General features: G+C 67.4%; 105 protein-coding genes and 1 tRNA gene (2 of these 106 only partly in view). 47 read left to right on the top strand and 59 right to left on the bottom strand.

Annotated elements, in window-relative coordinates; all coding sequences use genetic code 11:
- Positions 1-735 carry the 5' portion of a 4-hydroxybenzoate octaprenyltransferase gene (gene ubiA / locus ABNQ40_RS26375; RefSeq protein ID WP_109050541.1) on the bottom strand. It extends 213 nt beyond the left edge of the window, so only the first 735 of its 948 coding nucleotides appear in the window; the start codon lies at positions 733-735; its stop codon lies off the left edge, out of view.
- A 232-nt stretch (positions 736-967) separates the two neighbouring features.
- Here ubiA and ABNQ40_RS26370 point away from each other — a divergent pair, with 232 nt between their 5' ends.
- The 3 genes from ABNQ40_RS26370 (at position 968) to ABNQ40_RS26360 (ending at position 3,720) form a co-directional block, all read left to right on the top strand.
- A complete protein-coding gene (locus tag ABNQ40_RS26370) occupies positions 968-1,351 on the top strand; it encodes a response regulator (RefSeq protein WP_247879863.1) in 384 nt (127 codons plus the stop codon).
- Positions 1,352-1,527: 176 nt separating this feature from the next.
- On the top strand, positions 1,528-2,307 hold the full coding sequence (locus ABNQ40_RS26365) for a 16S rRNA (uracil(1498)-N(3))-methyltransferase (RefSeq protein WP_109050543.1): 780 nt from the start codon (positions 1,528-1,530) through the stop codon (positions 2,305-2,307).
- Positions 2,308-2,355: 48 nt separating this feature from the next.
- The gene (locus tag ABNQ40_RS26360) at positions 2,356-3,720 is read left to right on the top strand and encodes a glutamate--cysteine ligase (protein WP_109050544.1); all 1,365 of its coding nucleotides are present in this window, start codon (positions 2,356-2,358) and stop codon (positions 3,718-3,720) included.
- Between the two features lie 40 nt (positions 3,721-3,760).
- Here the strand turns inward: ABNQ40_RS26360 and fdxB are convergent, their stop codons facing one another.
- The 6 genes from fdxB to nifE are packed head-to-tail and all read right to left on the bottom strand — an operon-like array spanning position 3,761 to position 8,029.
- Positions 3,761-4,054 (bottom strand): ferredoxin III, nif-specific, encoded by a 294-nt coding sequence (gene fdxB / locus ABNQ40_RS26355; protein ID WP_109050545.1) that lies wholly within the window; start codon positions 4,052-4,054, stop codon positions 3,761-3,763.
- Between the two features lie 56 nt (positions 4,055-4,110).
- Positions 4,111-4,311, bottom strand: coding sequence for a CCE_0567 family metalloprotein (locus ABNQ40_RS26350; RefSeq protein WP_098740347.1), 201 nt, complete (start codon positions 4,309-4,311; stop codon positions 4,111-4,113).
- Between the two features lie 16 nt (positions 4,312-4,327).
- A complete protein-coding gene (locus ABNQ40_RS26345; RefSeq protein ID WP_109050546.1) occupies positions 4,328-4,783 on the bottom strand; it encodes a NifX-associated nitrogen fixation protein in 456 nt (151 codons plus the stop codon).
- A gap of 2 nt (positions 4,784-4,785) precedes the next feature.
- Positions 4,786-5,244: a nitrogen fixation protein NifX gene (gene nifX, locus ABNQ40_RS26340; RefSeq protein WP_247879864.1), complete on the bottom strand. Its 459-nt coding sequence runs from the start codon at positions 5,242-5,244 to the stop codon at positions 4,786-4,788.
- The gene (gene nifN / locus ABNQ40_RS26335) at positions 5,223-6,605 is read right to left on the bottom strand and encodes a nitrogenase iron-molybdenum cofactor biosynthesis protein NifN (protein ID WP_109050548.1); all 1,383 of its coding nucleotides are present in this window, start codon (positions 6,603-6,605) and stop codon (positions 5,223-5,225) included. The genes nifX and nifN overlap by 22 nt, the downstream gene beginning before the upstream one ends.
- Before the next feature lie 5 nt (positions 6,606-6,610).
- Complete coding sequence (gene nifE, locus ABNQ40_RS26330; protein ID WP_109050549.1) at positions 6,611-8,029, bottom strand: nitrogenase iron-molybdenum cofactor biosynthesis protein NifE; 1,419 nt, start codon at positions 8,027-8,029, stop codon at positions 6,611-6,613.
- A gap of 227 nt (positions 8,030-8,256) precedes the next feature.
- Between nifE and ABNQ40_RS26325 the strand changes: the two genes are divergently transcribed.
- Positions 8,257-8,784, top strand: a complete 528-nt coding sequence (locus tag ABNQ40_RS26325; RefSeq protein ID WP_391347832.1) for a hypothetical protein — start codon at positions 8,257-8,259, stop codon at positions 8,782-8,784.
- 168 nt (positions 8,785-8,952) lie between these two features.
- Here ABNQ40_RS26325 and nifK read toward each other — a convergent pair whose 3' ends face one another.
- The 4 genes from nifK to ABNQ40_RS26305 all read right to left on the bottom strand — a co-directional run bounded on the left by nifK (position 8,953) and on the right by ABNQ40_RS26305 (position 14,649).
- Entirely contained in the window at positions 8,953-10,512 is a 1,560-nt protein-coding gene (gene nifK, locus ABNQ40_RS26320; protein ID WP_109050551.1) for a nitrogenase molybdenum-iron protein subunit beta, read from the bottom strand.
- Between the two features lie 31 nt (positions 10,513-10,543).
- Entirely contained in the window at positions 10,544-11,983 is a 1,440-nt protein-coding gene (gene nifD, locus ABNQ40_RS26315; RefSeq protein WP_098740340.1) for a nitrogenase molybdenum-iron protein alpha chain, read from the bottom strand.
- Between the two features lie 218 nt (positions 11,984-12,201).
- Complete coding sequence (nifH, locus tag ABNQ40_RS26310; protein ID WP_098740339.1) at positions 12,202-13,098, bottom strand: nitrogenase iron protein; 897 nt, start codon at positions 13,096-13,098, stop codon at positions 12,202-12,204.
- A 264-nt stretch (positions 13,099-13,362) separates the two neighbouring features.
- Positions 13,363-14,649: a hypothetical protein gene (locus ABNQ40_RS26305; RefSeq protein ID WP_109050552.1), complete on the bottom strand. Its 1,287-nt coding sequence runs from the start codon at positions 14,647-14,649 to the stop codon at positions 13,363-13,365.
- A gap of 239 nt (positions 14,650-14,888) precedes the next feature.
- Here ABNQ40_RS26305 and ABNQ40_RS26300 point away from each other — a divergent pair, with 239 nt between their 5' ends.
- From ABNQ40_RS26300 to ABNQ40_RS26280, 5 genes are all read left to right on the top strand, one after another.
- Positions 14,889-15,725: an NAD(+)--dinitrogen-reductase ADP-D-ribosyltransferase gene (locus ABNQ40_RS26300; RefSeq protein WP_247879865.1), complete on the top strand. Its 837-nt coding sequence runs from the start codon at positions 14,889-14,891 to the stop codon at positions 15,723-15,725.
- A gap of 76 nt (positions 15,726-15,801) precedes the next feature.
- Positions 15,802-16,710 carry an ADP-ribosyl-[dinitrogen reductase] hydrolase gene (gene draG / locus ABNQ40_RS26295; RefSeq protein WP_109491019.1) on the top strand — a complete coding sequence of 303 codons (909 nt, stop codon included), beginning with the start codon at positions 15,802-15,804 and terminating at the stop codon, positions 16,708-16,710.
- 2 nt (positions 16,711-16,712) lie between these two features.
- Complete coding sequence (locus ABNQ40_RS26290) at positions 16,713-17,132, top strand: ArsC/Spx/MgsR family protein (protein ID WP_109050554.1); 420 nt, start codon at positions 16,713-16,715, stop codon at positions 17,130-17,132.
- A gap of 129 nt (positions 17,133-17,261) precedes the next feature.
- Positions 17,262-18,032: a class II glutamine amidotransferase gene (locus ABNQ40_RS26285; RefSeq protein ID WP_109050555.1), complete on the top strand. Its 771-nt coding sequence runs from the start codon at positions 17,262-17,264 to the stop codon at positions 18,030-18,032.
- A 164-nt stretch (positions 18,033-18,196) separates the two neighbouring features.
- Positions 18,197-18,820: an FMN-dependent NADH-azoreductase gene (locus ABNQ40_RS26280; RefSeq protein WP_109050556.1), complete on the top strand. Its 624-nt coding sequence runs from the start codon at positions 18,197-18,199 to the stop codon at positions 18,818-18,820.
- Between the two features lie 51 nt (positions 18,821-18,871).
- Here the strand turns inward: ABNQ40_RS26280 and ABNQ40_RS26275 are convergent, their stop codons facing one another.
- From ABNQ40_RS26275 to ABNQ40_RS26235, 9 genes are all read right to left on the bottom strand, one after another.
- Positions 18,872-20,380 carry an AMP nucleosidase gene (locus tag ABNQ40_RS26275; protein ID WP_109050557.1) on the bottom strand — a complete coding sequence of 503 codons (1,509 nt, stop codon included), beginning with the start codon at positions 20,378-20,380 and terminating at the stop codon, positions 18,872-18,874.
- A 120-nt stretch (positions 20,381-20,500) separates the two neighbouring features.
- Complete coding sequence (gene ftsY / locus ABNQ40_RS26270; RefSeq protein WP_109050558.1) at positions 20,501-21,859, bottom strand: signal recognition particle-docking protein FtsY; 1,359 nt, start codon at positions 21,857-21,859, stop codon at positions 20,501-20,503.
- Between the two features lie 22 nt (positions 21,860-21,881).
- On the bottom strand, positions 21,882-23,150 hold the full coding sequence (gene mtaB / locus ABNQ40_RS26265; RefSeq protein ID WP_109050559.1) for a tRNA (N(6)-L-threonylcarbamoyladenosine(37)-C(2))-methylthiotransferase MtaB: 1,269 nt from the start codon (positions 23,148-23,150) through the stop codon (positions 21,882-21,884).
- Positions 23,140-23,421 carry a DUF2442 domain-containing protein gene (locus tag ABNQ40_RS26260; protein WP_109050560.1) on the bottom strand — a complete coding sequence of 94 codons (282 nt, stop codon included), beginning with the start codon at positions 23,419-23,421 and terminating at the stop codon, positions 23,140-23,142. The genes mtaB and ABNQ40_RS26260 overlap by 11 nt, the downstream gene beginning before the upstream one ends.
- Positions 23,422-23,425: 4 nt before the next feature.
- Entirely contained in the window at positions 23,426-23,686 is a 261-nt protein-coding gene (locus ABNQ40_RS26255) for a DUF4160 domain-containing protein (RefSeq protein WP_109050561.1), read from the bottom strand.
- Positions 23,679-24,530 (bottom strand): diaminopimelate epimerase, encoded by an 852-nt coding sequence (gene dapF / locus ABNQ40_RS26250; protein WP_109050562.1) that lies wholly within the window; start codon positions 24,528-24,530, stop codon positions 23,679-23,681. The genes ABNQ40_RS26255 and dapF overlap by 8 nt, the downstream gene beginning before the upstream one ends.
- A gap of 79 nt (positions 24,531-24,609) precedes the next feature.
- Complete coding sequence (locus tag ABNQ40_RS26245; RefSeq protein WP_109050563.1) at positions 24,610-25,038, bottom strand: GtrA family protein; 429 nt, start codon at positions 25,036-25,038, stop codon at positions 24,610-24,612.
- Positions 25,038-26,099, bottom strand: a complete 1,062-nt coding sequence (locus tag ABNQ40_RS26240) for a glycosyltransferase family 2 protein (RefSeq protein ID WP_109050564.1) — start codon at positions 26,097-26,099, stop codon at positions 25,038-25,040. The genes ABNQ40_RS26245 and ABNQ40_RS26240 overlap by 1 nt, the downstream gene beginning before the upstream one ends.
- An 86-nt stretch (positions 26,100-26,185) precedes the next feature.
- On the bottom strand, positions 26,186-27,826 hold the full coding sequence (locus ABNQ40_RS26235) for a hypothetical protein (protein WP_109050565.1): 1,641 nt from the start codon (positions 27,824-27,826) through the stop codon (positions 26,186-26,188).
- Positions 27,827-28,233: 407 nt separating this feature from the next.
- Between ABNQ40_RS26235 and leuD the strand changes: the two genes are divergently transcribed.
- The gene (gene leuD, locus ABNQ40_RS26230; RefSeq protein WP_109050566.1) at positions 28,234-28,845 is read left to right on the top strand and encodes a 3-isopropylmalate dehydratase small subunit; all 612 of its coding nucleotides are present in this window, start codon (positions 28,234-28,236) and stop codon (positions 28,843-28,845) included.
- Between the two features lie 72 nt (positions 28,846-28,917).
- Positions 28,918-30,033: a 3-isopropylmalate dehydrogenase gene (gene leuB, locus ABNQ40_RS26225; protein ID WP_109050567.1), complete on the top strand. Its 1,116-nt coding sequence runs from the start codon at positions 28,918-28,920 to the stop codon at positions 30,031-30,033.
- A 104-nt stretch (positions 30,034-30,137) separates the two neighbouring features.
- Here the strand turns inward: leuB and ABNQ40_RS26220 are convergent, their stop codons facing one another.
- Positions 30,138-30,428 (bottom strand): general stress protein, encoded by a 291-nt coding sequence (locus ABNQ40_RS26220; protein ID WP_109050568.1) that lies wholly within the window; start codon positions 30,426-30,428, stop codon positions 30,138-30,140.
- A gap of 200 nt (positions 30,429-30,628) precedes the next feature.
- Positions 30,629-31,510: a CoA ester lyase gene (locus tag ABNQ40_RS26215; protein WP_109050569.1), complete on the bottom strand. Its 882-nt coding sequence runs from the start codon at positions 31,508-31,510 to the stop codon at positions 30,629-30,631.
- Between the two features lie 219 nt (positions 31,511-31,729).
- Here ABNQ40_RS26215 and pdxY point away from each other — a divergent pair, with 219 nt between their 5' ends.
- Entirely contained in the window at positions 31,730-32,590 is an 861-nt protein-coding gene (pdxY, locus tag ABNQ40_RS26210) for a pyridoxal kinase PdxY (RefSeq protein ID WP_109050570.1), read from the top strand.
- A 31-nt stretch (positions 32,591-32,621) separates the two neighbouring features.
- Here pdxY and ABNQ40_RS26205 read toward each other — a convergent pair whose 3' ends face one another.
- Positions 32,622-34,796, bottom strand: a complete 2,175-nt coding sequence (locus ABNQ40_RS26205) for an ATP-binding protein (RefSeq protein ID WP_109050571.1) — start codon at positions 34,794-34,796, stop codon at positions 32,622-32,624.
- Between the two features lie 358 nt (positions 34,797-35,154).
- On the opposite strand from ABNQ40_RS26205, the gene zapE reads away from it, so the two are divergent.
- The 3 genes from zapE to ABNQ40_RS26190 all read left to right on the top strand — a co-directional run bounded on the left by zapE (position 35,155) and on the right by ABNQ40_RS26190 (position 39,045).
- Positions 35,155-36,327, top strand: a complete 1,173-nt coding sequence (zapE, locus tag ABNQ40_RS26200; protein WP_109050572.1) for a cell division protein ZapE — start codon at positions 35,155-35,157, stop codon at positions 36,325-36,327.
- A gap of 349 nt (positions 36,328-36,676) precedes the next feature.
- The gene (locus ABNQ40_RS26195) at positions 36,677-38,374 is read left to right on the top strand and encodes a methyl-accepting chemotaxis protein (RefSeq protein WP_391347817.1); all 1,698 of its coding nucleotides are present in this window, start codon (positions 36,677-36,679) and stop codon (positions 38,372-38,374) included.
- Between the two features lie 209 nt (positions 38,375-38,583).
- Positions 38,584-39,045, top strand: coding sequence for a hypothetical protein (locus ABNQ40_RS26190; RefSeq protein ID WP_109050574.1), 462 nt, complete (start codon positions 38,584-38,586; stop codon positions 39,043-39,045).
- Here the strand turns inward: ABNQ40_RS26190 and lipA are convergent.
- The 7 genes from lipA to ABNQ40_RS26155 all read right to left on the bottom strand — a co-directional run bounded on the left by lipA (position 39,029) and on the right by ABNQ40_RS26155 (position 46,466).
- Entirely contained in the window at positions 39,029-39,949 is a 921-nt protein-coding gene (gene lipA / locus ABNQ40_RS26185; RefSeq protein ID WP_109050575.1) for a lipoyl synthase, read from the bottom strand. The two genes, ABNQ40_RS26190 and lipA, sit on opposite strands and share 17 nt — an antisense overlap.
- Complete coding sequence (locus tag ABNQ40_RS26180) at positions 39,949-41,079, bottom strand: 2,3-butanediol dehydrogenase (RefSeq protein WP_247879866.1); 1,131 nt, start codon at positions 41,077-41,079, stop codon at positions 39,949-39,951. Before ABNQ40_RS26180 ends, lipA begins: the two co-directional genes overlap by 1 nt.
- A 63-nt stretch (positions 41,080-41,142) precedes the next feature.
- A complete protein-coding gene (locus tag ABNQ40_RS26175; protein WP_109050576.1) occupies positions 41,143-41,928 on the bottom strand; it encodes an SDR family NAD(P)-dependent oxidoreductase in 786 nt (261 codons plus the stop codon).
- A gap of 95 nt (positions 41,929-42,023) precedes the next feature.
- A complete protein-coding gene (locus ABNQ40_RS26170; protein WP_199235356.1) occupies positions 42,024-43,148 on the bottom strand; it encodes an acetoin dehydrogenase dihydrolipoyllysine-residue acetyltransferase subunit in 1,125 nt (374 codons plus the stop codon).
- Between the two features lie 120 nt (positions 43,149-43,268).
- Complete coding sequence (locus ABNQ40_RS26165) at positions 43,269-44,303, bottom strand: alpha-ketoacid dehydrogenase subunit beta (protein ID WP_098740310.1); 1,035 nt, start codon at positions 44,301-44,303, stop codon at positions 43,269-43,271.
- Between the two features lie 67 nt (positions 44,304-44,370).
- Positions 44,371-45,354: a thiamine pyrophosphate-dependent dehydrogenase E1 component subunit alpha gene (locus tag ABNQ40_RS26160; RefSeq protein ID WP_391347809.1), complete on the bottom strand. Its 984-nt coding sequence runs from the start codon at positions 45,352-45,354 to the stop codon at positions 44,371-44,373.
- 32 nt (positions 45,355-45,386) lie between these two features.
- Positions 45,387-46,466, bottom strand: coding sequence for an ATP-NAD kinase family protein (locus ABNQ40_RS26155; RefSeq protein ID WP_391347806.1), 1,080 nt, complete (start codon positions 46,464-46,466; stop codon positions 45,387-45,389).
- Positions 46,467-46,812: 346 nt separating this feature from the next.
- Between ABNQ40_RS26155 and ABNQ40_RS26150 the strand changes: the two genes are divergently transcribed.
- Positions 46,813-48,216: an FAD-linked oxidase C-terminal domain-containing protein gene (locus ABNQ40_RS26150; RefSeq protein ID WP_109050578.1), complete on the top strand. Its 1,404-nt coding sequence runs from the start codon at positions 46,813-46,815 to the stop codon at positions 48,214-48,216.
- A gap of 25 nt (positions 48,217-48,241) precedes the next feature.
- Here ABNQ40_RS26150 and ABNQ40_RS26145 read toward each other — a convergent pair whose 3' ends face one another.
- Positions 48,242-48,721: a YaiI/YqxD family protein gene (locus tag ABNQ40_RS26145; protein WP_109050579.1), complete on the bottom strand. Its 480-nt coding sequence runs from the start codon at positions 48,719-48,721 to the stop codon at positions 48,242-48,244.
- A 162-nt stretch (positions 48,722-48,883) separates the two neighbouring features.
- On the opposite strand from ABNQ40_RS26145, the gene ettA reads away from it, so the two are divergent.
- On the top strand, positions 48,884-50,560 hold the full coding sequence (ettA, locus tag ABNQ40_RS26140; protein ID WP_109050580.1) for an energy-dependent translational throttle protein EttA: 1,677 nt from the start codon (positions 48,884-48,886) through the stop codon (positions 50,558-50,560).
- Positions 50,561-50,639: 79 nt separating this feature from the next.
- Here ettA and ABNQ40_RS26135 read toward each other — a convergent pair whose 3' ends face one another.
- From ABNQ40_RS26135 to ABNQ40_RS26120, 4 genes are all read right to left on the bottom strand, one after another.
- Positions 50,640-51,827: a YsnF/AvaK domain-containing protein gene (locus tag ABNQ40_RS26135; protein WP_109050581.1), complete on the bottom strand. Its 1,188-nt coding sequence runs from the start codon at positions 51,825-51,827 to the stop codon at positions 50,640-50,642.
- 5 nt (positions 51,828-51,832) lie between these two features.
- Complete coding sequence (locus tag ABNQ40_RS26130; protein ID WP_109050582.1) at positions 51,833-52,273, bottom strand: YsnF/AvaK domain-containing protein; 441 nt, start codon at positions 52,271-52,273, stop codon at positions 51,833-51,835.
- Between the two features lie 19 nt (positions 52,274-52,292).
- On the bottom strand, positions 52,293-52,433 hold the full coding sequence (locus ABNQ40_RS26125) for a hypothetical protein (protein ID WP_158285599.1): 141 nt from the start codon (positions 52,431-52,433) through the stop codon (positions 52,293-52,295).
- A 148-nt stretch (positions 52,434-52,581) separates the two neighbouring features.
- On the bottom strand, positions 52,582-54,096 hold the full coding sequence (locus tag ABNQ40_RS26120; RefSeq protein ID WP_109050583.1) for a pentapeptide repeat-containing protein: 1,515 nt from the start codon (positions 54,094-54,096) through the stop codon (positions 52,582-52,584).
- 162 nt (positions 54,097-54,258) lie between these two features.
- Here ABNQ40_RS26120 and ABNQ40_RS26115 point away from each other — a divergent pair, with 162 nt between their 5' ends.
- The gene (locus ABNQ40_RS26115; protein WP_247879867.1) at positions 54,259-55,542 is read left to right on the top strand and encodes an MFS transporter; all 1,284 of its coding nucleotides are present in this window, start codon (positions 54,259-54,261) and stop codon (positions 55,540-55,542) included.
- Positions 55,543-55,604: 62 nt separating this feature from the next.
- Here the strand turns inward: ABNQ40_RS26115 and ABNQ40_RS26110 are convergent, their stop codons facing one another.
- Both ABNQ40_RS26110 and ABNQ40_RS26105 read right to left on the bottom strand, forming a co-directional pair.
- Complete coding sequence (locus ABNQ40_RS26110) at positions 55,605-56,408, bottom strand: phospholipid-binding protein MlaC (protein ID WP_247879868.1); 804 nt, start codon at positions 56,406-56,408, stop codon at positions 55,605-55,607.
- Positions 56,409-56,442: 34 nt separating this feature from the next.
- On the bottom strand, positions 56,443-57,228 hold the full coding sequence (locus ABNQ40_RS26105; protein ID WP_109050585.1) for a VacJ family lipoprotein: 786 nt from the start codon (positions 57,226-57,228) through the stop codon (positions 56,443-56,445).
- Between the two features lie 455 nt (positions 57,229-57,683).
- On the opposite strand from ABNQ40_RS26105, the gene ABNQ40_RS26100 reads away from it, so the two are divergent.
- The 10 genes from ABNQ40_RS26100 (at position 57,684) to ABNQ40_RS26055 (ending at position 67,190) form a co-directional block, all read left to right on the top strand.
- Positions 57,684-58,670: a metalloregulator ArsR/SmtB family transcription factor gene (locus tag ABNQ40_RS26100; RefSeq protein ID WP_109050586.1), complete on the top strand. Its 987-nt coding sequence runs from the start codon at positions 57,684-57,686 to the stop codon at positions 58,668-58,670.
- Positions 58,667-59,572, top strand: coding sequence for a methylenetetrahydrofolate reductase [NAD(P)H] (gene metF, locus ABNQ40_RS26095; protein ID WP_109050587.1), 906 nt, complete (start codon positions 58,667-58,669; stop codon positions 59,570-59,572). The genes ABNQ40_RS26100 and metF overlap by 4 nt, the downstream gene beginning before the upstream one ends.
- Before the next feature lie 60 nt (positions 59,573-59,632).
- Entirely contained in the window at positions 59,633-60,106 is a 474-nt protein-coding gene (locus ABNQ40_RS26090; RefSeq protein ID WP_109050588.1) for a DUF29 domain-containing protein, read from the top strand.
- Positions 60,107-60,110: 4 nt separating this feature from the next.
- Entirely contained in the window at positions 60,111-60,584 is a 474-nt protein-coding gene (locus ABNQ40_RS26085) for a DUF29 domain-containing protein (RefSeq protein WP_247879869.1), read from the top strand.
- A 58-nt stretch (positions 60,585-60,642) separates the two neighbouring features.
- Complete coding sequence (metH, locus tag ABNQ40_RS26080; protein WP_109050590.1) at positions 60,643-64,134, top strand: methionine synthase; 3,492 nt, start codon at positions 60,643-60,645, stop codon at positions 64,132-64,134.
- A gap of 67 nt (positions 64,135-64,201) precedes the next feature.
- Positions 64,202-64,534: a nucleotidyltransferase domain-containing protein gene (locus ABNQ40_RS26075; RefSeq protein ID WP_109050591.1), complete on the top strand. Its 333-nt coding sequence runs from the start codon at positions 64,202-64,204 to the stop codon at positions 64,532-64,534.
- On the top strand, positions 64,506-64,682 hold the full coding sequence (locus ABNQ40_RS26070) for a HEPN domain-containing protein (protein ID WP_109050592.1): 177 nt from the start codon (positions 64,506-64,508) through the stop codon (positions 64,680-64,682). Before ABNQ40_RS26075 ends, ABNQ40_RS26070 begins: the two co-directional genes overlap by 29 nt.
- A 254-nt stretch (positions 64,683-64,936) precedes the next feature.
- Positions 64,937-65,434, top strand: coding sequence for a thioesterase family protein (locus tag ABNQ40_RS26065; RefSeq protein ID WP_109050593.1), 498 nt, complete (start codon positions 64,937-64,939; stop codon positions 65,432-65,434).
- A 65-nt stretch (positions 65,435-65,499) separates the two neighbouring features.
- A complete protein-coding gene (locus tag ABNQ40_RS26060) occupies positions 65,500-66,042 on the top strand; it encodes a pentapeptide repeat-containing protein (RefSeq protein WP_109050594.1) in 543 nt (180 codons plus the stop codon).
- Between the two features lie 119 nt (positions 66,043-66,161).
- A complete protein-coding gene (locus ABNQ40_RS26055) occupies positions 66,162-67,190 on the top strand; it encodes a GGDEF domain-containing protein (protein WP_109050595.1) in 1,029 nt (342 codons plus the stop codon).
- Positions 67,191-67,212: 22 nt separating this feature from the next.
- Here the strand turns inward: ABNQ40_RS26055 and ABNQ40_RS26050 are convergent, their stop codons facing one another.
- A complete protein-coding gene (locus tag ABNQ40_RS26050) occupies positions 67,213-68,292 on the bottom strand; it encodes a nitronate monooxygenase family protein (protein WP_109050596.1) in 1,080 nt (359 codons plus the stop codon).
- Between the two features lie 112 nt (positions 68,293-68,404).
- Positions 68,405-70,027, bottom strand: a complete 1,623-nt coding sequence (locus ABNQ40_RS26045; RefSeq protein WP_109050597.1) for an ABC-F family ATP-binding cassette domain-containing protein — start codon at positions 70,025-70,027, stop codon at positions 68,405-68,407.
- A gap of 316 nt (positions 70,028-70,343) precedes the next feature.
- On the opposite strand from ABNQ40_RS26045, the gene ABNQ40_RS26040 reads away from it, so the two are divergent.
- Positions 70,344-71,573 carry an MFS transporter gene (locus ABNQ40_RS26040; RefSeq protein ID WP_109050598.1) on the top strand — a complete coding sequence of 410 codons (1,230 nt, stop codon included), beginning with the start codon at positions 70,344-70,346 and terminating at the stop codon, positions 71,571-71,573.
- A gap of 74 nt (positions 71,574-71,647) precedes the next feature.
- Here the strand turns inward: ABNQ40_RS26040 and cysC are convergent, their stop codons facing one another.
- Genes cysC through ABNQ40_RS26025 form a run of 3 tightly spaced genes read right to left on the bottom strand, consistent with a single transcriptional unit; the run spans position 71,648 to position 75,016 of the window.
- Positions 71,648-73,516 carry an adenylyl-sulfate kinase gene (cysC, locus tag ABNQ40_RS26035; protein WP_109050599.1) on the bottom strand — a complete coding sequence of 623 codons (1,869 nt, stop codon included), beginning with the start codon at positions 73,514-73,516 and terminating at the stop codon, positions 71,648-71,650.
- Position 73,517: 1 nt separating this feature from the next.
- Positions 73,518-74,315, bottom strand: coding sequence for a sulfate adenylyltransferase subunit CysD (gene cysD / locus ABNQ40_RS26030; RefSeq protein WP_098740286.1), 798 nt, complete (start codon positions 74,313-74,315; stop codon positions 73,518-73,520).
- Positions 74,312-75,016: a phosphoadenylyl-sulfate reductase gene (locus ABNQ40_RS26025; protein WP_109050600.1), complete on the bottom strand. Its 705-nt coding sequence runs from the start codon at positions 75,014-75,016 to the stop codon at positions 74,312-74,314. The genes cysD and ABNQ40_RS26025 overlap by 4 nt, the downstream gene beginning before the upstream one ends.
- A 262-nt stretch (positions 75,017-75,278) precedes the next feature.
- On the opposite strand from ABNQ40_RS26025, the gene ABNQ40_RS26020 reads away from it, so the two are divergent.
- The 4 genes from ABNQ40_RS26020 (at position 75,279) to ABNQ40_RS26005 (ending at position 78,500) form a co-directional block, all read left to right on the top strand.
- Positions 75,279-75,836 (top strand): bifunctional precorrin-2 dehydrogenase/sirohydrochlorin ferrochelatase, encoded by a 558-nt coding sequence (locus tag ABNQ40_RS26020; RefSeq protein ID WP_109050601.1) that lies wholly within the window; start codon positions 75,279-75,281, stop codon positions 75,834-75,836.
- Positions 75,837-75,976: 140 nt separating this feature from the next.
- Positions 75,977-76,264 carry a DUF2849 domain-containing protein gene (locus ABNQ40_RS26015; RefSeq protein WP_109491023.1) on the top strand — a complete coding sequence of 96 codons (288 nt, stop codon included), beginning with the start codon at positions 75,977-75,979 and terminating at the stop codon, positions 76,262-76,264.
- A gap of 57 nt (positions 76,265-76,321) precedes the next feature.
- Positions 76,322-78,013 (top strand): nitrite/sulfite reductase, encoded by a 1,692-nt coding sequence (locus ABNQ40_RS26010; RefSeq protein ID WP_109491022.1) that lies wholly within the window; start codon positions 76,322-76,324, stop codon positions 78,011-78,013.
- Positions 78,000-78,500 carry a DUF934 domain-containing protein gene (locus tag ABNQ40_RS26005; protein ID WP_109050602.1) on the top strand — a complete coding sequence of 167 codons (501 nt, stop codon included), beginning with the start codon at positions 78,000-78,002 and terminating at the stop codon, positions 78,498-78,500. Before ABNQ40_RS26010 ends, ABNQ40_RS26005 begins: the two co-directional genes overlap by 14 nt.
- A gap of 67 nt (positions 78,501-78,567) precedes the next feature.
- Here ABNQ40_RS26005 and ABNQ40_RS26000 read toward each other — a convergent pair whose 3' ends face one another.
- Together ABNQ40_RS26000 and ABNQ40_RS25995 are read right to left on the bottom strand one after the other, a co-directional pair.
- Positions 78,568-79,332, bottom strand: a complete 765-nt coding sequence (locus ABNQ40_RS26000) for a calcium-binding protein (protein WP_109050603.1) — start codon at positions 79,330-79,332, stop codon at positions 78,568-78,570.
- Between the two features lie 306 nt (positions 79,333-79,638).
- Positions 79,639-80,274: a DUF882 domain-containing protein gene (locus ABNQ40_RS25995; protein ID WP_247879870.1), complete on the bottom strand. Its 636-nt coding sequence runs from the start codon at positions 80,272-80,274 to the stop codon at positions 79,639-79,641.
- Positions 80,275-80,832: 558 nt separating this feature from the next.
- Here ABNQ40_RS25995 and ABNQ40_RS25990 point away from each other — a divergent pair.
- Complete coding sequence (locus tag ABNQ40_RS25990; RefSeq protein ID WP_109491025.1) at positions 80,833-82,140, top strand: pentapeptide repeat-containing protein; 1,308 nt, start codon at positions 80,833-80,835, stop codon at positions 82,138-82,140.
- A 37-nt stretch (positions 82,141-82,177) separates the two neighbouring features.
- On the opposite strand, the gene ABNQ40_RS25985 is transcribed toward ABNQ40_RS25990, so the two are convergent.
- From ABNQ40_RS25985 to ABNQ40_RS25975, 3 genes are all read right to left on the bottom strand, one after another.
- Positions 82,178-83,851 (bottom strand): ATP-binding protein, encoded by a 1,674-nt coding sequence (locus tag ABNQ40_RS25985; protein WP_391347779.1) that lies wholly within the window; start codon positions 83,849-83,851, stop codon positions 82,178-82,180.
- Positions 83,852-84,018: 167 nt separating this feature from the next.
- The gene (locus ABNQ40_RS25980) at positions 84,019-84,615 is read right to left on the bottom strand and encodes a response regulator transcription factor (protein WP_109050605.1); all 597 of its coding nucleotides are present in this window, start codon (positions 84,613-84,615) and stop codon (positions 84,019-84,021) included.
- Positions 84,612-86,786, bottom strand: a complete 2,175-nt coding sequence (locus tag ABNQ40_RS25975; protein ID WP_109050606.1) for a PAS domain S-box protein — start codon at positions 86,784-86,786, stop codon at positions 84,612-84,614. Before ABNQ40_RS25975 ends, ABNQ40_RS25980 begins: the two co-directional genes overlap by 4 nt.
- A 176-nt stretch (positions 86,787-86,962) precedes the next feature.
- Between ABNQ40_RS25975 and ABNQ40_RS25970 the strand changes: the two genes are divergently transcribed.
- From ABNQ40_RS25970 to ABNQ40_RS25925, 10 genes are all read left to right on the top strand, one after another.
- On the top strand, positions 86,963-87,985 hold the full coding sequence (locus ABNQ40_RS25970; RefSeq protein ID WP_109050607.1) for a TRAP transporter substrate-binding protein: 1,023 nt from the start codon (positions 86,963-86,965) through the stop codon (positions 87,983-87,985).
- Between the two features lie 297 nt (positions 87,986-88,282).
- Positions 88,283-88,852, top strand: a complete 570-nt coding sequence (locus ABNQ40_RS25965; protein ID WP_199235358.1) for a TRAP transporter small permease — start codon at positions 88,283-88,285, stop codon at positions 88,850-88,852.
- Entirely contained in the window at positions 88,849-90,147 is a 1,299-nt protein-coding gene (locus tag ABNQ40_RS25960; RefSeq protein WP_109050609.1) for a TRAP transporter large permease, read from the top strand. The genes ABNQ40_RS25965 and ABNQ40_RS25960 overlap by 4 nt, the downstream gene beginning before the upstream one ends.
- A gap of 173 nt (positions 90,148-90,320) precedes the next feature.
- The gene (locus tag ABNQ40_RS25955; protein WP_109050610.1) at positions 90,321-92,372 is read left to right on the top strand and encodes a molybdopterin oxidoreductase family protein; all 2,052 of its coding nucleotides are present in this window, start codon (positions 90,321-90,323) and stop codon (positions 92,370-92,372) included.
- Positions 92,373-92,474: 102 nt separating this feature from the next.
- A complete protein-coding gene (gene recJ / locus ABNQ40_RS25950; protein ID WP_109050611.1) occupies positions 92,475-94,271 on the top strand; it encodes a single-stranded-DNA-specific exonuclease RecJ in 1,797 nt (598 codons plus the stop codon).
- A 111-nt stretch (positions 94,272-94,382) separates the two neighbouring features.
- Positions 94,383-94,458 (top strand) — tRNA-Glu (locus tag ABNQ40_RS25945).
- 143 nt (positions 94,459-94,601) lie between these two features.
- A complete protein-coding gene (dusA, locus tag ABNQ40_RS25940) occupies positions 94,602-95,627 on the top strand; it encodes a tRNA dihydrouridine(20/20a) synthase DusA (RefSeq protein WP_109490827.1) in 1,026 nt (341 codons plus the stop codon).
- Between the two features lie 185 nt (positions 95,628-95,812).
- Complete coding sequence (gene thrC, locus ABNQ40_RS25935; protein ID WP_109048871.1) at positions 95,813-97,234, top strand: threonine synthase; 1,422 nt, start codon at positions 95,813-95,815, stop codon at positions 97,232-97,234.
- Positions 97,231-98,490, top strand: coding sequence for a pitrilysin family protein (locus ABNQ40_RS25930; protein WP_109048870.1), 1,260 nt, complete (start codon positions 97,231-97,233; stop codon positions 98,488-98,490). The genes thrC and ABNQ40_RS25930 overlap by 4 nt, the downstream gene beginning before the upstream one ends.
- 238 nt (positions 98,491-98,728) lie before the next feature.
- Entirely contained in the window at positions 98,729-99,319 is a 591-nt protein-coding gene (locus ABNQ40_RS25925; protein WP_109048869.1) for a GNAT family N-acetyltransferase, read from the top strand.
- 50 nt (positions 99,320-99,369) lie between these two features.
- On the opposite strand, the gene ABNQ40_RS25920 is transcribed toward ABNQ40_RS25925, so the two are convergent.
- The 6 genes from ABNQ40_RS25920 to efp form a co-directional block, all read right to left on the bottom strand.
- Complete coding sequence (locus tag ABNQ40_RS25920; RefSeq protein WP_199235626.1) at positions 99,370-99,639, bottom strand: hypothetical protein; 270 nt, start codon at positions 99,637-99,639, stop codon at positions 99,370-99,372.
- Between the two features lie 68 nt (positions 99,640-99,707).
- Positions 99,708-101,102, bottom strand: a complete 1,395-nt coding sequence (locus ABNQ40_RS25915) for a peptidoglycan -binding protein (protein ID WP_109048868.1) — start codon at positions 101,100-101,102, stop codon at positions 99,708-99,710.
- Between the two features lie 36 nt (positions 101,103-101,138).
- Positions 101,139-102,332, bottom strand: coding sequence for a flagellar motor protein MotA (locus ABNQ40_RS25910; RefSeq protein WP_109048867.1), 1,194 nt, complete (start codon positions 102,330-102,332; stop codon positions 101,139-101,141).
- Positions 102,333-102,383: 51 nt separating this feature from the next.
- Complete coding sequence (locus ABNQ40_RS25905) at positions 102,384-103,175, bottom strand: OmpA family protein (protein ID WP_109048866.1); 792 nt, start codon at positions 103,173-103,175, stop codon at positions 102,384-102,386.
- Positions 103,176-103,291: 116 nt separating this feature from the next.
- Complete coding sequence (locus ABNQ40_RS25900) at positions 103,292-104,089, bottom strand: inositol monophosphatase family protein (protein ID WP_109048865.1); 798 nt, start codon at positions 104,087-104,089, stop codon at positions 103,292-103,294.
- 101 nt (positions 104,090-104,190) lie between these two features.
- Positions 104,191-104,757 (bottom strand): elongation factor P, encoded by a 567-nt coding sequence (gene efp, locus ABNQ40_RS25895; RefSeq protein WP_109048864.1) that lies wholly within the window; start codon positions 104,755-104,757, stop codon positions 104,191-104,193.
- Between the two features lie 356 nt (positions 104,758-105,113).
- Between efp and epmA the strand changes: the two genes are divergently transcribed.
- The gene (epmA, locus tag ABNQ40_RS25890; RefSeq protein ID WP_109048863.1) at positions 105,114-106,181 is read left to right on the top strand and encodes an EF-P lysine aminoacylase EpmA; all 1,068 of its coding nucleotides are present in this window, start codon (positions 105,114-105,116) and stop codon (positions 106,179-106,181) included.
- 78 nt (positions 106,182-106,259) lie between these two features.
- On the opposite strand, the gene ABNQ40_RS25885 is transcribed toward epmA, so the two are convergent.
- The 6 genes from ABNQ40_RS25885 to ABNQ40_RS25860 all read right to left on the bottom strand — a co-directional run bounded on the left by ABNQ40_RS25885 (position 106,260) and on the right by ABNQ40_RS25860 (position 111,377).
- Positions 106,260-107,579: an OmpP1/FadL family transporter gene (locus ABNQ40_RS25885; protein ID WP_247879677.1), complete on the bottom strand. Its 1,320-nt coding sequence runs from the start codon at positions 107,577-107,579 to the stop codon at positions 106,260-106,262.
- 277 nt (positions 107,580-107,856) lie between these two features.
- Positions 107,857-108,663, bottom strand: coding sequence for a TSUP family transporter (locus ABNQ40_RS25880; protein ID WP_109048861.1), 807 nt, complete (start codon positions 108,661-108,663; stop codon positions 107,857-107,859).
- A gap of 145 nt (positions 108,664-108,808) precedes the next feature.
- Entirely contained in the window at positions 108,809-109,480 is a 672-nt protein-coding gene (gene thiE, locus ABNQ40_RS25875) for a thiamine phosphate synthase (RefSeq protein ID WP_109048860.1), read from the bottom strand.
- A 3-nt stretch (positions 109,481-109,483) separates the two neighbouring features.
- Positions 109,484-110,413 carry a class I fructose-bisphosphate aldolase gene (locus ABNQ40_RS25870; protein WP_098740259.1) on the bottom strand — a complete coding sequence of 310 codons (930 nt, stop codon included), beginning with the start codon at positions 110,411-110,413 and terminating at the stop codon, positions 109,484-109,486.
- 167 nt (positions 110,414-110,580) lie between these two features.
- The gene (locus ABNQ40_RS25865; RefSeq protein WP_247879676.1) at positions 110,581-110,817 is read right to left on the bottom strand and encodes a hypothetical protein; all 237 of its coding nucleotides are present in this window, start codon (positions 110,815-110,817) and stop codon (positions 110,581-110,583) included.
- Between the two features lie 110 nt (positions 110,818-110,927).
- Entirely contained in the window at positions 110,928-111,377 is a 450-nt protein-coding gene (locus tag ABNQ40_RS25860) for a hypothetical protein (RefSeq protein ID WP_109490825.1), read from the bottom strand.
- Between the two features lie 230 nt (positions 111,378-111,607).
- Here ABNQ40_RS25860 and ABNQ40_RS25855 point away from each other — a divergent pair, with 230 nt between their 5' ends.
- Both ABNQ40_RS25855 and ABNQ40_RS25850 read left to right on the top strand, forming a co-directional pair.
- Positions 111,608-111,952, top strand: coding sequence for a type II toxin-antitoxin system HicB family antitoxin (locus ABNQ40_RS25855; RefSeq protein ID WP_109048858.1), 345 nt, complete (start codon positions 111,608-111,610; stop codon positions 111,950-111,952).
- A 177-nt stretch (positions 111,953-112,129) separates the two neighbouring features.
- Positions 112,130-112,474, top strand: the 5' portion of a protein-coding gene (locus ABNQ40_RS25850) for a methyl-accepting chemotaxis protein (RefSeq protein WP_247879675.1). Its footprint extends 1,329 nt past the window's final position; the window shows 345 of its 1,674 coding nt (coding positions 1-345); its start codon is at positions 112,130-112,132; its stop codon lies off the right edge, out of view.

Here is a 112,474-nt window from a genome sequence, read left to right as displayed (position 1 = left end):
GAAGCCATAAATCCAGATCTTGCTCTGGTCGCCCAGGCGCAGCGCGGTGGACTTCACGCCGATGCGGGCATCGTCCTCCTTGTCCTGATGGGCGTAGATGGTGTCATAGCCCAGCGTCCAGGCGACGCCCGTCACATAGAGCGCCAACGCCGGCCAGCCGACATCGTTCTGAACCGTGGCCCAGCCCATCAGGGCGCCCCAGTTGAAGGTCAGCCCCAGGAAAGCCTGCGGCCACCAGGTGATGCGCTTCATCAGCGGGTAGGTGAAGACCAGCAGCAGCGACAGCACCCCCAGCCCGATGGCCGTCGTCCCCAGCTGGACCAGGATCAGCAGCGACACCAGAAGCTGGGCGACGAGGAAGGCCAGGGCCTGACGCACCGTCACCTGACCCGACGGGATCGGGCGGGAACGGGTACGCTCCACCATCGCGTCGAATTTGCGGTCGAGGATGTCGTTGACGGTGCAGCCGGCGCCGCGCATCAGCACCGCGCCGACGCCGAACAGCGCCATCAGCCACAGCAGCGTCGGCCAGTCACGGAAGGGCTGCGGCATGGCCAGCGCCACGCTCCACCAGCAGGGGAACAGCAGCAGCCATGTCCCGATGGGACGGTCGAGTCGCGCCAGCGTGACATAAGGGCGCACGCGGGGCGGGAGCTTCCGCGCGATCCAGCCGTCCTGGCGGATGTCTGTGAAGCCGGACTCGGGCAGAGTGGGGCCGGTGGAGGCAGTGGGCATGACGGCGGCGGTTCCGCTGTGCTATGAGGATGTCTGACCAGCCAATCAGGGCGGCAATCAGGGCGAGGATGACGGGGAAGGTATCGGGCTGTCATCCGTGCGGCAAGCGCGGTGCGGCAATACACCCGTGCTCAAGCTATGGAAAATTGCAGCCTGTGATCTTGCGCTCGTCAAAATCGTACCAATACTGTTTCTTTGTCATAACCTCAGCGGCCTGCAATCGTAAATGGACATGAGCACAACACCGGACCGTTTCGCCGTCGTCATCGATGATGAGTCGATCATTCTGGCCGGGATGGAGATCATGCTGGACACCTGGGGCTATCAGGTGCTTGCCGCCGAGGATGTGGAAACCGTCCTGGCGAAGCTGCCCGGCTGCCCCCCGCCCAACGTGATCCTGTCCGATTACCGGCTGCGCGACGGCTGGTCGGGCATCACCGCCGTGCGGGCGGTGCGCGAGGCCTGTGGCGTCACCGTGCCCGCGATCATCCTGACCGGCGACACCGGGGCGGAACTGATGGCTGCGGCCAAGGCGGACCAGATCCGCATCCTGCACAAGCCGGTTCAGCCCAACGACCTGCGCCGGCAGATCGACTCCCTGATCGCCGTCGGTTGACGCCAGCCTCCAGACCGGGCTCGGCCGGTGACGCCCGTGTCCGAAGCTTCATTGCGTCTACCGTGAAGCGCGTGACCCTTTGGCGCTGTATTTGACGGTCTGCCTCGCGCTTCAAATCTCGTCCGGTTTCACGCGATCCGCTCTATAGTCTCCACCGCCCCGCGGAGACGAATGCCATGGCCGACCCGATCAAGACCCGCCTTTATGTCGACAGCCCGCTGGCCGAAGGCCAGTCGGTCGGGCTCGACCATGAGCGTGCCCATTTCCTCCGTCACGTCCTGCGGCTGGATCGCGGCGACTCCGTCGCGGTGTTCAACGGCCGCGATGGCGAATGGCGGGCGGTCATCGACGGTTTCGGCAAGGGCTGGTGCTCGCTGACCGTGGCGGAGCAGCGGCGGGAGCAGGACACCACCCCCGACCTGTGGCTGGTCTTCGCCCCTCTTAAGAAGGGTCGCATCGACTTCGTCGCGGAAAAGGCGACGGAGATGGGGGTATCCCGCCTGTGGCCGGTCTTCACCCGGCGAACCGACCCCAACCGCGTCAACCTCGACCGGCTGCGCGCCAACGCGGTGGAGGCGGCCGAGCAGTGCGAACGCCTCAGCGTGCCGGAGATGGGCGAGGCGGTGCCGCTGGACCGTGCGCTGGCCAGCTGGCCGGCCGACCGCAGGCTCTATCTGTGCGCGGAGGCCGGGTCCGCCCGTCCGGTCGCCGAGGTGCTGCGCGATGCGCCGCCGGGTCCGGCCGCCTTGCTGGTCGGGCCGGAGGGCGGCTTCGACCAGTCGGAACTTGACGAACTCGCCAAACTTCCCTTTGTTGTTCCGGTGGGATTGGGTCCGCGCATTCTGCGGGCCGACACGGCGGTGGTGGCGGCGTTGGCTTGCTGGCAGTCCTTGGCCGGGGATTGGACTGCCGGGGGAAGCGACCGGCGTCCGCCTTTCCGCGCGCCGATCCCGTAACCGGCCGTCACCCGGCCGATCCTCCGTCCACTTCCCGCGAGAGACTTCATGTCCGCACCCCCGACAACGCGCGGCGAACCCATCACCGACCGCCGCCAGCTTGCGGCCTATCTCGAATCCGGCTGCAAACCGGCACCCGACTGGCGCATCGGGACCGAGCACGAGAAATTCGCCTACCGCACCTCCGACCTGCGGCCGCTGCCTTATGACGGGCCGGACGGCATCCGCGAACTGCTGACCCGGATGACCCGCTTCGGCTGGCAGCCGGTGGAGGAGAAGGGCAACATCATCGCGTTGGTCCAGGACATGGCCAACATCACGCTGGAGCCCGGCGGGCAGGTCGAACTGTCCGGCGCCCCGCTGGAGACCCTGCACCAGACCTGTGCCGAGGTGCATCGGCACCTGCGCCAGGTGAAGGAGGTCGGGGGCGAGCTGGGCATCGCCATGATGGGGCTGGGCTTCCAGCCGAAATGGAGGCGCGACGACATTCCCTGGATGCCGAAGGGCCGCTACCAGATCATGCGCGACTACATGCCGAAGGTCGGCTCGCTCGGCCTCGACATGATGACGCGGACCTGCACCGTGCAGGTCAACCTCGACTTCGCCTCCGAAGCCGACATGGTGAAGAAGTTCCGCGTGTCGCTGGCCCTCCAGCCCATCGCCACCGCCCTGTTCGCCATGTCCCCCTTCACCGAGGGCAAGCCGAACGGCTTCCAGAGCTTCCGCAGCCACATCTGGACCGACACCGACGCGGACCGCACCGGCGACATCCCCTTCGTGTTCGAGGACGGCTTCGGCTTCGAACGCTATGTCGACTATCTGCTCGACACGCCGATGTACTTCGTCTACCGCGACGGCACCTACATCGACGCGGCCGGCCAGTCCTTCCGCGATTTCATGGATGGCAAGCTGCCGGCTTTGCCGGGCGAACTGCCGCTGATCACCGACTGGGCCGACCACACCACCACGGCCTTCCCCGAAGCGCGTCTGAAGAAGTATCTGGAGATGCGCGGCGCCGACGGCGGCCCGTGGCGCAGCCTGTGCGCCCTGCCGGCCCTGTGGGTCGGGCTGCTCTACGATCAGGTGGCGCTGGATGCGGCGTGGGATCTGGTGAAGGACTGGACGACGGCGGAGCGGGCGCATCTGCGCGCCGAGGTGCCGCGGTCCGGCCTGCGCACGACCTTCCGCTCTGGGACGGTGCGGAACGTGGCGCTGGAGATGCTGGCGATTGCCCGCGACGGTCTGGCCCGCCGCGCCCGCAACGACAATTGGGGGGACGACGAGACCCACTTCCTCGACACGCTTCAGGTCGTCGCCGAGACCGGCCGCAGCCCCGCCGACGAGCTTCTTGAGAAGTTCAACGGTCCCTGGGGCGGCAGCGTCGATCCGGTGTTCAAGGAATACGCGTACTGAGACGGGTGGGGGGCTGGCGCCTGTGCGTCAGCCCCCGCTTTTACGCCGCCACCGGCGCATGGGTGATGCAGCTCTTCGAGCACACCTTGGAGCAGCTTTCGCAGCCGATGCAGTTGGCCGCTTCCTTGACCGTCATGATCTTCTTCTCGGCCTCGTCGTCGAAGGCGTCGACGATGTCGCCATCCTCGGTCAGGCCGATCATGTCGAGCACGCCGCGACCGCACACCTTGAAGCAGCGGCCGCAGCCGATGCACTGTTTCCGGTCGATGGATTGGACGAATTTTGGGGTCCAGCTCTGACCACCGCGTGTGGTGCCGGTCAGGAACTCAGCCATGGGAATGCTCCTCTCGGGAAAGGGTGCGCCTAAGCTCTTCGTTGGGAAGGGAGGGGTTACGCCGTCTCCAGCGCCTTCAGCGCCGCCCGCTTCTCGGTCAGGGTCTTGAAGGCGTCATAGGTTTCCTGCGCCACCGTCAGGATGGTCTGCCAGTTCTGCGGAAGCTCTTCCGACAGGTCGTGCAGATCCATCTTCTTCTGGGTGGCGCGGGCATTCAGCTTCCTGATCTCGTCCTTCAGGGCGTCGATGTCGCTCATGGTCGTGGTCCCGGCTTCAGAGATTCGCGACGTCGGGATATTCCCGGATCAGCGCCACGGCGTCCTCGACCAGCTTGGCGCCGTCGGCGGCGAGCTTTTCGATGGTGGGGAAGCCGAAGCGGTGGACGTCGCGCAGGGACTTCGACACCACCACCAGCCGGCCGGTGGTCAGGATCATGCGGCCGAAACCCTCGTGGCTCATCTTCATCATCGGCGAGGCCATCAGGCCGGTCTGCTTTTCGACCATCAGCCCGACCGCCTTGTAGAACAGCTCCAACCGCCACAGCGTGTCCGGGTCGGGATCGCCGATGATCGGGATGGCGGCGCGCGCCTCCTTGTCCAGCACGAAGGGGGCGAGCAGGGCCTCGTCCGGCTTGCCCTCCCAGGCGCCATAGCTGTCCTCGGCACGGAACAGCAGGACCAGCGTCTTCACGAACTGGTCGGCGACGGACACTTCAGCCACATCAGCCATGCTCAGACCTCCTCCTCGTCGAAATGGAATTCGGGCGTTTCGCCCATCGCCTTGCGCAGCCAGGGCGGCGGATTGCCGTTCAGCGTCTGGACCAGCCGGTCGAGCAGGGCGGGGATGGTGTCGGTGGCCTCGACCTTCACCGGATGGATCTTCTTCGCCACCACGCGGGCGGCGGCCGACGCGCCGATGGCCGACAGATAGACGATGGCGACGTCGGCCAGCGCTTCCAGCTTGGGCACCAGCTTGTCCTCGTTGCCGTCCTCGAACATCGAGCCGCCGAACTGGAAGGTCTCCAGAAAGGCATGGCCCTGGCGGTCGACCCGATAGACGGCGATGTTCTTGGCCCAGCCGAAATGCGCATCGACGTGCTGCATGTCCTGGGTGCAGAAAGCGACCTTCATCGATCCTCCTTTGGTCGGGCGTGGGTCCTGCACCACGCTCAGACGGCGTTGCATCCGCATGATCCGCCTCCGCAGCCGTGGGATTCCCCGTGGTCGTGGCTCTCGTGCCCGTGCTCATGGTCCATTTCACGGGCGAGGAACAGGTTGCCGATGTCGCACAGCAGCTCCCGCGTGCCGCGGTAACCGACCTGGACGCGCAGGCCAGCGCCCAGCCGGTCGAACAGCGGCAGGCCCATGCGGTGCAGCGCTACGCCGATCCGCGCGGCCCCCTGCCGCCCGTGCGAGTTGGAGACGATCAGGTCGGCATCGCGGGCCAGCGTCTCCACGTCGGAATGGTCGCCGACCATGATGGTGGCGGCCTTCAGCCGCTCCAGCACCGGGCTCTGCGTCGGCGACACCGCGGCGATCACCTCGGCCCCCATGTCGGCAAGGAAGGCGGTGACGGCATAGAGCAGGTCGGGCTCCAGCGCGACGGCGATGCGCTTGCGGCTGTAGAAGAAATGCCCGTCCAGCATGGCGTCGACCAGGCTTTCGCGCTGGCGCCGCAGCCGGGCGGGCGCCGGCTTGCCCGACAGCTCCGTCAGCAGCCGGACCAGCTTGTCCGTCGCCTCCAGCCCGGTCAGGCGGTTGAAGAAATGGCTGGGCACGTCGGTCTTCAGCTCCAGCGCGTTGCCGGCCACCCGCATATGCTCGCCGACCACGATGGTGGCGGCCGAAGCCCCCATGGCGCGGATCTGGTCAACCGTCACGCCGCCCAGCGAGGTGGCGGTGAAATCGGCCGGCTGGCGGCCGGCAATCGACAGCGACAGGTCGGGCAGGAAGATCGGCGACAGGCCGAAGCCTTCGATGATGTCGCGCAGTTCCTCCACGTCGCCGGGCGACAGGTGGCAGCCGGCCAGCACATTGACCTGGGCCGGGATGCGCACCGGCGACGGTTCGACCAGCCGCTCGACCATGGCGGTGACCGCGGCGGCGAAGCCGTCCTCGAAGCCGCCGGCGAAGTCGGGGGTGTTGGCGAAGACCAGCGCGGTGTCGGCCATGTCGGGGTTGCGCTGGCGGAACAGCGTGTACTGTCCGCCCATGTCCTCGCCCTTGGTCTCGGTGACGCCGGTGGTGGCGACGCCGATCATGGCGGGCTTGTTGCGCTCGACGATGGTGCGGATCGCCTGTTCCAGATTGTCGTAGCCGCCGAGGATGGTGGCGACCTGATCCATCGCCGTGGTCTGCAGCGGGATCGCCTCGCGGAAATGGCGCACCAGCAGGACCAGTCCGAAGGCGGTGCAGCCCTGCGAGCCATGGAACAGCGGCAGGCAGCGGTCGACGCCGAGATAGGCCAGTGCCGCCCCCAACGGCTGGCTCATCTTGAGCGGGTTGGTGGAGGCGGCCTTGGCGGCGGAGGGGAAGCGCTGAATGTGGGACATCGCCGTCACTCCGCCGCCATGGAGGATGCCATCAGGGCGGAGGACGGGCCCGACTCCCACGGCGCCGGCTGGCGGACCTGACGCCAGATCGGATTCGACAGCGTCTTGTCGATCTCCTCGCAGAGATTGACGATGCCGTCATAGCCGGCATAGGCGTGGTGGCGCTCCTGGTTGATGTCGAGCCAGGGAACCTTGGCCTTCAGCGAGATGAACTGCGAGCGGCCGCCGGACATCATGATGTCGGCCTGATCGTCGGCCAGCATTTTGTAGATGTCGCGCGGCTTCAAATCGTCCCACTGGTGGAACTCCTCACCCTTCATCTTCTTGATGCGCTCCTTGTCCTCCCTGGTCGATTTCTTGGTGGAGGTGCCGAGGATGGTCAGCCCCGCCCCCTCCAGCGCGCTGACCATCGACCAGCTCTTGACGCCGCCGGTGAAGAGGAGGACGCGCTTGCCGTCGAAGCGCGGCTTGTAGGGTTCCAGCCGGCGCCAGACCCGGCTTTCCTCCCGCGCGATCACGCCCTCCGCCCGGTCGATCAGGCCCTTGTCGGCGCCGCGCTCCACCAGCATGCGGGTCATGGTGCGCAGGGTGTCCGACATGTCGGAGACGCCGTAGAAGGACCCTTCGAAATAGGGGATGCCGTAGCGCTCCTCCATCTTGCGGCCGACATTCACCAGCGCCTGGCTGCACACCATCATGGTGACGCGGGCGCGATGGGCCTGCGCCACCTCCCGGTAGCGGCCGTCGCCGGAAATGCAGGACAGGAGGCGGATGCCGATCTCGTCCAGCAGCGGCTTGACCAGCCACAGCTCGCCGGCGAGGTTGTATTCGCCGATGATGCAGACGTCGGTCGGGGTGGTGTATTCGGGTTCGACCGTGCCGATGACATGCTCCAGCAGGGCTTCGCCGGCCAGCTTGTTGCCGAGATTCTTCGATCCGACGAAGCCCGGCGCGTCCACCGGGATCACCGGCTTGCCCAGCTTCTGTGTGGCGAATTTGCAGACCGCGGCGATGTCGTCACCGGTCATCGCGGGCACGCAGGTCTGATAGACGAAGACGGCCGGCGGGTCGTATTGCTGAACGATCTCCTTGATGGCGCGGTAGAGTTTCTTCTCGCCGCCGCCGATGACGTCCAGTTCCGACAGATCGGTGGTGAAGCCGGTGCGGTAGAGCTGCGAGCCCGAGGATTTGGAGCCGCGGTTGTCCCAGCCGTTGCCCAGGCAGGCGATGGGGCCATGGACCAGGTGGGCGGCGTCGGCGATCGGCTGGAGCACGATCATCGCCCCGTCATAGGCGCAACCGCCGGCTGCCGCCCCCGGTTTCAGCGACTTGGTGCAGCCCTTCTTCTTCTCCTTGGCCGATTTGGCCTGGTTGGTCGCGCAGCCCGGTTCGTTGAAGACATCCTGGATCTTGTCCTGGAGCATGCCCGCTCTCCCATCCTGGCGCCGGAAATGGCTTTGCATCAGTGTGATGCAGGGGGCGTGCCAGTGATCAAGTCGTTGGCAAATAACAATTGTCTGGTTTTCCAGCCCTGTCCGATAGCTGACAATCGGCGGTACCGCTGCGGGGGCTTGTCGGGTGTCGCACATGTCGCGCAGGGGGTGGGGAGGGCCGGCCGTATCAGGACGGTTCGAACGGGTGGAAAACAACGATGCGACGGATCGGCAGGCGCTGGCGATATGCGGCCGCGATGATGGCGGCCCTGGCGGCAGTCCCCGCCGCGGCGGCACAGGACGGCGCGGTGATCCGGCTGGCCCAGGAACCGGGGGGTGAGATCGGCGTCGCGTGCCGTTTCCTCGACCTCGACCGACGCCCGGTTCCACCGGAGGCCGGGATGCTGTGCGATGCCGCCGCCGACCTCGTCGGCCGGAAGGCCGGCGGTTACGGCAAGGCGGTGGTTCGCCTCGGGCTGCGCGCGGTAACGCCCGACGCCGACCCTGCGGAGACGCCGCCTGCGGTCGATGGCCCGATCCTGCTGGTCGTCCTCGAAGGCCGCCAGGACTGGACCGACGGCGCCCACCCTCGCCTGCTGCTGCGCGCCCGTCCGGTCCGCGACGGCATGGCCGTCCCGTCGGTCGGACTGCCACCGGCTTCGATCGAGCTGGGCGGCGAGGGCTGGCAGGCGGCGGCCGACCGTGCATTGGAACGGGTGGTCGGCTTCGCGCTGCGGGATGGCTGACCCATGAACAAAAGAAACAGATCGACAAAAGAAACCCGGAGCGCGCCGTTGCCGACACTCTCCGGGCTGGGGAGGTTGCCGCCGGGATGGGGGATGGAAATCCCGGCCCGGCGGTTGGGCTGAACCGATGCCTGTAAAACGAAACCTGAAGCGCCGGCGGCGTGCCGGTCAGCGGATCAGGTCGAACGAGTAGTCGGTCTGGCCGACGATGTTGGTGTTGGCGTCGATGTCCTCGAAGATCCGGTCCAGGATCCGCACCAGCACGTTCAGCGCGCCCTGGTAGCCCCAGGTCGGATAGCGGTGGTGGTGGTGGCGGTCGAAGATCGGGTAGGTCAGGCGGATCAGCGGAACCTTGGTGTCGCGCTCCAGATACTTGCCGTAGCTGTTGCCGATGATGTAGTCCACCTTGTCGGTGAAGATCAGCGAGCGCAGGTGCCACAGATCCTTGCCGCCATGGGCCTTGCCCGAGGCGCCGAAGGGCGAGCCGTCCAGCACCTTCTGGACCTGCTTCTCCCACTTCTTGGAACCCGACGTCGACAGGATGTGCACCGGCTCCGCACCCAGCTCCAGCAGGAACTTGGACATGCCCAGGCAGAAATCCGGGTCGCCGTAGACGGCGAAGCGCTTGCCGTGCATGTGGGTGTGGCTGTCGGCGATGGCGTCGACCAGACGGCCGCGCTCCAGCTTCAGGCTGGCCGGGACCGGCTTGCCCGACAGTTCGGCCAGCTTCAGCAGCAGCTCGTCGGTGCCGGTGACGCCCATCGGGTAGTTGAACTTGGCGACTTCCTGGCCCTTCTCCTTGCAGAATTGCAGGGTCTGGGTCGTGTTGTACTCCTGCATGGAGATGGTGGCCTTGGCGTGCAGGGCCTCCTTGGTCTCCTCGATGGTGGTGCCGCCGTCATACATGCGGTACTCGCCATCCATCGGCGTGTCGAAATTGTCGGACACGTCCGACAGGATCTGCAGCTTCAGGCCGAATTCGCCGGCGATGCGCTTCAGTTCGCGGTTGTTGCCGACCGCGAAGCCGTCGAAGCCGGGGATCAGGTTGATCTGCTCGGTCTTGGGCGTGTCGAAATTCTCCGACGTGCCCCAGAAGTTGGTCAGGATCCCCTTGATCATGTTGTCGTAGCCGACGATGTGGCTGCCGACGAAGGCCGGGGTGTGGGCGTAGGGCACCGGGAAGTCGGCCGGAACGCTGTCCTTGTTCTTCGCGTTGGCGATGAAGCCCTGCAGATCGTCGCCGATCACCTCGGCCATGCAGGTGGTCATCACCGCGATCATCTTCGGCTTGTAGAGCGCATAGGCGTTCGCCAGCCCGTCGATCATGTTGTTCAGGCCGCCGAACACCGCCGCGTCCTCGGTCATCGACGAGGAGACCGCGCTGTTCGGCTCCTTGAAGTGACGGGTCAGGTGGGTGCGGTAATAGGCGACGCAGCCCTGGGAACCATGGACGAAGGGCAGGGTGCCTTCGAAGCCCTGGGCGGCGAACATCGCGCCGATCGGCTGGCAGGCCTTGGTCGGGTTGATGACGACCGCTTCACGGGCGAAGTTCTTCGCCTTGTAGTCCTCGGACTTGGTCCATTCGGACACGCGGGCGACTTCCTCGTCCGAATGGCCGTACTCGAACTCGGTCTTCTTCTTCTCGAACATCGCCGCATATTCGGGCTGCCGGAAGAGGGTGTAGTGGTCGAGGACCTTGTCGGCGCTCTGCGAAAGCTTGTCGGTCATTCTCAAATTCTCCTGTTCCAGAGGCCGATGGTCAGAACGGGGCCTTCATCACGCCCCAGACGGGGTTGTTGATGGCCAGGTCCATGTCGCGGGCGAAGATCGCGAAGCCGTCATAGCCGTGGTACGGGCCGGAATAATCCCAGCTGTGCATCTGGCGGAACGGCAGGCCCATCTTCTGGAACACGTACTTTTCCTTGATGCCCGACGCGACGAGGTCGGGACGCATCGCCTCGACGAACTTCTCCAGTTCGAACGCGGTGACGTCGTCGTAGATCAGCGTGCCTTCCTTCACATAGTGCTGCGTGCGCTGATAGTCGTCGTTGTGGGCGAACTCGTAGCCGGTGCCGGTGATCTCCATGCCCAGGTCATGGTAGGCATCGACGACGTGGCGGGGACGCAGGCCGCCGACATAGATCATGACCTTCTTGCCTTCGAGCCGCGGCTTGTACTTGGCGATGACCGCATCGACCATCGGCTGGTAGCGGGCGATGACCTTCTCGGCGTTCTCCTTGATCTTGTCATCGAAGAGAGCGGCGATCTTGCGCAGGGATTCGGCGATCTGGCTCGGGCCGAAGAAGTTGTATTCCATCCACGGAATATTGAACTTCTCTTCCATGTGGCGCGCGATGTAGTTCATCGAGCGGTAGCAGTGGATCAGGTTGACCTTGGCCTTCGGCGTGTTCTCCAGCTCGGCGAGCGTGCCGTCGCCCGACCACTGGGCGATCACGCGCAGGCCGATCTCCTCCAGGAGGATGCGGGACGACCAAGCGTCGCCGCCGATGTTGTAGTCGCCGATGATGGTGACGTCATAGGGGGTGGAGACGAAGCCGGCCTTGGGTTCCGTCTTCTCGAACACCCAGTCGCGGATGGCGTCGTTGGCGATGTGATGGCCCAGCGACTGGGACACGCCGCGGAAGCCTTCGCAGCGCACGGGGATGACCGGCTTGCCGATTTCCGCCGACTTGGCGCGGGCGACAGCCTCGATGTCGTCGCCGATCAGGCCGATCGGGCATTCCGACTGGATCGAGATGCCGTTCACCAGCGGGAACAGCTCGTTGATTTCCTCGATGACCTTGTGCAGCTTCTTGTCGCCGCCGAAGACGATGTCCTTCTCCTGGAAGTCCGAGGTGAAGTGCATCGTGCCCCAGCTGTCCACACCGGTGTCGCCGATGTAGTAGTTGCGGCGGCCGGACCAGGAGTAGTAGCCGCAGCCGACCGGCCCGTGGGAGATGTGGATCATGTCCTTGATCGGACCCCACACCACGCCCTTGGAGCCGGCATAGGCGCAGCCGCGGATGGTCATGACGCCGGGGATGGACTTGACGTTCGACTTGACGCCGCAGTCCTTGGCCTCGGCCTCCAGCACGTTCAGGTGCTTGGCGCGGCGCTTGCGGGATTTTTCGGGATAGGCTTCGAGGACTTCGTTGACGAGGTTCTTGACGTCGACCGTGGTGTTCTCGGACAGGCTCATAGCCGGCCTCCTGCTTGAATATTCCGCGCCACTTCAGCGCGTGACCGAGCCCCTCCCTCCCACGCCGTCGCCCCTGGGCATGCCCCCTGGGAATGCCCATCGGGGATGTCTTGGGTCGGCGTTGTGCGGGGCTGGGGATGGGGCCAGTGTTCAGGCGGTCCCCCCTGCGCCGCTGGGGCGGCAGGGGGGCCGGTAGGCAACCGTCGCTACGCCCGGGGTCAGGCGCCGGCCTTCGCCGCTTCCTTGGCGGCGAGCTCGGCGAGCTGCTGCTCCTCGGTCTTCATGATGCCGAAGTCCATCAGCATCTCTTCCAGCTCTTCCATGGTGATCGGGGTCGGGATGCAACCCTGGCCGGAATTCGCATGGATCTTGTTGGCGAGCGCGCGGTATTCGCCGGCCTGCTTGCTGTCCGGGGCGTACTCGATGACCGTCATGCGGCGCAGCTCGGCGTGCTGGACGATGTTGTCGCGCGGCACGAAGTGGATCAGCTTGGAGCCCAGGCGCTTGGCCAGCGCGTCGGCCAGATCCCATTCCTTGTCGGTCTGGCGCTCGTTGCAGATCAGGCCGCCGAGACGGACGCCGCCGCTGTGCGCGTATTTCAGGATGCCCTTGGCGATGTTGTTGGCGGCGTAGAGCGCCATCATCTCGCCGGACATGACGATGTAGATTTCCTGGGCCTTGTTCTCGCGGATCGGCATGGCGAAGCCGCCGCACACCACGTCGCCCAGCACGTCGTAGGACACGTAGTCGACGTCGTCGTAGGCGCCGTTCTCTTCCAGGAAGTTGATCGAGGTGATGACGCCTCGGCCGGCGCAGCCGACCCCCGGCTCCGGACCGCCGGACTCGACGCACTTGATGTTCTTGTAGCCGATCTTGAGGACGTCCTCGAGTTCCAGATCCTCGACCGAACCGGCCTCGGCGGCCAGATGCAGGACGGTGTCCTGGGCCTTTGCGTGCAGGATCAGGCGGGTCGAGTCGGCCTTCGGGTCGCAGCCGACGATCAGGATCTTCTGATCCAGCTCGACCAGCGCGGCCAGCGTGTTCTGAGAGGTGGTGGACTTGCCGATACCGCCCTTGCCGTAAAAGGCGATCTGACGCAGAGGCGCTTTGGCCATGTGGGTCGCTCCTGTGCTTGGGTCGTGGGACTGTGTTTCGATCCGGTGCGGCCGGTTCGTGGCCGCTTCGGATTTCATGGATTGCACGACCCGTGCCAGAGTGCGGCTATTCAATAAATCATTGATAAATATACGATTATTTGAGAACGCGAAGGGTGCGGGGGTTTGTCGGGGTCCCGACACACACGACAAAGCCCGACATTTTGTCGGGTCTTTACGGCAGGGGGGCTTTGAAAGCAGGCGGACCCAGCCGAATCCTGCGCTTCAGCGCTCCTCGCCCAGCGCCTCGGCCGCGACGACGATGCGGAGCGCCAGCTCCTCCACCGCCTCGTCGCGGTTCATGTCATAGAGCAGCTGGGCCAGCAGTCGGCCGCGTGCCAACAGCCGGCGGGCGAGGGCGGGATCGGCGGGCTTGGCCAGCAGTGCCTCGACCAGACGTTCGCCGGTCAGGCGGGCGAGAGCGTCGCAGCGGTCGACCAGCCGCTGCTTCAGCGTGTCCACGGCAGCCGGGCGGCCGGCGTGGGTCAGGTCGGCGCAGAAGTGATGCAGGCTGCGCAGTTGCCGCAGCAATGCCGCGAACAGCAGATCGTCCAGCTCGCCGCCGGCCGCGGCCTTGCCGACAAGGTCGAACAATGTGTCGGAAAGGCGCCACGCCGCCGACAGCCAGTCGTTCATCGCCTTGCGGTCGGCCGGCTCGACGAAGGGGCCGGACTCCTCCTTCGTCTCCTCCTGGTCGTCCAGGTTGCGCAGCGCGATGACGATCAGCCCGTCGGCCTGGGCCAGGGTGGCGAGGCTGGCATGCAGCGTCTTCAGCCCGCGGTCGGCGACGAACCCCTCGATCGCCTCGGTGGCGCGGCGCAGGGAATAGCGGGCCAGACGCCGCGACTGATTGATGACGGTCAGCAGCGCACCGCTTCCGCCCAGCGCCTCCAGCGCCATCCGCCGCACCTCGAAGCGCAGCAGGGCGCGGGCCAGCCGGTCGATGCCGCCGACGTCGATAGGGCGGCTGTCCCTGGTCAGTGCGTCGGCGGTGGCGCGGGCATCGGTCTCGATGGCGGAGACGACGGCCTGGAGATGGCCCTTGCCGCCGCCGCGCATCCGGCCGACCAGCGCCCGCATCGCTTCGGCAAGGTCGACGGCGCCCGGCAGGCTGTCCTCATGGTCGATGCGGCCGGCCACCAGCCGGTCGATCAGGTGATCGCGCACCCCCGGCAGCAGCACGTCGGTGACGATCTGCCCGATCGGCCGCAGCAGCGCGTCGACCATCTGCCCCTGCGGCTTGCCGACCAATGCCGGCAGCGGGTTGACCGGCTTGGGCACCAGACGCGGCCGGTGCGGCTCCAGGATTTCCAGCACCGTGTCGCCGCGCAGGGGGGTGATCGTGCCGCGCAGAAGCTGGGCCAGCCGAAGGGCGGTCCGGGCCTCCGCCACGCCCCGCGGCGGACCGCTGATGGTCGTTGTTTCGACGGGCGTGCGGACAGCCACCTGGGCAGGCAGCGGCGGAGTGCGCCGGCGCCGGCTGTCGTCGTACTTGGTCGGCCAGAAGGCCATGCGGGTGCCGCCGGATCGTAAGCGTCGCTGTACAGAGTATGGGGACGGATCGTTCGGCTTCAAATGGACAATGTTGCGACATGCGGCGACACGCGTTGGCCGGTTGCGACGGTGAAGGCTTGGCACGCGCCGGCTTATACAATATCCATATAAGAAGTAATGGCATTGCGGCGGAGCGTGACGGCGTGGCGGACGGGGTGGTGACGAGCGATGCGACAGGGCAGGCACCGGAGTCCGGCATGCCGCCCGATTCACCGCTGGCGTTGCGCGCCCATCGCACCAACCTCGTCAATGTGCCGGCCGCCGCCCTGTGCGGCGAAGCCTACAATGACGAACCGCGGCGCCTGCGCATCGGCGCCACCCGCAGCGAACATGCCGCCCTGTTCGAGGCGCTGGACGAGTGCCGCGACGCACCGACGGCCTCCGACATCTTCCAGCGCCATATGGCCGCGGTGTTCGGGGTGAATCCCGACTTCTCCGGGGCCGACGGGCCGGACGGCAGGCGGCGTTTCCGCGCCAGCTATCTGCGCCTGCTGAAAGGCTGGATGTTCGACAGCAACCGGGCGGAAGGGGCGGTTTTGAAAGGCTGGGTGGAGAGCCGTTTCGGCCTGCTGCCGACCTTCCATGGCGAGCCGATCCGCCGCTTCGCCTCCGAGGCCTGGGCGGCCTATGGCGAGCAGAAGCAGTCGACCCGCTTCCACAACAACAACATCCACCTGCAGCTCGATCTTCTGTACGAGTTCTGCCAGTGGACGATCCGCCGCGGCTGGCCCGACGCGCCGATGCCCAACTGGGCCTCGCACATCCGGCTCTTCCGCGGCGTCAACGATTTCGAGGAACACCACATCGTCGCCCGGCCGGACAAGCGCACCGCGGTGCTGCAGCTGAACAACCTGTGTTCCTTTTCCATCAACCGCGACATCGCCGGCCAGTTCGGCGACTACATCCTCGATGCGTGGGTGCCGCTGCCCAAGGTCGTCTTCTTCCGCGACATCCTGCCGCGCTACCCTTTCCAGGGAGAAGGAGAATATCTGGTGATCGGCGGGGACTATCGCGTGGGTGTGTCGCTTCTCTGACAACCTCACGTCCGGCGGCGGCTTGGCTGCCGTTTGCGGGACGCACCAGGAAGGGACGGACCCTGTGCCCGACGGCATGACCGATCCGACGATACTGACGCCTGAAATCCGTTCCAGGGCGCTCGGCGCCTATCTCGGCCTCGCCTGCGGCGACGCGCTGGGGGCGACGGTGGAGTTCCTGACCAAGGGCGAGATCGCCCACCAGTATGGCGTCCACAAGCACATCAAGGGCGGCGGCTGGCTGAAGCTGGCGGCGGGCCAAGTGACGGACGACACCGAGATGTCGCTCCATCTCGGCCGCGCCATCCTGTCCGGGCCGGAGTGGGAGGCCCGTCGCGCCGCCGAGGAGTTCGCCATCTGGCTGAAGTCGGTGCCGGTCGATGTCGGCGACACGACACGCCGCGGCATCCGCCGTTTCATCATGAATGGCACGTTGGAGGAGCCGGAGTCGGAATACCATGCCGGCAACGGGGCGGCGATGCGCAACCTGCCGGTGGCGCTGGCGACGCTGGGCGACGATGCCGCCTTCGAGCGCTGGTCGGTGGAGCAGTCGCACGTCACCCACTGCAACCAGCTGTCCGATTCCGCGGTGATCGCGTTGGGCCGGATGGTGCGGCGGCTGGTGCTGGGCGGCGGCGTCGTCGCCGCGCGGGAGGAGGCGAACGCCCTGATCGCCAGGCATCGCCAGTTCAAGTTCGAACCCTACCGCGGCCTGTCGACCGCTTTCATCGTCGATACGGTGCAGACCGTCTTCCACTATTACTTCCAGACCGATTCGGTCGAATCCTGCGTGGTTGAGACGGTCAACCAGGGCGGCGACGCCGACACCACCGGCGCCATCGCCGGCATGCTGGCCGGCGCCACCTATGGCGTGGAGTCGATCCCGCCGCGTTGGCTGCGCAAGCTGGACCGCGAGGTCCATGACGAGATCTGTCAGCAAACCGACGCGCTGCTGGCCCGCGCGCCGCTGTTCGGAGGGAAATGACCATGGCCGACGTGATCTTCTTCGAAAAGCCCGGCTGCGGCGGGAATGCCCGGCAGAAGGCCCTGCTGGAGCAGGCCGGCCACCGCGTCGTCGCCCGCGACCTGCTGAGCGAGCCCTGGACGCCCCAGACGCTCCGCCCCTTCTTCGGGGATCGCCCGGTCGCCGACTGGTTCAACCGCGCCGCCCCGGTGGTGAAGAGTGGCGAGGTGGTGCCGGAGAGCATGGACGAGGCCACGGCGCTGGCCGCGATGGTCGAGCGCCCGCTGCTGATCCGCCGCCCGCTGATGCAGGTCGGCGACCGCCGCGACTGTGGGTTCGAGACCGACCGGGTCGATGCCTGGATCGGGTTGGGCGGCGCCGGGACGGATGGGAAGATGGAGGGGTGCCTGCGGCCGGACATGCCGCCCTGCCCAAAACCATGAGCCCCGACACCATGAGGCCAAAACCCTGACGTGCGCGCCGCCTCCAGCCACGTCAACGCGTGACCTTGCGCACGGCCTGTCGTAGCTTGTCGCTCCCTAGGGCGACGATAAGCGGCAGACGAGGACATCATGTGCGAACTCCTGGGCATGAGCGCCAACGTGCCCACGGACATCTGCTTCAGCTTCGCCGGCCTGATGCGCCGCGGCGGGCAGACCGGACCGCACCGTGACGGCTGGGGCATCGCCTTCTATGAGGGGAAGGGCTGCCGCACCTTCCACGACCCGGCCCCCAGTGCCGAGTCGGAGATCGCCCGGCTGGTCAGCCGCTATTCGATCAAGTCCTGCACGGTGATCTCGCACATCCGCCGGGCCAACCGCGGCCGGGTGTCGCTGGAGAACACCCATCCCTTCACCCGTGAGCTGTGGGGGCGGGTGTGGACCTTTGCCCACAACGGCCAGTTGAAGGGCATCAAGGACCGCATCCTGACCTTCTACGAGCCGGTCGGAAGCACCGACAGCGAGCATGCCTTCTGCTGGCTGCTCGACCAGATCCGCATGCAGTATCCGGAGCCGCCGAAGACGACCACCGGGCTGATGAAGCTGATCCGCCATCTGGCCGCCGATCTGGGCACGCTGGGCGTCTTCAACATGCTGCTCAGCGACGGGCGGTATCTGTGGTGCCACTGCGCCACCAACCTCGCCTGGCTGACCCGCAAGGCGCCGTTCGGTGCCGCGACCCTGCTCGATGCCGACATGAGCGTCGACTTCTCCCAGGAGACGACGCCCAACGACGTCGTCACCGTCATCGCCACCCGGCCGCTGACCAGGGACGAGGCCTGGACAGTGATGCAGCCGGGCCAGATGGCGGTCTTCCGCAGCGGGGCGCTGATGACGCGCTGATCCGGTTGCAGTCGGTCGATTGTTGCTTGGCCGCTGATTGTTGCTTTGCCAGAGACGATCTATCGCGCAGAACCCGGCTTAATCGCTGGAAAACAAAGGGGCATCTTGGGCGTCAGAACCCGGCCGGAGAAGACGGCCGCAACAACCAAGAGGCTCCTTCCGTCATGACCACGATCCTGCATGTCGACTCCAGCCCGCTCGGCACCTTCTCCGTCACCCGCCAGCTGACCGCCTCCATCGTCGAGGCTCTGGTGAAGGCCGATCCGGCGGCCACCGTCGTTACCCGCGATGTCGCTGCCAACCCGCCGGCCCATCTGGACGGCGAACTGCTGCCGGTCCTCAAGCTCGGCGTTGTGGATGGGTTGAGCGAGCGTCAGCGCGAAGAGCTGGCCCTGACCAACGTCCTGCTCGACGAGTTCCTGGCCGCCGACGTCGTCGTGGTCGGCGCGCCGATGTACAACTTCTCCGTCCCGACCCAGCTGAAGGCTTGGATCGACCGCCTCGCCCAGGCCGGCCGCACCTTCCGCTACACCGAGAAGGGTCCCGAGGGTCTGGCCGGCGGCAAGCGCGTGATCGTGGCCTCGGGCCGCGGCGGCGTCTATTCGACCAACCCGGCGCTGGCCGGTCTGGACCATCAGGAGGCCTATCTGCGCTCGGTGTTCGGCTTCTTCGGCATCACCGACGTGACCTTCATCCGCGCCGAGGGCGTGAGCATGGGTCCGGAAGCCAAGGACAAGGCGCTGGCCGCCGCGACCAAGGAAATCGAGAGCCTGCTGGCCGCTGCCTGAGGCCTAGTCTAAGACTGAGATGGGGGCGGGTCTTGCACCCGCCCCCATTCGTTACTGGAACGCCACTTCCGCCAGGCTGCGCAGCTTGCGGGAGTGCAGCGTTTCCATCCCGTGCTCGCGCAGCAGTTCCATCGCCAGCACGCCGATCTTCAGATGCTGGTCGACCCGCTCGCGATAGAAGCGGTCGGCCATGCCCGGCAGCTTCAACTGCCCATGCATCGGCTTGTCCGACACGCACAGCAACGTCCCGTACGGCACGCGGAAGCGGAAGCCGTTGGCGGCGATCGTCGCGCTTTCCATGTCCAGCGCGATGGCGCGGCTCTGGCTGAACCGCATCAGCGGCTCGCGGTGGTCGCGCAGTTCCCAGTTCCGGTTGTCGATGGTCGCCACCGTGCCGGTGCGCATGATGCTCTTCAGGTCGAAGCCCGACAGCCCGGTCACCCGCTCCACCGACGTTTCCAGTGCGCGCTGAACCTCTGCCAGGGCCGGCACCGGCACCCAGAGCGGCAGGTCGGCGTCCAGCACATGGTCCTCTCGGACATAGCCGTGCGCCAGCACGTAATCGCCCAGCCGCTGGGTATGCCGCAGCCCGGCGCAGTGGCCCAGCATCAGCCAGGCATGCGGGCGCAGCACCGCGATGTGGTCGGTGATCGTCTTGGCGTTCGACGGGCCGACGCCGATGTTCACCAGCGTGATGCCGTTGCCGTCCGGCCGTTTCAGGTGATAGGCCGGCATCTGCGGCATCCGCATCAGCCTGGCCGCCGGGGCATCCACCGTGCCGCCCAGATTCTGGTTGGTGGTGACGATGTCGCCGGGCTCGACGAAGCTGTCATACTGCGCCCGGTAAGCCGCCAGATCGGCGTCGCCGGTCGGCTCCATGATCTCGCGCGACAGCCGGATGAACTCGTCGACATAGAACTGGTAATTGGTGAACAGGACGAAGTTCTGGAAATGCTCCGGCGCGGTCGCCGTGTAATGGCGCAGCCGGTGCAGCGAGAAATCCACCCGGGGAGCGGTGAACAGAGCCAGCGGCTTCACCGCGTCCGGCCCGCCGTCGAAGGTGCCGTTGACGATGGTGTCGTCCATCCGCGCCAGATCGGGCAGGTCGAACAGGTCCGGCAGCTTGGTCAGCCGGTCGGGCGGCAGGTCGCCTTCCACATACATGCCGTTGGGAAAGGCGAAGTGGATCGGGATCGCCTCCTCGCTGACGCCGACCTCCAGCGGGACGCCGTGGTTGCGCAGCAGAAGCGTGAACTGCTCCAGCAGATAGCGTTCGAACAGGTCGGGCCGCGTCACCGTGGTGGAATGGACGCCGACCCCCTCGACGAAGCCGTAGGACAGCCGGGTATCGACACCGGCCCCCGATACGGCGGTCAGCCGCACATAGGGGTAGTAGGCCCGGTTCCGCCCGCCTTCCTCATCGCCCTGCGTATAGGCGGCGAAGCGGTCGCGCAGGTAGGCGGTGTTGCGCTCGTAAATGTCGCGCACGCAGGCCAGTGCTGCTTTGGCATCGGTGAAGCGCCCGGCCGAACCGGGCTGGAACGGGGCTTTATCAGTCATGTCGACAAAGATGGGGTACGAACGACCGGCTGGGAAGGCCGAATTTCGGCCAACCCCCGGTGCTTACCCATTCAGGCCGATGCTAAGCCATTCAGGCCCCGTCGGAGAGGCCCCCGCCGGTCAGTCGGCGCTCAAGCCCATCAGCGACTTGGCGAAAGCATCGGCATCGAACGGGCGCAGGTCGTAGACGCCCTCGCCGACGCCGATGGCGTGGACGGGAATCTTGAACTTTTCGGCAAGCGAGACCAGGACGCCGCCGCGGGCGGAGCCGTCCAGCTTGGTCAGGATCAGGCCGTTGACGTTGACCATGTCGCGGAAGATCTCGACCTGGCTGTGCGCGTTCTGGCCGGTGGTGGCGTCCAGCGTCAGCAGGGTGGTGTGCGGCGCCGTCTCGTCCAGCTTCTTGATGACGCGGACGATCTTGCGCAGCTCTTCCATCAGGCCGGTCTTGTTCTGCAGCCGGCCGGCGGTGTCGACCAGCAGCACGTCGACGCCCTCGGCCTTCGCCCGCTCAAGCGCGTCATAGGCGAGGCCGGCGGCATCCGCTCCGGTATCGCGGGCGACGACCGGGCAGCCGGTGCGCTCGCCCCAGATCTTCAGCTGGCTGACCGCGGCGGCGCGGAAGGTGTCGCCGGCGGCCAGCATCACGCTCTTGCCTTCCGCCTTGAACTGGCGGGCCAGCTTGCCGATGGTCGTGGTCTTGCCGGTGCCGTTGACGCCGACGACCAGGATGACATGCGGCTTCAGCGCCGGGTCCAGCACCAGCGGCTTGGCGACGGGGGTGACGATCTTCGACACCTCGGCCGCGAGCGTGGTCCTGACCTCCTCCGGCGAGACCTCCTTGCCGAAGCGGGTGCGCGCCAGCTCCGCCGTCACCTTCGCCGCGGTGGCCGGGCCGAGGTCGGCGGTGATCAGCAGCTCCTCCAGCTCCTCCAGCGCCTCGTCGTCCAGCTTGCGCTTGGTGAAGATGCTGGTGATGCCGTCGGTCAGCTTGGACGAGGACTTGGACAGCCCTTCCTTCAGCTTGGCGAACCAGCCCTTCCTGGTCGGCGGCGCTTCCTCGGCGGCCACGACCGCAGTCGGGGTGGGAGCCGGCGGCAGTTCCGGAACGGGGTCAGGCTCAGGTGCCGGGGCAGGGGGGCGCGGGTCAGGGGTGACCGGGGCGGGGACCTGAACAGGGGAGGGAGGCGGTTCGACCGGCGCAGGAGCCGTGACCGGGATCGGCGCGGCCGGAGCCTGCACGGCGGGGGCAGGTGATGCGGGCGGCGGTTCGGCGGCCGGCGGGGCAGGCGCCAGTTCCGGCACCGGTTCGGTTTCCGGCTTGGGCGCAGGTGCGGCGGCGGGCGGCTCCGGCGCCTTTTCCGGCTCCGGTTCCGGCGCGGGGGTGGAAGACTCCAGAGCGACCGATTCGTCCTTTGCCGCCTCGTCCTTGGGCGCGGTCTCTTCGGGCTTCTTGCGGCCGAACCAGCGGAAAATCATGGAGTGTCCACTATAAGAGGGGTCAGAGCGGGGTGCCGGTCAGCACGCCGTCCTTGATGCCGGTGATGGCGGCGGGCACCAGCGAGCCGGGCGTGAAGATCCGGCCCAGGCGGATCGCGGCGAAATGCTCGGTGCGGCCCAGATCGTCCTTCTCCACCAGCACCGTGGCGGTACGGCCGACGAGGCCTGCCAGGGTGCGGGCCTCCGCCGCTTCGCCGACGGCGCGCAGGCGGGCGGCGCGCTCCTTGCGGACGGCGCCGTCGACCTGCGGCATGCGGGCGGCCGGTGTGCCGGGGCGCGGGCTGTAGGGGAAGACATGCAGCCAGGTCAGGCCGCACTCCTCCACCAGCCGCATGGTGTTCTCGAACATCTCCTCGGTCTCCGTCGGGAAACCGGCGATGAAGTCGGCGCCGAACACCATTTCGGGTCGGACCGAACGAACCCGCTCGCAGAAGGCGATTGAATCGGCGCGTCCGTGCCGGCGCTTCATCCGCTTCAGCACCATGTCGTCACCCGCCTGGAGCGACAGGTGCAGGTGCGGCATCAGGCGCGGCTCGTTCTCGATCAGGCGCCAGAGATCGTCGTCCATCTCGATGCAGTCGATGGAGGACAGGCGCAGCCGCGGCAGCTCCGGCACCAGCGCCAGCAGCCGGCGCACCATCTGCCCCAGCGACGGCGAGCCCGGCAGGTCGGGGCCGTAGCTGGTGATGTCGACGCCGGACAGCACCACCTCGTTGTAGCCGGCCTTCACCAGCGCCTGGACCTGCTCGACGATGCCGCCGATGGGGACCGAGCGCGACGGACCGCGGCCATAGGGGATGATGCAGAAGGTGCAGCGGTGGTCGCAGCCCTGCTGGACCTGGACGAAGGCGCGGGCGCGGTCCTCGAAGCCGCCGATCAGGTGACCGGCGGTCTCCTTGACCGACATGATGTCGTTGACCAGCACCTTCTCGGCCGGCGGCAGGCCCCAGCTTTCCGGCTGGAGCTTTTCCTGGTTGCCCAGGACCTGATCGACCTCCGGCATCGCCGCGAAGCGCTGCGGGTCGATCTGCGCGGCGCAGCCGGTGACGACGATGCGGGCGTCCGGCCGTTCGCGGCGCAGCTTGCGGATGGTCTGCCGCGCCTGCCGTTCGGCTTCCGACGTCACGGCGCAGGTGTTGACGATCACCACGTCGTCCAGCCCGGCGCTGCGCACATGGTTGCGCATCACCTCGGATTCGTAGGTGTTCAGGCGACAGCCGAAGGTGACGATCTCAGGGCCATCGGTCTTCAGGACGACATCATCGGGCATGCTGAGCCCCTCCTACACCGGGCAGCGGCGCACCAGTAACCGACGAATATAGAACGGCGGGATCGAGATCGGCCCCGTTTGGCCAGACCACAGTCCCAAGCTCCGGGTCGACGCGAACCGCAGCGAAGGTCTCGGGGTCGCGCAGCACGGCAAACACTCCGGTGAAAGGAACCAGGGCGGACACGTCGACACTACCCTCCGCACCATCCTCGAATCGGAGGTGCAGGCGGTAGCCGTCGAGCGGCTTGGCGGCGACAATATCCTTCAGCATCGGTTCATTCCAGCGGAGCAATCTGAGTCAGAGGCGCATGCAGGCGTGCCAGTTCCCAGTCGTTCTTCAACTCTTCCCTATGTAAGGCAGCCCACTCGATGACAAGCCCCAAGGCTCTCGGGGAAAGTTCGCCTTCCATGATCCCAAGCGTTGTGATGTCGATCGCGGCTTTCTGGTTGCCATACCGCACATGGAAATGCGGAGGCGCGTGATCGTTGTAATACATGGCTATGATGATGCCGAAAAATCGGCAGATTTCAGGCATCGACCTGTCCGCCAGAAACCAGTTCAGCCGACAGACGGCCGCTGAAGGCGAGCGCCACCGGGCCGGTCATCAGGACGCGGTCGTCCTCGGTCCATTCGATGGTCAGGGTGCCGCCGTCCAGGATGATGTCGGCCTTGCGGTCGGTCAGGCCGCGCCGCACCGCGGCGACCAGCGTGGCGCAGGAGCCCGACCCGCAGGCCTGGGTGATGCCGGCGCCACGCTCCCACACCCGCATGCGGATGGCGGTGGGCGACAGCACCTGGGCGAACTCGATGTTGGCCCGCTCCGGGAAGGCCGGGTGGTTCTCGAAAACCGGGCCGACCTCGTCCAGCGGCACCGCTTCGGCATCGTCGACGAAGAAGACGGCGTGCGGATTGCCCATGTTCACCGCGACCGGGGCGGCGAAACCGCCATGCTCGACCGTCTCGACCCGCAGCGTGTCGCTGGGTGCTGCCAGCGGGATCGCCGCCCAATCGAGGCGGGGCGCGCCCATGTCGACGGTGATGCGGCCATTGTCGGCGCGGCCTGCATGCAGCAGGCCCGCGGCGGTCTGGAAGCTGGCACGGTCGCGCCCGCTTTCCTCCATCAGCAGCCAGCCGACGCAGCGCGACGCGTTGCCGCAGGCTGCGGCCTCGCTGCCGTCGGCGTTGCGGATGCGCATGAAGGCGTCGGCGCCCGGCGCGTCGGTCTTCTCCAGCACGATGAACTGGTCGCACCCGACGCCCATCCGGCGGTCGGCGATGGCGCGCACCTCCGCGCCCGAGGGGCGGTAGGATTCGGAACGGGCGTCGATCACGACGAAGTCGTTGCCGAGGCCGTGCATCTTCAGGAATTCGCGGGTCATGGCCGCCGTTATATGGCGAGCCGCGGGGATAAGTCCATAAGGCGCCGCGCAAGGCAGATTCGCGGGCGCCTTCGGCTGCCTACGCTCCCTTGAACACCAGATGCTTCGACGCCGCGAAGTTGAAGAACATGCCGGCGATGGAGCCGGCGGCCACCGCCAGGAACGGGTGATCGGCGACCATCTGCACGCTCGATTCCAGCCCGACCGACACGCCGTAATTCACCACGCCGCCGATGGCGTTGGCGGCGAGGAACTTGGCCCACTGGCGGTGCAGCGGTTCGTCGGCGGCGCCGCGGAAGGTGAAGGCGCGGTTCAGCGCCCAGGTCGCAGTCGCTGCCGCGAAGAAGGACGGCACGCGGGCAGCGAAGAACTGGAGGCCCAGCGCCAGGCCGGCGTAGAGCACGACCGTGTCCACCACCAGCCCGACGATGCCGACCGCGCCGAACTTGGCGAACTGCACCCCCAGCCGCCCAAGCCGGCTGTCCAGCAATCTCGCGACCGCTGCCATCACCGGCGCCCGTCCTCGCAGATGCCGGCCCCGCGCTCCGCCGCCAGCGGCCGGTGGTGGCCCGGTGCGCGCAGCGACAGGTAGCTCATGCGCTTGGCCTCGCGGCGGCCATGGGTGACGGTGTCGAGGATCAGGCCGCAGGTCAGGCTGAGGAAGGCCAGCAGCATCAGCCCGGTGGCGAGCAGGGCGGTGGGGAAGCGCGGAACCAGACCGGTCTGGAAATATGTCGCGATCACCGGCACGCCCAGGATCACCGACAGCAGGGCCAGCAGCCCGAAGGCGGCGGAGAAGAAGGGCAGCGGCCGCTCCTCCTTCACCAGCATGACGATGGCGCGCAGGATGCGGATGCCGTCGCGGATGGTATTCAGCTTGCTGTGCGAACCGGGCGGACGGTCCTTGTAGGGGGTCTTCACCTCGGCAATCGGCATGCGCAGTTCCAGCGCGTGGACGGTCAGCTCCGTTTCGGTCTCGAAACCGCTGGCCAGCGCCGGGAAGGACTTCACGAAACGACGGGAGAACACCCGGTAGCCGGACAGCATGTCGCCGATGCGGCTGCCGAAGATCTTGGCGACCATGCCGGTCAGCACGAGGTTGCCGAAGCGGTGGCCGGGGCGGTAGGCGGCGACGATCTCCGTCACCCGCGCGCCGTTGACCATGTCCAGCTGCTCGTCCCACAGGCGCCTGACCAGCTCCGGCGCGCTGGCGGCGTGATAGGTGTCGTCGCCGTCGACCAGGACATACACGTCCGCCTCGATGTCGGCGAACATGCGGCGCATGACGTTGCCCTTGCCTTGCAACGGCTCGCTCCGGACCACAGCGCCCGCGGCCCGCGCGACCTCCACCGTCCTGTCCTTCGAGTTGTTGTCGTAGACATAGACGATGGCGTCCGGCAGGGCTGCGCGGAAGTCCTGCACCACCTTGCCGATCGCCGCCTCCTCGTTGTAGCAGGGGATCAGCACCGCGATGGTGGGAGCCGGGCCGACCGCCGCGGCCGCCGAAGGCGTTCCGGAAGCGCCGGCATCCGGGGTAAGGGCGGGGCGGTCAATGGTCGATACGGTCATGGCGCTGGCTTCTGGCTGGAGGCGGGACAGATCGGGCTGTCAGCAGATCGGGCTGTCTGCGGCGATAAACAGCACAAACGCCGCGATTATTCCACTGTCTCCCTTTTGCCGGCCATCCGGTCAACAGCGCATAGGTTCAGGGTCTCACCCAGATTGTTGGGGATCGGCCGGCAGTGCCGCGGGTCGAGCCGCAGGCCGAGCAGCTCCGCGGCCTTCGCCGCGCCGGGCGTGTCGGGAATCGTGCTCATCATCAGGAAGGGGCCGCGGTGGGAGGCCACCTTGTCCTTCAGGATGGCGAGATAGCCGTTGCCGACGGAATCCGGCTGCAGGAAGTTGGACTGGATGCGCACGAAGGTGACCCGCGCCGGGAAGGACGGGATGACGTGCGAAATGGCCCAGTAGCCGGCCATCAGCACCATGGTGTCGTCCGGATCCGCGATGGCCGGGACGTCCGCCTCGACCCAGCGGTCATTGGCGCCCGTTGGCCAGTCGACCCGCCCCCAGTCGGCCGGCTGCACCGTCAGCTGCACCACGGCCAGCAGCGCCACCGCCAGCCCGATGCGCAGCCGGCGCGCCAGCGGCAGCAGCCCGACCGCCATCACCAGCGCCAGCGGCGCCAGCATCTCCAGCGGCACCAGATAGCGGTAGATGCAGAACATCACCACCCACAGCGCGTAGGTGACGGTCATCGCCGCCAGCAGGAACCGGGTCGCCGGCACGGCGGTCAGCCAGTCGTTCCGCTTCCCCAACATCTCCGTGGCGACTGCGCAGACCACTCCGGCCGGCACCAGGATGAACAGCGCCAGCACCCGCAGGTCGAAGAACGGCACCTCGCCCACCGTCAGGGGGGAAAAGGTGAAGACGAAGGGGAAGAACAGCCGCTGCCACAGGCCGGGCGGGAAGAAGCTGACATTGACGTAGTCGGAGAGGGCGGCGAAGGGCGACTTGAAGATGTGGTTCATGTGCGGGAAGACCGGGTTCCCGTAATCGTGCCAAAGATGCGCCATCCAGACGCCGCCCCCCAGCGCCAGGCCGGCCAGCACGCCGAGGCCGAAGAAGAAGGCCAGCCACAGCCGGCGCCACGGCCGGGCGGGCAGGGCCAGGAAGCCCAGGCACAGCCCGACCGCATAGATCACCGTCGGGTTCTTCAGCCCCATCGCCGCCCCGGCCAGCAGCCCGGCCGCCGCGACCCGCGCGAAGCTGGGCAGCGGCCGGCCGTCGAGGATGCCGGGCAGGCTGCCGGCAATGACCGCCGCAGCACCCAGCACGCCCAGGCTGACCACATTGTCCTGGAAGGTGGTGCCGATCAGGCCCAGCGTTCCACCGCCCAGTCCGCCCGCGCCGGCCAACACCATGGCGATCAGCGTCCGTTTCAGGGCCGGAACGTTCCGGAAAGAAAAGGATGCCAGCAGATACAGCAGTGACAGGTTGATGCCCTGAAGCGTTCCCCACAGAAATCCGGCCGCCCGCGCCGGCAGATGGGTCGCCAGCCAATAGAAGGGCACGTCCAGGAACGGGCTGTAGAAGGTCGGCATCTGGGCAGCCAGCAGATCGCGCCCGATCCGCCCGGTCAGCATCGCATAGCCGTTGTACCAGTGGTAATTCCGCAGGTCCCAATTCGCATCCATCCCGAAGGCCAGCGTCAGCAGCCCATAGGCCGGCGGCGCCAGCAGCAGGAAGGCGATGCCGATCAGGCGGGCGCTGCGGTCGTCGTCATGTGTCGGCATCGGATCGGGCGGGCCTTCGTTGGTTCGGGTGGGCGTTCGTTCAAGTGGGCATGTCGGATTGCTGGGCGTCTTGGTAGGCGGGCGGGGCGTCCGCCACAAGGGTGGTTGACCATCCGCCGCCCGATGAACAGCAGGGGCCTCGGCGGTATTCCCGCCTCCGGCGATCGCCCAGCGATCCGGGTGCCGGTTCCGGTGCTGCGTTCCGGCACTCGCAAGCGGGCCTGACCGCGACGATCCGCAACTCTGTGCGCAACAATAATGCGCGCCGGTGCATTCGCGCATGCCTGTTCGCTCATTGCGTGCCGGGAAAAGGGCAAGCTTCCTCTGGCAATGGCTTGTTCGGTCTGCTATTCACCACGCTCTGCATGCGCACGCTTGCGCTTTCTTGCGCGACAGGATTTCTGGCGATGGAAAAGTTCACGGTTCTCACCGGCGTTGCGGCGCCGCTGCCGATGATCAACGTCGATACCGACATGATCATCCCGAAGCAGTTCCTGAAGACCATCAAGCGGACGGGGCTTGGCAAGCATCTGTTCGACGAGATGCGTTACACCCCGGACGGGCAGGAGATCCCGGACTTCGTCCTGAACAAGCCGGCCTACCGCAAGGCCAGCATCATGGTGGCGGGCGACAATTTCGGCTGCGGCTCGTCGCGCGAGCATGCGCCGTGGGCGCTGGCCGATTTCGGCATCCGCTGCATCATCGCCCCCAGCTTCGCCGACATCTTCTACAACAACTGTTTCAAGAACGGCATCCTGCCGATCAAGTTGCCGAAGGAGCAGGTCGACCTGCTGCTCGACGACGCGTCGCGCGGGTCGAACGCCGTCATCACGGTCGACCTTGAGAAGCAGACCATCACCGGCCCGGATGGCGGCACCATCTCCTTCGAGCTGGACCCCTTCCGCAAGCATTGCCTGCTGAACGGCCTGGACGACATCGGCCTGACCCTGCAGCAGGCGGCCCATATCGACGGGTATGAGGGCAAGCAGCGCGCGGGCCAGCCGTGGATGTGGGGCTGAGCGCCTCCATCCTCCCCCGATCCTCTTCAACTTCTGTCTTCTTGACGTCTGACATTTGGGAGTGCGCCCGCCATGGCCGCCAATAAAAAGCTTCTGTTCCTCCCCGGCGACGGTATCGGCCCGGAGGTGATGCGCCAGGTTCGCCGGGTCATCGACTGGATGGACCGCAAGCGCAAGATCACCTTCGACGTGTCCGAAGGGCTGGTCGGCGGCGCGGCCATCGACGCTCACGGCGTTCCGCTGTCCGACGCCACCCTGGCCGAGGCGCTGGCGGTGGACGCGGTGATGCTGGGTGCCGTCGGCGGTCCTAAGTGGGATAACCCGACCGATTACACCAAGCGTCCGGAAGCCGGCCTGCTGACCCTGCGCAAGGAACTGGGCCTGTTCGCCAACCTGCGCCCGGCGGTGGTGTTCGACGCGCTGGTCGATGCCTCGACCCTGAAGGCCGACGTCATCCGCGGGCTGGACATCCTGATCGTGCGCGAGCTGACCGGCGGCGTCTATTTCGGTGAGCCGCGCGGCATCACCGAGATCGGCGACGGCGAGCGCCGCGGCGTGAACACCCAGGTCTACACCACTTCGGAAATCCGCCGCGTCGCCCGCGTCGCGTTCGAGTTGGCCCGCAAGCGCGGCAACAAGCTGTGCTCGATGGAAAAGGCGAACGTCATGGAGTCCGGCCTGCTGTGGCGGCAGGAAGTGACCAGGCTGCACGGGGAAGAGTTCCAGGACGTCGAGCTGAGCCACATGTACGCCGACAACGGCGCCATGCAGCTGCTGAAGAACCCGAAGCAGTTCGACGTGATCGTCACCGACAATCTGTTCGGCGACATCCTGTCGGACGAGGCGGCGATGATGACCGGCTCGCTCGGCATGCTGCCGTCGGCCTCGCTGGGTGCTCCGGATGCCAACGGCAACCGCAAGGCGCTCTACGAGCCGGTGCACGGGTCCGCCCCGGACATCGCCGGCCGCGATCTGGCCAACCCCTGCGCCACGCTGCTGTCCTTCGCGATGTGCCTGCGCTACTCGTTCAACCTGGACGAGGATGCCAAGCTGATCGAGCGGGCCATCCAGAACGTGCTGGGCGGCGGCATGCGCACGTCGGACATCATGGCTCCGGGCATGGCGCGCTGCTCCACCACCGTGATGGGCGACTCGATCCTGCGCGAGCTGGACAAGGTGGCTTCCTGACCGGTCCCCGGCAGCACTGCCGATTGCGCTGAAAGAAAAAGCCCCCGTCCGCAAGGACGGGGGCTTTTTTGTCTGCACGATACCCAACTCTTCACTCTCCCCGGTCAATCGCCTCCGGCCGGCCGGTCGGCCGTGCGGCCGCCATGGCTTGCCTGCCCGCCCTTGCGGCCGGCTTCGGCCGCCAGGGACGGGTTCTTGGAGAAGCTGCGTGAGGATGCGGGCACGCTGCGCCCGCCCTTGCGTCCCGCCTCCGCCGCGAGTTCCGGATTCTTTGAAAAGCTGCGTTTGTCGGCCGGTACGCTTTCACCGCCTTTGCTGGCGATCTGGCGTTGCCGATCCGGGTCCATCGACGCGAAGCCGCGGCCCGACGTACGATTGCTCTCTTTCGAGGCCATAACCAACCTCCGACTGTGCCTTGCTGAATCGACAACCGGACAGCCGAGTGTTGGTTCCAAATAACAGACAATTTCTGCAACCGGTATTGTCGGTATGGCAAGCAATACGAGGTAATCTGTCGGCTGCAAATCGCCCCATCCAACCTCCCCACTTGGAAGGGGAAGGTTGGAGTCGGGGAAAAATCAGAGAAAACTGATGCTCAACCTGCCGTTTCCAGCGTCGCGATGGCCTCGGCCAGCGTCACCAGCCGGCGGGCATTCTCGACATGCAGGTTCTCCACCAGCTTGCCGTCGACCAGCACCACGCCCTTGCCGGCGGCTGCCGCCTCCGCATGGGCGGCGATGATGCGGTGGGCCTGGGCGATCTCTTCGGCGTCAGGGGCGAAGGCGGCGTTGCAGGCGGCAATCGTCTTGGGATGGATCAGCGTCTTGCCGTCGAAGCCCAGCTCGCGCCCCTGCCGGCAGGAGGCGGCGAAGCCGTCGTCGTCGTTCAGGTCCAGATGCACGCCGTCCAGCACCGCCAGCCCATAGGCACGCGCCGCCAGCAGGCACAGCCCGAGGCTGGTGATCATTGGCAGCCGCTGCGCCGTGTGGGCGGCGTGCAGGTCCTTGGCGAGGTCCGATGTGCCGAGCACAAGCCCGCCGACGGCGGGAGAGGCGCCGGCGATCTCCTTGGCGTTCAGGATGCCGAGCGGCGTTTCCATCATGCACCAGATGGTCTGTCCGGCCGGCGCCCCGGCTGCACGCAGCACCGCCTCGGCCTGCCGCACCGCGTCGGCGCTCTCCACCTTCGGCAGCAGCACGGCGTCGGCGCCGCTGGCCGCCGCCATGCGCAGATCGGCATAGCCCCAGGGCGTGTTCAACTCGTTGACCCGGACGATCAACTCCCGTCCGCCATAGCCGCCGGCGGCCAGCGCGCCGGCGATGGTGTCGCGCGCCGCCGCCTTGGCATCCGGGGCGACCGCATCCTCCAAATCCAGGATCAGCCCGTCCGCCGGCAGGCTGCGTCCCTTTTCCAGGGCGCGGGCGTTCGAGCCCGGCATGTAGAGCACGCTGCGGCGGGGGCGGACTGTAGTGGCCATGGCGGTATCCCGGAAATGCGGATGATGGAATGGGCCAGCTTTAGCCGCGCGCCTTGTTCCTGTCCATGAGTCCTGTCCATGGGGCGACACCCCGTGTGCCACACGGCTGCAGCACTCCCGCTCGTGAGGTCCGGCGCATGGCAGCCATGCCGCACCCTCCGTCCGTTGCCGCGGAGTCGGCGGCTTTACGCCCGGCGGAGCGTCGCTTACGCTTCTCCCATGAAAAGCGTCCTCACCATCCAATCGCACGTCGCCTATGGCTATGTCGGCAACCGCGCCGCGGTGTTTCCGCTGCAGCGGCTGGGGATCGACGCCACGGCGGTGAACACCGTCCAGTTCTCCAACCACACCGGCTACGGCGCCTGGACCGGGCAGGTTTTCACGGCGGAGCATATCGCCGACATCGTTGACGGCATCGCCGCCCGCGGCGTGCTGCCGGCACAGGATGCGGTGTTGTCCGGCTATATGGGCGCCGTCGAGCTGGGGCAGGTCATCGTCGAGACGGCGGCGCGGGTGAAGGCCGCCAATCCCAAGGCGATCTACTGCTGCGATCCGGTGATGGGCGACGTCGGCCGCGGTTTCTTCGTGCGGCCCGGCCTGCCGGAGTTCATCCGCGACCATGCGGTTCCCGCCGCCGACCTGATGACGCCGAACCAGTTCGAGCTGGAATATCTGACAGACCGCAAGGTGGCGACGCTGGACGATGCGCTGGCCGCCACCGCGGCGCTGCGTGCCCGCGGGCCGCGGCTGGTTCTGGTCACCAGCCTGACCCGCAGCGATGCCGATCCCGACAGCATCGAGATGCTGGTGGACGGCGCCGACGGCGCCTGGCTGGTGTCGACGCCGCGCCTGACCTTCGACCCGCCGCCCAACGGGTCGGGCGACGCGGTGGCGGCCCTGTTCCTTGCCCATTACCTGACCGCCTTCGACCCGGCCGATGCGCTGGAAAAGGCGGCGGCGGCGATCTTCGCCATCTTCGAGACGACGCGGCGGATGGGCACGCGCGAGCTTCAACTGATCGCTGCGCAGGACGACTTCGTCAATCCCCCCCGGCGCTTCTCCGCAACGCGTTTGCGGTGAAACGGCCTGAGGCCGTCTGCGTAAAACCGCCTCAGGCCGCCGGAACCGGGTCGTGGCTGCCGATGTGGCTGGGCTGTTCGATCACCCGTCCGGCCGGCAGCCGCACCGTCATGGTGGTGCCGGCGTCCGGCGTGCTGCGGCAGGTCAGCGTGCCGCCATGCAGGTCGACGAAATTCTTCGAGATCGACAGGCCGAGCCCGGTGCCCTCGTACCGGCGGTTGGCGGCGTTCTCCGCCTGACGGAAGGGCTGGAACAGGTCGGCCATGAAGTCGGGCGGGATGCCGATCCCGGTGTCGGCGACCGCCAGCGCGAAGCCGCGGTCCTGCTCCATCCCGGCCGTTATGGTGATGCTGCCGCCGCCGGGCGTGAATTTCACTGCGTTGGACAGCAGATTCAGGATCACCTGCTTGAAGGCACGGCGGTCGACCCACAGGGTGGCGATGGCGGCCGTCACCTCGTTGTGGATGGCGACTCCGCCGGAGGCCGCGCGGTCACGCACCATCATCAGGCATTGGCCGACCGCCTCATGCACCTCCACCGCCTCCTCGCACAGCTCGAACTGGCCGGCTTCCAGCTTCGACATGTCCAGAACGGCGTTGACGATGTCCAGCAGGTGCCGGCCGCTGTCGTGGATGTCGGTGATGCAGGACTTCTGCCGCTCGTTGACGGTGCCGAAAAACTCGCTGTCCAGCACCTCGGCAAAGCCGATGATGGCGTTCAGCGGGGTGCGCAGCTCATGGCTCATGTTGGCCAGGAATTCGCTCTTCGCCCGGTTCGCCAGGTCCGCCTGGGTCTTGGAGGCGATCAGCTCCGCCTCCTGCTGCTTGCGGCGCGTCATGTCGCGGATGACGCCGACATGGATGCGCGGTTCGTCCGGACGCACCGCACCGGTCCCGCCGCCCAGCCGCAGATCGCTGACGGTGAAGCCGACAGGAAAGGCATGGCCGTCGTGGCGCAGGGCAGTCAGGTCGCGGTCGTTGGCGCCGCCGCGCGCGTCGGGGATCAGCGCCTCGATCGGCTGGCCGATCATCTCCTGCTCCGGCACGGCGAACATCATCTCCGCCGCGCGGTTGAAGGTGACGATGCGCCCGGCGGTGTCGAAGGTCACCACCGCATCCAGCATCGAATCGAGAATGCCGCGGATGCGGCGCGAGGCGCGGGCCAGCCGGGCCTGATCCTCGTCCCGCCGGGCATGCTGGCGGACGACGAAGGCGGTCAGCAGGGCGATGGCGATGGTCATCACCGTGCCGATGGAGGTCCAGGCCGCCGTGTCGCGCCGCCATTCGGCCAGCGCCGCCGCCACCGGCAGGGTCGCCACGATCACGAAGGGATAGCCCTGCACCCGCCGCACGCTGACCAGGCTGTCGGTGCTGCCCCCAGGTCCGGGCGCCGCGTCGCGTATGGTGGCCTCGTCATGGGTGGCAAGCGTATTCCACACCGCCGGCCAGTCGGTCAGCCGGCCCGGTCCGCCGTGATTTCCACCATGCCCCTGTGGCCGCTCCAGCAGGATGGTGCCATCCCCCAGCGCCAGGATCACGCTGCCCTTGCGGTCGATATCGCGCGATTCCAGCGTCGCCGCCAGACGTGTCGGATCGACCATGGCGACCAGCACGCCGCGGAAGCCGCCGTCGGTATCCAGCCAGCGCCTGCTGAACGGGATGATCTGCGTGCCGGGCCGCACCCGGCTGGTGATGGCGGCGCTGACATGCAGATCCTGGCCGCCGTCACGCGGCCCGGTGAAATAGGCGCGGTCGGACAACGGAACCGTCGGCAGCGGCAGTTCGGCCGAATGATGGAGGGCGAGGCCGTCGCCGTCGACCACCACCAGATCGGCCAGTTCGGCGAAATTGTCGCGCCGCTGGCGCAAATGGTCGTGGATCGCCGTGCTGCCGCGGCGGGGGCCGTCGGGAAGCGTGTCGAGCGCGAAGGACAGGTCGCGCAGCAGTTGGTCCACCGCGAAGGCCGTTCGCAGCGTTTGCGATTCCAGCATGCGGGCAAGATCGCGGGTCGCACGCTCTCCGGCATCCAGCGCCTCGCGCCGGCCCTGGAGGATGCCGTAGCCGATCAGCGTGTTCACCACCAGGATGAAGGCGAGGCCGGACGCGGTCATCAGGAAGCGCACCGATCCCAGCCGGCCACGCAACGCTCCCGCCAGACCGGCGTTGGAGCGGGGAAGCGGCGGGGAGGCGGGCCCGGGAACAGGCATCGGCGTCGTGATTTCCTGTGGCGGTTGCGGTCGGGCGGCCTGCCCCGTTTAGAATCCGGCTGGTGTCTATTGAAGCACCAGGCAGACTCTAAGTTTTTGATTTTCCGTGTGATTCACGCTTCAAGCGATTCCGCGTGAAACGATCACACTCTAATCGCGCCGGCACCTTAAAGAAAGTGTAACCGGACGGAAATGCGGGGTTTTCCACTGCGCGCAGATGCCGCGCCGTTCATGCCCCGTGCTTTGAGCGTGGACGCCGCTCTGCCATGCCCCGATCGCCCTCCCGTCGGCGGTTGCCGTAACCGGCGCCATCCGTTAGGTAAGGAGCCATCTTGGCAGCCGGATCGCGCATATCCCCATGACCGACGGACCGCTTTCGCTCTACCGCGCCCGCCGCGGCAGCGGCACTCTTCGCCCCGATCCCGACCAGGAACTGGCGGCGGAGAAGTTCCAAAGCCTGTATCAGGCGTTGAAGGGCTATCAGCCGCAGCCCGTCGGCGACGACAAGCCGGCAGGGGGTGGCTGGCTGGAGCGCTTCGGTCTGGGCCGTCGCCGCGCTGCGCCGCCGCCGCCGGACATCGCCTCCACCGCACCGCAGGGGCTGTATATCTACGGCAGCGTCGGCCGCGGCAAGTCGATGCTGATGGACCTGTTCTACGAGACCGCCCCGGTCGACAAGAAGCGCCGCGTCCATTTCCACGAATTCATGCTGGAGATCCACCAGCGCATCCACGATCATCGTCAATCCGGCAAAGGCAAGGGCGACGGCCCGGACGAGGCGTTGCCCGAACTGGCCCGCGCGCTGGCAGACGAGGCGTGGCTGCTCTGCTTCGACGAGTTCCACGTCACCAACATCGTCGACGCGATGATTTTGGGCCGGCTGTTCACCAACCTGTTCGACCTGGGCGTGGTGGTGGTGGCGACCTCCAACTGGCCGCCGGACATGCTGTACAAGGACGGTCTCCAGCGTGAGCTGTTCCTGCCCTTCATCGCCCTGCTGAAGGAGAAGCTCGACATCCTGTCGCTCGACGGCCCGACCGACTACCGGCTGGACCGGTTGAAGGGCGTGCCGATCTACCATCACCCGCTGGGTCCGGCCTCGGACGCCGCCCTTGCGAAAGCCTTCTCCGACCTGACCGGCGGTGCGGCGGGCGAGCCTTGCAGCCTCACGGTGCAGGGACGGCGGGTGGACATCGCGCGTGCCGCCAAATGCGTGGCCTGGGTCGATTTCTGGGACCTGTGCGGCAAGCCGCTGGGGGCGGCCGACTATCTGGCGATCGCCACCCATTTCCACACGGTGCTGATCGACCATGTGCCCACGATGAAGGACGAGCTGCGCAACGAGGCCAAGCGCTTCATGACGCTGATCGATGCGCTGTACGAGCACAAGGTCAACGTCGTCATCGCCGCAGAGGGGCCGCCCGAGCGCCTCTATCCGGAAGGTACCCACGCCTTCGAGTTCGAGCGCACGGTCAGCCGCCTGATGGAGATGCAGAGCGAGGACTACCTCCAAAGGCAGCATTTGACCTGATTGCGGCGCCGGATCGGTTCTCTCGGCCTGGTTCCCCCGCCTTGTCCAGTCTGTCCATGGCTTGATAAGGCGGCGATGTTTTTCTTGCTTGGGCAAATAAAAGAATTGCTCGGAAAGGGCAATATGAAAATACCTATCCAATAAATTGATATAAGCAACCTTATTGCGGGTGCGATGAAGGGGGTAAGACTCGACTCAACGTTGATAGATTTCCCCTTAATAATGAACATTTCATTATTATAACAATTATCTGGCTTGCCCCCTATTGATTGGTGTGGCCAAAGGCCTACCGTAATACCGAAGGGATTATTTTGATCCTTCTCGGAGTTATGGCCTTTGGGGGTGGTGGATGTTGGGGTGGTTCGGCAACCAGAAGATGATCGTCAAGATTCTTGCGCCGGTGATTCTGCTGCTGATCTTTATGACGGCGATTGCAATGACAGCGCTCCAGCGGATGGAACTGGTCCAGCGGGTCTCGGAGTATGCGCTGACCGTCGAGGCGGCGCGGCGCGCGACCATTCTCGACGTCGGCCGTCATCTCAATGCGGCGACCGTGGCTGAAAAGAACGCCATCATCGAAAAGAGCGTCGATCAAATGCGGCGCTTCTCCGCCATGTTCAACGAAGCGATGGCGCTGGCCGACAAGGCCATCGCCGAGCTCGCCCTCACCGCGGACAGCGACATCCGCCGCGAAACCGGCGTGAAGATCAAGGCGCTGGTCGACGCCTACCGGCAGAACGCCCTGAAGGTCATCGAGTTGACCCTTCAGGGCAAGGATGACGAGGCGTTTGCCCTTAGTTCCGGCGAAGGCGCGAAAGCGCGCCGCGCGGCGTCGACCCTGATCGACGAGCGGGTCGAAGTCAACCGCAAGGGTGTCGAGAAGGCCATACAGGAAGCCAGTGACGCCGCGGAGCAGACCCGGAGCGTCGTTCTGGTGCTGTCCATCGCCGGCATCCTGCTGGGGCTGGGGCTGTCATTGGCCGTCGTGATGCTGATGATCACCCGTCCGATGACGCGCATCATCGCGTCGATGACCCGCGTGTCGCAGGGCGAGCTGGATTTCGCCATCGATGGGACGGAGCGCCGCGACGAGGTCGGCACGCTGGCCCGCACCCTGGATGTGTTCAAGAGCAGCGCGCTCGAAGTGCGGCGCCTGACCGCCGAGCAGGAGGCCCAGAAGGCGCGCGCGGACGCGGAACGCAAGGCGGAGATGCGCCAACTCGCCGACCGGTTCGAAGGCAGCGTCAGCGCCATCGTCCAGAATGTGTCTTCGTCCGCCACCCAGATGCAGGGGGCTGCCGGAACCCTGTCCGCGACCGCGACCCAGTCGACCGCGCAGGCGACCGCCGTCGCGGCGGCATCGGAGCAGTCCAGCGCCAACGTGCAGACGGTCGCCGCGGCGACCGAGGAACTGGCCGCCTCGATCCTGGAGATCGGGCGCCAGGTGTCGAACCAGAGCGCCATTTCGGCAACCGCCGTGCAGGAAGCCGACCGCACCAACGCCAGCATGCAGCTTCTGGTCGAAACCGCCAACCAGATCGGTGCCGTGGTCGATCTCATCAACTCCATCGCCGGACAGACCAACCTGCTGGCACTGAACGCCACCATCGAGGCCGCCCGCGCCGGTGAGGCCGGCAAGGGCTTTGCCGTGGTCGCCAGCGAGGTGAAGGCGCTGGCCAGCCAGACGGCGAAGGCCACCGACGAAATCCAGACGAAGGTGAAGCAGATCCAGGGCGCCACCACCGGTGCGCGGGAAGCGGTGGCCGGCATCGCCGGGATCATCAGCCGGATGAGCGAAATCTCGTCGGCCATCGCCGCCGCCATCGAAGAGCAGAATGCGGCGACCGCCGAGATTTCCAACAATGTCGCCCAGGCGGCGCGCGGCAGCGAGCAGGTGTCCACCAACATCGTCGGCGTGACCAGGGCCGCCACCGAAACCGGCGCCGCCGCCGATCAGGTTCTGAGCACCGCCAACGGGCTGGCGAAGGAAGCGGAGCGGTTGAAGGCGGAGGTCGGCAACTTCATCGCCACCGTCCGCGCCGCCTGACCGTACCCGCATCCATCGTCCTCAATCCGCTCGCCGAACCGGACCATCCCATCCGTGGGACTGGGTCGGCAGGCGGATTTTCTTCGTCTCCGGATTGTGGTTGCTGTGCCCTGGCAACCTTTTTTGCGAATCCTGCGCCGGGACTGGATGACTCCGTCTGGCTTGGGTGTTCATGCCAGGTAACGTCAATCCAGGGCGGGGCATCCATTATGATGGCGCGTTTCATTGTGTTCGGCTGCCTGCTGGCGGCCGGGTTGGCCGGTTGCACCCCAACTCCGAATTTACAGACGAGGACGACCACATTCATGCCGGCAACCGACGCCGGAAAACGCTGCGTCGCCCAATGCCAGCAGACGAAACAACTGTGCAACGCCGCGGTCGAATTGGGGTACCAGACCTGCATGGCCGAAGGGCTGACCCGTGCGCATGCGGCATACTACGAGTACAAGAAAAATCTTCCCAAAGGTGCGAAGCATGAAAGGCGAATTGGGGACTTCGAAAGTGAAATTCATTGCTACCGATTGAGCAGCTGTTCCCAGGATTACGATGAGTGTTTTGTGAGCTGCGGCGGCCGCATGGAGATGCAGACCTATTGTGTGAGCAATTGCAAACTGATGAAGCCGCCGCAGTCGGATGGGTCCAGGGTGGGGCCGGTCAGGGTGGTGCAATAGCCGCCGCCCGCCGCCGCAATTCTTCGAAGTCGCGCCCGGCATGGTGGGAGGAGCGGGTCAGCGGCGTGGCCGACACCATCAGGAACCCCTTCGCCCGCGCCACCGTGCCGTAGCGCTCGAACTCATCGGGCGTGACGTGGCGGGCGACCGGATGGTGGGTGGGGGTGGGCCGGAGATACTGGCCGATGGTCAGGAAATCGACACCCGCCGCTCGCAAATCGTCCATCACCTGCAACACCTCCGCCGGCTCCTCGCCCAGCCCGGCCATGATGCCGGACTTGGTGAAGATGCTTGGGTCGCGCTCCTTGACCCGCTCCAGCAGGCGGAGCGAGCCGTAATAGCGCGCGCCCGGCCGCACGTCGGCATAGAGCCGCGGCACTGTCTCCAGATTGTGGTTGTAGACGTCGGGCCGGGCATCGGCGACCAACTCCACCGCCCCCGGCTTGTTGCGGAAATCGGGGGTCAGCACCTCCACCGTCGTGGCCGGCGCGGTCTCGCGCAGGCGGCGGATGCAGCGGGCGAAATGCGCCGCACCGCCGTCGGGCAAATCGTCGCGGTCGACCGAGGTGATGACGACATGGGCAAGGCCCAACTCGCCCACCGCCTCGGCCAGCCGGTCGGGCTCGTGGGGGTCGAGTGCGTCCGGCCGGCCGGTGGCGACGTTGCAGAAGGCGCAGGCCCGCGTGCACACGCTGCCCAGGATCATCACCGTGGCGTGCCGCTTGCTCCAGCATTCGCCGATGTTGGGGCAGGCGGCCTCCTCGCAGACCGTGTTCAGGCCGTGGCGGCGGACGAGCGACCGGGTGTCCTCGAACGCCGCACCGGCGGGCGCGCGGGCGCGGAGCCAGGCCGGCTTCTCGGCCCGGTGTTCCGGGCGGGGTGCATGCAGCGCGGGCAGGGCCATCAGTGGACAAGCTCCGGCTGCTCGGCTGCCGCGGTCACGGCTTGCGGCTGCACGATGATCTTCACGTTGCGGTCCTTGTGGGCGACCAGCTCCTCGAAGCCGCCGCTGACGATGTCGCCCAGCGTGATGCGGCCGGTGATCAGCGGCTGCACGTCGATCCGGCCGTCGGCGATGAAGCGGATGACGTCGGCGAACTCGCCATTGTAGGCCAGCGAGCCGATGATCTGCTTCTCGGTGGCGACGATCTCGAAGAAGTTGAAGGCGCTGGGTTCCTCGAAGATGCCGACCAGAACCGTCTTGCCGGCCTTGCGGATCACGTCGATGGCGAGCTTGGCGGTGTCGCGGTGGCCGATGCATTCGAACGACACGTCGGCGCCGTAACCGCCGGTCAGCGCCTTGACCTCCGCCACCGCGTCGCACTCCTTGGGATCGAGCACGAGGGTGGCGCCGACCTCCAGCGCCTTGGCCTTGCGGGCGGCCGACATCTCCAGGACGATGATCCGGCCGGCGCCGGCCGCCTTCGCGCACATGATGGTGCAGAGCCCGATGGTGCCGGCGCCGACCACCACCACCGTCTCGCCGACGATGCTGCCGGCCTTCTTCACCGCATGCATGCCGACCGCCAGCGGCTCGATCAGGGCGCCGGCCTCGGTCGGGAAGCCGTCGGGCAGCTTGTAGAGCAGCTCGGCCGGGACGTTGACGAGGCTGGCGAAGGCGCCGTTGTTCATCAGGCCGGTGAAGGCCAGCTTCTCGCAGATGTTGTACATGCCGTGCTTGCAGTAATAGCACTCGCCGCAATGCTGGCAGGCGTCGGCCGCCACCCGGTCGCCGACGCTGAACCCGGTCACGCCCTCGCCGAGTGTCGCGATCTCGCCGCTGAACTCGTGGCCGAGGATGCACTGGCCCTTCAGGCCGGTCAGCGGGTGGGGCGTGTCGACCGGGATGAAGACCGGGCCGGCGACATACTCATGCAGGTCGGACCCGCAGATGCCGCACCAATGCACCTTGATCTGCACCCAGCCGGCGGGCGGGGCGCCCGGCAGCGGCACGTCTTCGACCCGGATGTCCTTGCGGCCATGCCAGACGGCGGCCTTCATCGTGGTCGCCAAATCTTTGTTTATGGCATTCATGGTGTTGTCCTCCGGTTTTATCGTTGGGGCGGTTTTATCGTTGTCGGCGAGTGTCTGCTGCGGTCAGGCGAACACCATCCCGCCATCGACCAGCAGGGACTGGCCGGTCATGAAATCGCTGTCGGACGAGGCGAGGAAGCGGGCGACGCCGACCAGATCGTCGGGCCGCGACGGCCGCCCCAGCACGGCGCCGGCGGCGAACATGTCGAAGGCCTCGTTCTCCGACTTGGTGATGCCGGTGTCGCGGAAGCCCTGGTCGATGATCTTCCACATCTCGGTCGCCACCACGCCGGGACAGATGGCGTTGGCGGTGATGCCGTCCTTGCCGAAGCCGCGGGCGGCGGCCTGGGTCAGGGCCACGACGGCGAACTTGCTGGCGGAGTAGTGGGCCAGCGGCTCGTAGCCCTGCTTGCCGGCGATGGAGGCGGTGTTGACGATCTTGCCGCCGCCGCCCTGTTTGCGGAAGGTCTTGATCGCCTCCTGCATGCCGATCAGCACGCCCAGCGCGTTGACGTCGTTGACCGTGTGCCAGTCGTCCTCGGTGATGTCGAGGAAGGGCTTGGTCTGGGCGATGCCGGCATTGTTGAAGATAACGTCGAGCCGGCCATGGGCCTTCACCGTCTCGTCGATCATGCGGCGGACGGCGGCGCGGTCGCGGACATCGACCGTCACGGCGATGGCGCTGCCGCCGGCCGCACGGATGGCTTCGGCGACCTGTTGGGCGTCGGCCTCGGTGCGGTCGGCGATGGTCAGCTTGGCACCGTCGGCGGCTAGCGCGCGGGCGATGGTGGCGCCGATGCCGCGGCCGGCGCCGGTGACGATGATGCACTTGTCCTTGAGATCGGGCATGAACGGTCTCCTGCCGGCGCGCTGGCGGACAGCCTGCGCGCCGGTGGCGAAGGGTTCGGGAACCGGGGAAAGGGGCGGGAAGGGGGCTGGCCTCCTCAGTCCGCCTTGGCGATGTGGTCCTTCAGCAGCGCGTTCACTTTGCCGGCCGCCTCCATCTGCACCATGTGGCCGGCGCCGGGGATGACGGCGACCTGTGCCGTGTTCGCCAGCGCCTGGGCATGGTCGGCGGGGATAACGCGATCCTCCTCGCCCCACACCACCAGCGTCGGCGTCCTGGCATCGGCGATGCCGGAGGCGAGCACGCTGGCCTGCCGGCCCTCGGCGAACAGCGAGGCCGACAGCGCCCGCAGCGCCTCGTCCACACCGTCCAGCCGCTTGTACTTCAGGAGGTCGTCAACCATCTGGCGGCTGACAAGGCCACGGTCGGCGAAGAGCGTCTCCAGGACCGGTTTCAGGTCGCGGCGCGATGTCGCACCGACGAAACCCTGGATGTAGCCATGGTCGATCTGCTCGCCGAGACCGGCCGACGCGATCAGCGACAGCGACGCCACCCGCCCCGGCGCGTCGAGCGCCGTGCGCATCGACACCGCGCCGCCCATCGAGTGGCCGACGAAATGGGCGCGCTCCACCCCAACCGTATCGAGGAAGCCCAGCACCGCCTTCGACAGGCCGGACAGGCTGGGGTCGGCGATCTGCTTGTTCGACTGGCCGTGGCCGGGCAGGTCCAGCGCATAGACGGTGGCCTTCTCCGCCAGCGCGTCGATGGTGAACAGCCAGTTGTCGAGATCGCCGCCGAAGCCGTGGACGAGCAGGACGGTCGGCCCAGCCTCGCCCCGTTTGGCATAGCGGATGGTGCCGGCCGGGGTTTCGGCGGTGTGGTATTGCGGGCCGGCCTCGGCCTCGCCGTCGTCTTCGCTGGCCGGGACGGCATAGGCGTTGATGAAGGCGTCGATGTCGTCGTCCGGCACGTCGGGTTCGGCCAGCACGGCGATCAGCGCCTTGACCGGATAGACGGTGCCGGCTTCGCCCAGCACCCGGCGCAGCACGCCGGTTTCGCCCGCCTCGACCACATTGGTGATCTTGTCGGTCTCGACCTCCAGCAGCTCATCGCCGATGGAGATGGTGGATCCCGGCCGCTTCAGCCAGCCGGTGACCTTGCCCTCCGACATGGACAGGCCCCATTTCGGCATGACGATGGGCTTGATGCGCTCGTTCAACATGGAACTCGGTCTCCTGGGAATGCTTTTTTGCTTGGCGCGCACCCTTCCCGTCACTCCCGCGCAGGCGGGAATGAGGGAGCGGGGCGGCTCGTGCGTGCTGTGTGGTGTGAGGCCGGTCTCTTACGCCGCGATCCGCGGCGATGCGCCCTTGGGCGACAGGGTGCGCTTCACGGCGCTGGCAATGCTGTCGGCGCTGGGAACGTACAGATCCTCCAGCGACGGCGCGAAGGGCACCGGCGTGTGCGGCGCCGTCACCATCTGGATGCCGGCCTTCAGCGCGCCGAAGGCGTTCTGGCCGACGAAGGCGGCGATGTCGGTGGCGAGGTTGCAGCGCGGATGCGCCTCGTCCACCACCACCAGCCGGCCGGTGCGCTCGACGCTCTCGACGATGGTGTCCCAGTCGATGGGCGACAGGGTGCGCAGGTCGATGACTTCGGCCTCGGTGCCGTCCTTCGCCAGCGTCGCCGCGGCTTCCATCGCGCGGTGGACGGTCAGGCCGTAGCTGACGATGGTCACGTCGTCGCCGTCGCGCAGCACATTCGCCTCGCCGAAGGGGATGGCGTAGCTCTCGGCCGGAACCTCGCATTCCAGGCCGTAGAGGTTCTTGTGCTCGCAGAAGATGACCGGATCGTTGTCGCGGATCGACTGGATCAACAGGCCCTTGGCGTCATAGGCGTTGCTGGGGCAGACCACCTTCAGCCCCGGAATGTGGGTGAACAGCGGGGTGAGCATCTGCGAATGCTGGGCGGCGGCGCGAAAGCCGGCGCCGACCATGCCGCGGATCACCACCGGCGTCTCGGCCTTGCCGCCGAACATGTAGCGGAACTTGGCGGCCTGGTTGAAGATCTGGTCGAAGCAGACGCCCATGAAGTCGAGGAACATCAGCTCCGCCACCGGGCGCAGACCGCAGGCGGCGGCGCCGACGGCGGCACCGATATAGGCGGATTCCGACAGCGGCGTGTCCATCAGCCGGTCGCCATGCTTGGCATACAGACCCTTGGTGACGCCCAGCACGCCGCCCCAGGCGTCGTCCTCGCCCTGGGCGCCGGTGCCGCCGACGATGTCCTCGCCCATGACGATGACGGTGGGGTCGCGGCGCATCTCCAGATCCAGGGCCTCGTTGATCGCCTGCTTCATGCTGATCTTGCGGGACATGTGTTTCCTCCGCGCGTTTCGCGTCTCTTGGATTGGGGTTTGGCTCAGTAGGCGACGTAGACGTGGCTCAGTAGGCGACGTAAACGTCGCGCAGCAGGTCTTCCGGCGCCGGCAGCGGGGCGGCCTTGGCGGCACGCGTGGCGTCCTCGATCAGCGCGTTGACGTCGCGGTCGATGGCCTGCAACTCGTCGCGGCCGATCACCCCGGCCTCGACCACCCGTTCCGACAGGATGGTCAGGCAGTCGCGGGACGCGCGGATCGCCTCCAACTCGCCCTTGGCGCGGTAGGTCTGGGCGTCGCCTTCGAAATGGCCGTAGAAGCGGACCATGTTGCATTCCAGCAGGGCCGGGCCGCCGCCGTCGCGGGCGCGGCGGATGATCTCGCCGGCCGCCTCGTACACCGCGAAGAAGTCGGTGCCGTCCACCGTGACGCCCGGCATGCCGAAGCCGGTGGCGCGGTCGACATAGCTGTCGCAGGACACCGCCCATTCCATCGCGGTGGATTCGGCATAGCCGTTGTTCTCCACCACGAAGACCACCGGCAGGTTCCACACCGCGGCGAGATTCAGGCTTTCCAGGAAGGTGCCCTGGTTCGACGCGCCGTCGCCGACGAAGGTGATGCCGACGCCGCGGTCGCCGCGCACCTTGGCCGCCAGCGCCGCGCCGCAGATCAGCGGCGCGCCGGCGCCGAGGATGCCGTTGGCGCCCATCATGCCCTTGGACAGGTCGGCGATGTGCATCGACCCGCCCTTGCCCCGGCAGGCGCCGGTGCTGCGGCCGTAGATTTCCGCCATCATCGCGTGGACATCGACGCCCTTGGCGATGCAGTGGCCGTGGCCGCGGTGGGTGGAGGCGATGCGGTCGTTGTCGTTCAGGTGCATCATGATGCCGGTGGCGCAGGCCTCCTCGCCGGCATAGAGGTGGACGAAGCCGGGGATGTCGCCCTTGGCGAAATCGACGTGCAGCCGCTCCTCGAACTCGCGGATCGTCCGCATGGTGCGGTAGGCCTTCAGCAACTCGTCCTTGCCGAGGGGGAAGGGATTCTGGGCCATGAGGTGTTTTCTCCCTGGAGTGTGTTTGATGTTTAAAAGTCGGCGGCGACGGGCACCGGGGTGCCGGTCAGCAGCCGGTTCTGGCCGGCGTGCCGCATCACTGCGGCGACGTTGACCGTGCGGAAGGCGTCGTCCCGGAGCATCAGGGACAGACGGTCGCGTTCGGTGAAGGACAGCTCGCGCTCGCCATCCAGCGCGACCGAGCCGGCGGTGACCTCCGGCACGAAGGCCACGCCGGCCGGCATGCGGCGCCAGTCGGTGACGCCGACCCGGGCCATCATTCCCGGCGCGATGGGGGCGTTGAGGGTGGTGATGCCCTTGCGGCTGGTGCCATCCGGTGACAGCCGCACCATCAGACCGCCGCTCTCGTCGCGGCCGACGGGTTCCAGCAGGCCGGCGATGGCCGACATGCCGATCACCTCGGGGTCGGCGAAGGTGACGTAGAGCTCGCGGAAATTCTCGGTCCGCCACAGGGCGCGGGCGCCGATGTAACGCTCCGTCACCAGGGCGACATCGACCAGCGCCATCTCGGTGACGGTGGTGCCGGTCGCGCCGCCGGCGAGGGACACGTCGATGCGCTTGTTGGCGGCAAACGCGATGTGCGGCGGCACCCGTCCGGTCACGACCAGCCCGGTGGCGAGCCCGGTGATCGTCGGCTCGCGGTGTTCGGGGAAGGCGTTGTTGGTGCCGGTGGAGATGCCGGCGATGGGCACCGTCCCGCATTCCGCCGCCACCGCCCGGTGGGTGCCGTCGCCGCCCAGCACCACCAGCGCCGACACGCCGGCCCGCCGCATCTCCGCGGTGGCGCGGTGGGTGTCGGCGACGGTGCCGGTGACCGGCATGGAGACGGTGTGGAGGGCGGGATAGATGTCCTCGCCGCGCGAGGCGCCATTCCCCCTGGCCCGCATCAGGCCGCGCTCGACATGGGCGCGGATGCCGCCATTCTCCGGCATCATCAGCACGTCGCGGACGCCGCAGGCGTGCAACGCCGCCAGCACCCGCAGCAGGATGTTCGCCCGGTCGGCGATCTGCAGGCTGGTGGCGTTGGCGACGACCCGGCGGATATCGCGGGCTGAAACCGGATTGGCGACGATGCCGACGACCGGAGCCAAGATAGCGTCTCCCCCTCGGTGATGCGCGCCGTTGATCGACGCGCGGTTCGAGGGGAATAAGAGCAACCGCCGTGCCAGATGGTCAGTTCGGCGGATTTTCTTGATTTTCAACGGTTCGGGGTGATGTAGCAGGGTGGGGCGTTGCAACAGGTGTTGCACGGACTGTTGCGCCGCCGATGCAACAGGTGTGGCGCCTCATATGTGAGATCGGGGCCAACCTGTGGCGCCCTGGCATTCCACCCCTGCGCGGCGCCCGTCTTGCCAAGGGCTTGCCTGCCGCTTTAGCCTCCCTTGGTCATACCAATGAACCATCCGAATGACTCATCGACCGGGGAGGACAACACCCATGACCGTCATCGCCACCACCCAGCCGCGCGCGGCCCTGACCGAGGAGGCCCGGGCCGAGCTGTCGGCTCTGCTGGGCGACCGGTTCACCACCTCCCTGCCGGTGCGCGAGCATCACGGCAAGGACGAGTCCTATCACACGCCCTTCCCGCCGGACGGCGTCGCCTTCGCCAATTCGACCGAAGAGGTCAGCGCGATCGTGAAGATCTGCGCGAAGCACAAGCTGCCGATCATCCCCTTCGGCACCGGCACCTCGCTGGAGGGTGGCATCGCGGCGCTGGCCGGCGGCATCACCATCGACCTGTCGGGCATGCAGCAGATCCTGCGCGTCAGCCCGGAGGATCTGGACGTGACCGTCCAGGCCGGCGTGACCCGCAAGCAACTGAACGAGCATCTGCGCGACACCGGCCTGTTCTTCCCCATCGATCCCGGCGCCAACGCCTCGCTGGGCGGCATGTCGGCGACCAGGGCCAGCGGCACCAACGCCGTGCGCTACGGCACGATGCGCGAGAACGTGCTGGGGCTGACCGTGGTGCTGGCCGACGGCCGCGTCATCAAGACCGGCGGGCGGGCGCGCAAGTCGGCGGCCGGCTATGACCTGACCCGGCTGTTCGTCGGCTCCGAAGGCACGCTCGGCATCATCACCGAGGTGACGCTGAAGCTCTACGGCATCCCGGAGGCCATCTCGTCCGCCGTCTGCGCCTTCCCGACCATCAAGGGTGCCGTCGACACGGTGATCCAGACCATCCAGGTCGGCGTGCCGGTCGCCCGCATCGAGCTGCTGGACGAGGTGCAGATCGACGCTGTCAATAAATACTCCAAGCTCGACTACGCCGTCGCCCCGACCCTGTTCTTCGAGTTCCACGGCACCGAGGCCGGGGTGAAGGAGCAGGCGGAGATGGTGGCCGCCATCGCCGCCGAGCATGGCGGGATGGAGTTCGCCTGGGCCACCCGGCCGGAGGACCGCTCGAAGCTGTGGCAGGCCCGGCACGACGCCTATTACGCGGCACTGGCCCTGCGTCCGGGATCGAAGGGCTGGCCGACCGACGTCTGCGTGCCGATCTCGCGGCTTGCCGACTGCATCCTGGAGACCAAGCAGGATCTGGCGGAGTCCAACATGCTGGCCCCGATGGTCGGCCATGTCGGCGACGGCAACTTCCACCTCGTCTATGTCCTCGACCCGGAGAACCCGGCGGAGCTGGCGGAGGCGCAGCGCCTTGCCGACAAGATGGTGACCCGTGCGCTGGAGATGGGCGGCACCTGCACCGGCGAGCACGGCATCGGCTATGGCAAGATGGCCTTCCTGGAGCAGGAGACCGGCGAGGCCTTCGGCGTCATGGGAGACCTGAAGCGCGCCTTCGATCCGGACAATCTGCTGAATCCGGGCAAGGTGGTGCGGGTGTAAGGGGGCTTCGGCCCCCTCCTTCCCTTCACCGGAACTTCGGCCGCCGCCCCGCCTTCAGCGCCTGGACCGCCTGGTCCAGCGTCTGGAGGAACTGCGACTTGTCGCGCTGGCTCATCGGGGCGTTGCCGCCGCTGACCACGCCCATGTCGCGCAGATCCTGCATCAGCGCGCGGGTGGCGAGCGCCGAGCCGACGCTGTCGGGCGTGAAGGGGCGTCCGGTCGGGCCGATCACCACCGCGTTGCGTTTCACGCAGCGGTCGGCCAGTTGGATGTCCGCCGTCACCACGACGTCGGTCGGACCGGCATGGTCGGCGATCCAGTTGTCGGCGGCGTCGAAGCCGTCGCCGACCACAACCAGTTCCGCCATGCACTCCGTCGGCAGGCGCAGCGGCGCGTTGGCGACCAGCCAGACCTTGGAGCCGGTGCGGCCGGCGACCTTGTAGACCTCGGCCTTGACCGGGCAGGCGTCGGCATCGACGTAGATTTCGACCTTGGGACTGACCAATCCTGTTCCTCCTGTCGCCGCCCGGCCCTCGCCGGGTGGCTCAACAAGGTTTCATGCAAGGCCCTTATGCGCTAAAACCAGTCCCTAGCGACAGGGTGCCGTAGAACCATCGGGATGGGGCGGCGCCAATTCTCACATTTTTTCGGAAGGTCGGAGCGGCGCATGGCGTCCTACCAGTATGTCTATGTCATGAAGGGCCTGACCAAGGTCTATCCTGGCGGCAAGAAGGTTCTCGACAACGTCTGGCTCTCGTTCCTGCCGGGTGTGAAGATCGGCGTGCTCGGCGTCAACGGTTCCGGTAAGTCGACCCTGATGAAGATCATGGCCGGGCTGGACAAGGACTACTCCGGCGAGGCCTGGGTGGCCGAGGGCGCCAAGGTCGGCTACCTGCCGCAGGAGCCGCAGCTCGACCCGACCAAGAGCGTCCATGAGAACGTCATGGAAGCGCTGGGCGAGACCAAGGCGCTGCTCGACCGCTTCAACGAAGTGTCGAACCTGATGGCCGATCCGGACGCCGACTTCGACGCGCTGCTGGCCGAACAGGGCGAGTTGCAGGAGAAGATCGACGCCGCCGACGCCTGGGACATCGACCGCACGGTCGAGATCGCCATGGACGCGCTGCGCTGCCCGCCGGGCGACGCCGACGTGACCAAGCTGTCGGGCGGCGAGAAGCGCCGCATCGCGCTGTGCAAGCTGCTGCTGGAAAAGCCCGACCTGCTGCTGCTCGACGAGCCGACCAACCATCTCGACGCCGAATCGGTCGCCTGGCTCCAGAAGCATCTGGAGGACTACAAGGGCACCGTCGTGCTGGTCACCCACGACCGCTACTTCCTCGACAGCGTCACCGGCTGGATCCTCGAACTCGACCGCGGGTCGGGGATTCCGTGGGAAGGCAACTACTCGTCCTGGCTGGAGCAGAAGCAGAAGCGTCTGGAGCAGGAAGGCCGCCAGGAAGAGTCGCGCCAGAAGCAGCTGGCCACTGAACTGGAGTGGATCCGGCAGTCCCCGCGCGCCCGTCAGGCCAAGAGCAAGGCGCGCATCACCGCATACGAGACCTTGCTGGCAGAAAGCGGCAAGGAACAGTCCGGCGAGACCCGGATCGTCATCCCGGTGCCGCCGCGCCTCGGCAACGTCGTCATCGAGGCGGAGAGCATCGCCAAGGGCTTCGGCGACCGGCTGCTGATCGACGGCCTGTCCTTCCGGCTGCCGCCGGGCGGCATCGTCGGCGTCATCGGCCCGAACGGCGCCGGCAAGACCACGCTGTTCCGCATGATCACCGGGCAGGACGGGCCGGATGCCGGCACCTTCCGCGTCGGAGACACGGTGAAGCTCGGCTATGTCGACCAGAGCCGCGACAGCCTCGACGCCAAGAAGACGGTGTGGGAGGAGATCTCCGACGGGCTGGATCTGGTCGAGCTGGGCAAGAAGACCATGCCCAGCCGCGCCTATGTCTCCAGCTTCAACTTCCGCGGTCCCGACCAGCAGAAGAAAGTCGGCCAGCTGTCGGGCGGTGAGCGCAACCGCGTCCACCTCGCCAAGATGCTGAAGTCCGGCGCCAACGTCCTGCTGCTCGACGAACCGACCAACGATCTGGACGTCGATACGCTGCGGGCGCTGGAAGACGCGTTGCAGAGCTTCGCCGGCTGCGCCGTGGTCATCAGCCACGACCGCTGGTTCCTCGACCGCATCGCCACCCACATCCTGGCCTTCGAAGGCGAAAGCCACGTCGAATGGTTCGAAGGCAACTTCCAGGATTACGAGGTCGACAAGAAGCGCCGCCTGGGCGCCGATGCCGACCAGCCGCACCGCATCAAGTACAAGCCGCTGGTGCGCAGCTGATCCTGTAGGCTGAACGGAAAAGGCCGCCCCTTCCAGCCGGAGGGGGCGGCCTTTTCATGCCTGCGACCGGTAAATCCGGTCAGCGGGTGACGTCGTCATCCGTCCGGTCGGACGGCGGCCGGTCAGACAGCGGATTGCGGGCGTTCTTGTCCCGCGTGTCCTCGATCTCCACCTCGGTGCGGCGGACGGTGTCGCGGACGCTCTGGGCGCGTTCCTCGACATCCTTGCGGACCACAACGGTTTCGCGGACATGGGCGGTCTTGCTGACCACCGCTTCCTCGTCGGTCTCCGTCACCTCGATGGTGCGCTCGCGGAAGGCGTCGGCCGGAACTTCGCTGCTGCCCCCCACCATGCCGCCGGGGCGGCGTTCGACGGTGACGGTCTCGTCGCGCAGGCGGACCTGCTCCTCGACCGGCGTCTCGACGACATAGCTGCGGACGCGGACACCGCCGCGCTCGACGCTGCGCTTGCCGATGTTGACCTGCTCCTCGACAATCGGGATCTGCTCTTCCCGTTCCGAGGTGCCGGTCCGCGTGGCGTCAGTGTTGACGTCGCGCATGGCGGCGGCGGCGCCGGTCAGTCCGGCCGCAGTGCCGGCCGTCGTGCTGCTCGTGGTATCGATGGCGGTACGGCCCGGCGAATAGCGCACGCGCTCCTCCTGCGCCGACGGCTCGTCATAGTACTCGGCAGTCTCGTCGTAACCCGTCCAGCCGGCTTCTCGATAGGCGCTGCTGCGTTCCTCGACGTCCACCACATTGCCGCGCTCCAACACGTCCATGGCGCGGTCGACATCCTCCTCGTCCAACCTGAGCTTCAGCAGAGAGCCGCCGCGGCGGACGCCCTCGGCATAGACCTGCGCATCCTGGTTCGGGACGCCCCAGCCGGTCAGCCGGGTCAGCATGCCGCCGGACGCGGTGCCGGTCGCGATGCCGTCGGATCCCATCGTGCCCATGCCGGTTCCGGCGGCGCCCAGGCCGCTTTCCATGCCAAGCCCAGCGCCGGTGCCGGGCACAGTGTTGGGCGAGGCGACATAGCCGGTGGACAGGTCGGTGCGGGCCATGCCGCTCGCCGCGCCGATGGAGCTGTCGCCGGTCAGGGTGCCGGTGGGGGAGCCGCTCAGGTCTCTGTCGCCCCAGCCGCCGCTGGACAGATCGCTGTGCGACAGGATTTCGATGGCACTGGATTCGAAGCCGGCAGCCTGCAGATCGCGGGATGCCGTTTCCGCGTCGGATCGGTGGTCGTAGAGGGCAACGATGGTTTTGGTCATCGGTCTCACTCCTCGGGCGAAGTCTGATTGGGGGATCGGACGGGGGTGGGCGGGGCTGTCACACGCTCCACCACCGCTTCTTCGGAACGCAGGGTGACGGGCTGCTCGACCTCGACGGTCCGCCGGTTCTTGCGGATGTGCAGCTCTTCGCGGAGCACCAGGCGGCGTTCCACGACCAGCACCTCCTCCACCAGCGGGATCACCGTCACGTCCCCCTCCTGGCGGATGCCGGGGTAGGCGTCGATCTCGCGGTCGATGGGTACGCGGGTGACCGTGGCCTCTTCCTGGTCCAGCGCTTCGCGGACCATCTCCTCCCGTTCGGAGATGCGCGTGCTGACGCGGACGCGGCTTCGCTCCACCCGCTGCTTGCCGACGGTCACCGACTCGTCGTGCAGGGGAATGACCACATCGCCTTCGTCCGAAGGCGATCCGTTGTCGGCCGTCATGGCGGCAGGTGCCGCCGGGTCAGCGGAACAGGAGATAGAGGACGACCGCGACCACGATCAGGCCGATGATGATCCACATCCAGTTCATGCCCCAACTGCCGGCTCCGCCGTCGGAGCCGTCATACACGCCAACTTTCCTGGGTTTCTGTTCGTCTGCCATGGGAGCCTCCTATCGGATGTAGACCGGCAGGGTTTTGCTCCCATCCGGCACGCATCCTTCAAACAGAGGCACGTCACTGATCGTTCCGGGGATTCAACGATCCTTTGAAATAGACGGAGCGATGGCAGGAAAGTTTGTGCGGCCGGCGTCAGCCCGCCATCTTCTGGTGTTCCAGGAAGGCGGTCTTCAGCAGAGCCTTCAGATCGTCGCCATACTGGTGGAAGCGGACGGACAGCTGTCCGCGCTCCTCGTCGCGGTGCAGGACGACGAGGTTGGCGACGGCGGCCACCTCCTGCCGGTCGGCCAGCACGACGCGGGCCTGGAAGGTCTGGCCGCGCTGATAGGGCTGGTTGACCGCCAGCAGGCACAATCCGCCGACCGACCAGTTGCGGGCGGGGAAGCTGCCATGGTCGGTGTGGACGACCATGCCGGGGCGGACGAAGCGCTTCTGCCGCCGCCGTTCTTCCGGCGGGGGCGGGGGGAAGGGGCTGGAGGCGCCGGCGATGTCGATGCCGGAGCGGTCGGTCAGCGCCTTGGTGAACACGGCACCGCGCACGATTGCCGGTCCCATGGCGGAGTCACGCAAGTCGGCATCGGAGAAGTCGGCGCCTTCGAAATTGGCCGGCCAGTCGCGGCCGCCGGCCAGCGGCACCGGCCGGGCATCGACCCCGCTCATCAGCGTGTGCGCCAGATAGGCGCGGCGCAGGGTGGCCCCGCGCAGAACGGCGTCGCGCAGGTCGGCCTCGTCGAGGTCGATGTAGGACAGCTCCGCCATCTCCAGGCTGGCCTTGGTCAGGCGGGCGCCGGGCAGGCGGCAGCGGCGCAGGCGGGCCGCCGCCAGCGTCCGTCCATGCAGGTCCGCCCCCGCCACCGACACGAGGTCGAGGTCGAGCCGAGCCCCCTCCGCCCCGCCGCTGTCGACCCAGCGCTCGTGCCGCTCCACCAGTTCCAGGAACTCGGCGACCGGCATCGCGCTGTAGCTGGGGCGGACGATGGCGTCGGGCGGCAGGGCGAAGGGGATGAAGGTGCGGGTCAGGGTGGCGTGGTCCATCACCGTGTTGCCGAACACCGCCCCGTCCAGGTTGGCGCCGCAGAAATCGGTGCCCATCAGCACGGCGGAGGTCAGCTCCGCGCCCGTCAGGTCGGCGTCGTTCAGATCGGCGCCGGTCAGGTCGCAGCCGGAGAAGTTGGCGCCGGCCAGGATCGACCGCTCCATCTTCGCTTCGGTCAGCCGGGTGGTGCCGGTGCCACGGGTGGAGGTCTGGCCGCCGGTCTGGCCGTTACCGTCCTGGCCGCCGCTGTCCACCAGCTCGCCCGCGCGGAAGTCGGCACCGCGCAGGTTGGCATCGGTCAGCAGGGCGCGGTGCAGGTTGGCGCCGCGCAGGTCGGCGCCGGTCAGGACGGCGCCGGTCAGGTTCACCGCCTCCATGTCGGCGCCGAACAGGTCGGCCTGCGACAGGTTTGCCTTCACCATGCGGGTGTTGCTGAGGTTGGCCCCGGCCAGCTTGGCGCCGGCCAGCGACACGCGCTCCAGATTCAGCCGCGAGAGGTCGCGGAAGCTGAGATCGGCGCGCCGACCGGTGGACGGCCGCTTCAGCCATGCCTGATGCGCCTGGATGATCGTCCGGAGTTCGTCGATCTCTTTCGGATCGCGTTCGGCCATGGCGTCGGGTTCCCGGGTCCAACCGTATGACGAAAGACAGCAATGTCGTTGCAACGATAGCCCGTTCGGACAGGCGCGTCACGGGTTCTGAAGGCTCCGGAGCAAATCGCTCCAATGGACGTTCTGTTGCCGCAGCTCCATCCGGGGCGGACTCCCTGCAGGATGACCGACGTGGCCGGACCGAACCGTTCTCTCGATCTGCTGAACTTTTTCCTCGCCGACGTGCGGGATGGGCTCGGCCCTTATCTGGCAATCTATCTGCTGACCGTCCAGCATTGGAACGAGGCGGACATCGGGCTGGTGATGACGCTCGCCGGGCTGGCGGGGATCGCCGCACAGGTGCCTGCCGGGGCGCTGGTCGACGGCACCCGCTACAAGCGCGCGGTGGTCGTCGTCGCAGCGCTTCTGGTGACGGTGGGGTCGCTGACCCTGCCCTGGCTGAACAGCTTCACCGTCGTCGCCGTGCTTCAATCGGCGGTGGGCGCCGCCGGGGCGGTGTTCCCTCCGGCCATCGCGGCGATCACGCTGGGGATGCTGGGGCCGCGCGCCTTCGTCCGCCGGGTCGGACGCAACGAATCCTTCAACCATGCCGGCAATGCGGTGGCGGCCCTGCTCGCCGGTCTGGCGGCCTATGCCTTTGGACCCATCGCGGTGTTCTGGCTGATGACCGTGATGGCGCTGTGCAGCATCGCCGCGACGGCCGGCATCCCCGCCAACGCCATCGACCATGCGGTCGCCCGCGGGCTGCATAGCGGCGACCATGGCGGCGGCCGCGAGACGCCGTCCGGGCTGCGCGTCATCCTGAGCTGCCGTCCGTTGCTGATCTTTGGCGGATGCGCCGCCCTCTTCCATTTCGCCAATGCGGCGATGCTGCCGCTGGTCGGCCAGAAGCTGGCGATGAAGGATCCGGCGCTGGGCACCAGCCTGATGTCGTTCTGCATCGTCGCCGCACAGCTGGTCATGGTGCCGATGGCGATGCTGGTGGGCGCCAGGGCCGACCGCTGGGGGCGCAAGCCGCTGCTGCTGGCCGCCTTCCTGGTCCTGCCCGTGCGCGGTGTTCTCTACACCCTGTCGGACAACTCCGCCTGGCTGGTCGGCGTCCAACTGCTGGACGGGGTCGGTGCCGGGCTGTTCGGCGCGCTGTTCCCGCTGGTGGTCGCCGATCTGACCGAAGGGACCGGGCGCTTCAATGTCAGCCAGGGCGCCATCGCCACCCTCCAGGGCATCGGCGCCGCGCTCAGCACCGCCGCCGCCGGACAGATGGTGGTGCGGGAGGGGTACAGCGCCGCCTTCCTGATGCTGGCCGCGGCTGCGGGCGTGGCCCTGCTGCTCGCGGCGCTGCTTCTGCCGGAAACCCGCCCGGAAACAGGCAATGTCGGCGCTGCGGAGGCCGGGGAGGACGACATGGCATCGGCCGACGCCGCAAAGGCCGCATCGGAGGCCTGAAACGACGAAGCCCGGCTCCAATACGGGGCCGGGCTTCGCGGTAGGGGGATGCTGTGGACCGGTCAGCCGGTGCGGCCGACCTTCTGGCGCAGCGCCTGGATCAACCCGTCGACGCGGCCGCCATTCTGTTCGATGACGGAGGCGAATTCCTGCCGCTGGGTCACGCCCATGCTGACATTCTCCACCACCACGTCGATGATCTTGTAGTCGGCGCCGGCCTTGCGGACACGCCAGCTGACATTCACCGGCGGGCCGTTGGGACGGACGATCTGCGTCGTTACCATGCTGTCCGCCTCACCGGCCGGGCCGACGCCGGCGATCTTGAACGTCTCGCCGGAATACTCGACGAAACGCTCGGCATAGGTGTTGACGATCAGCTGTTCGAACAGCTTCTGGTATTCGGTCCGCTGCGCCTCGTTGGCGCTGTTCCAGTAGCGGCCCAGCACCCAGCGGCCGATGTACGGCACGTCGAAGCCGGCGTACAGCAGCGTACGGAAGCGCTGGATCGCCTGATCGCGCGACAGGCTCTTGTCCGAGAAGGTTGCGATGGCGTCGTTCCCCAGCTTCTGGATGAACGCGCTTGCCCCCTGGTCCGCGGTTTGCGCGGCTGCGGGAGAGATGAGAGAGTGCCCGGCCCAACCGCTCACCGCGAGCAGGGCAGCGGACGCGACAAACTGGCGGCGTGTCAGCATGATGGGGCGAAAAGTGGCTGTTGCTGGGGCTTTGTCAACGGTCATCTGGCCTTTGGGCTGCCGCTGGATGCTTTTGGAGGAGGTTTTCGATTCTGCCCCAACGTCCGGCGCACCCCGCCGGCCCGCCAGCCCGACCGCCGCACCCATCCCCGGAGGGTGGCGTGCGGTGGTCACGATGGGCGAGGCCGCAGAGTCTTTTAAGAACCGATTAGGGCTTCGGCGCGGTGGTGAAGTCCGGGAATTCCGGAGTCGTGCCGGCCTTGTTGTTGTTGATCGCCGCCCGGCGCTGCTGCTGGTACAGGCTGCGCACGGTGGCGTAGAAGTCCAGCGAGTTGCGACGCAGGTCGTCGACCTCCTTCAGAACCTCCGACCGGCGGTCGACGGCGCTGACGATGCCGCGCGTCATATAGGCGCCCTTGTGGTCGTTGGCGTAGGCCCAGATGCGGATCGGGTCGCCCACGGTGTCGACGGCGTAGCCGGCGGTGTCGCGCAGGTTCGACGGACCCAGCAGCGGCAGGACTAGATACGGACCGTCGCCAACGCCCCACACCGCCAGCGTCTGGCCGAAATCCTCCGGCGCATGCGGGATGCCCGCCTGCGACGCGACGTCGGCGATGCCGCCAGCGCCCAGGATGGTGTTGGTCAGGAAGCGGCCGGTGGCGTTGGTCGCCCCCTCCACATTGCCCTGCAGCAGGTTGTTGGCGATGTAGAGCGGCGACATCAGGTTGTCGATGAAGTTGTGGATGGCGTCGCGCACCGGATCGGGCACGACCCCCACATAGACTTCGGCCGCCGGGCGGATCACCAGCACGTCGGCCGCCTCGTTGGCGGCGAAGACGAAGCGGTTGGGGATCTCCAGCGGATCGCTGACCTGATAGGCCGCATCCGTAGCACCCGAGTCGCCCGGGTTGGTCGCGCAGGCCGTGGCCGTCAGGGCGAAGGCCACCACGGTGGCCGAACGGAGGAGGGAGCGGGAAAGGCTGGCCAGCTTCATGTGCGACGGCTCTTTATCTGTGGGCTCGACTCGGTGCGGGTCGCCGCATCTCCTGTCCACAACTGAAGACCCCGATGGCTGGAGTCCTCAACCCTGGCAAGGTGGCTACGCGGTCGGGAGGAAGATTGGGCGAGATATCGCAGAATTTCCACCGTTTCCTGACCTAACACAGGCTTCGCCTTTTGACCAGCATGCGCCGGCATGGCGCCGGAGAGCCTGCGGCGACTGTGTCGGCTTTGCCGCAATGCGGCGGGAGAGCTTTCATCCTGCCGCTTTCCGCCGCGGACTGCCGGCACCTGGGCCGGCCGGCGCGGACCTGCCGCGGGTGTCGGCGCAGGCGGCTGAGAAAAGCGGTTTACGACGCATAAAGATATCTTTATATCTGTATCCAGGCCGGCGGGGCGGGGTGTCCCGTCCGGCCGGCCCCTTTCCTGGCCCGAATCGGACGTGAGGCGATGGACGATCTGCTTGCGACGCTGAAGGCGGCGGCCGAAACGACGCGACTGCGGCTGCTGGCACTCTGCGCGCATGGCGAGCTGACGGTGACCGAGCTGACCCAGATCCTGGGCCAGAGCCAGCCGCGCGTCTCGCGCCACCTGAAGCTTCTGTGCGACGCCGGCCTGCTCGACCGCTTCCGCGAGGGGACCTTCGCCTTCTACCGGCTGGCCGAGAAGGGGCAGTCGGCCGAGCTGGCGCGCGTTCTGGTCGACGCCATCCCCGCGGACGACGCCACCCTCATCCTCGATCTGGAGCGGCTGGACGCCATCAAGCGGTCCCGCTCGGAAAGCGCCGCCGCCTATTTCCGTGAGAATGCCGCGCGCTGGCACGAAATCCGCTCCCTTCACGTTGCGGAAGGCGAGGTCGAGGCCGCTCTGCTGCGCCTGTTCCCGGAAGAGGGGGTGGAGGAGCTGCTGGATATCGGCACCGGCACCGGACGGATGCTGGAGGTGCTCGCCGGGCGCGTCCATCGCGCGATCGGGGTAGACCAGTCGCGCGAGATGCTGGCCGTCGCCCGCAACCGGCTGGAGGAGGCTGGCCTGCGCCACTGCCATGTCCGTCAGGCCGACATGTACCAGCTGCCGTTCCCCTCCGGCTCCTTCGACGCCGCGGTGATCCATCAGGTGCTGCACTACACCGAATCGCCGGCCGGCGTGCTGGCCGAGGCGGCGCGGGTCCTGCGCCCCGGCGGGCTGCTGCTGATCGTCGATTTCGCCCCCCACCATCTGGAAGCCCTGCGCGAGGAGCATGCGCACCGCCGCCTGGGCTTCTCCGATGCCGAGGTCGCCGGCTGGTGCCGCCAGTCCGGCCTCGACTGCGGCCCGGTGGTGCAACTGCCGGGCGACCCGCTGACCGTTTCCGTCTGGCCGGCCACCCGCCTTGCGGCCGGCGCCGCCATTTCCTTCCCGAAGACCGCCCACTCGCTCAGCGGAGTTCCGTCATGACCGCGCCCACCTCTGCGCTGCCGTCCATCAGCTTCGAGTTCTTCCCGCCCAAGTCGGAGAAGATGGAGCAGAGCCTGTGGCAGTCGATCCGGCGGCTGGCCCCGCTGTCGCCCAGCTTCGTGTCGGTGACCTACGGTGCCGGCGGATCGACGCGCGAGCGCACCCACGCCACCGTCTGCCGCATCCAGGACGAGACCGGCATCCCGGCCGCCGCCCATTTCACCTGCGTCGGCGCCACCCGCGACGAGATCGACGCCATCGCCCGCACCTATTGGGATGCCGGCATCCGCCATCTGGTGGCGCTGCGCGGCGACCCGCCGGAGACCGCGGGCGGTGTCGGCGGACAGTATGAGCCCTTCCCCGGCGGCTACGCCTATGCCGCCGATCTGGTGGCGGGGATGAAGCGCATCGCCAACTTCGAGATCTCGGTGGCGGCCTATCCGGAAAGCCATCCGGAAGCGCCCAACGCCCAGTTCGACCTGGACAACCTGAAGCGCAAGGTCGATGCCGGCGCCACCCGGGCCATCACCCAGTTCTTCTTCGACAACGACGCTTATTTCCGCTTCCTCGACCGCTGTGCGGCGGCCGGCATCCATGTGCCGATCGTCCCCGGCATCCTGCCGATCACCAACTTCGCCCGCGCGGTGGAGTTCGCCGGCAAGTGCGGCGCCTCCATGCCGGCGAAGCTGGCCGAGACCTTCGAGGGGTTGGACGACGATCCGGAAACCCGCCAGCTCGTCGCCGCGACGGTGGCGGCGGAGCAGTGCCAGGCCTTGCAGGCGCAGGGCGTGAACGACTTCCATTTCTACACGCTGAACCGGTCGGATTTGACCATCGCCATCTGCCGCATGCTGGGCGTGAAGGCGAAGGCCGCTCCGGCCGCGGCGGCGGTGGCGGGGTAGGGCGCCGCCCGCCGCCCTGTGCTACGCTGGGACGGCGAATTGTCGCGGGAGGGCGATGACATGGACAGCCGGATCGGATACGACACGGACTTCTACGCCTGGACCCAGGAACAGGCGCGGCTGCTGCGCGAAGCGGCGACCGAACGCTCCAACTCGCCCATCGACTGGGAGCACATCGCCGAGGAACTCGACATCATGGGCGGGCAGGTCAAGGACGCGATCCGCAGCCATCTGGCCACGGTGATCGAGCATCTTCTGAAACTCGAACAGTCGCCCGACCCCTATCCGCGCCGGAAATGGCGGATCTCCGTGGCCAAGGCCCGCCGCCATCTGCAGGACAAGCTGGAAGACCATCCGAGCCTGCAGCGCTGGCCCGCCGAGATCCTGGGAAAGGCGTGGCTGGACGGTCGCGACGACGCCTGCCAGGACGACAGCATCGCCATCGACGCGCTGCCGAAGGATTGCCCCTACGCCCTGGAGGATCTGCGCGATCCCGACTGGTGGCCGCCGAACCGGCATGGGCTGGAGGACTGACGCCATGGACAGCCGGATCGGATACGACACCGACTTCCTCGCCTGGACCGAGGAGCAGGCACGCCTGCTCCGCGAGGCGGCGCGCGAGCGCATCAACACGCCCATCGACTGGGAGAATGTCGCGGAGGAGATCGAGAGCATGGGCCGGTCCGAATTGCGCGCGGTCGAAAGCGCGCTGGTCCGTGTGATCGAGCATCTGCTGAAACTGGAATACTCTCCAGCCGCAGATCCGCGCGGCAACTGGCGCCGCACCGTCCGCGAACAGCGCGACCAGGCGAATGACGGTCTGGAGGACAGCCCCAGCCTGCGCAGCAGGATCGACCTTGCCAAGTCTTACCGGCGTGGCCGCGACTATGCGATGGAGGGGCTTGAGCAGGACGGGGTGCCCGCCGACCTGCTTCCGCCAGATTGCCCCTATTCCCTGGACCAGCTTCTCGACGAGGACTGGTGGCCGTTGAACCGCCACGGCCTGACCTGAGACCTGACCCTGCCTTTTCTGCCCCGAACCCGCCAAATAACGGACAAGACGCATTCCCATGGCCCACATCCTCGACACCCTGCGTGACCGTGTTCTGCTTTGCGACGGCGGGTTCGGCAGCCGCATCCAGGCGCTCGACCTCGACGTCGAGAAGGATTACTGGGGGCACGAGAACTGCACCGACATCCTGCCCCTGTCGCGCCCGGACATCGTGCGCGACATCCACCGCGGCTATTTCGAGGCCGGCGCGGACATGGTGGAGACCGACACCTTCGGCGCCTCGCCGGTGACGCTGGGCGAGTTCGGCATCTCCGAGAAGGCCTTCGAGATCAACCAGCGCGCGGTCGAACTGGCGCGCGAGGCGGCGGAAAGCTTCAAGGACGGCCAGCTGCGCTTCGTCATCGGCTCCATAGGGCCGGGCACCAAGCTGCCCAGCCTGGGCCACATCGCCTATCAGCCGGCGGAGGACAGCTTCTATGTCCAGGCCGCCGGCCTGATCGCCGGCGGTGCCGACGCCATCCTGGTCGAGACCTGCCAGGACCCCTTGCAGATCAAGGCCGCCGTCAATGGCATCAAGCGGGCCCGGCTGGAAGCGAAGTCCGACACACCCGTCTTCGTCCAGGTGACGGTGGAGACCACCGGGACGCTGCTGGTCGGCACCGACATCGCCGCGGCGGCCACCGTCATCCAGGCGCTCGACGTGCCGCTGATGGGGCTGAACTGCGCCACCGGCCCGCTGGAGATGAGCGAGCATGTGCGCTGGCTGTCGCAGAACTGGCCGGGCCTGATCTCGGTCCAGCCCAATGCCGGCCTGCCCGAACTGGTCGACGGCAAGACGCACTATCCGCTGCGCGCCGACGACTTCGCCCACTGGCTGGAGCGCTTCGTCGGCGAAGACGGGGTCAACCTCGTCGGCGGCTGCTGCGGCACCAACGTCCCGCACATCGCGGCGGCGAACCAGATGCTGCGCAAGCTGGCCCCGGCCGGCTCGCACCGTCCGGCGCCGAAGGGCCGCACCGTCCATTGGGTGCCGGCGGTGGCCTCGCTCTACTCCCAGGTGACGCTGCGCCAGGAGAACGCCTTCTTCGCCATCGGCGAGCGCTGCAACGCCAACGGCTCCAAGAAGTGGCGCGAGTTGCAGGAGAAGAACGACTGGGACGGTTGCGTCGAGATGGCGCGCGAGCAGGTCAAGGAGGGCAGCCATTCGCTCGACGTCTGCACCGCCTTCGTTGGCCGTGACGAGGTGGCGGAGATGAACGCGGTGATCTCCCGCTTCTCCGGCTCGGTGACGGCGCCGCTGGTCATCGATTCGACCGAGTACAAGGTGCTGGAGCAGGCGCTGGCGCTCTATGGCGGCAAGGCGATCCTGAACTCGATCAACTTCGAGGACGGCGAGGAGCCGGCGAGGCAGCGTCTGGCGCTGGCCAAGAAGTTCGGCGCCGCCGTCATCGCCCTGACCATCGATGAAGAGGGCATGGCGAAGACGCCGGACCGCAAGCTGGAGGTCGCCAAGCGGCTCTACGATCTGGCGGTGAACGAGTACGGCCTCGCCCCGTCGGACCTGCTGTTCGACCCGCTCACCTTCACCATCGCCACCGGCAACGAGGACGACCGCAAGCTCGCCATCTGGACTCTGGAGGGCATCGAGGCGATTGCCCGCGAGATGCCCGGCTGCCAGATCATCCTCGGCCTGTCCAACGTCTCCTTCGGCCTGAACGCTGCGGCGCGCCATGTGCTGAACTCGGTCTTCCTCGACCATGCGGTGAAGAAGGGGATGACGGGCGCCATCGTCCATGTCTCCAAGATCCTGCCGCTGCACCAGATCCCCGAGAAGGAGGTCAAGACCGCCGAGGATCTGATCTTCGACCGCCGTGCGGAAGGCTACGATCCGCTCCAGGCCTTCATCGCCCTGTTTGAAGGTCGAAAAGCGGCGGACGCCAAGAAGAAGGCGCGGGCCGAGACGGTCGAGGAGCGCTTGAAGGAGCGCATCGTCGACGGCGACCGCACCGGGCTGGAGGACGATCTGGCCGAAGCGATGAAGAGCCATCCGCCGCTGGAGATCATCAACACCTACCTGCTCGACGGCATGAAGGTGGTGGGCGAGCTGTTCGGCGCCGGCAAGATGCAACTTCCCTTCGTGCTCCAGTCGGCCGAGACGATGAAGGCCGCGGTGGCGTGGCTGGAGCCGCACATGGAGAAGATCGAGGGCCAGCAGAAGGGCACGCTGGTTCTCGCCACCGTCAAGGGCGACGTCCACGACATCGGCAAGAACCTCGTCGACATCATCCTGACCAACAACGGCTACAAGGTGGTCAATCTCGGCATCAAGCAGCCGGTGACCGCCATCATCCAGGCCGCCAAGGAACACAAGGCCACCGCCATCGGCATGTCCGGCCTGCTGGTGAAGTCCACCGTGGTGATGCGCGAGAACCTGGAGGAGATGACCCGCGAGGGGTTGGAGGTGCCGGTCCTGCTCGGCGGCGCGGCACTGACCCGCGCCTATGTCGAGGGCGACTGCGTGGCCTCCTACGGCTCGGGCCGCGTCGCCTATGCCGGCGATGCCTTCGACGGGCTGACCCTGATGGACAAGGTGGTGGAGGGCAGCTTCGACCAGCAGCTCGCCATCCAGCAGGCCAAGCGCGCCGGCAAGGCGACCAACCGCCGCCGCGTGCTGGGGCAGGCGACCAGCGCCGCCACCGGCCCGGTCGACAAGGACGCCGTCCGCGCCCGCCGTCACCGGCTGGCCGAGGGCGTGCCGGTGCCGACCCCGCCCTTCTGGGGGCCGAAGCTGATCGACCATGTGCCGCTGAAGACGCTGGTCACCTACCTGAACGAGCGGATGCTCTACCAGCTGCAATGGGGCTACCGGAAGGACGGCAAGTCCTTCGAGGAGTTCAAGGAGTGGGCGAAGAAGGAGCTGCGGCCGGTGCTCGACCGCATTCTCCAGATCGCGGCGAAGGAGGAAATCCTGCGCCCGACCGCCGTCTACGGCTATTGGAAGGCGGCGGCCGACGGCAACGACGTCATCCTGTTCGAGGAGGACGGCACCACCGAGGCTGCGCGTTTCTCGCTGCCCCGTCAGGGCAAGGAGGATGGCGAGTGCATCGCCGACTTCCTGCGCGACGTGACCGATCCGGAGCGTGACGTGCTCGGCCTCCAGGTCGTCACCATGGGCCAGCATTGCGCCGAGGTGGCGCGCGAGTGGTTCGCCGAGAACCGCTATCAGGACTATCTCTACCTGCACGGCCTGTCGGTGGAGATGACCGAGGCGATGGCGGAATATGTCCATGCCCGCATCCGTGCAGAGCTTGGCTATGGCGCCGAGGACAGCCGCGACAAGGAGAAGCTGTTGCAGCAGTCCTACCGCGGCAGCCGCTACAGCTTCGGCTATCCGGCCTGCCCGAACCTGAAGGACCAGGAGCAGCTGCTGAAGCTGCTGGACGCCGGCCGCATCGGCATCGAGATGTCGGACGAGGACCAGCTCCATCCCGAGCAGAGCACCTCGGCCATCGTCCTGCACCACCCGCGGGCCAAGTACTTCTCGGTGTAAGGCCCCCGGTCCATGGGATGATCCTCCGCCGCCCGTTCCGTGTTAGGATTGGTGGTGGAGGCACCCCATGGCTGTGGTCGACACGCGGAACGACGAGAAGCTGCAAATCCTGCTGGACCGGATCGTCCCGGCCCTGGAGCCGGAAGCCGTCTACCTGTTCGGCAGCCGGGCGCGTGGCGACTTCGACGAGGACAGCGATTACGACCTGCTGGTGATCGTCCCGGACGATGCACCGAAGGAACGGCGGTCGGCCGTGTTCGCCCATGCGGCCAAGTCCGGGACCGGCATTCCGGCTGACATCGTGCCCTGTCGCCGCTCTTTTTTCGAAGCGAACAGGAATCAGGTCGGCACGTTGAGTTACAAGGCCACGCATGAGGGGGTGCGTGTCTATGGGGCTTAGAGTCGGCCCCGAAGCATGGTTGGCGACGGCGACCGTCGACCTGCGCGCAGGCCGGGCCTGCCTGTCCGTTCCGGATCCAATCGTCCCGGCCGCCACCTACCATTGCCAGCAGGCTGCGGAAAAGCTGGTTAAGGCGGTTCTGGTTTAGCTGGACCTCGACGTCCCCCGTTCCCACGACATCGATTTGCTCGTCATGCGTATTCCGCCTGATCTGCCGATCCGGATACGCTTATCGCCCCTCGGGCGCTTCACCGCCTTCGCTACCTTGTACCGGTATCCGGGTGAGGCGGGCGATGTCTCCGACGAACCGACCTCGGACGAGGTGCACGGCTGGCTTGACGAGATAGAAGCAATCCGGGACAGCATCGCACTCACCATTTCGTCTTCCGCTGGATCCTGTACATGACCCTCGACGCCCCCCTGACCCTCCACCGCGAAACCGTCCGTCCGGAGTGGATCGACTACAACGGGCACATGAACGTTGCCTATTACCTGCTGGCCTTCGACCACGCGACGGATGCCGTGCTGGACCGCTTCGGGATCGGCAAGGCTTATGTCACGGCGGAGAACCGGTCGGTCTTCGTCGTCGATGCCCACCTGACCTACGCCCGCGAGGTGACCGAAGGGACGCCGCTGCGGTTCGACTCGCTGCTGCTCGGCGCCGACGCCAAGCGGCTGCACCTGTTCCACGAGATGCGGCATGCAGAGGAGGGCTGGCTGGCGGCGACGGCCGAGGTCATGCTGCTGCACGTCGATCTCGGCACGCGGAAGACCGGCCCCTTCCCACCGGCCGTCGCGGCTGTGCTGGCCGGACAGGCGGCGACCCATGCCGCCCTTCCCCGGCCGCCGCAGGCGGGGCGTGCTGTTGCCCGGTTGGACGGTTCCCGAACCGCCGGATAACCGCAAGCCCTGCTTGCAGCGGCCCGATGGTTGAGTTGAGCGGCGGTGCCCCCATCTATCGAGGGATGAGAACCGCACCCGTCCCGCCGCTTCGCTTCCGCATCCGTTCCGGCATTCTTACCGCGGCCGCGGCCGCGGCCGTGCTGGCCGTCCTTTCCGTGGGCCCGGCGCTGGCCGATTGCACCGAGGCGGCGCAGCCGAAGGTCAATTGGCGCCGCTGCTCGCTGGAGGGGCAGACGCTGACCGGTGTCGATCTCAGCGGCGCCATGCTGCGCGATGCGAGCTTTCAGCGCGCCAGCCTGGGCGAGGCGAAGCTGACCGATGCCGACGGCTACCGTGCCAAGTTCATCAGCGCCACCGCCCCCGGCGCGGTCTTCGACAAGGCCCGGCTGATCGAGGCCGATTTCACCCGCGCCGACCTGACCGGCGCCAGCTTCCGCGAGGCCGACCTGCGCAATGCCAAGATGGTGGGGGCGTCGCTGGCGCGCGCCGACCTGACGGGAGCGAAGCTGTCCGGCACCGATCTGCGCCATGCCGACCTGTCGGGGGCACGCTGGACCGACGGCAAGCATATCTGCGCCGAGAGTTCAGTCGGGCAATGCAATTAATCGGATAGTGCACAACCAGAGCGGTTGTAACATCTCGCCCTGTTCCCAAAAACCTTCTTGCCGTAAGGGCTTGCGCCGCGTACCGTTCGAAATCGAATGATTTTGGACGGACGGCGGTCGTGGCAACTGCGGAGGATTTCGAGCGTTCCAGCGGCCTTGCCGCGAAGGCCATGGAGCGGATGCTGTCCGACCGGTTGCCAGCCACCCCGGAAAACTTCACGCTCTGGTACGTCTATTACAGCGGCAACAACCCGGATCTGACCCGCGCCATCGATCTGGCGCGCCGCGATGGGCTGGCCGCCTCGCAGACGCTGTGCGACGAGCTGTACAAGCGCTTCTTCACCATGGACGCCGAAGCCCAGGCGATCCGTGAGACCTCCGACAAGGCCCGTTATGCCCTGGGGCGCATATTGGAGCAGCTGGGCAATGTCGGGTCGGAGACGGAGCGCTACGGCAATGCCCTGTCCGGCTTCCGGGAGGAGCTTGACCAGCCGCTCAGCCTGTTGGAACTGCGCGCCATGGTCGCCGCCATCGCCGCGGAGACCAAGGAGATCGTCGACCGGCAGACGGCGCTTCAACTGCAACTTCAGGAATCGAGCCAGCAGCTGGCGGAGATGCGGGTCAGCCTGGACAGCGCGCGGCGCGAGGCGCTGACCGACGGGCTGACCGGCATCGGCAACCGCAAGGCCTTCGACCTGATGCTGGAGAAGGCGATGGAGGCGTCGGTGCGCGACGAGCAGCCGCTGTCGCTGCTGATGGTCGACATCGACCATTTCAAGAGCTTCAACGACACCCATGGCCATCTGGTCGGCGACCATGTGCTGAAGCTGGTCGCCCGCATGCTGACCGAATGCATCAAGGGCCGCGACACCGCCACCCGCTATGGCGGGGAGGAATTCGCAATCATCCTGCCGCGCACCAGCCTGGAGAACGCCACCAAGCTGGCGGAGCAGGTGCGGGCCTTCGTCGGTGGCCGCCAGATCGTGAACAAGGCGCGCAATGCCAATTACGGCACCGTCGCGCTGTCGGTCGGCGTCGCCCAGTTCCGCCCCGGCGAACCGGCCCTGACGCTGGTCCGCCGCGCCGACCAGGCGCTCTACGCCGCCAAGCGCAGCGGCCGCAACCGGGTGACGGCCGAGGCCGTCTGAGCAGGCCGGCCCGCTTATCCAGTCAGACGGCAAGCCTGCGCCGTACCTCCTCAGTCCCGCGCAGCAACTCCGCCATCAGTTCCCCCGCCGGTCGCCGCTGCGCCAGTGTCAGCCCCTGTCCGGCCCACAGCGACAGGAACTCCGCCCGGCCGGCCTTGCCGGCGGCGGTGCGCAGAGGGCGGGTCAGCGCGTTCTGCAAGGGGAAGGGCAGCACCGCCTCGGGCGCCTCCGGGTCCTCCACCGTTTCCATGAAGCGGTTGACGATCCCGCGTGCCGGCCGGCCGGAGAAGGCGCGGGTGATGCGGGTCTGGTCCTCGCGCGCCGCCAGGATGGCGGCCTTGTGCGCCTCGGGGATGCCGGCCTCGCCGGTGGTCAGGAACACCGTGCCCATCTGCACCGCGGTCGCGCCCAGCGCCAGCGCCGCGGCGATGCCGCGCCCGTCCATGATGCCGCCCGACGCGATCACCGGCACGCCCACCGCATCGGCCACCTGCGGCACCAGCGCCATCGTGCCGACCAGATTGGCTGCCGGATCGCCGATGAAGCTGCCGCGATGCCCGCCGGCCTCGCTGCCCTGGGCGATCACCGCATCGACGCCAGCCTGTTCCAGGGCCACCGCCTCCGCCACCGTGGTCGCGGTGCCCAGCACCCGCATGCCGCGCGCCTTGGCCGCCGCCACGCTGTCGGCCGGCGGCAGCCCGAAGGTGACGCTGTAGAAGGCGGCTCCGCTGTCCAGCAGGGCGGCGACCTGCCGGTCGAACGCGTCGCCGCCATAGGCGGGCTCCTCCGCCTCCGGCAGTCCGAGTTCGGCATGGAAGGGCCTCACGCGGGCCAGCGCCTCGGCCATCATTGGCGCCGGTCCGGGCGCCGGCGTCGGCGCGAACAGGTTGATGCCGAAGGGCAGGGCGGTGCGCTGACGGATGGCGAGCGCTCGCTCGGCGATCTGCTCCCCGGTCAGATAGGCGGCACCGACGAAGCCGAGCCCGCCGGCCTCGTTGACCGCGGCGACCAGGGCCGGCGTGTCGCCGCCCCCCGCCATCGGCGCCTGGATCACCGGCGACCGCAGCCCCAACAATTCAAGGGAATCCGTGAGAGAGGGCATGTCCGCCTCCGCTGTCTCGACAACGTGGGCGATGCTACGCCCCGGCGGACTTCACGACCAATGACTTGTTCTGAAGGGGGCGTTCACTTGGAGTGATGGGAGGGGCAGGAGATCAGCTGTGCAGCCCCGGCGCCTCCTGGCCGGTGCGCTCGACATACTCGGTGTAGCCGCCGCCATACTGGTGGATGCCCTCCGGCGTCAGCTCCAGCACGCGGTTGGAGAGGGCTGCCAGGAAATGACGGTCGTGCGACACGAACAGCATGGTGCCCTCATAGGCCGCCAGCGCCTGGATCAGCATCTGCTTGGTGTCGAGGTCCAGGTGGTTGGTCGGCTCGTCCAGCACCAGGAAGTTAGGCGGGTTGAACAGCATGATCGCCATCACCAGCCGGGCCTTCTCGCCGCCCGACAGCACGCGGCACCGCTTCTCCACATCGTCGCCGGAAAAGCCGAAACAGCCGGCCAGCGCCCGCAGCGAGCCCTGGCTGGCCTGCGGGAAATGCGCCTCCAGCGCCTCGAAGATGGTCTGGTCGCCGTCCAGCAGCTCCATCGCGTGCTGGGAGAAATAACCCATCTTGACGCTGCCGCCGACGGTGACGGTGCCGCTGTCGGGGTCGGTCGTCCCGGCGATCAGCTTCAGCAGGGTCGATTTGCCGGCGCCGTTGACGCCCATCACGCACCAGCGCTCCTTGCGGCGGATGGTCAGGTCCAGTCCTTCATAGATGGACCGGCTGCCATAGCCCTTGTGGACGTTCTTCAGCACTGCCACGTCGTCGCCGGAGCGCGGGGCCGGCGGGAAATCGAAGGTCACGACCTGGCGGCGCTTGGGCGGCTCGAAGCGTTCGATCTTGTCCAGCTTCTTCACCCGGCTCTGCACCTGGGAGGCGTGCGAGGCGCGGGCCTTGAAGCGCTCGATGAACTTCAGCTCCTTCGCCAGCATCGCCTGCTGGCGTTCGAACTGCGCCTCCTGCTGCTTCTCCTTCAGCGCCCGCTGCTTCTCGTAGAAGCCGTAGTCGCCGGAATAGCTGGTCAGCGTTCCGCCATCGATCTCGATGATCTTGGTGACGATGCGGTTCATGAACTCGCGGTCGTGCGAGGTCATCAGCAGCGCGCCCTCGTAGCCCTTCAGGAAACCTTCCAGCCAGATCAGGCTTTCGATGTCCAGATGGTTGCTCGGCTCGTCGAGCAGCATGGCGTCGGGGCGCATCAGCAGGATGCGGGCCAGCGCCACGCGCATCTTCCAGCCGCCCGACAGCCCGCCGACGTCGCCGTCCATCATCTCCTGGCTGAAGCTGAGGCCCGCCAGCACCTCGCGCGCCTTGCCCTCCAGCTCGTAGCCGCCCAACTCGTCGAAGCGGGCCTGGACCTCGCCGTAGCGTTCGATGATGGCATCCATCTCGTCGGCACGGTCAGGGTCGGCCATGGCAGCTTCCAGCTCCGCCAGTTCGGCGGCGACGACGCTGACCGGCCCGGCGCCGTCCATCACCTCCGCCACCGCGCTGCGGCCGGACATCTCGCCGACATCCTGGTTGAAATAGCCGATGCTGACCTGCTTCTCGATCGCCACCTGACCGCCGTCCGGCTGCTCCTCGCCGGTGATCATGCGGAACAGGGTGGTCTTGCCGGCACCATTCGGACCGACCAGCCCGATCTTTTCGCCCCGGTTGAGCGCCGCGGAGGCCTCCAGGAACAGGATGCGGTGGCCGTTCTGCTTGCTGACGTTATCGAAGCGGATCATGGGCGGCAGGGGTCCTTAAGGCGTGATGCGCGAAAAGCGTGAAGGCGGCCCCTTATGCCACAGGATGTGCGCCGTGGCAGAGTCCAGAGTCGCTTCGCCTCCATCCAGCTTCCCTTCTCGATGCCAGGAAGCCGACGGGGTGGTCCGCCAACACCTCCTCCCCACTGGATCGCGAAACTTCCGCAACTCCAGCATTCATGTCATCCGATCATTTGAACCATGCGGACAAACCATTTCTGTTGATGCCGCCGCGCCGCTAATCCTGGGGCGGCCGACCCGTCGGCGCCACCCGCCGCCGCGCCGTCCGAGGAGCCCCATGTCGCAAGCCGAAGCCACCGCCCGGATCGAGCCTGCGTCACAGGTCCCCCGGGCAAATGAGTTTGGCAACATCGCCCGGCTGGTCATCGCGCAGGCGCTTGCCGGCGCCAATGCGGTGGTCGTCTATGCAACCGGCGCCATCGTCGGCAACACGTTGGCCCCCAGCCCGGCGCTGGCGACCCTGCCGATCTCCATCTTCGTGGTTGGCATGGCGATCTGCACCCTGCCGGCCGGCAGCATCGCCCGGCGTTTCGGCCGACGTACGGCATTCCTGGGCGGGACCGGATGCGGCGTCCTTGTGGGTTTGCTGTCCTCGCTCGCCATCCTGCTCGGGTCGTTCTGGCTGTTCTGCGCGGCGATGATCCCCGTTGGAGCCTATGCCGCCGTGGTGCTGTCCTTCCGCTTCGCTGCCGCCGACTGCACCTCGGCAGAGCGCCGGCCGCGCGCCATGTCGGCGGTGATGGCGGGAGGCGTGGTCGCCGGCATCGTCGGCCCGCAGCTGGTTACCCACACCATGAATCTGTGGCTGCCTCACCTTTTCGCCGCGACGTACATCGCGCAGGCCGCCGCCGCTGTGCTGTCGGCGCTCGTTCTGATGGGCGTCCGTCTTCCCAAGCCAACCGCAGCGGAGGTCGCCGGCGGCCGGCCGCTGGGAGCCATTCTACGCCAGCCCCGCTTCATCACCGCGGTGATCTGCGGCGTGGTGTCTTACCTGCTGATGAACTTCCTGATGACCGCCGCCCCACTGGCGATGCGGTTGTGCGGCCTGCCGCAAGAGTCGGCCAATCTGGGTCTGCAATGGCACGTCATCGCCATGTACGCCCCCAGCTTCTTCACAGGGCGGCTGATAACCCGCTTCGGTGCTCCGCGCATCGTCGCCATCGGGCTGACGCTGATCGCCGCTGCTTCCGCTGCCGGGCTGGCCGGGCAGGACGTCACCCATTTCTGGGTTAGCCTGATCCTTCTGGGGATGGGGTGGAACTTCGGCTTCCTCGGCGCCTCCGCCCTTGTGCTGGACTGCCACCGGCCGGAGGAAAAGACACGGGTGCAGTCGCTGAACGACTTCCTCGTCTTCGGCACCATGGCCTTCGGTTCCTTTGCCTCCGGTAGCCTGTTGACCAGCTACGGCTGGGATGCCGTGCTGCGCATCTCCTTCGTCCCGCTGGCGCTGGCGACCGTGGCGCTGATCGTGACGGCGATGTGTCGCAGCGAAAGGACGGCGGTCTGAAAACACGTCGGGCGCGGTCTTTCCCCCGCGCCCGACGCTTCACCTCATATAAAGCCGACCCTCAGATCACGCCCTCAGATCACATAGGTCAGCTCTTTCTCCGACTTCAGGCTGTTCTTGCCCAAGGTCTCGTCGACATAGTCCAGCAACTGGGCCAGCGCCTCGCTGCGGCTCAGCGCGTCGGTGTCGATCACCAGTTCGGGCTGGTCCGGCGCCTCGTAGGGGGCCGAGATGCCGGTGAACTCGGCGATCTCGCCGGCCCGCGCCTTCTTGTAGAGGCCCTTCGGGTCGCGCTCCTCGCAGGTGGCGAGGTCGGCGGCGACATGCACCTCGTGGAAGCGCTCGCCGCCGATCACCCGTGCCCGCGCCCGGTCGGCCTTCAGCGGCGAGATCAGCGAGGCGATCACCACCATGCCGGCATCGGCGAACAGCTTCGCCGTCTCGGCCACCCGGCGGATGTTCTCCGCCCGGTCATCCGACGAGAAGCCCAGCCCGGCGTTCAGGCCGTTGCGGACATTGTCGCCGTCCAGCACGAAGGTCTGCCAGCCGCGGTCGAACAGCGCGCGTTCCAGCGCCATCGCCAGCGTCGATTTGCCGGCACCCGACAGGCCGGTCAGCCAGACGATGCCGCCCTTGTGGCCGTTGGCCTGGGCGCGCTCCTCCAGCGAGACGGTGTGCGACACCTCGGTGATGTTGGCCGCCGAGGCGTCCTCGATCTCCACCACCAGGCAGCCGCCGACCACGTCGTTGCCGTCGATCAGCGCGCCGCGGCCGGTGCGCGGCAGGTCCGACGCCAGATCGAGCGCGATGGGCGAGCGGGAGCGCAGGACGACCTCCGCCACCTCGTTGCGGCGGACCGCCTTGCCGGGGGTGCTGGACAGATCCTCGACATTGATGACCGCCGTCACCTGCTCCACCGTCACCCGGTGCTCTCCGGTGGCGATCTTCAGCGTGTAGGTCTTGCCGACCACCAGCGGGTCCGACACCAGCCAGAACAGCCGAACGCTCAGCCGGTGGGCCAGGGTCGGGGCGTCGGACTGGTGGTGGGCGATGTGGCCGCGCTCGGCGAAGATGCGCTTGTCCAGCGTGATGCCGATGCTCTGCCCGGCCTGGGCCGACAGCACCGTTTCCGGATGGTTCCACGCCTCGATGCTGACCACCTTGGCGCTGGCGCCCGTCGGCGAGAAGTGCAGCGTGTCGCCTACGCGCAGGCGCCCGCTCTCGATGCGGCCGGCCAGGATGCGGCGGTCGTCCGGCTTGTAGACGTCTTGGAGCGGGAAACGCAGCGGCTGGTCGGGCGAGGTCTGCTGCGGACGGAAGGCGTCGAGCTGCTCGATCACCGTGGGGCCGAGATACCAGTCGGCCTGCTCGCTGCGGGTGACGATGTTGTCGCCGTTGCGGGCGGAGACCGGGATCACCGCCTTGGGTTGGAGGCCCAGCTCGGCCAGATAGTCCTTGATCTCCTGCGCCACCACCTCATAGCGGCGGCTGGAGAACTCGACCTTGTCCATCTTGTTGACGACGACCGCGACCTGACGCACGCCCAGCAGATGCAGCAGGAAGGCGTGGCGGCGCGACTGTTCCAGCGCGCCCTCGTCGGCGTCGATCACCAGCAGCGCGGCGTCGGCCTGGGAGGCGCCGGTCACCATGTTCTTCAGGAACTCGGTGTGGCCCGGCGCGTCGATGATGACGTAGGGGCGCTGCTTCGTCTTGAAGTGGATCTGCGTGGTGTCGATGGTGATGCCCTGGTCGCGCTCGGCCTGGAGCGCGTCCATCACGAAGGCCCACTCGAACGGCATGCCGCGCTTGCGGCTCATCTCGCGGACCTGCTCGACCTTGCCGTCCGGCAGGCTGCCGGTGTCGTTCAGCAGGCGGCCGATCAGCGTGGACTTGCCATGGTCGACATGGCCGACGATGACGATGCGGAGTTGAGAATGCGGCATCTTACATGTACCCCACGCTGCGCAGGCGTTCGAAGCTGTCTTCGGATTCGTTGTCCATCGCCCGGCCGGCGCGTTCCGGCACGCGGGTCACCTGAAGCTCGGCGATGATCTCGTCGATGGTGGACGCGGTGCTGTCGACCGGGAAGGTGATGTTCTTCTCACCCAGCGAGCGGTAACGCTTGCCGTCGCGGGCGAAGTACAGCGGGACGATGGGAATCCCCTCGCGCTGCGAATAGCGCCAGATGTCCAGTTCGGTCCAGGCCAGCAGCGGGTGGATGCGGACATGGACGCCTTCGGGGAAGCGCGTCTTGTAATGGTCCCAGAACTCCGCCGGCTGGTCCTTCACGTCCCAGTCGCCTTCCAGCGAGCGCGGCGAGAACACGCGTTCCTTGGCGCGGGTCGCCTGCTCGTCGCGGCGGATGCCGACCATCACCCCCTGGTACGCATGGTCGCGCAGAAGGTTCTTCAGACCTTCCGTCTTGCGCGCGGCGGCACGGGTCAGCGGCGGCAGGGTCTGGTCCATCTCCTCCTCGGGCGGGCACTGCTCCACCTTGAGGTCGAGGTCCCATTCCTTGGTGATGCGGTCGCGGAACTCGTAGACCTCCGGCAGCTCCATGGCGGTGTCGAGCTGCACGACGGGGAAGGGAATGCGGCCGAAGAACGCCTTGCGGCAGAGCCACAGCAGCGCGTTGCTGTCCTTGCCGATCGACCAGAGCATCGCCAGCTTGTCGATGCGGTTGTAGGCTTCGCGCAGAATATAGATGCTCTGGTTTTCGAGCTGGTCGAGATCGGCGCTCATCGGGCGGTTCCAATCATGGTGTGTATGCCGCATTCGGTCTTGGCGCTGCCGGCCCAGCGGCCGGAACGCGGGTCGGCACCGGGCGCCACTCGCTCGGTGCAGGTGTAACAGCCGATGGACAGGTACCCGTCGGCTTCCAGCGGGTGGCGCGGCAGGTCGCGCCGGGTGAACTCTTCCTCCAGCCGGGCCTTGTCCCAGTTGGCTAGCGGGTTGACCTTCACGCGGCCGCCCTCCGCCTCGAACAGGGGCAGGGCGGCGCGGGTCGAGGACTGGAAGCGCTTGCGTCCCGTCACCCAGGCCTCCAGCCCGGCGGTGGCCAGCGCGCGGTCCAGCGGCACCGTCTTGCGCAGATGGCAGCAGGCGTCGTAGTCGCGGGTGAACAGCATGCCGTCCTTGTCGCCGGCGGCGAGGTCGTCGGCGGTCGGCCCGATCTCCCGCACATCCCTGAGGCCCAGCCGCTTCACCAGCTCGTCGCGGTAGCGCAGGGTCTCGCCGAACAGCTTGCCGGTATTCACAAACAGAACCGGGAAATCCGGCGTCGCTTCGGCGGCGAGCGCCAGCAGCACCGCGGATTCGGCCCCGAAGGACGACATCAACGCGATCCGCCCGCCGAACAGCTCATGCATGGCGGCCAGCAGCGGCGCGCCTTCCAGCGTGCCGTAGCTGTCGGTCAGATGCTTCACCCGTGTTTCCGCGTCCATCGTCGGCTGCCTTTCGCGGTGGCCTTTAAGTCTACTGAATATGTAGGTTTAATGACTGTGTTTGCACATTAACACCGGCGGAAAACCCGCGCAACGTAAATACATTCTCTACTTGTTTAATAGGTTTGTGCTGCGCTGCAAATCGTTGTGTGAAATATGTTGATTGTCGTGCGGCAGCCGGGCTAAATACCGCCATGCACAGGATCCCGGTCATAGGCGCCGCAGTCGCCAGCCCGATTTCGCCCGTTTCGGTGGGGTGGGCATGATTCCGCTGGCGCTCGATCCGGCGCGGGTGACGATTGCGCTCGCCGGCAACGGCCCGCTCGCGGTGCGCCGTCTGACGCAGCTTCGCGAGGGCGGGGCGGATCCGCTGGTCTTTTCACCGGAGCCGGATGGGGAATTGGCGGCTCTCGCCGGCGACCGTCTGGTGCGGGCTCTGCCGGAGGGATCCGATCTCGACAGGGTCGGCGTGCTGTATGTGATGGGGCTGGGGGCGGAGACCGAGACGGCGCTGGCGGAACTGGCGCGGCAGCGACGGGTGCTGGTGAATGTCGAGGACGTCATTCCCTTGTGCGATTTCCATTCGCCCTCCGTGGTGCGGCGTGGCGATCTGGTGATGACGGTCTCCACCGGCGGCCGCAGCCCGACGCTCGCCAGCCTGCTGCGCCAGCGGCTGGAGGCCCTGTTCCCGGAGGACTGGGCGGAGCGGCTGCGCACCATCGCCGAGCTTCGCAACCGCCGCCGGGCGGAGGGCGCGTCGATGTCCGAGGTCGCCCGCGAAAGCCGCGACCTGATCGACCGGGAGAAGTGGCTGCCGTAACGGCCCGCCTTCCGCGAAACCCATCTGTGGCGAATTCACTGCCGAACCGCCGTCGGTTCGGGTTAAGACACCAAACGCGTTCAAGAACGACCAGCCAGGAGAGCCAGATGTCGGCCAAGGATCGATCGAAGGAAGGATCGATGAAAGCCATCACCGCCAACCGCCTGCGCGACGGGGAAGTCGTGTTCCTGGGCGAGGGCGGCCGGTGGGTCGAGTCCTTCGCCGAGGCTGCGCTGTTTCAGCGCTCCGAGGCGGATGCCGTGCTGGCCGACGCCAAGGCGACGGCGGAGCGCGAGCAGTTCGGCGTCGACATCTACGCCTTCGAGGTGGTGGAGGAGGACGGCGTCCCGGTCCCGGCGACGATGCGCGAGCGCATCCGCACCGCCGGCCCGACCGTCCGTCTGGATCTGGGCAAGCAGGCCGCCTGAGTGGCTGTTCGAGTGAATGAACGTCGGCCGTTCCGGCGGCTCTGAGGGTTGATCGACATGAACCACATCGCGCCCGGCGCCCGTGCCGGCATCTATCACTATGACGAGATCGACCGGCAGTTCGTCGCCGAGCGCGTCGAGCAGTTCCGCAAACAGGTCGAGCGCCGGCTGTCCGGCGAGCTGACGGAGGAGGAGTTCAAGCCGGTCCGGCTGATGAACGGCCTCTATCTCCAGCTTCACGCCTACATGCTGCGCATCGCCGTGCCCTATGGCGTGATGTCGGCCACCCAGCTGCGCAAGCTGGCGGAGATCGGGCGCCGGTACGACCGCGGCTACGGCCATTTCACCACCCGCCAGAACCTGCAATACAACTGGATCAAGCTGGAGGACACCCCGGCCATCCTGCATGAGCTGGCCGAGGTCGACATGCACGCGCTGCAGACCAGCGGCAACTGCGTGCGCAACGTCACCACCGACCCCTTCGTCGGCGCCGCCAAGGATGAGGTGGTGGACGGCCGAGTCTATGCCGAGATCCTGCGGCAGTGGACGACGATGCACCCCGAGTTCACCTATCTGCCGCGCAAGTTCAAGATCGCCATCTCCGGCGCCGAGAGCGACCGCGCCGCGGTGCGCATCCACGACGTCGGCCTGCTGGCGCGGCGCAACGACAAGGGCGAGGCCGGCTTCTCCTTCTATGTCGGCGGCGGTCTCGGCCGCTCGCCCTTCGTCGGCAAGCTGGTGCGCGAGTGGGTGGCCGAGGAGGACTTCGTCGCCTATCTCGAAGCCATCCTGCGCGTCTACAACCAGTACGGACGCCGCGACAACATCTACAAGGCGCGCATCAAGATCCTGGTGCACGAGTTGGGGCTGGAGAAGTTCACCCAGGAGGTCGAGGAGGAGTTCGCGCGGCTGCGCGGGCCGAAGTACCGCCTGGACCCGGAGATCGTCGAGGGGGTCCGCCAGCATTTCGCCCCGCCGCCCTTCGAGGAGCTGCCCGACCATTCCGAAGCGCTGGAGCGCGCCAAGGCGTCCGATCCGGCCTTCGCCAACTGGCTTGAGGTGAATGTCGCGGAGCACAAGGCGCCGGGCTATGCCATCGCCACCATCTCGTTGAAGCCGGCCGGCGGCATCCCCGGCGATGCCACCTGCGACCAGATGGACCTCGTCGCCGATCTGGCCGAGCGGCACAGCTTCGGCGAGCTGCGCGTCACCCACGTCCAGAACCTCGTCCTGGCGCACGTCAAGAAGGACGAGCTGTACGATTTGTGGAAGCAGCTCGACGCCGCCGGCCTCGGCAGTGCCAATGCCGGGCTGATCGGCGACATCATCGCCTGCCCTGGTCTGGACTACTGCGCGCTGGCCAATGCCCGCGCGATCCCGCTGGCCCAGGCGATCTCCGCCCGCTTCGCCGATCCGGTCCGCCAGCGCACCATCGGTGAGCTGGGGATCAAGATCAGCGGCTGCATCAACGCCTGCGGCCATCACCATGTCGGCGCCATCGGCATCCTCGGCGTCGACAAGAAGGGCACCGAATATTACCAGATCACCGTCGGCGGCGACCCGACGCTGACCACGGAGATCGGCGACATCCTCGGCCCGGCGGTGACCGAGACCGAGGCGGTGGACGCCATCGAGGCCATCGTCGACGTCTATCTCGCCAACCGCACGGGCGAGGGCGAGCGTTTCATCGACACGCTCCGCCGCGTCGGCCATGCCCCGTTCAAGGAGAGAATCTATGCCGCTGATTGAGAATGGGCGCATCGGCGAGGATGCCTGGAGCTTCATCCCCGATGGCGAGCCGGTCCCCAACGACCGCCCGGTCATCATCAGCTTCGAGCGCTGGCAGGCGGAGCGTGACAGCTTCGAGGGCCGCAATGCCCGGCTGGGCGTGCGGCTGAAGAGCGGCACGCTGGCAGGATCCATCGCCGCCGACCTCGACCGCTTCTCCTTGGTGGCGCTGGAGTTCCCGAAGTTCCGCGACGGCCGCGGCTTCTCCACCGCGCGCGAGCTGCGGGAGCGCTACGGCTACACCGGCGAGATCCGCGCGGTCGGCCATGTCATTCCCGACCAGTATCTGTTCCTGGTCCGCACCGGCTTCACCTCGGTCGAGGCGCCGGAAGGCACCAATCCGGAAAGCTGGGCGAACGCGCTGACGGAGGTCACCATCGCCTTCCAGCCCAGCCTGGACGACACCGCACCGCTGTCGCTGCTGCGCCGCAAGCTGAAGGTGGGGTAGGGCGTTTTCATCCGCCCAGAACCGATGGAAAAGGCGCCGTCCCTGCCGGGACGGCGCCTTCCTGTTTTCAGATGGTGGTGAACCAGGAACTCGACACGTCCTGTGCCATCACTCCGGAGAGGGTAACCGTCGATGCGTTGCCAAAGCCGGAAATGTTGAGAACAGCCTCGCCCTGCGCGTTGGCGCTCACCGTGTAGCTCTGGTACGTGAGCAGTCCGATCCTGTCGCCCTCCGCGGCGTTGAAATCGCCCACGACGTCGTTGCCGCCGCTGCCGCCGAAGCTGACCGAGAAATCGAACAGGTCGGCGCCGGCCCCGCCTTGCAGCACGTCGTCACCGCCGCCGCCCCGCAGCCTGTCGTCACCGGTCCCACCGGACAGCGTGTCGTTGCCGGAACCGCCGGTCAGCACATCGTTGCCGTCCTCGCCGGCCATTGTCACTGCCGAGTAGGAACTGGCCGCCGTCACGGTGTCATTGCCGACCCCGCCGATGACATGCTCGATCGAATTGGAGATATTCAGATCGACGCCCCCGGCATAGCGGACAATGACCGTGTCATCGCCATCGCCGCCAAAAAGACGGGCCGCGGTCGGGGTATCGATATAGAAACTGTCGTTGCCGTCCTCGCCGAACAGGACGTTGTCGCCGGCCCCGCCGATCAGGACATCATCCCCGTCACCGCCGTACAGAGTGTCGTTGCCTGCTCCGCCGACCAGGACATCGTTCCCCGCACGGCCGAACAGAGTGTCGTTGCCGTCGCCGCCATCCAGCGTGTCGTCGCCATAATCTCCGAGCAGCGTGTCGTCGCCGAGTCCGCCAAACAGGTATCCCATATGCTTGTCCCCCCAATTGCAAAACAGAGCGTTTCAAAAATTGTGACGAATGGATAATAGACAATTTAACAGCCAAAGAAATCACAGAAATCTACCAAAGGGTGTGGTAACAAGTCGCAACCGGCCTTGTTAAAAAATTGCGGGAAGGGGTATTCGCCGGGAGGACTCCCACGGCAGGCGCGATGGGCCGGGCGAAAAGGGAATGACCCGAAAATGACTGTGGCGCCGAAGCCCGTCTGGACTTGGCGCCACATCGTACCGAACGTTCAAGCGATGGGGACGACCCTGCGTCCGCGGTCCGGCCGCTCACCAGTGGCGGAGCGGCCCGACGTCGACATGGACGAAGTTGCTGTCCGGGTAATAGCCGACCCCGCCGCCGCGCAGGCTGAGCGCCGCGCGCTGGAGCTGGCGGGTCGACAGGCCCTGGACCCGCAGGTCGATTGCCATGCCGCGCATGTGATAGCTGTTCTGCGCCACGCCGCTGCCGTCGGCTTCCCGCAGCATCGCGTTGGTCTCCGGCGAGCGGTAGCCCGAGACGATCTCGATAGGGCCGCGGCGGTTGATCTTGCGGCTCAACGAGTGGACCAGATCGATCAGCTTCGGATCGATGGCATGGACCGAATTGTTGTGGTGGTCGCGCAGCACGCGGTTCAGGGCCCGCATCGCGTCGCGGACATACTTGCCCCGCGACCAGTATTCGGCGCTGATACGCTCGCCGGTGTGCAGGTTCACCAGGGACAACACCCGCGGCGGAGCGCGGAGCGCCGCAGCCTCCGCCTCCTCGCTGGTGAGCAGGGTCGCGCCGGCTGAGGCGACCGCCGCCAGGCCGAGGCCGGCGCGCAGAAGATGGCGGCGATCAAGATGACGGCGTTCGGTGGCGTGGCTCTCGCCAACGCTCGGGCGTGCGGTCGTGATCGACCGGGCGTCCGCATCCTTCATCATTCTTCCTTCATATCCCGTTTTTCCGCTCCGGCAGCCGGAATCCATCGTCTGGACCCCGTCGTCCCGGTTACGGCCAAAGTCACACCCTGGCTAAGGTCAAGGCGTGCTGCGGTGCGTTTATCCGAAAGGTGGGACACTTTTAGGATGCCCGTGGCCTTTTCTGTCAAGAAACCATTGCTTAACCGATGCTGTTTTTTGGAGGAGTCGAGGGATTCCGCGGCCTCGCCCGGAACAGGGGCGCGAAGCCGAGTCGTGGCTGTTCGCGAACCGTTCGCAACCGGTTCGATTACAGAACCGTAACGTGCGCGACTCGGGACTGACGCGGTAAGGTTACGGCGGTGGAAGGTTGGGGCCTATGGCCGTTGCTATGGCCAAGCTTCCGTTTTTCCTATCCATCCCGGCCGGAATCCCCGTTTTCCCGCCGATGCGCCATGCCGGCGGGCCGCCGAACCGCATCCTCCGAAAGAGGGTGCGCAAAAGGAGGATTCATTCAGCCTTCGGTAAGGAATGAACCGCATGATTGTCGCGATGTAACCATTTCACGGCGTCGAGTTGTCCGTGCCAACCGCCACCACCCCGACCGCTCAGTCCGTCTCCTTCTTTCGGCCCGACCAACTGGCCGAGGTACTGGACCGGCACGCCCGCTGGATCAAGGGCCAGCCGGGCGGCGCCCGCGCCAATCTCGCCATGGCCGATCTGGAAGGGGTGGACCTGTCGCAGCGCGACCTGCGCGGCGCCCGGCTGGTCGGGGCGCGGCTGGCGCGCGGGCGGCTGAACGGCACCAATCTGGCAGGCGCCGACCTGTTCGGCGTCGATCTGCGCGATGCCGACATCAGCCGCGCCAACCTGATGCAGACCGACCTGCGCGGCGCCCGGCTGCGCGCGGCCGACTTCTCGAATGCCAATTTGAAGGGCGCCGACCTGCGCGCCGGCACGCTGGAACCGGGTGGCACCGCCCGCCGCGGCACCGGCCCCGATGCGCAGGACGCCGAAAGCGCCCGTCAGATCCACAAGGCGGCACTCGCCCGCCTCCAGAACGGCATGACGGCGGAGGGCGGCATTCCCACCGACCTCACCGGGGCGGTGCTGCGCGGCGCCAACCTGTCCGACGCCGACCTCAGCGGCGCCATGTTGCAGAACGCCGATCTGTCTGGGGCGGTGCTGACCGGGGCGGACCTGACCGGCGCCCGGCTGAACGGCGCCAACCTGTCGGGGGCGGCGCTGGACGGCACCCGTTTCGACAAGGCCGACATGGTCGGCACGCGGATGGCCGACTGCGACCTGTCCTCCACCCGCATCGCCACGGCGCAGATGACCCGCCCCATCGACAGCATGGGGTCGGAAATCCAGCGCGCCATCTTCGACCATGAGCGCTGGATCGACAGCTTCGGCCAGCGCGGCCAGCGGGCCGATCTGGACGGCGCCGACCTCAGCCGTGCCGACCTGCGCAACGTCAACCTCAGCGCCGCTTCGCTGCGGGGGGCCAACCTGTCGGCGGCGGCGCTGACAGGCGCGCGGCTGATGATGACCGACCTGTCCGGCGCCAATCTGGAGGGCGCCAACCTGATGGGCGCCGACCTGTCGGGCGCCAACCTCAGCTACGCCGTGCTGACCGGCGCCGACCTGACGCGGGTGCGGCTTGGGCCGGCGGCGATCAAGGATCCGTCTGGCCGCCCCACCGGCCGCTCCTGGGCCGCCAACCTGATGGGAGCCGATATGCGCGGCGCCCTGCTGGTCGGTACCTGCCTGGTGCAGGCGAACTTGTCCGACGCCAATCTCGACAGCGCCGACATGGACGGTGCCGATATGGCCGGCGCCAAGCTTCAGCGCGCCACGCTCCCCGGCCGTCCGCCCCGCCGGGGTTAAGGCGGAACTCCACATCCCACCTTAACGTCCCGCTGCCTTACGGCAGGATGATCGTCACCGTGGTGCCGGTGCCCGGCGTGCTGTCCAGGGTTAGGGTGCCGCCATGGGCCTCGACGAAGCGGCGGGCCAGCGGCAGGCCCAGGCCGGTGCCGGCCTCCGCCTTGGTCAGATAATTGTGGACCTGACGGAATGGCTCCATCGCGATCACCAGCTCGTCCGCGCTCATGCCGACGCCGGTGTCGGCGATCACGATGACGGCACCGGTCCCGCCGGGCCCGGGCCTGGCCTCCACCCGCACCGCACCGCCCGACGGGGTGAATTTGATGGCATTGGACAGGACGTTCAGCACCGCCTGCCGCATGCGGACCCCATCCACGGTGACCTGAAGATCGGACGCGATGGCGCCGCTGGTCAGCACCACCCCCTTGCGCAGGGCCAGCGCCTCCATCAGCGACAGGCAATCCTCCAGCAACTCGCCCAGCGCGACGCAGGCGGGGAACAGCTCCAGCCGTCCGGCCTCGATCTTCGCCATGTCCAGAAGCTCGTTCACCAGATCCAGCAGATGGCGGCCGGATTGGTGAATGGCGGTCAGATATTCGACATGCTTGGGCGGGGAGGGGCCGAAGATGCCGGACATCAGCGCCTCGGCGAAGCCGATGATCGCGTTCAGCGGGGTGCGCAGCTCGTGGCTCATGTTCGCCAGGAAATCGCTCTTGGCCCGGTTCGCCGCCTCGGCATGGTCCTTTTCCGATTGCAGCCGGCGGCGCTGCTCGATCAGCACCGCCTCGCGGGCGCGCCGCACCTCCTCCTCGGCACTGCGGCGGCGGCGGTAGGCGCGCGACACCAGCAGCGCCAGCATCAGCGTCGCCGCGCAGGCCGCCGCAGCACCGCCGACCACCGTCACGCGGGTGGCGTTCAGCTTCTGCTGCACGATGGTCGACGGCACGCCCAGCACCACCGCCCAGCCGGTTTCGGATGAGCGGTGGATGACGGAGTGGACCTCGATCCCGTCCTTGGTCTGGCCGACGAACATGCGGTTGCTGCCGGTCCGGATCCGCGCCTCCAGCGACGCGTAGACCTTCTGGCCCAGATAGGCCGCCGCATCGCGCGAGCGGGCGGCGATCAGCATGGTCGGATCGATGACGGTGACCGTCCATTCCGGCGGGGTGTCGCGGGTCCGCAGGGCGCTGGACAGCCCTTCCAGCCCAAGTGCCAGGGAGAGGATGTAGCGCACCCGGTCGTTCTGGCGGTCCGGGTCGAACTGGAGGATCGGCGCCCGCAGGATCAGCGACGGCCGGCCCGGCGGTCCGCCGGGCGGCAGCACGCCGCCGATGGTCGCGCGGCGGCTTTCGATGACATGGCGGGTGATCTCGTCCAGCCGGGGCGGCGGCAGCGGCTGGACGCCCAGCGGGTAATGGGTGTGGAAGACGAAGCGGCCGGTGTCGGCGTCGACCATCCCCATCGCCAGCCAGCCGGGCTGGCTGTGGGTGGCGGTGGTGGTTTCCTGATACAAGGTGCGCAGATCGTCGGCATTGGGCTGGAGCAGCGACGCCAGCAGTTCCAGCGGCCGCAGCTGGCTCGCCAGTTCACGGTCGACAGCCAGCGACAGCGACTGCGCCACCGATTGCAGCGCATCCTCCGTCTCCGCCCGGTCGCGGGCGTCGAGCTGCCAGACCATCACGGCGCCGAACAGCAGCAGCGGTGCCGTCACGGCCAGACCTATGGCGAGGATGGAACTGGGTAAGCGAAACCTCAACCGTTGATGCTCCAGACCGTCGGGGACGACCACCGGAGTGGTGCGAACAGACTAGTACGGGACAGGTGGGGACTCCAGGCGCCTCCGTCGTCCCCTGGGTTTTCCCTTATCGGGAGGAGCAATCAGGCCGCACCCGTCAGCAGCCGCGTCAGCTCCACCGCCGTCTTCACCCGCATCTTCTCGAACACATGGCTGCGGTGGACCTCCACCGTGCGCATGCTGATGCCCAGCTCGTCGGCGATCACCTTGTTCAGGCGGCCGGCGACGACCAGCTCCATCACCTGCCGTTCGCGCTGGGTCAGGGTGGCGAGACGGGCGGCCAGCCCGGCCTGACCGGCTTCGCGCTCGCGCTGTTCGGCGTCGAAGGCCAGCGCGTCGATCACCCGGTCGACCAGCTCGTTGTCGTTGAAGGGCTTCTCCACGAAATCGCGGGCCCCCTTCTTCAGGGCGCCGACCGCGATGGGCACGTCGCCGTGGCCGGTCAGGAAGATCACCGGCATGCGGCAGCCCTTGGACAGCAGCCGGTCGAACAGCTCCAGCCCGCTCATCCCCTCCATGCGGATGTCCAGCAGAAGGCAGCCGGCGGTGTCCGGCCGCCACGACTCCAGGAAGGATTCGGCCGACGGCCAGCCCGCCACCGGGACGTTGCGCGACTGGAACAGCCAGCCGAGCGCGTCGCGGATGGCCTCGTCGTCGTCGACGATGTGGAGCGTGGTCATTCGGCAGCCTCGGCGGTGTGATCGGGATAGGGGCCGGCGGGATGCGGGCCGGTTGTCCGGTCCGGCGTGCGGGCATGGACGGGCAGGGTGAACAGGAAGCGCGTGCCGGCGGCGGTGGCCCCCGTTGCGTCCCCGTTTCCATCTTCCTCCGGCGCCACCGTCTCGAACCACAGCCGGCCGCGGTGGTGCTCTACGATGGACCGGCAGATGTTCAGGCCCATGCCCATACCTTCGCGCTTGGTGGTGAAGAAAGGGGAAAACAGCCGGTCGGCCACGTCGGGAGCGATGCCGCAGCCATGGTCGCGGATCTCGGTCAGCAGCAGGCGGGCGCCATCCTTGCCCCCGCCCTTGCCGTCCCCGCCGCCATCGCAATCGGTCTGGCGGACGGTGACGGTCAGGCGGCGGTCGGCGCGCGGGGTGCGGGCCATCGCCTCGATCCCGTTGCGCATCAGGTTCAGCACCACCTGTTGCAGCAGGATGCGGTCGCCGGTGACCGGCGGCAGGTCGGCCGGGGCATCCAGCTCCACCCGCACGCCCAGCCTTGCGGCGTCGCTGCCGGCCAGCCCGACGCAATCCTCCAGCACCTCGGCCAGCGAACAGGGGGCGACCCTGGGGTCGCGCTTGCGCACGAAGTCGTGGATGCGGCGGACCACCAGCCCGGCGCGCCTGGCCTGGGCGGCCAGCTTCTCCAGCGCCGCCGCCACCTCCTGCGTGTCGCAGCGGTCGGAGCGCAGCCGGTTCAGGCAGCCGGTGCAATAGCTGGCGATGGCCGACAGCGGCTGGTTCAGCTCATGCGCCAGGGTGGAGGCCATTTCGCCCATGGTGATCAGGCGGGAGGTCTGTTGCAGCCGCTCCTGCTGCTGGCGCGCCAGCTCCTCGGCGCGCTTGCGCTCGGTGATGTCGAGGACGGAGCCCATCCAGCCGGTCTGCCGCCCGTTGGCGTCGATCAGCGGCGCCTCGTAGATCAACGCCTCGAACCGCTCGCCGTCGGCGCGCTGGAAGCGCATCTCCAGCCCGCTTTCCGGCGCCCGGCCGGCCAGCACGTCCTGGAAGGCGGCCTCGGCCCGGTCGATCTCCTCCGGCAGCCAATAGGGCGCCGGCGGGCCGCGCCCGATCAAATCTTCCGCTTCCAGCCCGACCATCCGGCAGAAGGCCGGGTTGACGTAGGTGATGCGCCCCTCCAGGTCGCGGGCGCGCATGCCCACGGTCAGGCTGTCCTCCATCGCCTTGCGGAAGGCATGTTCCTCGCGCAGCGCCTCCTCGGCGCGCAGGCGGCCGGCGATGTGCCGGCGCAGCGACCACAGGCTCCACAATGCCGACCCGGTCAGCGCGAAGATCGCCGCCACCAGAACGGTGCGGGTGACGTTGGAATCGGTGGGGTAGGCGGTGGCGACCAGGGCCATCCCATGGCCGGGCGGATCGAACGGGATGAGGTGGCTGCGCGCGGGGTCGGGCGCCGGCCCTGCCATGGAGCCAGGCACCGACATGCGCGACTTCGATCCCAGCACCGTGCCGGTGGCGTCGATCACCTCCAGCTGGTAGCGCTGGGCAAACCACCAGGGGACATGGTGGGTCAGCATCGCCTCGAAGGAAAAGACGCCGACCAGCGTGCCGGCGAAGGCGCCATCGCGGAACAGCGGGAAGGCGGCGTCGAAGCCGCGGTCGGTGGCGTCGATCCGGTAGGGCGCGCCATAGGCCCGCAGGCCGGAGGACCGCGCGATCCGCACCGCGTCGTCGCGGGCCACCCCCTCCGCGCCGGCCGGCTCCGAAGGTGCATCCGTTCCGCCGTTCCCCGGCAGCGGCGGCTCGGCCAGCAGGGTGCGGCCCTGGGCATCGAGCCACAGCACCCGCTCGATCGCCGGATTGGTGTTCACCACCAGCCGGGCCATTGCGGCGAACTGCCGCAGGTCCACCTCAACCCGGCCCAGCGTTTCCGCAAGCCTCTCCAGCTTGTCCTCGTCGGACGCGAGCTGGAAGTGCAGGTTCTGCTCCACCCACAGCGCGTCCTTGATCAGCGCCAGCGCCTCATCCTCCCGCTCGTTGCGCTGCAACAGCCACAGGAAGGCGCCCAGCAGCACCACGACCAGCGCCATCGCCACCACCGGCATGGCATGCGGCACCGCCCGCCCGATACGGGCGGCAGGACTGGATTTGCGGGATGGCTTCGGCATCGGGGTGGACACGAAAGTGTGGGGACAGGGGATCGCGGGACCGTACGAAAGTGGAATAGGCCGACTCTGCGGATATCCACAATAGCCGCAATTCGTCCGATCATGAACAATGCGCAACAAGTACGGGGCCGAACAGTCAGTCTCGTCTACAATGAATACCAGAGGGGGACGCACCTATGAAACTCGTGAAGCTCCTGTGCGCGGCGGCGGTCGGCTGCATGATGTCGGCGCCGATGGCGATTTCGACGGCCTGGGCCCAGGACCAGATCGTGATCAAGTTCAGCCACGTCGTCGCGCCGGAGACGCCGAAGGGCAAGGGTGCCGAGAAGTTCAAGGAACTGGCCGAGAAGCTGACCGCCGGCAAGGTGAAGATCGAGGTCTATCCCAACAGCCAGCTCTACAAGGACAAGGAAGAGCTTGAGGCGCTGCAGCTGGGTGCCGTGCAGATGCTGGCCCCGTCGCTGGCCAAGTTCGGCCCGCTGGGCGCCAAGGAATTCGAGGTCTTCGATCTGCCTTACATCTTCCCGAGCAAGGAAGTTCTCCAGCGCGTCACCAAGGGCGAGATCGGCAAGAAGCTGTTCCAGAAGCTGGAGTCCAAGGGCATCATCGGGCTGGCCTACTGGGACAACGGCTTCAAGATCATGAGCGCCAACAAGCCGCTCATCAAGCCGGAGGACGTGAAGGGCCTGAAGATGCGCATCCAGTCGTCCAAGGTTCTGGACGCCCAGATGCGGGCGCTGGGCGCCCTGCCGCAGGTGATGGCCTTCTCCGAAGTGTACCAGGCGCTGCAGACCGGCGTCGTCGACGGCACGGAGAACCCGCCGTCCAACATGTTCACCCAGAAGATGCACGAGGTTCAGAAGAACGCCACCCTGACCGACCACGGCTATCTCGGCTATGCGGTCATCGTGAACAAGAAGTTCTGGGAAGGCCTGCCCGCCGACGTCCGCGGCAAACTGGAAGAGGCGATGAAGGAGGCGACCGACTACGCCAACGACATCGCCCAGAACGAGAACGACGTGGCGCTGGCCCAGATGAAGGCCTCCGGCAGGACCGAGTTCCACACCCAGACCAAGGAAGAGCGCGAAGCCTGGGTCAAGGCCCTGAAGCCGGTCCACAAGGACGCCGAAGCCCGCGTCGGCAAGGACCTGATCGAAGCGATCTACAAGGAATCGGCCGCGGCCGGCTTCAAGATGTGATTTGAGCCGTCAGGCGGATTTCCCTCTCTCCTCCGGGGAGAGGGTCAGGGTGAGGGGGCAGCACAGGCGCAAGCCTGTGCCAGGGGATTGCCAAGGGGCAGCATGCCCCTTGGCGGCGCGCAGAGCGCGCCGGCCCCCTCACCCTCCCCACCGCTGCGCGGCGGGTCCCCTCCCTCTCCCCGGGGGAGAGAGGGCAATTCACCGCTGACGGAAGTGTCGATCCCTGGCTCCCTAGCAGGGAGCGGGACGACTTAACAAACGCCAAACCATCTCCGCCGACCGGGAGATCCCCCCGACATGCTTATGAAAATTCTCGACCGGCTTGAGGAGACGCTGATCGCGTCGCTCATGGCCGGGGCGACGCTCGTCATCTTCGCGTCCGTCGTCCACCGCTATTTCTCCGGCGTTCCCTACATCCAGGACTATGTGCTGCACTGGAACCTTGCCTGGGCGCAGGAGCTGTGCATCTACATGTTCGTGTGGATGGCCAAGTTCGGCGCCGCCTATGGCGTGCGCACCGGCATCCATGTGGGCGTCGACGTCATCATCAACCGGATGGAACCGCACCTGCGTGCCAAGTTCGTGCTGTTCGGGCTGGGTGCCGGCGCGCTGTTCACCGGCATCGTCGGGTCGCTCGGCGCCCGCTTCGTCTACCACATGTCGGAGACCGAGCAGGTGTCGGCCGATCTGGAATGGCCGATGTGGATCATCTATCTGGCGGTGCCGCTCGGCTCCTACCTGATGTGCTTCCGCTTCCTCCAGGTCGCCTGGACCTTCATCCGCACCGGTGAACTGCCCCACCACGACCATGCCCAGGTCGACGGCATCGACCCGGTCGAAGCCGCCAAGGAAGGAGGCCCGGCATGAACGCCGCCATCATCTTCGGGCTGCTGCTGGCCCTCATGCTCACCGGCATGCCGATCTCCATCTCGCTCGGCCTGACGGTTCTGTCCTTCCTGTTCTTCATGACCGATGTGCCGATCGACGCCGTGGCGCTGAAGCTGTTCACCGGCATCGAGAAGTTCGAGATCATGGCGATCCCGTTCTTCATCCTGGCCGGCAACTTCCTGACCCATGGCGGCGTCGCGCGCCGCATGATCAACTTCGCCACCTCGATGGTCGGCCATTGGCACGGCGGCCTCGGCCTTGCCGGCGTGATGGCCTGCGCGCTGTTCGCGGCGGTGTCGGGCTCCAGCCCGGCCACCGTGGTCGCCATCGGCTCGATCATCCTGCCGGCCATGGTGGCGCAGGGCTTCCCGAAGAATTTCGGCGCCGGCATCATCACCACCTCGGGCGCGCTCGGCATCCTGATCCCGCCGTCCATCGTGATGGTGATGTACTGCGTCGCCACCACCGGCCACCCGCAGGCCGCCTCCATCGGCCAGATGTTCATCGCCGGCGTGGTGCCGGGCATCCTGCTGGCCTGCTTCCTCGGCTTCACCACCTGGTTCCGCGCCCGCAAGTTCGGCTACCCGCGCCTGCCCAAGGCCAGCTTTGCCCAGCGCATGCATGCCCTGCGCGAAAGCTTCTGGGGCCTGCTGCTGATCATCGTCGTGATGGGCGGCATCTACAGCGGCATCTTCACCCCGACCGAGGCGGCGGCGATGGCCGCGGTCTATGCCTTCTTCGTCGCGGTCTTCATCTACAAGGACATGCCGCTCCGCCGCGTGCCGAAGGTGCTGCTGGACAGCGCCAGCATGTCGGCGATGCTGCTCTACATCATCACCAACGCGGTGCTCTTCTCCTTCCTGATGACGTCGGAGCAGATCCCGCAGAACATGGCGGCCTGGATCCTCGACCAGAACATGGGCGTGTGGGTCTTCCTGCTGGTGGTGAACATCATCCTGCTGGCCGCCGGCAACTTCATGGAACCGTCGTCCATCGTCCTGATCATGGCGCCGATCCTGTTCCCGGTCGCCATGAAGCTGGGCATCGACCCGGTGCATTTCGGCATCCTGATCATCGTGAACATGGAAGTCGGCATGTGCCATCCGCCGGTGGGCCTGAACCTCTACGTCGCCTCGGGCATCACCAAGATGGGCATCACCGAGCTGACGGTGGCGGTGTGGCCGTGGCTGCTGACGATGCTGATCTTCCTCGGCCTCGTCACCTACGTCCCGGCGATCACGCTGTGGTTCCCGCGCCTGCTCGGCTTCATGTAAAGCCGCAAGTCGTCAGGGGATTTTCTCGCTGAATCGGCAGGGGCCGCGAAGTCCGGACAAGGGACTTCGCGGCCCCGCTTTTTTGTACCCATACATTGTTGCGCATTGAAGCCGGCGCGGGGCCGGGCCTAAACTTCTGGCATCCCCGCCGCCAGCCAGACCAGAGGTTAGCCTTGTCGGCCCAGTTCCTGCCCACCGCCTGTCCGCACGACTGCCCCAGCACCTGCGCGCTGGAGGTGGAACGCCTCGCCCCCGACCGTATCGGCAAGGTGCGGGGGGCTGCCGAGAACAGCTACACCGCGGGCGTCATCTGCGCGAAGGTCAGCCGCTATGCCGAGCGCGTGCATTCGCCGGACCGGCTGAAGACCCCGCTGCTGCGCACCGGTCCCAAGGGCTCCGGCCAGTGGACGGAGATCGGCTGGAACGAGGCGCTGGACCGCATCGCCGACGCCTTCCTGACCGCCGAGCGCACTTACGGCGCGGAAGCCGTCTGGCCCTATTTCTACGCCGGGACCATGGGTCTGGTGCAGCGCGGCGGTATCCAGCGCCTGCGCCACGCCAAGGGCTATTCGCGGCAGACCAGCACGGTGTGCGACACGCCGGCCAACATGGGCTGGCTCGCCGGCTATGGCGACATCCGCGGTGCCGACCCGCGCGAGATGGCGGAAAGCGACCTGATCGTCAACTGGGGCGGCAACCCGGTGGCGACCCAGGTCAACGTGATGACCCATGTCAGCCGCGCCCGGAAGGGCCGCGGCGCCAAGCTGGTCACCATCGACCCCTACCGCACCGGCACGGCCGAGGTCTCCGACCTGCACCTGATGCTGCGGCCGGGCACCGACGGGGCGCTAGCCTGCGCGGTGATGCATGTGCTGTTCCGCGACGGCCATGCCGACCGCGCCTATCTGGCCCGGCTGGCCGGCGACACCGCGGCGCTGGAGGCGCATCTCGCCACCCGCAACCCGGAATGGGCAGCATCCATCACCGGCCTGACCGTGGCTGAGATCGAAGAGTTCGCCCGCCTCTACGGCACGACCAAGCGGTCCTACCTGCGCGTCGGCTACGGCCTGTCGCGCGCCCACAACGGGGCGGCGCAGGTCCATGCCGTCTCCTGCCTGCCGGTGGTCACCGGCGCTTGGCAGCACAAGGGCGGCGGCGCGCTCTACTGCTCGTCCGGCATCTACAAGCTGGACAAGACCCTGTCGGAGGGGCTGGACCGCCTCGACAAGTCGGTGCGCAGCTTCGACCAGTCGCGCATCGGCGCGGTGCTGACCGGCGACCCGCGCGACCTGACCAGCGGCCCGCCGGTGACGGCGATGCTGATCCAGAACACCAACCCGGTGACGATCTGCCCGGACTCCAACCGCGTCCGCCAGGGCTTCCTGCGCGAGGATCTGTTCGTGGCGGTGCATGAGCAGTTCATGACCGACACGGCGAAGCTGGCCGATCTGGTGATTCCCGCCACCACCTTCCTGGAGCATGACGACATCTACCGCGGCGGCGGCCAGATGCACATCCTGATCGGCCGCAAGGTGATCGAGCCGCAGTTCGAGGCGCGCGAGAACCATTGGGTCATCAGCGAACTCGCCCGCCGCGTCGGCGCCGAGCATCCGGGATTCGGCATGACCGCGCTGGAGATCATCGACGCCATGCTGAAGGCGTCCGACCTCGGCGACGCGGCGACCCTGACCGCCGACCGCTGGATCGACGCCCAGCCGGATTTCGAGACCTCGCATTTCCTCAACGGCTTTGCGCATCCCGACGCCAAGTTCCGCTTCGCCCCCGACTGGACGGCGCTCGGCCCCTATGGCGGCATGCCGGAGCTGCCCGACCACATGCCTCCCGCCCGCGACGCCGATGCGGAGCATCCCTTCCGCCTCGTCACCGCCCCTGCGCGCCAGTTCCTCAACACCTCCTTCACCGAGACGCTGACCGCCCAGAAGCGCGAAGGCCGTCCCACCGCGCTGATCCACCCGGACGATGCCGCCGGGCTGGCTCTGGCCGACGGCGACGCGGTGCGGCTGGGCAACCCGCAGGGCAGCGTGGTGGTCCATGCGAAGTCCTTCGCCGGTGTGCCGCGCGGCGTGGTGATCGTCGAGGGCATCTGGCCCAACAGCGCCTTCGTCGAGGGCATGGGCATCAACAGCCTGACTTCGCCGGAACCGGTGCCGCCGGCCGGCGGTGCGGCCTTCCACGACACCGCGGTGTGGATGCGGGCGGCGTAAGCCCCCGTACTCATCCCACCCCTGCCCATACCCACCCGTGCGCCGCGCGCCCATCTCTGCTATGGCTGTGCCCCCATCCCAGAGAGACCGTGCAGCACCGCCATGACCGAGCCCGCCGCCTTCCTCAACGTCGCCAACTCCCTGTCCGGCAAGCGCTGGCAGGCGCGGCCCTGCGACGAGCGGCAGGCGCAGGCCCTTACCCAGGGGCGCGGGCTGCCGGAGATCGTCGGCCGGGTACTGGCCGCCCGCGGCGTCACCGAGGACAGCTGCGAAACCTTCCTCAATCCGACGCTGAAGGCACTGCTGCCCGATCCGTCGCGCTTCCGCGACATGGACCCGGCGGCCGAGCGCATCGCGCGGGCCATCCGCGACGGCGAGCCGGTGGCCGTCTTCGGCGACTACGACGTCGACGGCGCCACCTCCGCCGCGCTGCTGCGCCGCTTCTTCCGCTCGCTCGGCGCCGACATCCGCGTCTATGTCCCCGACCGCATCACCGAGGGCTACGGCCCCAACGCTCCGGCGCTGCTTCGCCTGAAAGGGGAGGGGGTGCGGCTGGTGGTGACGGTCGATTGCGGCATTTCCGCCTTCGCGGCGCTGGAGGCGGCGGCCGAAGCCGGGCTGGATGTCGTCGTGCTCGACCACCACGCCGCCGAACCGCGCCTGCCTCCCGCCGTCGCCTTGGTCAACCCCAACCGGCTGGACGAGGACGGCGCCTACCGCACGCTCTGCGCCGCCGGCGTCACCTTCATCACCATCGTCGCCATCAACCGCGTGCTGCGGACAGCCGGCTTCTACCGCGAGCGGGCCGAGCCCAACCTGATGGAATGGCTCGACATCGTGGCGCTCGGCACGGTGTGCGACGTGGTGCCCCTGACCGGGCTGAACCGCGCGCTGGTGGCGCAGGGGCTGAAGGTGATGGCGCGGCGCGCCAACCCCGGCCTCGCCGCCCTGTCCGACGTGGCGGGGGTGAAGGAGAAGCCGGACGCCTACCATGCCGGCTACGTCCTCGGTCCGCGTGTGAATGCCGGTGGCCGGGTGGGGGCATCCGACCTCGGCGCCCGCCTGCTCTCCACCGACGATCCCATCGAGGCGATGGAACTGGCCCAGCGGCTGGAGGGCCACAACGCCGAACGCCGCACCATCGAGCAGGCGGTCCTCGACGAGGCGCTGGAGCGTGTCGCCGCGGAGGCCGGGCGCACGACCGATCTGGTCTTTGTCACCGGCGTCGGCTGGCACCCCGGCGTCATCGGCATCGTCGCTGCCCGGCTGAAGGAGCGCTACAGCCGCCCGGCCTGTGTGGTGGCCCTGGAGGAAACCGCCGACGGCACCGTCATCGGCAAGGCGTCCGGCCGTTCGGTGCGCGGCGTCGACCTCGGTGCGGCGGTGATCGCCGCCCGGCAGGAGGGTCTGCTGCTGGCCGGCGGCGGCCACCGCATGGCGGCGGGCTTCACCGTGGCCGGTGACAAAATCGATGCGCTGCGCGACTTCCTGCACAGCCGCATCTCCGAACAGGTGGCATCCGCCCCGCTGGTGCCGACGCTGGAACTGGACGGCGCCCTGTCGGTCGGTGGTGCCAGCGTCGGTCTGGTGACGACGCTCGACAAGCTCGGCCCCTACGGCACCGGCAACGCCGAGCCGCGCTTCGCCATCGCCGACGCCCGCGTCGTGCGCGCCGACGTGGTGGGCGCCAACCATGTCCGCTGCATCCTGCAAGGCAACGACGGTGCCCGGCTGAAAGCCATCGCCTTCCGCGCGCTCGACAGCGACATGGGCCAGGCCCTGCTGACCGGCCGCGGCACGCCGTTCCACCTCGCGGGCGTGCTGCGCATCGACCGCTGGAACGGTTCGGAGGGAGTTCAGTTGCTGATCGACGACGCGGCACCGGCGCGCTCGGCCTGAGCGTCCAGCAAGGCGTAGGGGCGGGCAGGACGCAAAAAAGTATCGGGGGATGCGAAAAAGCGCTTGCGCTCAGCGGCTCCGATCTTTAGAAAGCGCGTCACCGCGAACGACGTCCCCGTCGTCTAGAGGCCTAGGACACCGCCCTTTCACGGCGGCGACACGGGTTCGACTCCCGTCGGGGACGCCATCTTCTCCAAGGTGCGCGACAAGCTTAGAAGGCCCGGCTTTATAGCCGGGCCTTTTGCTTTTGGCGGAATTTGTGCCCGGCGGTTGCCCGCCGATCCCGTTTCGCCCATCCTGATTTTTCCGGCCGCAGCAGAGCTGACCGCGATGACCGCTCCGAACTTCGTCACCCCTGGCACCCCCGCCATCCCCCTCAGCGTCGCGCCGATGATGGACTGGACCGACCGGCATTGCCGGTACTTCCACCGTCTGCTGTCGCGCTCGACCCTGCTCTATACCGAGATGGTGACCACGGGCGCCGTGCTGCATGGCGACCGCGAGCGGCTGCTGGGCTTCGATGCGGCGGAACATCCGGTGGCGCTCCAGCTCGGCGGTTCGGACCCGGCGGACCTTGCGGCCTGCGCCCGCATCGCCGAGGAATGGGGCTATGACGAGGTCAACCTGAACGTCGGCTGCCCGAGCGACCGCGTGCAGTCCGGCCGCTTCGGCGCCTGCCTGATGGCGGAGCCCGATCTGGTGGCCCGGCTGGTCGGCGCCATGCGCGACGCCGTGTCGATCCCCGTCACCGTCAAGTCGCGCATCGCCATCGACGAGATGGAGGAATGGCCGACGCTCGACCATTTCATCCGCACCGTCTCCGCCGCCGGCTGCACCCATTTCATCGTCCATGCCCGCAAGGCCTGGCTGAAGGGCCTCAGCCCCAAGGAGAATCGGGACATCCCGCCGCTGCGCTACGACCTCGTCCACCGGCTGAAGGCGGAGTACCCGCAGCTGACCATCGCCATCAACGGCGGCATCAGGACGTTGGACGAGGCTGAGGAGCATCTCGGCACGCTCGACAGCGTGATGATCGGCCGCGCCGCCTACGAGACGCCCTATCTGCTGGCCGATGCCGACCGCCGCCTGATGGGCGGGCAGCCCGGCCCCGACCGCCATGCGGTGATCGAGGCGATGTTGCCCTACATCGAGGCGCGGATGACGCGCGGCACGCCGCTGTCCTCCATCACCCGCCACATGCTGGGCCTGTTCCAGGGGCTGCCCGGCGCCCGTGCCTACCGTCGCCACATCGCCGAGAACGCCCACCGCCCCGGCGCCGGCCCGGAGGTGCTGGAACGCGCCGCTTCCCTGGTGCGTGGCCGCGGCACGGGTGAGGCGGTGGAGGAGGCCGCGTGAGTGGCTCCGGCCCGGATTGAACAGTGAACACACCCCGAAAAACCGTTTCATGATGTTTCAAGCGTTCCACCCAAGGCCGTGGAGCCGCCCCAACCGGATGGAATATGCGCCGTGCGTCCCGCACCGCTTGCGTGCGGGCGGGGTCCTCGCTAACTATGCCCACTTCATCGGACGGAGTGTAAGCGGTGCGGTACGTCAGCACGCGGGGCGCGGCCCCGGTCTTGGGTTTCGAAGACGTCCTTTTGGCCGGGTTGGCGCGCGACGGCGGCCTCTATGTGCCGGAGACCTGGCCGCAGTTCACGGCCGACGACATCCGCGCCATGCGCGGACTGCCCTACAGCGAGATCGCCGTCCGGGTGATGCTGCCCTTCCTGGGGGGCTCAATCGCCGAGGACGAGTTCCGCGCCATCGTCCGTGACGCCTATGCCAGCTTCGACCATGCCGCGGTGACCCCGCTGGTGCAGGTCGATCCGACCACCTGGGTGCTGGAGCTGTTCCACGGGCCCACGCTCGCCTTCAAGGACGTGGCGCTGCAACTGCTCGGCCGCCTGTTCGACCATGTGCTGGCCAAGCGCGGGCAGCGGGTGACCATCGTCGGCGCCACCTCCGGCGACACCGGCTCGGCCGCCATCGAGGCCTGCCGCGACCGCCAGAACGTCGACATCTTCATCCTGCACCCCAAGGGCCGCACGTCCGAGGTGCAGCGCCGGCAGATGACCAGCGTGCTGTCGTCCAACGTCCACAACATCGCGCTGGACGGCACCTTCGACGATTGCCAGGACCTCGTGAAGGCGATGTTCAACGACGGCGCCTTCCGCGACCGGATGGGGCTGTCGGCGGTGAACTCGATCAACTGGGCCCGCATCATGGCCCAGATCGTCTATTACTTCACCGCCGCGGTGGCGCTGGGCGCCCCGGACCGCAAGCTCGCCTTCACCGTGCCGACCGGCAATTTCGGCAACGTCTATGCCGCCTACGGCGCCCGCTCCATGGGGCTGCCGATGGAGACGCTGGTGGTGGGATCCAACAGCAACGACATCCTGGCGCGCTTTTTCGCCAGTGGGAGCATGGTCGCGGCGCCCGTCGTGCCTACCTTGTCTCCCAGCATGGACATCCAGATCTCTTCCAACTTCGAACGGCTGCTGTTCGACCTGCTCGACCGCGACGGCACCGCGGTGACGGAGGCGCTGAACCGCTTCCGCACCGAGGGCAGGTTCGCGGTGACCGACGCGCAGCTCGCCCGCGCGCTGGCCATCTTCTCCGGCCACCGGGTGGACGAGGCCGCCACCATGGCGACCATCGCCGATGTTTGGAAGGACAGCCTCTATCTGCTCGATCCGCACACGGCGGTCGGCATCGGGGCGGCCAAGGCGGCGGTTGCCGCCGGCCGGGTCGATCCGACCGTTCCCATGGTGGTTCTCGCCACTGCCCATCCCGCCAAGTTCCCCGACGCGGTGGAAAAGGCGACCGGCCGCCGGCCGGACCTGCCGCCGCGCCTGTCCGATCTTTATGTGCGCGAGGAGCGCCTGTCCGACCTGCCGAACGATCTGGCGGCGGTCCAGGACTTCGTCACCAAGCGCGCCCGCGCCGCCCAGGAGGCCGCATGAGTTCCATTCGTGTGACGACGTTGCCCAACGGGCTTCGCGTCGCGACCGACACCATGCCCGACGTGCAGTCCGTTTCGCTCGGCTGCTGGGTCGGGGTTGGTACCCGCAACGAGGCGGCGAGCGTCAACGGCGTCGCCCACCTCGTCGAGCATATGCTGTTCAAGGGCACCCGGCGCCGTTCGGCCTTCCGCATCTCCGAGGAGATCGAGAATGTCGGCGGCCAGCTGAACGCCTACACCACCCGCGAGCAGACCGCCTATTACGCCAAGGTCCTGCACGAGGATGCGCCGCTGGCGCTCGACATCCTGTCCGACATGATCCAGCACTCCACGCTGGACGCCGAGGAGCTGGTGCGCGAGCGCACGGTGGTGTTGCAGGAGATCGGCCAGAGCGCCGACACGCCCGACGACATCATCTTCGACCATTTCCAGTCCACCGCCTATCCGGGTCAGGCCATCGGCCGTCCGGTGCTGGGCTCGGCGGAGATCGTAGGATCCCTGCCGCGCGAGGCGCTGGTCGACTACATCGCCGGCCATTACGGCGCCCCCGGCATGGTGCTGAGCGCCGCCGGCCGGATCGAGCATGACCGGATGGTCGACCTTGCGTTCAAGGCGTTTGGCGACCTGCCGAGCGGCGCTCCGCCCAAGCCGGAAACCGCCCGCTACACCGGCGGCGATTTCCGCGAGGACCGCGATCTGGAGCAGATGCACCTGGTGCTCGGCTTCGACGGGGTGGGGGTGCACGATCCGGACTTCTACGCTCACTCGGTGCTCTCCACCCTGCTCGGCGGCGGCATGTCGTCCCGCCTGTTCCAGGAGGTGCGGGAGAAGCGCGGGCTGGTCTATTCCATCTACACCTTCACCGGCGGCTACCATGACGGCGGCTTGTTCGGCGTCTATGCCGGCACCGGCGAGGACGAGGTGGCGGAGCTGGTCCCGGTCGTCTGCGACGAGATCGCCAAGGTCGGCGCCGACGTCACCGAGGACGAGGTTGCCCGTGCCCGCGCCCAGTTGAAGGCCGGGACGCTGATGGCGTTGGAAAGCACCATGTCGCGTTGCGAGCAGCTGGGTCAGCAGATCCTGATCTACGACCGCCCGGTTCCGGTGGAAGAGATCGTGGCGAAGATCGACGGCGTCGACCGCGAGTCCGTGGTCAAGGCGGCGTCCCGCCTGCGTGCCAGCCGTCCGACCGTGGCCGCCCTCGGCCCCATCGCCAAGCTGGAAAGCTACGACCGCATCGCGGAGCGTCTCGCCTGACGATGAAGACGGTGGCGGCCACTCCTCTCCCCCCGCAGTTTTCCCCCTCTCCCCCCCGCTCACGCGCAAACGGAGTTTGCGCTGACGCGGCAGGCGGACCTCCGGTCCGCCGAAAGCGGGGAGAGGGTAGGGGTGAGGGGGATGCACTGCGTGGATCGTTCGGGTTGCGAATCCCCCTCGCCCTAACCCTCTCCCCGGGGGGGAGAGGGAATGGAAAGGTGGGGAGGGCGCCGCGCTCATGATCCGCCTCCTCGGCAGCGGCCTCATCGGCCCTCCTGCGATCCGGCTCGACGGGCCGCATTGCTACATCCGGCCGCCGCTGCCCCGCGACTGGCGGGAATGGGCAGATCTTCGTGCGACCTCACGCGGATTCCTGACGCCGTGGGAGCCCACATGGCCGGCCGATGCCCTGACGCGCACCGCCTTCGCCCGGCGGCTGCGGCGGCAGGCGCAGGAATGGCGGGACGACCTCGGCTACAGCTTCCTGATCTTCGACCGGGGGACCGACGCGCTGGTCGGCGGGCTCGGCCTCACCAACATCCGACGCGGTGTGGCGCAGATGGGGACGCTCGGCTATTGGGCCGGGCAGCCCTACGCCCGCAACGGCTATGTCTCCGGCGGCACCCGGCTGGCCCTGGAATTCGCCTTCGGCCAGCTCGGCCTGCACCGGGTCGAGGCCGCCTGCCTGCCGACCAACCTGCCGAGCCGCGGCCTTCTGGAAAAGGTCGGGTTTTCCTACGAAGGCTATGCCCGCGGTTACCTGCGCATCGACGGCGCATGGCGCGACCATGTCCTCTACGCCATCCTGCGGGAGGAGTGGCAGGCCTAGACTGGGCCCGTAGCCGCTCCATCCCGCTTGGCCATCCCGCTCGGCAGCGCTCACTTCGACGGCTGGTTGTTGCCGTGCTGGTCCTGCTGCTGCTCGGCCTGCTTCTTGGCCGCCTCATCCTTCTTCTTGGCTTCGTGATGGCCGACCGCGCAACCGAGTGCGGCGCCGGCCACCCCGTGGCCAGATCCGACCATATGACCGGCGACGCCGCCGACGACCGCACCCTTCACGCATCCCTTCGCCTCGGCCGGGTGGGGCAGGGCGGCGATGCCGCCGGCCAGCACCGCGACCGACAAGGCGGCAAAGACGGTCTTCATCATGGCTGGTTCCTCATGTCGACACGAGCATCGATGGAAGGAAAACAGCCAGCCGCGCGGCTGGGTTCCGCTCAGCGCTGGTCCAGCTTGATCTCGATGCGGCGGTTCTTCGCCAGCGCCTCGTCCGAGGTGCCGGGGTCGATGGGCTGGAACTCGCCGAAGGCGGCGGCAGCCAGCCGCTCTGCCGGGATGCCCTGGTCGATCAGGAATTTGACCACCGACAGCGCACGGGCCGAAGAGAGTTCCCAGTTGGAGGCGAACTGGAAGCGCACCGGCTTGATGTCGGTGTGGCCGTCCACCCGCAGGACCCAGTTGATGTCGGAGGGAATCGCTTTGCCGATCTCGATCAGGGTGCGGGCGAGGTCGGCCAAGCGCTGCTTGCCGGCCTCCTCCAGCGTGGCGGACCCGGACGGGAACAGCAGTTCCGACTGGAAGACGAAGCGGTCGCCGACGATCCGCACGTCCGGCCGGCTGCCCAGCGCCTCGCGGACGCGGCCGAAGAACTCCGACTTGTAGCGGGCGAGGTCCTGGACCTTGGCGGCGAGCGCCTGATTGAGCCGGGCGCCCAGCTCGGCGATCTGCACCTTCTGCTCTGCCGACGCCTTCTCCGACGTCTCCAGCGCCGCACCGATGCGGGCGAGCTGGTCGCGGAGTGCCAGCAGCTGCTGGTTCAACAGGTCGATCTGCTGCTTGCTCTTGGTGCCTTCCGCCTGCTCGCCGGTCAGAGAGGCCATCAGATCGCGGATGCGCAGGTCACGCTGCTCCAGATCCTTCTGGGCCTGGGTGCGGCTGCCGGCCAGTTGCGACTCCAGCCCCTTCAGGCGGATGTCGCGCTGGTCGATCTCCTTCTGCGCCAGCATCGTCTTTTCGGTGGCCGATGCCAGCTCCGATTCCAGGGCCTTGGCCCGGTCGCGGGTGGTGCCGAGCTCGGCCAGCAGAGCTTGGCGCTGCTGTTCGGTCAGCTTGGTCGCGGCCATGGCGGCGGCCAGTTCGCCTTCCAGCTTCTGCCGGGCATCGCGCAGCGCCTTGATGTCGGCCTGGAGGCTGAGGATCTCCTTCAGCTTGAGGTCCAGAGTCTCGCGGTCGACGCGGACGTTGCGCTGAAGTTCCTCCAGCGTGCGGGCGGTGCGGTCGCGGTCCTCCTGAACCTGGCTCAGCTTCAGGGTCATGTCGTCGCGGGTGGTGACCGAGGTCTGCAACTCGGTCGACAGCTGGGTGATGTTGACGCGCAGATCGGCGTTGGCGTCCCGCTCCATCGCCAGCAGATCGTTCATCTCCGCGATCTTGTGGTTGAGGGCGGTCAGCTGCTCGTCGCGGCCGGTCAGGGCGGTGGCGAGGTAGAACTGCGCCACGACGAAGACCATCAGCAGGAAGATGACGACCATCACCAGCGACGACAGGGCGTCGACCCAGCCGGGCCATGCGCTGGCGTCGCGGTGGCCGTTGCGGCGGCTGATGCTGGCCATGGGAACTCCCGGCGTTGGCCTATGGTGGTCTGGGTATCAGCGCGGCTGCTGGTCGGCTTCTTCGGCAAGCGCGGCGATGGTGCGGGCCAGCAGCTTGATCTCGCTGCGGATCTCCTGCACCGCCTGGATCCGGCCGTTGGAGGATTCCTCGACGATGCGGGCGAGGTAGATGTCCATGTTGCGCAGATGCTGGCGCGAGGCGTCGTCGAAACCGGCGCCGGAATTCTCCGCCAGCCGGTCGAGCAGCCCCTTCACCTCCAGCTGATTCTCGCCAAGGCGCAGGAGAAGCTGCTGTTCGGCCCGCATATGGTCGGTCAGGCTCGACAGACGCTCGGTCAGCGCCATCAGATTGGCGTTGGCGGCGCGCCGGCCCTCTTCGGCGGTGGCGACGGTGCGCTGGAGCGAGTCGAGATTCTCGGCGGTCTGCTCCAGCAGGGCGGTCAGATAGGCCGATGCGGCATGGTCGCCCGACTCGAGCCCGCCGGCGGCCCCGCTCGACAGGCGGGTGGCGCTGGAGAGCCAATCCTCCAGATCCTGGAAGAAACGGTTGTGGGCCTGGCTGGCCTGGAGTTCGAGGAAGCCCAGCACCAGAGATCCGGCCAGACCGAACAGCGAGGAGGAGAAGGCGGTGCCCATGCCGACCAGCGGCGCTTCCAGCCCCTGTTGCAGCCGGGAGAACATACTGCCGACGTCGCCGCCTTGCACCGACAGGCTGCCGATGACGCCGCCCACCGACTGCACGGTGTGCAGCAGGCCCCAGAAGGTGCCGAGCAGGCCGAGGAAGATCAGCAGGCCGATCAGATAGCGCGACAGTTCCCGCGATTCGTCGAGGCGGGAGGCGATGCCGTCCAGCATCGAGCGCATCGACAGGGCCGACAGGGTCAGCCGGCCGCGCCGCTCGCCCAGCATGCGCGCCATCGGCGCCAGCAGCACCGGCTCCTGCAGGGAGGCCGGGGCGACGCCGCTCTGGTACTGCTCCAGCCACGCCACTTCGGGGCGGAGCATCAGGACCTGCCGGAAGATGAAGGCGATGCCGGCCAGCAAGGTCGCCAGGATGACGCCGTTCAGCGGGGCGTTGTTGAGGAAGGCCGAGCGCAAGGCGGGGAACAGCAGGCCGGTCACCGCGCAGACCACGACCAGGAACAGGATCATCCGGGTCAGGAACCGCTCCGGGCGTGTCATGAGGGCGGATACCTCCTGCGGTCGGGTCGTCGGGATTATGGCGGTCATGATGCTCCGAAGGGGTGTTCCGATCAGACCTCGCGCACGGTGTGGGCGCTGCTACTCGTTCAGAAAGACGGCGTCGATGCGGTCGGCAACCCCGCCGCCCTCGTCCAGGCCCAGCGCACGGACGTCGACGCGGGTGCTGCGGATCCCGAAAGCGGTCAGCCGCTCGCGCAATGCCAGCGCCCGGGCCAGCGCCCGCTGCCGCGCCTCGCGCGCCGTATCCGGCGTGCCGCTGGCGTAGGAGCGAAGCTGGAGCCTTGCGGTGCCGCTGGCGCGCAACCGTTCGACGATCCGGTCGACCACGGCGTCTGCCGCATCCGGCAGATTGGTGGCATCGGCCGGGAACACAAGGCTCAAAACGCTCGAAGGTGGCAGGCTAGCCGCAGGAGGTGCCGCCTCCGGAGGAGGGGGTAGTGCCGCCGTGTCGGTCCGCGGCGTGATCGGAACCGGAGTGGCGGGCGTCGGAGCGGCGGGCGTCCCCTGCGTAGCGGGCTGCTGCGGCTGGGCGGGAGCCGCGGTCGGAGGCTGGGTCTTGGCGGTGGTGGCCCGCGGAGTCGGCTGGGCCGGACCTTCGGTCAATGCCGGCGGGGGCGGAGCTTCGAGCGGCTGCGGCAGGGTGAGGCGCGGCGGCGCCTTGACCGGCGGCGGCGTGCGCAGGCTGGGGCGCGGCGGAACCGACAGGGGAACCGCATTCTCCAGCGTCAGGCCGGCAGGCGTCGCGGCGGCATTGGTGGCCGGGGCGGTGGCCGGGGCGGCCGCCGACAGGGCAGCCGGAGAGAGCGTCCAGACCGCGCACAGAGCGGCGGCGGCAAGGTGCTTGCGGTCGGCGTGTCCCCAGCGGCGCAAAACGATGTGTCCCGTTAAACCTTTGTCCCGCAAACCATAGCCTATCGATCGCTCCAGCCACAACCGCTCATCCGCCGTCTCCGTTCGGGAAGGCGGCGGACGAACGGGCCCGGAGGTCAGCCCTTGGCGCCCTTCAGCAGGCGGGCAACCGGGACCTGGAGGTGGCTGTTGGCGGCAAGCACGTTGCCGGTGAAGACCGGGTTGCGGCCGCCCTCGATCTCGCCGACGAAACCGCCGGCCTCGGTGACCATCAGCACGCCGGCCGCACAGTCCCAGGGAGCCAGACCGCGTTCCCAATAGGCGTCGAATCGGCCGGCGGCGGTGTAGGCGAGGTCGAGCGAGGCGGCGCCGAAGCGGCGGATGCCAGCGACCTCCTTCATCACCGCTTCCTGTTCCTTCAGGAAGGTGGCGTGGTCGCCGCGGCCCTTGAACGGGATGCCGGTGGCGATCACGCAATCCTCCAGCCGGCGGCGTTCGGACACGCGCAGGCGGGTGTGGTTGACGTATGCGCCGACGCCCTTCTCGGCCCAGAACAGCTGGTCGCCGATGGGGGCGTAGATCACGCCGGCGACGATCTCGCCGTTGCGCTCGGCGCCGATGGAGATCGCCCAGTGCGGCAGGCCGTGCAGGAAGTTGGTGGTGCCGTCGAGCGGATCGACGATCCAGCGCGCCTCGGCATCGCTGCCCTTGGACGCGCCGCTCTCCTCCATCAGGAAGCCGAATTCGGGCCGCGCCTTCTGCAATTCTTCGCGCAGGGTGCGTTCGGCCTTCAGGTCGGCGGCGGACACGAAGTCCGCGGGCCCCTTGCGCGACACCTGGAGGTGTTCGACCTCGCCGAAGTCGCGGACGAGACCGCGCGCGGCCTTTTCGGCGGCGCGGACCATGACGTTGATGAGAGCGGAGCGGGTGGCCATGGGTGTTGGTGTACCGTTTCGTGCAGCAGGAACCAGAAAACAATACACCGGCCTCCGCGCACGGCGAAGACCGGTGATGGCAGGACGGACCTTGGAAAGGATCAGTCCTTGGCGCGCTCGACGTATTCGCCGCTGGCGGTATCGACGACGACGCGGGTCCCGGCCTCGATGTGCGGCGGAACCAGGATCGACACGCCGTTCTCCAGCTTGGCCGGCTTGTAGGACGAAGAGGCCGTCTGGCCCTTCACCACCGGGTCGGACTCGGTGATCAGCAGCGTGACCTTGCCGGGGATCTCGACACCCAGCGGCGAGCCTTCGTGGCTCTGCACGGTGACTTCCATGCCGTCCTGGAGGAAGACGGCCGGTTCGCCGATGATGTCGCGCGGGATGGCGACCTGCTCGAAGCTTTCCTTGTCCATGAAGGTGAAGCTGTCACCTTCGGCGAAGAGGAAGGTCATCTCATGCTCGTCCAGGCGAGCGCGCTCAACGGTCTCCTGGGTGCGGAACCGCTCGATCGACTTGTTGCCGGTGCGAACGTCCTTCATTTCCAGCTGGATGAAGGCGCCGCCCTTGCCAGGCTGCACGATGGCGGTTTTGGTGATGACCCAGAGCTTACCGTTGTGCTCCAGCACATGGCCGGGGCGCATCGTGTTGGCATTGACCTTCATGGCTTACTCATGACTTCCGGAAATATGGGCGGCGCGGACCCTACCAGCTTGACCGCCGGTAGGCAACGGCGCGGAACGATAACGGCGCGCAATCCGGCCGGTTGATGGGCGATTCTTCGCCAAACCGGCCGGCCGGGTTTAGAACGGTTCCAGGAATGGGACGTTTGGAACGTTTGAAACGCTTTCGCCGACCCTGTTCAGTGTTCCATCCGTCCCGACCCTGCGGCCCGGCGACGATGGGTGGAGTTTATCACAGGCAGCGGCTGTGACCAATCCCAAGCCGGCTTGAGTGCGCCGGCCGTGGATGCTCTGATGCGGCCGCACCCCTTTCGACTGTCCATCAAGAGCGCGCCGACATGTCCGCCTCCCTCCGATCCGCCGAACTTCCCCCCTGGCATCCCGAGGCGCTGGCCCGCCGCCGGCCCTATCTGGCGGCGCGCGGCCGGGTGCTGAACGCCGTCCGCCGCGTGTTCGAGGAGCTGGCCTTCATCGAGGTCGACACGCCGGCCCTTCAGGTGTCGCCCGGGATGGAGCCGCATCTCCAGGCCTTCGCCACCGAACTGCGGGGACCGCACCCCGACGACAGCCGGCCGCTCTACCTGCACACCAGCCCGGAATTCGCCATGAAGAAGCTGCTGGTCGCAGGCCTGCCGCGCCTGTGGCAGCTGGCGCATGTCTACCGCAACGGCGAGCGGTCGGGGACGCACGCGCCGGAATTTTCGATGCTGGAATGGTATCGCGCAGGCGAGGGCTATCGCACGCTGATCGACGATTGCCGGGAACTGCTGTGCGCCGGGGCCGAGGCCGGCGGGCGGCGGAGCTTCGACTTCCGCGGCATGACCTGCGATCCCTTCGCGCCGTGGCGTGTTCTGACCGTGCCCGAGGCGTTTCACGAGTATGCCGGCATCGACCTGATGGCGACCTATGACGGCAGCCACGATCCCGACCCGGCCGCCCTGGCGGAGGCGGCGGCGCGCATCGGCATCGCCCCGCATGAGGGCGACCGCTGGGAGGACATCGTTTTCCGCATCATGTTCGACCGGATCGAGCCGCATCTGGGCGAGGGCGTGCCCTGCGTGCTGACCGACTATCCGCTGTGCATGGCGGCGCTGTCGCGGCCGAAGCCGGAGGACCCGCGGCTGGCGGAGCGCTTCGAGCTGTATGCCTGCGGGCTGGAACTGGCGAACGCCTTCGGGGAATTGACCGATCCGGCGGTGCAGCGCGCCCGCTTCGAGGCGGACATGGCGCTGAAGGAACGGCTCTATGGCGAGCGCTTCCCGGTGGACGAGGATTTCCTGGCGGCGCTGGAGCATGGCATGCCGCAGAGCAGCGGGATCGCCATGGGCTTCGACCGGCTGGCGATGCTGTGCAGCGGCGCCGAGAGCATCGAGCAGGTGCTGTGGCTGCCGGTCGCGGGAGTGTGAAATGACAAAGCCCCTCTCCGGTGACAGGAGAGGGGCTTTGCGAGCGAGCGGGAAGAGCGAACGGGAAGTCGGGGCCGCTTAGAACGTGAACTTCGCCTGCAGGCCGATCAGGTCGATGCTGCTCTTGTAGTCCGCATTCAGGTTGCCGCGGCCGGCTTCGGGGCCGGTCAGGTCGTCGGTGAGGGCGACCGAGGTCTTCGGAATGAAGACGTGCGAATAGGCGGCATCGACGCGCAGATTGTCGGTGACCTGATAGCCGGCGCCGGCCGACAGCCAGTAGCGGTTCTGCTCCGGAATGCGCGGCGTGCGGTATTCGACGTCGACCGAACCCTGGTCGAAGGCGACGCCGGCGCGCAGCGTCAGCTTGTCGGTCACCTTGTAGGAGGTGCCGAGCGCGTAATACCAGGTGTCCTTCCAGTGTTCTTCCGTCACGGAGTTGAGCGCCGGATTGGCGATGTTCACGCGCAGTTCGCGGAAGCGCGACCAGTTGGTCCACTGCACGTCGGCCATCACCGCCCAGCGGTCGTTGACCTCGTGGTACAGGCCGATGGAGGCGATGTCCGGCGTGGTCAGGTCGGCGCTGGCGCTCTGGGCGGGCAGGGCACCGGCAAGCGGCGCCGGCAGGCCGGTGAAGGAGATGCTGCCGGTCAGCGTGTGCTTCACCGCCGAGCGGTAGGCGAGGCCGACGCGGGTGCCCTTCACCGGCTCGATCAGGGCGCCGAGCGTGAAGCCCCAGCCCCAGTCGTCGCCGGTCACGTCGCTCTTCACGTCGAGCGAACCGGGACGGCCGAGGCGGCTGGCGCCGAAGTCGGACGACTGCGACAGCTTGGCCTTCGCGTACTGGATCTGGACGCCGCCGCCCAGCGTGATCATCGGGTTGATGCGGTAGGACACCGACGGTGCGAAATTGTAGGTGCGCAGGTCGGAACGGATGCCGTGATAGCGGCCGATCCAGCTGTCGCCGTAATCGGTGACCAGACCCCACGGGCCGTTGGCCGAGATGCCGACCTTCAGATCGTCATCGATCGAATAGACGAAGTAGCCGGCGGGAACCAGCGCGTCCTGGGCGATGTCGCCGGGCGAGGCGTTGCCGCCGATCGAGGTGCCGCCCAGCCGCCGGGCGCGGTTGGCGCTGGCGCTGTCGACCTTCGACTTCACGATGACGCCGGTGGCGGTCTGCACCGCCTCGATCCCGGTCACCAGCCCCATGGTGGCCGGATTGTAGAACATCGAGCTGGCGTCGCCGTTGCCGCCGGCGGTCACGCCGGCATAGGCGGTGCCCTGGCCCGATACGCTCTGCTCCTTCAACGCAAAACCGGCGGCGAAGGCCGTGGAGGCGGTCGCCGCGGTGACCGCAACGGCGGCGGCGGCGGTCATCAGGCGTGTCTTGAGCGTCATCGGAGACATCGTTCCTTCCCCAAATTGTGTTATTGACGCAATGATACACGAACTGACGCTTACGTAAAGGGGCCGCCACCACTTTTTGTTGGCCACGCGAACAGCTTTGCGGAGCCTGACGGAAATCGGAAGGGGAAAAGACGGGCGCGCATGCGCGAACGCCACCGGATGGGGGTTAACCCCTACGGCGGCGTTCGCAAGACGGTCGAATATCGGCGGAGATACGCAGACTTAAAGGGCGGCGGAGGCCGCCCATCAGGCGATGGTCAAGCGATTGTCAAGCGACCCAGGCGGCTGCGGCGCTGAACAGCTCGCGCAGGATGTTGTGCTCGTCGGTCCAGACCAGCTTGGCAGTGATGACGATGGAGGCGACGACCAGCATCGGGCGCACGACTCGGGCGCCGTTGCGGATCACCATATGGGCGCCGGCCTGGGCGCCGATATATTGCGCGACACCCATCAGCAGACCGACCGTCCACAGCACATGGCCGCCGGCGATGAAGAACAGCAGCGACGCGACATTGCTGGTCAGGTTCAGCACCTTGGTGTGGGCGGTCGCCTTGCGCAGGTTGTAGCCGAGCAGGGAGACGAAGGCGATGGCGAAGAAGGTGCCGGTGCCCGGCCCGAAGAAGCCGTCGTAGAAGCCGATGCCGGTGCCGATGCTGAGCGCGAAGGCATGCTCGCCGATGCGCTGGTGGGCATCCACGTCGCCGGCCTTGGGCGACAGCAGCAGATAGAGGGCAATGCCGATCAGCAGGATCGGGATGACGTCGCGCAGGAAGCTGGCATCCAGCATCTGCACCAGCGTGGCGCCGGCACCGGCGCCGACGAAGGTGCAGAGGATCATCGTCCGCATCGACGCCGGATGGACCTCGCCGCGGCGGACGAACTTGATGGTGGCGGACAGCGATCCGAAGCTGGATTGCAGTTTGCCGGTCGCCAGCGCCTCCGCCGGGGACAGGCCGGCGGCCAGCAGGGCCGGAATGGTCAGCAGGCCGCCGCCGCCGGCAATGGAATCGACGAAGCCGGCCAGCAGGCCGACGGCGAACAGGATGCCCAGCGACTCGGGCGTCAGAAGATCCATGATTGTGTGGAAACCCGCGTAGATGCACCGCCGGCGGAGCCGGCCTATCCGTAAATCGGCGGAGCCGGCATACTATGATTCGGCGGAGCCTGCATGCTGTGTTTCAGCATGGCCGGTACACACACACCCGGCTGGCCTCTCGATGTCAGCCGGCCGGACCGGCGAGGGCAGCCTCGATGGCGGCGTTCAGCGCCCGGACCCCGGCGCCAGGACCCTGGGGATGGCCCCAGACGGCGTTGACCACGGCCAGGAAATCGGCGCCCGCGGTGACCAGCGGTGCACAATTCTCGGCTGTGATGCCGCCGATGGCGACACAGGGAACCTCCATCAGCTCCGACCACCAGCTCAAGAGATCCGGCTCGGCCTTGTATTCGGCCGTCTTGGTGGCGGTGGGGAAGAAGGCGCCGAAGGCGACGTAATCCGCCCCTTCCTCGCCGGCGATCATGGCGAGGTGGCGGCTGTCGTGGCAGGTGACGCCGACGATGGCGTCGTTGCCCATGATCTTGCGGGCGTCGCGATAGGGCGTGTCGGTCTGGCCGACATGCACGCCGTCGCAGCCGGCTTCCCGCGCCAGGCGCGGATGGTCGTTCAGGATGAAGGCGACGTCACGCTCCTGCGCGATGGGGCGCAGCACGTCGCAGGCGCGGCGGATGTCGTCCTCGGAGCAGTCCTTCAGGCGAAGCTGCACGCAGGCGACATCGCCCGCATCCAGCGCTTCCGCCAGAATCGGCGCGAACGCCGCCGGCTCCAGGGCCGGCGGCGTCACGAGGTACAGTCGGCAGGCAGGTTCCGCCTGCGTCGGCTTTCCCTTGGCCAAGTGTTACTCCCGGCCCTGGTAGATCTTCATGATCCGGTCGAGCAGCTTGAGGGCGTCCTCGCGCGGGCGCTGGAAGGCGTTGCGGCCGATGATCGAGCCGTTGCCGCCGCCGTCACGGATGGCGCGGGCGTCCTCGAACACCGCATCCTCGCCCTTGGTGGCGCCGCCGGAGAAGACCACGATGCGGCGGCCGTTGAAGGCGCACTGCATGATGTGCTTCACCCGCTCCGCCTGGGTGGCGATCGGGATGTTCTTCGACTCGTAGATCTTCTTGGCTTCGGGCTGCTCCAGCGTGGCCGACGGCAGCTTGACCTTGATGATGTGTGCGCCCAGCAGAGCGGCCATGTGGGCGGCGTAGCCGATCACGTCGATGGCCAGCTCGCCGTCCTTGGTGACGGCGCCGCCGCGCGGGTAGGACCACAGCACGGTGGCGAGGCCGTAGGACTTGGCCTCCTTCGACAGCTCGCGGAACTCCTCGTACTGGTCGTACATGCAGTCGGAGCCGGGATAGATGGTGAAGCCGATGGCCGACGCGCCGATGCGCAGCGCATCCTGGACCGAGGCGGTCACGGCCTGGTCGGCGGCTTCCTTCTGGGTGGACAGCGAGTTGGCGCTGTTCATCTTCAGGATCAGCGGGATCGACCCGGCGAAGGTGCCGGCGCCGGCTTCCAGCGAGCCCAGGGGGGCGGCGTAGGCGTTGCAGCCCGCGTCGATGGCCAGCTGGTAATGGTAGTGCGGGTCATAGCCGGCATCGTTCGGGCCGAAGCTGCGGGCGGGCCCGTGCTCGAAGCCCTGGTCGACCGGCAGGATCACCAGCTTGCCCGTACCGCCGAGCTTGCCTTCCATCAGGATGCGGGCGAGGTTCGCCTTGGTGCCGGGATTGTCGCTCTCGTAGTTGGCGAGAATGTCTTTGACGCGGCGCGTGAGCTTCATTGTGGCTCTTCCCCTGGGGCATTCTTGGAAATGGCGCCGTCTTAGCCCGTATTGGGCCGCTTTGCAACGGCGGGAGGGGCATAAAGCGGCCATTTGCCACGCCTGAACGGCCTAGGGCCTGCGGTCGGGGAAGGCCCTTGCGGGTGGTCCGGACCCGTCCGAAGGGGTTAGGGCAGAAGGGATCCTGCCAGCGTGTAGAGCCCGTATCCGGCCCCGCCGAGCACCGCCCAGGACCCCACGGTCAGCCCGACCCAGACGGCGACCAGCTTGAGGCCGCGCATCTTCTCCGGCCCGGGTGCCGGTCCGTGTCCCATCCGTTCGGAGTGCCGGCCGCCGGCAGCCTGCCCCGGACGGTGAGGTTGCGCAATCGTCTGATCCGGCGTGGTGAGGGAGGTGATGCTCATGGGCGGGTCATCCGGCATCGGAGGGAGGGCGGCGTGTCACAAAAATATCCTAAGGTGACGTTACACCACCTTTGCGCGGAGAGGCTGTGCGAAAAAGCGGTAGTCGGGCCCTATCCTTCGGCCCGCGCCAGCCAGTCGCGGCATAGGGCCTCCAGCCTTTCGGCGCGGTTGCTACCCCGACTTTCGGCGGCGAGGTCGAGCAGCGGCGGGCATCGGGTCAGCAGGACGGCGCCACGGGCCGCGGCGATTGCCGTCAATCGGTCCGCCGCCTGCGGATGCCCGGTGAACAGCAGGCCGGGTACGCCGGCCGCCAGCGCCCCCTGCGCCTCGCCGGCGCGGTCGCCGCAGTCGAGCAGGCCGGTCGATGCCAGTCCGGGCTGGGACTTGCGCACCCGCTCCAGCACGCCGAGCAGCCAGAGCGCTCCCCCCGCCGGCGGCGCCATCAGGGTCAGCGCCGCGCCGGCCGATTCGGCCGCGCGCGCCGCGGCCAGCGCGTCGCCGAGGCTGCGGATCAGGATGGGCCGGGCCGGAAGCGGAGGGACGGATAGCGATGCGGTCATGGTGCGTGCCAACGGGGGAAGGGCCAAGCGGCCACTGTAGCCGGGCCTGCCGGACGGCTCAAACTCCGCAGCCGGTCCTCAGTCGTCCCGCAGCCGTCTCCCGGCCGGTTGAGAGAATTGAGGCAGGTCAAACCCTGCGGTCGCCGTCCCGGAGTATGGTCAGTCACAGAGGGTGGGGGCCGGAGCGCCGGCACCCGTTTCATTGGAATACCTCTCCCGGGAATGCCGCGATGATGGAATACAAGGGTTACAAGGCCCAGATCGACTTCGACAACGAAGCGGGCGTCTTCGTCGGCGAAGTCATCAACACACACGACGGCATCACCTTTTCCGGCCGGTCTGTGGACGAGCTGCGGGAGTCTTTCCGGCGGGCGGTGGACGATTATCTCGACCTGTCCTGCGATATGGGCGGCGACGGCGAACAGCCCTTCTCCGGCCGTCTCGCCATCCGCATCAACCCGATCCTGCACCGCGCCGTCGCCGATTGCGCCGCGCGGGAGGGCAAGAGCCTGTCCGCCTGGATCGCCGAGTGCCTGGGCCGTGCCGCCGGGGTCACCAACGTCAAGGCCGGGTGAGAATTCGCAAAATGCGATGCTGATTGCGCATGCTGCGCATGCTGATTGGCAGAATGGCGAATGGATTGCGTTGTGAACGGTCAGCCACGCTCGGTGCCGACACAGCCTTAACTGGCATCGTATTTGCTCAGCATCCCTCGAACGATTTAGGGGGGATGCCTTATGAGCGGACCGAAGATGACTTTGCGTGCGAAGCTGTGGGCACTGGTGGCGCTGGCCGGCGCCGTGTCCATTGCGATTGCCGCCGCCGCCCTTTGGCTCGACCAGCGCAACATGCTGGAGGAGCGGAAGGAGACCCTGCGCTCCGTCGTGCATACCGCCCATGGACTGGCCACCGGATATGAAGCTGAAGTCAAAGCCGGACGCCTGACGCGCGAACAGGCGTTCGAGCGGTTCAAGGCCAATCTCAACACCATGTTCTACAACGGCAAAGACTACATCTTTGTCCAGAATCTGAACTACCAGACCGTCATTCATCCGGTTCGGCCCGACGTCATCGGCAAGGACCAGCGCGACAACAAG

Origin of the sequence: Azospirillum sp. A23 (assembly GCF_042938965.1) — a bacterium.
Taxonomy (GTDB): Bacteria; Pseudomonadota; Alphaproteobacteria; order Azospirillales; family Azospirillaceae; genus Azospirillum; species Azospirillum melinis.
Note: the sequence above shows the minus strand (reverse complement) of the source record. Positions and strands in the feature narration are given on the sequence as shown.

Coding starts and splice junctions, on each gene's coding strand:
- ABNQ40_RS26370 (WP_247879863.1), top strand. CDS start 968: ATGAGCACAACACCGGACCGTTTCGCCGTCGTCATCGATGATGAGTCG.
- ABNQ40_RS26365 (WP_109050543.1), top strand. CDS start 1,528: ATGGCCGACCCGATCAAGACCCGCCTTTATGTCGACAGCCCGCTGGCC.
- ABNQ40_RS26360 (WP_109050544.1), top strand. CDS start 2,356: ATGTCCGCACCCCCGACAACGCGCGGCGAACCCATCACCGACCGCCGC.
- fdxB (WP_109050545.1), bottom strand. CDS start 4,054: ATGGCTGAGTTCCTGACCGGCACCACACGCGGTGGTCAGAGCTGGACC.
- ABNQ40_RS26350 (WP_098740347.1), bottom strand. CDS start 4,311: ATGAGCGACATCGACGCCCTGAAGGACGAGATCAGGAAGCTGAATGCC.
- ABNQ40_RS26345 (WP_109050546.1), bottom strand. CDS start 4,783: ATGGCTGATGTGGCTGAAGTGTCCGTCGCCGACCAGTTCGTGAAGACG.
- nifX (WP_247879864.1), bottom strand. CDS start 5,244: ATGCGGATGCAACGCCGTCTGAGCGTGGTGCAGGACCCACGCCCGACC.
- nifN (WP_109050548.1), bottom strand. CDS start 6,605: ATGTCCCACATTCAGCGCTTCCCCTCCGCCGCCAAGGCCGCCTCCACC.
- nifE (WP_109050549.1), bottom strand. CDS start 8,029: ATGCTCCAGGACAAGATCCAGGATGTCTTCAACGAACCGGGCTGCGCG.
- ABNQ40_RS26325 (WP_391347832.1), top strand. CDS start 8,257: ATGCGACGGATCGGCAGGCGCTGGCGATATGCGGCCGCGATGATGGCG.
- nifK (WP_109050551.1), bottom strand. CDS start 10,512: ATGACCGACAAGCTTTCGCAGAGCGCCGACAAGGTCCTCGACCACTAC.
- nifD (WP_098740340.1), bottom strand. CDS start 11,983: ATGAGCCTGTCCGAGAACACCACGGTCGACGTCAAGAACCTCGTCAAC.
- nifH (WP_098740339.1), bottom strand. CDS start 13,098: ATGGCCAAAGCGCCTCTGCGTCAGATCGCCTTTTACGGCAAGGGCGGT.
- ABNQ40_RS26305 (WP_109050552.1), bottom strand. CDS start 14,649: ATGGCCTTCTGGCCGACCAAGTACGACGACAGCCGGCGCCGGCGCACT.
- ABNQ40_RS26300 (WP_247879865.1), top strand. CDS start 14,889: ATGCCGCCCGATTCACCGCTGGCGTTGCGCGCCCATCGCACCAACCTC.
- draG (WP_109491019.1), top strand. CDS start 15,802: ATGACCGATCCGACGATACTGACGCCTGAAATCCGTTCCAGGGCGCTC.
- ABNQ40_RS26290 (WP_109050554.1), top strand. CDS start 16,713: ATGGCCGACGTGATCTTCTTCGAAAAGCCCGGCTGCGGCGGGAATGCC.
- ABNQ40_RS26285 (WP_109050555.1), top strand. CDS start 17,262: ATGTGCGAACTCCTGGGCATGAGCGCCAACGTGCCCACGGACATCTGC.
- ABNQ40_RS26280 (WP_109050556.1), top strand. CDS start 18,197: ATGACCACGATCCTGCATGTCGACTCCAGCCCGCTCGGCACCTTCTCC.
- ABNQ40_RS26275 (WP_109050557.1), bottom strand. CDS start 20,380: ATGACTGATAAAGCCCCGTTCCAGCCCGGTTCGGCCGGGCGCTTCACC.
- ftsY (WP_109050558.1), bottom strand. CDS start 21,859: ATGATTTTCCGCTGGTTCGGCCGCAAGAAGCCCGAAGAGACCGCGCCC.
- mtaB (WP_109050559.1), bottom strand. CDS start 23,150: ATGCCCGATGATGTCGTCCTGAAGACCGATGGCCCTGAGATCGTCACC.
- ABNQ40_RS26260 (WP_109050560.1), bottom strand. CDS start 23,421: ATGCTGAAGGATATTGTCGCCGCCAAGCCGCTCGACGGCTACCGCCTG.
- ABNQ40_RS26255 (WP_109050561.1), bottom strand. CDS start 23,686: ATGCCTGAAATCTGCCGATTTTTCGGCATCATCATAGCCATGTATTAC.
- dapF (WP_109050562.1), bottom strand. CDS start 24,530: ATGACCCGCGAATTCCTGAAGATGCACGGCCTCGGCAACGACTTCGTC.
- ABNQ40_RS26245 (WP_109050563.1), bottom strand. CDS start 25,038: ATGGCAGCGGTCGCGAGATTGCTGGACAGCCGGCTTGGGCGGCTGGGG.
- ABNQ40_RS26240 (WP_109050564.1), bottom strand. CDS start 26,099: ATGACCGTATCGACCATTGACCGCCCCGCCCTTACCCCGGATGCCGGC.
- ABNQ40_RS26235 (WP_109050565.1), bottom strand. CDS start 27,826: ATGCCGACACATGACGACGACCGCAGCGCCCGCCTGATCGGCATCGCC.
- leuD (WP_109050566.1), top strand. CDS start 28,234: ATGGAAAAGTTCACGGTTCTCACCGGCGTTGCGGCGCCGCTGCCGATG.
- leuB (WP_109050567.1), top strand. CDS start 28,918: ATGGCCGCCAATAAAAAGCTTCTGTTCCTCCCCGGCGACGGTATCGGC.
- ABNQ40_RS26220 (WP_109050568.1), bottom strand. CDS start 30,428: ATGGCCTCGAAAGAGAGCAATCGTACGTCGGGCCGCGGCTTCGCGTCG.
- ABNQ40_RS26215 (WP_109050569.1), bottom strand. CDS start 31,510: ATGGCCACTACAGTCCGCCCCCGCCGCAGCGTGCTCTACATGCCGGGC.
- pdxY (WP_109050570.1), top strand. CDS start 31,730: ATGAAAAGCGTCCTCACCATCCAATCGCACGTCGCCTATGGCTATGTC.
- ABNQ40_RS26205 (WP_109050571.1), bottom strand. CDS start 34,796: ATGCCTGTTCCCGGGCCCGCCTCCCCGCCGCTTCCCCGCTCCAACGCC.
- zapE (WP_109050572.1), top strand. CDS start 35,155: ATGACCGACGGACCGCTTTCGCTCTACCGCGCCCGCCGCGGCAGCGGC.
- ABNQ40_RS26195 (WP_391347817.1), top strand. CDS start 36,677: ATGTTGGGGTGGTTCGGCAACCAGAAGATGATCGTCAAGATTCTTGCG.
- ABNQ40_RS26190 (WP_109050574.1), top strand. CDS start 38,584: ATGATGGCGCGTTTCATTGTGTTCGGCTGCCTGCTGGCGGCCGGGTTG.
- lipA (WP_109050575.1), bottom strand. CDS start 39,949: ATGGCCCTGCCCGCGCTGCATGCACCCCGCCCGGAACACCGGGCCGAG.
- ABNQ40_RS26180 (WP_247879866.1), bottom strand. CDS start 41,079: ATGAATGCCATAAACAAAGATTTGGCGACCACGATGAAGGCCGCCGTC.
- ABNQ40_RS26175 (WP_109050576.1), bottom strand. CDS start 41,928: ATGCCCGATCTCAAGGACAAGTGCATCATCGTCACCGGCGCCGGCCGC.
- ABNQ40_RS26170 (WP_199235356.1), bottom strand. CDS start 43,148: ATGTTGAACGAGCGCATCAAGCCCATCGTCATGCCGAAATGGGGCCTG.
- ABNQ40_RS26165 (WP_098740310.1), bottom strand. CDS start 44,303: ATGTCCCGCAAGATCAGCATGAAGCAGGCGATCAACGAGGCCCTGGAT.
- ABNQ40_RS26160 (WP_391347809.1), bottom strand. CDS start 45,354: ATGGCCCAGAATCCCTTCCCCCTCGGCAAGGACGAGTTGCTGAAGGCC.
- ABNQ40_RS26150 (WP_109050578.1), top strand. CDS start 46,813: ATGACCGTCATCGCCACCACCCAGCCGCGCGCGGCCCTGACCGAGGAG.
- ettA (WP_109050580.1), top strand. CDS start 48,884: ATGGCGTCCTACCAGTATGTCTATGTCATGAAGGGCCTGACCAAGGTC.
- ABNQ40_RS26135 (WP_109050581.1), bottom strand. CDS start 51,827: ATGACCAAAACCATCGTTGCCCTCTACGACCACCGATCCGACGCGGAA.
- ABNQ40_RS26130 (WP_109050582.1), bottom strand. CDS start 52,273: ATGACGGCCGACAACGGATCGCCTTCGGACGAAGGCGATGTGGTCATT.
- ABNQ40_RS26125 (WP_158285599.1), bottom strand. CDS start 52,433: ATGGCAGACGAACAGAAACCCAGGAAAGTTGGCGTGTATGACGGCTCC.
- ABNQ40_RS26120 (WP_109050583.1), bottom strand. CDS start 54,096: ATGGCCGAACGCGATCCGAAAGAGATCGACGAACTCCGGACGATCATC.
- ABNQ40_RS26115 (WP_247879867.1), top strand. CDS start 54,259: ATGACCGACGTGGCCGGACCGAACCGTTCTCTCGATCTGCTGAACTTT.
- ABNQ40_RS26105 (WP_109050585.1), bottom strand. CDS start 57,228: ATGAAGCTGGCCAGCCTTTCCCGCTCCCTCCTCCGTTCGGCCACCGTG.
- ABNQ40_RS26100 (WP_109050586.1), top strand. CDS start 57,684: ATGGACGATCTGCTTGCGACGCTGAAGGCGGCGGCCGAAACGACGCGA.
- metF (WP_109050587.1), top strand. CDS start 58,667: ATGACCGCGCCCACCTCTGCGCTGCCGTCCATCAGCTTCGAGTTCTTC.
- ABNQ40_RS26090 (WP_109050588.1), top strand. CDS start 59,633: ATGGACAGCCGGATCGGATACGACACGGACTTCTACGCCTGGACCCAG.
- ABNQ40_RS26085 (WP_247879869.1), top strand. CDS start 60,111: ATGGACAGCCGGATCGGATACGACACCGACTTCCTCGCCTGGACCGAG.
- metH (WP_109050590.1), top strand. CDS start 60,643: ATGGCCCACATCCTCGACACCCTGCGTGACCGTGTTCTGCTTTGCGAC.
- ABNQ40_RS26075 (WP_109050591.1), top strand. CDS start 64,202: ATGGCTGTGGTCGACACGCGGAACGACGAGAAGCTGCAAATCCTGCTG.
- ABNQ40_RS26070 (WP_109050592.1), top strand. CDS start 64,506: ATGAGGGGGTGCGTGTCTATGGGGCTTAGAGTCGGCCCCGAAGCATGG.
- ABNQ40_RS26065 (WP_109050593.1), top strand. CDS start 64,937: ATGACCCTCGACGCCCCCCTGACCCTCCACCGCGAAACCGTCCGTCCG.
- ABNQ40_RS26060 (WP_109050594.1), top strand. CDS start 65,500: ATGAGAACCGCACCCGTCCCGCCGCTTCGCTTCCGCATCCGTTCCGGC.
- ABNQ40_RS26050 (WP_109050596.1), bottom strand. CDS start 68,292: ATGCCCTCTCTCACGGATTCCCTTGAATTGTTGGGGCTGCGGTCGCCG.
- ABNQ40_RS26045 (WP_109050597.1), bottom strand. CDS start 70,027: ATGATCCGCTTCGATAACGTCAGCAAGCAGAACGGCCACCGCATCCTG.
- ABNQ40_RS26040 (WP_109050598.1), top strand. CDS start 70,344: ATGTCGCAAGCCGAAGCCACCGCCCGGATCGAGCCTGCGTCACAGGTC.
- cysC (WP_109050599.1), bottom strand. CDS start 73,516: ATGCCGCATTCTCAACTCCGCATCGTCATCGTCGGCCATGTCGACCAT.
- cysD (WP_098740286.1), bottom strand. CDS start 74,315: ATGAGCGCCGATCTCGACCAGCTCGAAAACCAGAGCATCTATATTCTG.
- ABNQ40_RS26025 (WP_109050600.1), bottom strand. CDS start 75,016: ATGGACGCGGAAACACGGGTGAAGCATCTGACCGACAGCTACGGCACG.
- ABNQ40_RS26020 (WP_109050601.1), top strand. CDS start 75,279: ATGATTCCGCTGGCGCTCGATCCGGCGCGGGTGACGATTGCGCTCGCC.
- ABNQ40_RS26015 (WP_109491023.1), top strand. CDS start 75,977: ATGAAAGCCATCACCGCCAACCGCCTGCGCGACGGGGAAGTCGTGTTC.
- ABNQ40_RS26010 (WP_109491022.1), top strand. CDS start 76,322: ATGAACCACATCGCGCCCGGCGCCCGTGCCGGCATCTATCACTATGAC.
- ABNQ40_RS26005 (WP_109050602.1), top strand. CDS start 78,000: ATGCCGCTGATTGAGAATGGGCGCATCGGCGAGGATGCCTGGAGCTTC.
- ABNQ40_RS26000 (WP_109050603.1), bottom strand. CDS start 79,332: ATGGGATACCTGTTTGGCGGACTCGGCGACGACACGCTGCTCGGAGAT.
- ABNQ40_RS25995 (WP_247879870.1), bottom strand. CDS start 80,274: ATGATGAAGGATGCGGACGCCCGGTCGATCACGACCGCACGCCCGAGC.
- ABNQ40_RS25980 (WP_109050605.1), bottom strand. CDS start 84,615: ATGACCACGCTCCACATCGTCGACGACGACGAGGCCATCCGCGACGCG.
- ABNQ40_RS25975 (WP_109050606.1), bottom strand. CDS start 86,786: ATGCCGAAGCCATCCCGCAAATCCAGTCCTGCCGCCCGTATCGGGCGG.
- ABNQ40_RS25970 (WP_109050607.1), top strand. CDS start 86,963: ATGAAACTCGTGAAGCTCCTGTGCGCGGCGGCGGTCGGCTGCATGATG.
- ABNQ40_RS25965 (WP_199235358.1), top strand. CDS start 88,283: ATGCTTATGAAAATTCTCGACCGGCTTGAGGAGACGCTGATCGCGTCG.
- ABNQ40_RS25960 (WP_109050609.1), top strand. CDS start 88,849: ATGAACGCCGCCATCATCTTCGGGCTGCTGCTGGCCCTCATGCTCACC.
- recJ (WP_109050611.1), top strand. CDS start 92,475: ATGACCGAGCCCGCCGCCTTCCTCAACGTCGCCAACTCCCTGTCCGGC.
- dusA (WP_109490827.1), top strand. CDS start 94,602: ATGACCGCTCCGAACTTCGTCACCCCTGGCACCCCCGCCATCCCCCTC.
- ABNQ40_RS25930 (WP_109048870.1), top strand. CDS start 97,231: ATGAGTTCCATTCGTGTGACGACGTTGCCCAACGGGCTTCGCGTCGCG.
- ABNQ40_RS25925 (WP_109048869.1), top strand. CDS start 98,729: ATGATCCGCCTCCTCGGCAGCGGCCTCATCGGCCCTCCTGCGATCCGG.
- ABNQ40_RS25920 (WP_199235626.1), bottom strand. CDS start 99,639: ATGATGAAGACCGTCTTTGCCGCCTTGTCGGTCGCGGTGCTGGCCGGC.
- ABNQ40_RS25915 (WP_109048868.1), bottom strand. CDS start 101,102: ATGGCCAGCATCAGCCGCCGCAACGGCCACCGCGACGCCAGCGCATGG.
- ABNQ40_RS25910 (WP_109048867.1), bottom strand. CDS start 102,332: ATGACCGCCATAATCCCGACGACCCGACCGCAGGAGGTATCCGCCCTC.
- ABNQ40_RS25900 (WP_109048865.1), bottom strand. CDS start 104,089: ATGGCCACCCGCTCCGCTCTCATCAACGTCATGGTCCGCGCCGCCGAA.
- efp (WP_109048864.1), bottom strand. CDS start 104,757: ATGAAGGTCAATGCCAACACGATGCGCCCCGGCCATGTGCTGGAGCAC.
- epmA (WP_109048863.1), top strand. CDS start 105,114: ATGTCCGCCTCCCTCCGATCCGCCGAACTTCCCCCCTGGCATCCCGAG.
- ABNQ40_RS25885 (WP_247879677.1), bottom strand. CDS start 107,579: ATGACGCTCAAGACACGCCTGATGACCGCCGCCGCCGCCGTTGCGGTC.
- ABNQ40_RS25880 (WP_109048861.1), bottom strand. CDS start 108,663: ATGGATCTTCTGACGCCCGAGTCGCTGGGCATCCTGTTCGCCGTCGGC.
- ABNQ40_RS25870 (WP_098740259.1), bottom strand. CDS start 110,413: ATGAAGCTCACGCGCCGCGTCAAAGACATTCTCGCCAACTACGAGAGC.
- ABNQ40_RS25865 (WP_247879676.1), bottom strand. CDS start 110,817: ATGAGCATCACCTCCCTCACCACGCCGGATCAGACGATTGCGCAACCT.
- ABNQ40_RS25860 (WP_109490825.1), bottom strand. CDS start 111,377: ATGACCGCATCGCTATCCGTCCCTCCGCTTCCGGCCCGGCCCATCCTG.
- ABNQ40_RS25855 (WP_109048858.1), top strand. CDS start 111,608: ATGATGGAATACAAGGGTTACAAGGCCCAGATCGACTTCGACAACGAA.